At 46.3% G+C, this 115343-nt stretch carries 115 protein-coding genes, 1 tRNA gene and 2 pseudogenes (2 of these 118 running past the window's edge); 51 read left to right on the top strand and 67 right to left on the bottom strand.

Annotated features, from left to right (window positions below; all coding sequences use genetic code 11):
* The 8 genes from endA to MHUN_RS09005 form a co-directional block, all read left to right on the top strand.
* A protein-coding gene (endA, locus tag MHUN_RS09045) for a tRNA-intron lyase (protein WP_011448720.1) crosses the window boundary here: on the top strand, positions 1-993 show its 3' portion. Its footprint begins 15 nt before the window's first position; 993 of the gene's 1008 nt are visible here — the last part of the coding sequence; its start codon lies off the left edge, out of view; the stop codon is at positions 991-993.
* A gap of 4 nt (positions 994-997) precedes the next feature.
* On the top strand, positions 998-2266 hold the full coding sequence (locus MHUN_RS09040) for a tryptophan--tRNA ligase (protein WP_011448719.1): 1269 nt from the start codon (positions 998-1000) through the stop codon (positions 2264-2266).
* Positions 2267-2696: 430 nt separating this feature from the next.
* Positions 2697-3839: a Fic family protein gene (locus MHUN_RS09035; protein WP_011448718.1), complete on the top strand. Its 1143-nt coding sequence runs from the start codon at positions 2697-2699 to the stop codon at positions 3837-3839.
* A gap of 974 nt (positions 3840-4813) precedes the next feature.
* Complete coding sequence (locus MHUN_RS09025; protein ID WP_011448717.1) at positions 4814-6250, top strand: phenylalanine--tRNA ligase subunit alpha; 1437 nt, start codon at positions 4814-4816, stop codon at positions 6248-6250.
* A complete protein-coding gene (pheT, locus tag MHUN_RS09020) occupies positions 6250-7887 on the top strand; it encodes a phenylalanine--tRNA ligase subunit beta (protein WP_011448716.1) in 1638 nt (545 codons plus the stop codon). Before MHUN_RS09025 ends, pheT begins: the two co-directional genes overlap by 1 nt.
* A 37-nt stretch (positions 7888-7924) precedes the next feature.
* Positions 7925-8401: an acylphosphatase gene (locus MHUN_RS18290; RefSeq protein WP_011448715.1), complete on the top strand. Its 477-nt coding sequence runs from the start codon at positions 7925-7927 to the stop codon at positions 8399-8401.
* Positions 8401-8772, top strand: a complete 372-nt coding sequence (locus MHUN_RS09010) for a hypothetical protein (RefSeq protein ID WP_011448714.1) — start codon at positions 8401-8403, stop codon at positions 8770-8772. Before MHUN_RS18290 ends, MHUN_RS09010 begins: the two co-directional genes overlap by 1 nt.
* Positions 8773-8959: 187 nt before the next feature.
* A complete protein-coding gene (locus MHUN_RS09005; RefSeq protein ID WP_011448713.1) occupies positions 8960-9538 on the top strand; it encodes a hypothetical protein in 579 nt (192 codons plus the stop codon).
* On the opposite strand, the gene MHUN_RS18285 is transcribed toward MHUN_RS09005, so the two are convergent.
* Genes MHUN_RS18285 through MHUN_RS08990 form a run of 3 tightly spaced genes read right to left on the bottom strand, consistent with a single transcriptional unit; the run spans position 9520 to position 14408 of the window.
* Complete coding sequence (locus MHUN_RS18285; protein WP_011448712.1) at positions 9520-10578, bottom strand: response regulator; 1059 nt, start codon at positions 10576-10578, stop codon at positions 9520-9522. The genes MHUN_RS09005 and MHUN_RS18285 overlap by 19 nt on opposite strands.
* Positions 10575-12869, bottom strand: coding sequence for a histidine kinase dimerization/phosphoacceptor domain -containing protein (locus MHUN_RS17565; RefSeq protein ID WP_011448711.1), 2295 nt, complete (start codon positions 12867-12869; stop codon positions 10575-10577). Before MHUN_RS17565 ends, MHUN_RS18285 begins: the two co-directional genes overlap by 4 nt.
* A 60-nt stretch (positions 12870-12929) precedes the next feature.
* Positions 12930-14408, bottom strand: coding sequence for a PAS domain-containing protein (locus MHUN_RS08990; protein WP_052288868.1), 1479 nt, complete (start codon positions 14406-14408; stop codon positions 12930-12932).
* 243 nt (positions 14409-14651) lie between these two features.
* Here MHUN_RS08990 and acs point away from each other — a divergent pair, with 243 nt between their 5' ends.
* From acs to MHUN_RS08975, 3 genes are read left to right on the top strand one after another with little or no spacing between them, the layout of a single operon-like run.
* Complete coding sequence (gene acs / locus MHUN_RS08985; protein ID WP_011448709.1) at positions 14652-16541, top strand: acetate--CoA ligase; 1890 nt, start codon at positions 14652-14654, stop codon at positions 16539-16541.
* Positions 16542-16560: 19 nt separating this feature from the next.
* On the top strand, positions 16561-17820 hold the full coding sequence (locus MHUN_RS08980) for an L-lactate MFS transporter (protein ID WP_011448708.1): 1260 nt from the start codon (positions 16561-16563) through the stop codon (positions 17818-17820).
* Between the two features lie 50 nt (positions 17821-17870).
* The gene (locus tag MHUN_RS08975) at positions 17871-18311 is read left to right on the top strand and encodes a phosphate-starvation-inducible PsiE family protein (RefSeq protein ID WP_011448707.1); all 441 of its coding nucleotides are present in this window, start codon (positions 17871-17873) and stop codon (positions 18309-18311) included.
* A 66-nt stretch (positions 18312-18377) separates the two neighbouring features.
* Here MHUN_RS08975 and MHUN_RS08970 read toward each other — a convergent pair whose 3' ends face one another.
* The 7 genes from MHUN_RS08970 to MHUN_RS08940 all read right to left on the bottom strand — a co-directional run bounded on the left by MHUN_RS08970 (position 18378) and on the right by MHUN_RS08940 (position 23938).
* Positions 18378-18566 carry a hypothetical protein gene (locus tag MHUN_RS08970; protein WP_048067409.1) on the bottom strand — a complete coding sequence of 63 codons (189 nt, stop codon included), beginning with the start codon at positions 18564-18566 and terminating at the stop codon, positions 18378-18380.
* Positions 18567-18591: 25 nt separating this feature from the next.
* Positions 18592-18843 (bottom strand): DUF7123 family protein, encoded by a 252-nt coding sequence (locus tag MHUN_RS08965; protein WP_011448706.1) that lies wholly within the window; start codon positions 18841-18843, stop codon positions 18592-18594.
* Positions 18844-18928: 85 nt separating this feature from the next.
* Positions 18929-20767: a DHH family phosphoesterase gene (locus MHUN_RS08960; protein WP_011448705.1), complete on the bottom strand. Its 1839-nt coding sequence runs from the start codon at positions 20765-20767 to the stop codon at positions 18929-18931.
* Positions 20768-20984: 217 nt separating this feature from the next.
* The gene (gene rnz / locus MHUN_RS08955) at positions 20985-21935 is read right to left on the bottom strand and encodes a ribonuclease Z (protein ID WP_011448704.1); all 951 of its coding nucleotides are present in this window, start codon (positions 21933-21935) and stop codon (positions 20985-20987) included.
* The gene (locus tag MHUN_RS08950; protein ID WP_011448703.1) at positions 21926-22696 is read right to left on the bottom strand and encodes a sugar phosphate isomerase/epimerase family protein; all 771 of its coding nucleotides are present in this window, start codon (positions 22694-22696) and stop codon (positions 21926-21928) included. The genes rnz and MHUN_RS08950 overlap by 10 nt, the downstream gene beginning before the upstream one ends.
* On the bottom strand, positions 22693-23238 hold the full coding sequence (locus tag MHUN_RS08945) for a dephospho-CoA kinase (RefSeq protein ID WP_048067408.1): 546 nt from the start codon (positions 23236-23238) through the stop codon (positions 22693-22695). Before MHUN_RS08945 ends, MHUN_RS08950 begins: the two co-directional genes overlap by 4 nt.
* Positions 23192-23938 carry an anaerobic ribonucleoside-triphosphate reductase activating protein gene (locus MHUN_RS08940; protein WP_239441514.1) on the bottom strand — a complete coding sequence of 249 codons (747 nt, stop codon included), beginning with the start codon at positions 23936-23938 and terminating at the stop codon, positions 23192-23194. The genes MHUN_RS08945 and MHUN_RS08940 overlap by 47 nt, the downstream gene beginning before the upstream one ends.
* Positions 23939-24083: 145 nt before the next feature.
* Here MHUN_RS08940 and thiC point away from each other — a divergent pair, with 145 nt between their 5' ends.
* Together thiC and MHUN_RS08930 are read left to right on the top strand one after the other, a co-directional pair.
* On the top strand, positions 24084-25364 hold the full coding sequence (thiC, locus tag MHUN_RS08935) for a phosphomethylpyrimidine synthase ThiC (protein WP_011448700.1): 1281 nt from the start codon (positions 24084-24086) through the stop codon (positions 25362-25364).
* Positions 25365-25422: 58 nt separating this feature from the next.
* Positions 25423-25842, top strand: a complete 420-nt coding sequence (locus tag MHUN_RS08930) for a secondary thiamine-phosphate synthase enzyme YjbQ (RefSeq protein ID WP_048067407.1) — start codon at positions 25423-25425, stop codon at positions 25840-25842.
* Positions 25843-25916: 74 nt separating this feature from the next.
* On the opposite strand, the gene MHUN_RS08925 is transcribed toward MHUN_RS08930, so the two are convergent.
* A complete protein-coding gene (locus tag MHUN_RS08925; RefSeq protein ID WP_011448698.1) occupies positions 25917-26180 on the bottom strand; it encodes a UPF0147 family protein in 264 nt (87 codons plus the stop codon).
* Between the two features lie 63 nt (positions 26181-26243).
* Here MHUN_RS08925 and MHUN_RS08920 point away from each other — a divergent pair, with 63 nt between their 5' ends.
* A complete protein-coding gene (locus MHUN_RS08920; RefSeq protein WP_011448697.1) occupies positions 26244-26639 on the top strand; it encodes an Sjogren's syndrome/scleroderma autoantigen 1 family protein in 396 nt (131 codons plus the stop codon).
* On the opposite strand, the gene MHUN_RS08915 is transcribed toward MHUN_RS08920, so the two are convergent.
* Both MHUN_RS08915 and glyS read right to left on the bottom strand, forming a co-directional pair.
* Positions 26609-28861 (bottom strand): DEAD/DEAH box helicase, encoded by a 2253-nt coding sequence (locus tag MHUN_RS08915; RefSeq protein ID WP_011448696.1) that lies wholly within the window; start codon positions 28859-28861, stop codon positions 26609-26611. The two genes, MHUN_RS08920 and MHUN_RS08915, sit on opposite strands and share 31 nt — an antisense overlap.
* Positions 28861-30579, bottom strand: coding sequence for a glycine--tRNA ligase (glyS, locus tag MHUN_RS08910; protein ID WP_011448695.1), 1719 nt, complete (start codon positions 30577-30579; stop codon positions 28861-28863). The genes MHUN_RS08915 and glyS overlap by 1 nt, the downstream gene beginning before the upstream one ends.
* A gap of 252 nt (positions 30580-30831) precedes the next feature.
* On the opposite strand from glyS, the gene MHUN_RS08905 reads away from it, so the two are divergent.
* Both MHUN_RS08905 and MHUN_RS08900 read left to right on the top strand, forming a co-directional pair.
* Positions 30832-31443, top strand: coding sequence for a transcriptional regulator (locus tag MHUN_RS08905; protein ID WP_011448694.1), 612 nt, complete (start codon positions 30832-30834; stop codon positions 31441-31443).
* Positions 31444-31450: 7 nt separating this feature from the next.
* The gene (locus tag MHUN_RS08900; RefSeq protein WP_011448693.1) at positions 31451-32110 is read left to right on the top strand and encodes a metal-dependent hydrolase; all 660 of its coding nucleotides are present in this window, start codon (positions 31451-31453) and stop codon (positions 32108-32110) included.
* Positions 32111-32114: 4 nt separating this feature from the next.
* Here MHUN_RS08900 and MHUN_RS19515 read toward each other — a convergent pair whose 3' ends face one another.
* The 6 genes from MHUN_RS19515 to MHUN_RS08870 all read right to left on the bottom strand — a co-directional run bounded on the left by MHUN_RS19515 (position 32115) and on the right by MHUN_RS08870 (position 34675).
* Complete coding sequence (locus MHUN_RS19515; protein ID WP_338040858.1) at positions 32115-32294, bottom strand: type II toxin-antitoxin system HicA family toxin; 180 nt, start codon at positions 32292-32294, stop codon at positions 32115-32117.
* A 45-nt stretch (positions 32295-32339) separates the two neighbouring features.
* On the bottom strand, positions 32340-32564 hold the full coding sequence (locus tag MHUN_RS08890; RefSeq protein ID WP_011448692.1) for a type II toxin-antitoxin system HicB family antitoxin: 225 nt from the start codon (positions 32562-32564) through the stop codon (positions 32340-32342).
* Between the two features lie 111 nt (positions 32565-32675).
* Entirely contained in the window at positions 32676-33269 is a 594-nt protein-coding gene (locus tag MHUN_RS08885) for a DUF6398 domain-containing protein (RefSeq protein WP_011448691.1), read from the bottom strand.
* 66 nt (positions 33270-33335) lie between these two features.
* The gene (locus MHUN_RS17560; RefSeq protein ID WP_052288867.1) at positions 33336-33908 is read right to left on the bottom strand and encodes an SPASM domain-containing protein; all 573 of its coding nucleotides are present in this window, start codon (positions 33906-33908) and stop codon (positions 33336-33338) included.
* Between the two features lie 231 nt (positions 33909-34139).
* Positions 34140-34373 (bottom strand): type II toxin-antitoxin system RelE family toxin, encoded by a 234-nt coding sequence (locus tag MHUN_RS08875; RefSeq protein ID WP_239441513.1) that lies wholly within the window; start codon positions 34371-34373, stop codon positions 34140-34142.
* A gap of 53 nt (positions 34374-34426) precedes the next feature.
* A complete protein-coding gene (locus MHUN_RS08870) occupies positions 34427-34675 on the bottom strand; it encodes a hypothetical protein (RefSeq protein ID WP_048067931.1) in 249 nt (82 codons plus the stop codon).
* A 643-nt stretch (positions 34676-35318) separates the two neighbouring features.
* Here MHUN_RS08870 and MHUN_RS08860 point away from each other — a divergent pair.
* Positions 35319-36392, top strand: coding sequence for a DUF2117 domain-containing protein (locus tag MHUN_RS08860; protein ID WP_338040857.1), 1074 nt, complete (start codon positions 35319-35321; stop codon positions 36390-36392).
* A 354-nt stretch (positions 36393-36746) separates the two neighbouring features.
* On the opposite strand, the gene MHUN_RS08855 is transcribed toward MHUN_RS08860, so the two are convergent.
* The 6 genes from MHUN_RS08855 to MHUN_RS08830 form a co-directional block, all read right to left on the bottom strand.
* Entirely contained in the window at positions 36747-37502 is a 756-nt protein-coding gene (locus MHUN_RS08855) for an acylphosphatase (protein WP_011448688.1), read from the bottom strand.
* A gap of 110 nt (positions 37503-37612) precedes the next feature.
* Complete coding sequence (locus MHUN_RS08850) at positions 37613-38698, bottom strand: hypothetical protein (RefSeq protein WP_011448687.1); 1086 nt, start codon at positions 38696-38698, stop codon at positions 37613-37615.
* Positions 38699-38884: 186 nt separating this feature from the next.
* On the bottom strand, positions 38885-39226 hold the full coding sequence (locus tag MHUN_RS08845; RefSeq protein ID WP_011448686.1) for an ATP-binding protein: 342 nt from the start codon (positions 39224-39226) through the stop codon (positions 38885-38887).
* Complete coding sequence (locus MHUN_RS08840; protein WP_011448685.1) at positions 39223-39942, bottom strand: hypothetical protein; 720 nt, start codon at positions 39940-39942, stop codon at positions 39223-39225. Before MHUN_RS08840 ends, MHUN_RS08845 begins: the two co-directional genes overlap by 4 nt.
* Positions 39943-40011: 69 nt before the next feature.
* Positions 40012-41811 (bottom strand): aconitase X, encoded by a 1800-nt coding sequence (locus tag MHUN_RS08835; RefSeq protein ID WP_011448684.1) that lies wholly within the window; start codon positions 41809-41811, stop codon positions 40012-40014.
* Between the two features lie 14 nt (positions 41812-41825).
* Positions 41826-43628, bottom strand: coding sequence for a dipeptidase (locus MHUN_RS08830; protein ID WP_158498200.1), 1803 nt, complete (start codon positions 43626-43628; stop codon positions 41826-41828).
* Positions 43629-43982: 354 nt separating this feature from the next.
* Between MHUN_RS08830 and MHUN_RS08825 the strand changes: the two genes are divergently transcribed.
* The 3 genes from MHUN_RS08825 to MHUN_RS08815 all read left to right on the top strand — a co-directional run bounded on the left by MHUN_RS08825 (position 43983) and on the right by MHUN_RS08815 (position 46380).
* Positions 43983-44924 carry an MFS transporter gene (locus MHUN_RS08825; RefSeq protein WP_011448682.1) on the top strand — a complete coding sequence of 314 codons (942 nt, stop codon included), beginning with the start codon at positions 43983-43985 and terminating at the stop codon, positions 44922-44924.
* A 111-nt stretch (positions 44925-45035) separates the two neighbouring features.
* The gene (locus tag MHUN_RS17555; RefSeq protein WP_011448681.1) at positions 45036-45734 is read left to right on the top strand and encodes a VIT1/CCC1 transporter family protein; all 699 of its coding nucleotides are present in this window, start codon (positions 45036-45038) and stop codon (positions 45732-45734) included.
* A 13-nt stretch (positions 45735-45747) separates the two neighbouring features.
* The gene (locus MHUN_RS08815) at positions 45748-46380 is read left to right on the top strand and encodes a TMEM175 family protein (protein ID WP_011448680.1); all 633 of its coding nucleotides are present in this window, start codon (positions 45748-45750) and stop codon (positions 46378-46380) included.
* Between the two features lie 172 nt (positions 46381-46552).
* On the opposite strand, the gene MHUN_RS08810 is transcribed toward MHUN_RS08815, so the two are convergent.
* Positions 46553-47107 (bottom strand): hypothetical protein, encoded by a 555-nt coding sequence (locus MHUN_RS08810; protein WP_011448679.1) that lies wholly within the window; start codon positions 47105-47107, stop codon positions 46553-46555.
* Positions 47108-47264: 157 nt separating this feature from the next.
* Positions 47265-48134 carry an HD domain-containing protein gene (locus MHUN_RS08805; RefSeq protein WP_158498199.1) on the bottom strand — a complete coding sequence of 290 codons (870 nt, stop codon included), beginning with the start codon at positions 48132-48134 and terminating at the stop codon, positions 47265-47267.
* A 147-nt stretch (positions 48135-48281) separates the two neighbouring features.
* Here MHUN_RS08805 and MHUN_RS08800 point away from each other — a divergent pair, with 147 nt between their 5' ends.
* The 4 genes from MHUN_RS08800 (at position 48282) to MHUN_RS08785 (ending at position 50991) form a co-directional block, all read left to right on the top strand.
* Entirely contained in the window at positions 48282-48773 is a 492-nt protein-coding gene (locus tag MHUN_RS08800) for an HNH endonuclease (protein WP_011448677.1), read from the top strand.
* Positions 48774-48892: 119 nt separating this feature from the next.
* Positions 48893-49687, top strand: a complete 795-nt coding sequence (locus MHUN_RS08795) for an SAM-dependent methyltransferase (protein WP_011448676.1) — start codon at positions 48893-48895, stop codon at positions 49685-49687.
* Between the two features lie 90 nt (positions 49688-49777).
* On the top strand, positions 49778-49990 hold the full coding sequence (locus MHUN_RS17550; protein ID WP_052288863.1) for a hypothetical protein: 213 nt from the start codon (positions 49778-49780) through the stop codon (positions 49988-49990).
* Positions 49991-50355: 365 nt separating this feature from the next.
* Entirely contained in the window at positions 50356-50991 is a 636-nt protein-coding gene (locus tag MHUN_RS08785) for a PKD domain-containing protein (protein WP_011448675.1), read from the top strand.
* 13 nt (positions 50992-51004) lie between these two features.
* On the opposite strand, the gene MHUN_RS08780 is transcribed toward MHUN_RS08785, so the two are convergent.
* Positions 51005-51583: an alpha/beta fold hydrolase gene (locus tag MHUN_RS08780; protein ID WP_275039216.1), complete on the bottom strand. Its 579-nt coding sequence runs from the start codon at positions 51581-51583 to the stop codon at positions 51005-51007.
* 536 nt (positions 51584-52119) lie between these two features.
* Between MHUN_RS08780 and MHUN_RS08775 the strand changes: the two genes are divergently transcribed.
* From MHUN_RS08775 to MHUN_RS08760, 4 genes are all read left to right on the top strand, one after another.
* Positions 52120-52443, top strand: a complete 324-nt coding sequence (locus MHUN_RS08775) for a nucleotidyltransferase domain-containing protein (RefSeq protein WP_011448674.1) — start codon at positions 52120-52122, stop codon at positions 52441-52443.
* Positions 52421-52840 carry a HEPN domain-containing protein gene (locus MHUN_RS08770; protein WP_048067404.1) on the top strand — a complete coding sequence of 140 codons (420 nt, stop codon included), beginning with the start codon at positions 52421-52423 and terminating at the stop codon, positions 52838-52840. The genes MHUN_RS08775 and MHUN_RS08770 overlap by 23 nt, the downstream gene beginning before the upstream one ends.
* A 161-nt stretch (positions 52841-53001) precedes the next feature.
* Positions 53002-53253, top strand: coding sequence for a hypothetical protein (locus MHUN_RS08765; protein ID WP_048067403.1), 252 nt, complete (start codon positions 53002-53004; stop codon positions 53251-53253).
* A 265-nt stretch (positions 53254-53518) separates the two neighbouring features.
* Positions 53519-54799, top strand: a complete 1281-nt coding sequence (locus MHUN_RS08760) for an adenosine deaminase family protein (RefSeq protein WP_158498198.1) — start codon at positions 53519-53521, stop codon at positions 54797-54799.
* A 174-nt stretch (positions 54800-54973) separates the two neighbouring features.
* Here MHUN_RS08760 and MHUN_RS08755 read toward each other — a convergent pair whose 3' ends face one another.
* From MHUN_RS08755 to MHUN_RS08735, 5 genes are all read right to left on the bottom strand, one after another.
* Entirely contained in the window at positions 54974-55546 is a 573-nt protein-coding gene (locus MHUN_RS08755; RefSeq protein ID WP_011448670.1) for a hypothetical protein, read from the bottom strand.
* Between the two features lie 277 nt (positions 55547-55823).
* Positions 55824-56513, bottom strand: a complete 690-nt coding sequence (locus MHUN_RS08750; protein WP_239441512.1) for an alpha/beta hydrolase — start codon at positions 56511-56513, stop codon at positions 55824-55826.
* A gap of 84 nt (positions 56514-56597) precedes the next feature.
* Positions 56598-57842 carry an ATP-binding protein gene (locus MHUN_RS08745; RefSeq protein ID WP_011448668.1) on the bottom strand — a complete coding sequence of 415 codons (1245 nt, stop codon included), beginning with the start codon at positions 57840-57842 and terminating at the stop codon, positions 56598-56600.
* A 318-nt stretch (positions 57843-58160) separates the two neighbouring features.
* Positions 58161-59054 (bottom strand): zinc finger domain-containing protein, encoded by an 894-nt coding sequence (locus MHUN_RS08740; protein WP_011448667.1) that lies wholly within the window; start codon positions 59052-59054, stop codon positions 58161-58163.
* A complete protein-coding gene (locus tag MHUN_RS08735; protein ID WP_011448666.1) occupies positions 59051-62197 on the bottom strand; it encodes a DEAD/DEAH box helicase in 3147 nt (1048 codons plus the stop codon). The genes MHUN_RS08740 and MHUN_RS08735 overlap by 4 nt, the downstream gene beginning before the upstream one ends.
* 146 nt (positions 62198-62343) lie before the next feature.
* Here MHUN_RS08735 and MHUN_RS08730 point away from each other — a divergent pair, with 146 nt between their 5' ends.
* Both MHUN_RS08730 and MHUN_RS08725 read left to right on the top strand, forming a co-directional pair.
* On the top strand, positions 62344-62739 hold the full coding sequence (locus MHUN_RS08730; protein ID WP_011448665.1) for an SWIM zinc finger family protein: 396 nt from the start codon (positions 62344-62346) through the stop codon (positions 62737-62739).
* Positions 62740-62780: 41 nt separating this feature from the next.
* The gene (locus MHUN_RS08725) at positions 62781-63431 is read left to right on the top strand and encodes a hypothetical protein (RefSeq protein ID WP_048067401.1); all 651 of its coding nucleotides are present in this window, start codon (positions 62781-62783) and stop codon (positions 63429-63431) included.
* Between the two features lie 279 nt (positions 63432-63710).
* Here the strand turns inward: MHUN_RS08725 and MHUN_RS08720 are convergent.
* From MHUN_RS08720 to MHUN_RS08680, 9 genes and pseudogenes are all read right to left on the bottom strand, one after another.
* Positions 63711-64475 (bottom strand): annotated as a pseudogene (locus MHUN_RS08720) (transposase); the annotation flags it as partial.
* 229 nt (positions 64476-64704) lie between these two features.
* The gene (locus MHUN_RS20025) at positions 64705-65001 is read right to left on the bottom strand and encodes a restriction endonuclease subunit S (RefSeq protein WP_052288861.1); all 297 of its coding nucleotides are present in this window, start codon (positions 64999-65001) and stop codon (positions 64705-64707) included.
* 293 nt (positions 65002-65294) lie between these two features.
* Positions 65295-66065, bottom strand: a complete 771-nt coding sequence (locus MHUN_RS08705; RefSeq protein ID WP_011448662.1) for a DUF1828 domain-containing protein — start codon at positions 66063-66065, stop codon at positions 65295-65297.
* A complete protein-coding gene (locus MHUN_RS17545; RefSeq protein WP_011448661.1) occupies positions 66055-66552 on the bottom strand; it encodes a hypothetical protein in 498 nt (165 codons plus the stop codon). Before MHUN_RS17545 ends, MHUN_RS08705 begins: the two co-directional genes overlap by 11 nt.
* On the bottom strand, positions 66549-67478 hold the full coding sequence (locus MHUN_RS19220) for a hypothetical protein (RefSeq protein WP_204222935.1): 930 nt from the start codon (positions 67476-67478) through the stop codon (positions 66549-66551). The genes MHUN_RS17545 and MHUN_RS19220 overlap by 4 nt, the downstream gene beginning before the upstream one ends.
* Before the next feature lie 27 nt (positions 67479-67505).
* Entirely contained in the window at positions 67506-68645 is a 1140-nt protein-coding gene (locus MHUN_RS19215) for an N-6 DNA methylase (RefSeq protein WP_204222932.1), read from the bottom strand.
* Positions 68646-68710: 65 nt separating this feature from the next.
* Positions 68711-68920 (bottom strand): hypothetical protein, encoded by a 210-nt coding sequence (locus MHUN_RS08690; protein ID WP_011448660.1) that lies wholly within the window; start codon positions 68918-68920, stop codon positions 68711-68713.
* Between the two features lie 549 nt (positions 68921-69469).
* The gene (locus MHUN_RS08685; RefSeq protein WP_011448659.1) at positions 69470-69832 is read right to left on the bottom strand and encodes a type II toxin-antitoxin system VapC family toxin; all 363 of its coding nucleotides are present in this window, start codon (positions 69830-69832) and stop codon (positions 69470-69472) included.
* Positions 69822-70097 (bottom strand): hypothetical protein, encoded by a 276-nt coding sequence (locus MHUN_RS08680; protein ID WP_011448658.1) that lies wholly within the window; start codon positions 70095-70097, stop codon positions 69822-69824. Before MHUN_RS08680 ends, MHUN_RS08685 begins: the two co-directional genes overlap by 11 nt.
* A gap of 1088 nt (positions 70098-71185) precedes the next feature.
* Here MHUN_RS08680 and MHUN_RS08675 point away from each other — a divergent pair.
* Positions 71186-72301: a hypothetical protein gene (locus MHUN_RS08675; RefSeq protein WP_143709436.1), complete on the top strand. Its 1116-nt coding sequence runs from the start codon at positions 71186-71188 to the stop codon at positions 72299-72301.
* A 189-nt stretch (positions 72302-72490) separates the two neighbouring features.
* Here the strand turns inward: MHUN_RS08675 and MHUN_RS08670 are convergent, their stop codons facing one another.
* The gene (locus MHUN_RS08670) at positions 72491-73384 is read right to left on the bottom strand and encodes a hypothetical protein (protein ID WP_011448656.1); all 894 of its coding nucleotides are present in this window, start codon (positions 73382-73384) and stop codon (positions 72491-72493) included.
* Positions 73385-73660: 276 nt separating this feature from the next.
* On the opposite strand from MHUN_RS08670, the gene MHUN_RS08665 reads away from it, so the two are divergent.
* Genes MHUN_RS08665 through MHUN_RS19510 form a run of 3 tightly spaced genes read left to right on the top strand, consistent with a single transcriptional unit; the run spans position 73661 to position 77030 of the window.
* Positions 73661-74635, top strand: a complete 975-nt coding sequence (locus MHUN_RS08665; protein WP_011448655.1) for a hypothetical protein — start codon at positions 73661-73663, stop codon at positions 74633-74635.
* Positions 74632-76716, top strand: a complete 2085-nt coding sequence (locus tag MHUN_RS08660) for a hypothetical protein (protein WP_011448654.1) — start codon at positions 74632-74634, stop codon at positions 76714-76716. The genes MHUN_RS08665 and MHUN_RS08660 overlap by 4 nt, the downstream gene beginning before the upstream one ends.
* The gene (locus MHUN_RS19510) at positions 76713-77030 is read left to right on the top strand and encodes a DUF6009 family protein (protein ID WP_239441511.1); all 318 of its coding nucleotides are present in this window, start codon (positions 76713-76715) and stop codon (positions 77028-77030) included. Before MHUN_RS08660 ends, MHUN_RS19510 begins: the two co-directional genes overlap by 4 nt.
* 155 nt (positions 77031-77185) lie before the next feature.
* On the opposite strand, the pseudogene MHUN_RS20020 reads toward MHUN_RS19510, so the two are convergent.
* Together MHUN_RS20020 and MHUN_RS17535 are read right to left on the bottom strand one after the other, a co-directional pair.
* Positions 77186-77515 (bottom strand): annotated as a pseudogene (locus MHUN_RS20020) (HEPN domain-containing protein); the annotation flags it as partial.
* 17 nt (positions 77516-77532) lie between these two features.
* Positions 77533-78123 (bottom strand): TetR/AcrR family transcriptional regulator, encoded by a 591-nt coding sequence (locus MHUN_RS17535; protein WP_011448652.1) that lies wholly within the window; start codon positions 78121-78123, stop codon positions 77533-77535.
* 93 nt (positions 78124-78216) lie between these two features.
* On the opposite strand from MHUN_RS17535, the gene MHUN_RS08645 reads away from it, so the two are divergent.
* The 3 genes from MHUN_RS08645 to MHUN_RS08635 are packed head-to-tail and all read left to right on the top strand — an operon-like array spanning position 78217 to position 81382.
* The gene (locus MHUN_RS08645) at positions 78217-79503 is read left to right on the top strand and encodes a COG1361 S-layer family protein (protein WP_048067399.1); all 1287 of its coding nucleotides are present in this window, start codon (positions 78217-78219) and stop codon (positions 79501-79503) included.
* Positions 79500-80699 carry an ABC transporter permease gene (locus tag MHUN_RS08640; protein ID WP_011448650.1) on the top strand — a complete coding sequence of 400 codons (1200 nt, stop codon included), beginning with the start codon at positions 79500-79502 and terminating at the stop codon, positions 80697-80699. Before MHUN_RS08645 ends, MHUN_RS08640 begins: the two co-directional genes overlap by 4 nt.
* Complete coding sequence (locus MHUN_RS08635; RefSeq protein WP_011448649.1) at positions 80696-81382, top strand: ABC transporter ATP-binding protein; 687 nt, start codon at positions 80696-80698, stop codon at positions 81380-81382. Before MHUN_RS08640 ends, MHUN_RS08635 begins: the two co-directional genes overlap by 4 nt.
* A gap of 64 nt (positions 81383-81446) precedes the next feature.
* Here the strand turns inward: MHUN_RS08635 and MHUN_RS08630 are convergent, their stop codons facing one another.
* Complete coding sequence (locus MHUN_RS08630) at positions 81447-82286, bottom strand: phosphate ABC transporter substrate-binding protein (protein ID WP_239441510.1); 840 nt, start codon at positions 82284-82286, stop codon at positions 81447-81449.
* A 160-nt stretch (positions 82287-82446) separates the two neighbouring features.
* Here MHUN_RS08630 and MHUN_RS08625 point away from each other — a divergent pair, with 160 nt between their 5' ends.
* From MHUN_RS08625 to MHUN_RS17525, 5 genes are all read left to right on the top strand, one after another.
* Entirely contained in the window at positions 82447-83343 is an 897-nt protein-coding gene (locus MHUN_RS08625; protein ID WP_052288860.1) for a HAMP domain-containing protein, read from the top strand.
* Positions 83344-83363: 20 nt separating this feature from the next.
* Positions 83364-83594: a hypothetical protein gene (locus MHUN_RS08620; RefSeq protein WP_011448646.1), complete on the top strand. Its 231-nt coding sequence runs from the start codon at positions 83364-83366 to the stop codon at positions 83592-83594.
* A 5-nt stretch (positions 83595-83599) separates the two neighbouring features.
* Entirely contained in the window at positions 83600-85252 is a 1653-nt protein-coding gene (locus MHUN_RS17530) for an ATP-binding response regulator (RefSeq protein ID WP_011448645.1), read from the top strand.
* Positions 85242-87647: a methyl-accepting chemotaxis protein gene (locus tag MHUN_RS08610; protein WP_011448644.1), complete on the top strand. Its 2406-nt coding sequence runs from the start codon at positions 85242-85244 to the stop codon at positions 87645-87647. The genes MHUN_RS17530 and MHUN_RS08610 overlap by 11 nt, the downstream gene beginning before the upstream one ends.
* A 189-nt stretch (positions 87648-87836) precedes the next feature.
* Complete coding sequence (locus MHUN_RS17525) at positions 87837-89651, top strand: sensor histidine kinase (RefSeq protein WP_158498197.1); 1815 nt, start codon at positions 87837-87839, stop codon at positions 89649-89651.
* 10 nt (positions 89652-89661) lie between these two features.
* Here the strand turns inward: MHUN_RS17525 and MHUN_RS08600 are convergent, their stop codons facing one another.
* From MHUN_RS08600 to MHUN_RS08575, 7 genes are all read right to left on the bottom strand, one after another.
* Positions 89662-90768, bottom strand: coding sequence for a radical SAM protein (locus MHUN_RS08600; protein ID WP_011448642.1), 1107 nt, complete (start codon positions 90766-90768; stop codon positions 89662-89664).
* Complete coding sequence (locus tag MHUN_RS08595) at positions 90761-91006, bottom strand: NAD(P)H-dependent oxidoreductase (protein WP_083758508.1); 246 nt, start codon at positions 91004-91006, stop codon at positions 90761-90763. Before MHUN_RS08595 ends, MHUN_RS08600 begins: the two co-directional genes overlap by 8 nt.
* Before the next feature lie 2 nt (positions 91007-91008).
* Entirely contained in the window at positions 91009-91902 is an 894-nt protein-coding gene (locus MHUN_RS08590) for a metalloregulator ArsR/SmtB family transcription factor (protein ID WP_011448640.1), read from the bottom strand.
* A 60-nt stretch (positions 91903-91962) separates the two neighbouring features.
* The gene (locus MHUN_RS08585; RefSeq protein ID WP_011448639.1) at positions 91963-92565 is read right to left on the bottom strand and encodes a response regulator; all 603 of its coding nucleotides are present in this window, start codon (positions 92563-92565) and stop codon (positions 91963-91965) included.
* Positions 92566-92576: 11 nt separating this feature from the next.
* Complete coding sequence (locus MHUN_RS08580; protein WP_011448638.1) at positions 92577-92951, bottom strand: chemotaxis protein CheW; 375 nt, start codon at positions 92949-92951, stop codon at positions 92577-92579.
* Entirely contained in the window at positions 92890-93021 is a 132-nt protein-coding gene (locus tag MHUN_RS20015) for a chemotaxis protein CheW (RefSeq protein WP_394296016.1), read from the bottom strand. Before MHUN_RS20015 ends, MHUN_RS08580 begins: the two co-directional genes overlap by 62 nt.
* 73 nt (positions 93022-93094) lie before the next feature.
* On the bottom strand, positions 93095-95677 hold the full coding sequence (locus tag MHUN_RS08575; RefSeq protein ID WP_011448637.1) for a methyl-accepting chemotaxis protein: 2583 nt from the start codon (positions 95675-95677) through the stop codon (positions 93095-93097).
* 176 nt (positions 95678-95853) lie between these two features.
* On the opposite strand from MHUN_RS08575, the gene MHUN_RS08570 reads away from it, so the two are divergent.
* Positions 95854-96186, top strand: a complete 333-nt coding sequence (locus MHUN_RS08570) for a P-II family nitrogen regulator (RefSeq protein ID WP_011448636.1) — start codon at positions 95854-95856, stop codon at positions 96184-96186.
* 287 nt (positions 96187-96473) lie between these two features.
* Positions 96474-97478, top strand: a complete 1005-nt coding sequence (locus MHUN_RS08565; RefSeq protein ID WP_011448635.1) for a hypothetical protein — start codon at positions 96474-96476, stop codon at positions 97476-97478.
* A 279-nt stretch (positions 97479-97757) separates the two neighbouring features.
* Here the strand turns inward: MHUN_RS08565 and MHUN_RS08560 are convergent, their stop codons facing one another.
* The 7 genes from MHUN_RS08560 to MHUN_RS08530 all read right to left on the bottom strand — a co-directional run bounded on the left by MHUN_RS08560 (position 97758) and on the right by MHUN_RS08530 (position 102569).
* On the bottom strand, positions 97758-98321 hold the full coding sequence (locus MHUN_RS08560) for a flavodoxin family protein (protein WP_011448634.1): 564 nt from the start codon (positions 98319-98321) through the stop codon (positions 97758-97760).
* 69 nt (positions 98322-98390) lie between these two features.
* Positions 98391-98636: a ribbon-helix-helix domain-containing protein gene (locus MHUN_RS08555; RefSeq protein ID WP_048067398.1), complete on the bottom strand. Its 246-nt coding sequence runs from the start codon at positions 98634-98636 to the stop codon at positions 98391-98393.
* A gap of 359 nt (positions 98637-98995) precedes the next feature.
* Positions 98996-99235 (bottom strand): hypothetical protein, encoded by a 240-nt coding sequence (locus tag MHUN_RS08550; RefSeq protein WP_011448632.1) that lies wholly within the window; start codon positions 99233-99235, stop codon positions 98996-98998.
* Entirely contained in the window at positions 99219-99866 is a 648-nt protein-coding gene (locus MHUN_RS08545) for a DUF2953 domain-containing protein (protein WP_011448631.1), read from the bottom strand. Before MHUN_RS08545 ends, MHUN_RS08550 begins: the two co-directional genes overlap by 17 nt.
* 8 nt (positions 99867-99874) lie before the next feature.
* The gene (locus tag MHUN_RS08540; RefSeq protein ID WP_011448630.1) at positions 99875-100267 is read right to left on the bottom strand and encodes a GerW family sporulation protein; all 393 of its coding nucleotides are present in this window, start codon (positions 100265-100267) and stop codon (positions 99875-99877) included.
* Positions 100268-100321: 54 nt separating this feature from the next.
* Complete coding sequence (locus MHUN_RS08535) at positions 100322-101752, bottom strand: MFS transporter (protein WP_011448629.1); 1431 nt, start codon at positions 101750-101752, stop codon at positions 100322-100324.
* A gap of 151 nt (positions 101753-101903) precedes the next feature.
* Entirely contained in the window at positions 101904-102569 is a 666-nt protein-coding gene (locus MHUN_RS08530) for a DUF4013 domain-containing protein (protein ID WP_011448628.1), read from the bottom strand.
* 208 nt (positions 102570-102777) lie between these two features.
* Between MHUN_RS08530 and MHUN_RS08525 the strand changes: the two genes are divergently transcribed.
* Both MHUN_RS08525 and MHUN_RS20010 read left to right on the top strand, forming a co-directional pair.
* Complete coding sequence (locus MHUN_RS08525) at positions 102778-103029, top strand: hypothetical protein (RefSeq protein ID WP_143709434.1); 252 nt, start codon at positions 102778-102780, stop codon at positions 103027-103029.
* A complete protein-coding gene (locus MHUN_RS20010) occupies positions 103029-103373 on the top strand; it encodes a type II toxin-antitoxin system PemK/MazF family toxin (RefSeq protein WP_011448626.1) in 345 nt (114 codons plus the stop codon). The genes MHUN_RS08525 and MHUN_RS20010 overlap by 1 nt, the downstream gene beginning before the upstream one ends.
* A gap of 12 nt (positions 103374-103385) precedes the next feature.
* Here the strand turns inward: MHUN_RS20010 and MHUN_RS08515 are convergent, their stop codons facing one another.
* The 3 genes from MHUN_RS08515 to MHUN_RS08505 all read right to left on the bottom strand — a co-directional run bounded on the left by MHUN_RS08515 (position 103386) and on the right by MHUN_RS08505 (position 106506).
* Positions 103386-104990: an ATP-binding protein gene (locus MHUN_RS08515; RefSeq protein ID WP_011448625.1), complete on the bottom strand. Its 1605-nt coding sequence runs from the start codon at positions 104988-104990 to the stop codon at positions 103386-103388.
* A gap of 87 nt (positions 104991-105077) precedes the next feature.
* Positions 105078-106259, bottom strand: a complete 1182-nt coding sequence (locus tag MHUN_RS08510) for a bifunctional 5,6,7,8-tetrahydromethanopterin hydro-lyase/3-hexulose-6-phosphate synthase (protein WP_011448624.1) — start codon at positions 106257-106259, stop codon at positions 105078-105080.
* 88 nt (positions 106260-106347) lie between these two features.
* Positions 106348-106506, bottom strand: a tRNA-Trp gene (locus MHUN_RS08505).
* A gap of 89 nt (positions 106507-106595) precedes the next feature.
* Here MHUN_RS08505 and MHUN_RS08500 point away from each other — a divergent pair.
* Positions 106596-108311: an AMP-binding protein gene (locus MHUN_RS08500; protein ID WP_011448623.1), complete on the top strand. Its 1716-nt coding sequence runs from the start codon at positions 106596-106598 to the stop codon at positions 108309-108311.
* A gap of 10 nt (positions 108312-108321) precedes the next feature.
* Here MHUN_RS08500 and MHUN_RS08495 read toward each other — a convergent pair whose 3' ends face one another.
* Entirely contained in the window at positions 108322-108984 is a 663-nt protein-coding gene (locus tag MHUN_RS08495; protein WP_011448622.1) for a flavodoxin family protein, read from the bottom strand.
* Positions 108985-109253: 269 nt separating this feature from the next.
* On the opposite strand from MHUN_RS08495, the gene MHUN_RS08490 reads away from it, so the two are divergent.
* From MHUN_RS08490 to MHUN_RS08475, 4 genes are all read left to right on the top strand, one after another.
* Entirely contained in the window at positions 109254-110543 is a 1290-nt protein-coding gene (locus MHUN_RS08490; protein ID WP_011448621.1) for a phenylacetate--CoA ligase family protein, read from the top strand.
* Positions 110543-111844 carry a phenylacetate--CoA ligase family protein gene (locus MHUN_RS08485; protein WP_011448620.1) on the top strand — a complete coding sequence of 434 codons (1302 nt, stop codon included), beginning with the start codon at positions 110543-110545 and terminating at the stop codon, positions 111842-111844. The genes MHUN_RS08490 and MHUN_RS08485 overlap by 1 nt, the downstream gene beginning before the upstream one ends.
* The gene (locus MHUN_RS08480; protein WP_011448619.1) at positions 111844-112278 is read left to right on the top strand and encodes an ACT domain-containing protein; all 435 of its coding nucleotides are present in this window, start codon (positions 111844-111846) and stop codon (positions 112276-112278) included. Before MHUN_RS08485 ends, MHUN_RS08480 begins: the two co-directional genes overlap by 1 nt.
* Positions 112279-112360: 82 nt before the next feature.
* Entirely contained in the window at positions 112361-112900 is a 540-nt protein-coding gene (locus MHUN_RS08475) for a DJ-1/PfpI family protein (protein ID WP_011448618.1), read from the top strand.
* Positions 112901-112963: 63 nt separating this feature from the next.
* On the opposite strand, the gene speD is transcribed toward MHUN_RS08475, so the two are convergent.
* The 3 genes from speD to thrC all read right to left on the bottom strand — a co-directional run.
* Entirely contained in the window at positions 112964-113404 is a 441-nt protein-coding gene (gene speD, locus MHUN_RS08470) for an S-adenosylmethionine decarboxylase (RefSeq protein ID WP_011448617.1), read from the bottom strand.
* Positions 113405-113922: 518 nt separating this feature from the next.
* Entirely contained in the window at positions 113923-114513 is a 591-nt protein-coding gene (locus MHUN_RS08465) for a DUF5803 family protein (RefSeq protein ID WP_048067396.1), read from the bottom strand.
* Positions 114468-115343, bottom strand: partial view of a threonine synthase gene (gene thrC, locus MHUN_RS08460; protein ID WP_011448615.1) — the 3' portion only. The gene runs 333 nt beyond the window's last position; the window shows 876 of its 1209 coding nt (coding positions 334-1209); its start codon lies beyond the right edge, outside the window; it ends in the stop codon at positions 114468-114470. Before thrC ends, MHUN_RS08465 begins: the two co-directional genes overlap by 46 nt.

Here is a 115343-nt window from a genome sequence, read left to right as displayed (position 1 = left end):
GAAGAAGACAAAGTCCTGCTGGGGTCAGAAGGATATGCCCTTTATGAGCAGAGCGGATTTGGCAGACCACAAAAGGACGGGCTTCGGCTCTCTCCGGTAGAAGCACTCTATCTCGTGTACCGGGGGAGAATCGAGATCCCCGGATATGATTTTGACACGCTTCTGGTCAGGTTTTCAGATAACGCCCATATGATCAGATCGTTCCTGGTGTACCGGGATATCAGGGAGCGGGGATATGTGGTTCAGACCGGCCCTCATGACTTCAGGGTATTTAAGCGGGGAGAAAAACCAGGAAAAGGAGAGTCCCAGTATATGGTCCGCGTGCTCTCTGAACGTGATCTGATCGACTTTTCCGTTGTCCAGGGCGAAGTCAGGACTACCCTTAATATGAGAAAACAGCATGTCCTTGCGGTAGTTGATGACGAGTTTGAGATAACATACTATGAAGTAAAACTCCAGAAACTCCCCGGACTTGAGGTAACTCCGGACCCAAAACCTGCACCCGGCCTCCTCTCCAGTATATCGGTTATCATTAACGCAGGAGCAGACCTTGGATATGATCAGGCATTTTACGGAAAACGGCTGGATGATTCACGGATAGTTCTCTCAACCGTTGAAGCTGCATACCTGATAGAACAGGGTCTTGTCACCATTCAGCTGGGCGAGGCTACGCTTACTGCCGAAGAATATTGTGCCCGTATCCAGGATTCAGACCCAGAGCTGGATAAAAAGATCACGGTATACCGCTATTTACGTGAACTCCAGTATATCCCCAAGACCGGGTATAAATTCGGCCATCATTTCAGGGTATATTCTGGAAGAAAAATCCACTCAGAGATGCTGGTCCAGGCGATAGGGCCCTTGGAGACACTCCCGATGAATAGTATATCCCGTTCAGTCCGGATGGCTCACAGTGTCAAAAAGAAGATGTTATTTGCCGGTATACATGATGAGGGCATTGTCTTTACAGAATTTGCCAGGATAAAACTCTAGAACCATGAAGACTGAAGTTGTAAATCCCTGGGCATCAGACCAGTCTGTAGATATCGAGCGTCTGCATGCCGAGTTTGGAATTGAACGGATCGAGACCGTCATTGATCTTCTTCCCGAGACTCCCGATTTTATCAGACGGGGGATCGTCTTCGGCCACCGCGATTATCATCAGATAGCGAATGCAATCAGGACCAATGAACCGTTTAATGTGATGACCGGGTTTATGCCGTCCGGTCACCCGCATCTCGGACATTTGATGGTCATGAAGGAAGTGGTCTGGCATGTGCAGCAGGGAGGACGGGGTTATATCTGCATCGCAGACCGGGAGGCCCATGCAGTACGAAACCTCACCTGGGAACAGTGCCGGAAATATGGCGATGAATACCTCTCCTGCCTCTATGCTCTTGGGTATCATGGGGAAACCTATGAGCAGAGCTCGAACCGGGTCGTGCAGGATCTGGCATTTGAAGCATCAGCAAAGGTGAATTTTTCTGAACTCTCTGCAATTTATGGCTTTACTCCTGATACCGATATCGGTCATGCCATGAGTGTCTTAACCCAGGTTGCAGATATTCTCCATCCGCAGGTCAATGAAGAGCCGGCCCCGACCATCGTGCCGGTGGGGCTTGACCAGGATCCGCATATCCGTCTGACAAGAGGAGTAGCTCATAAACTTCGGATGTTCACCGTCGAAGATCGGGACACCCATGTCAGTGTCCGGTCAAAAGAAGCCCCAGAAGAGGCGATGGAAGCGATTCATAAAGCATTCAGGGGTTCTAAGCGGTACGAGGGTCATATAGATATCTTCAATGTTCCCCTTGATGTTGTGAAAAAGACCGTCAGGGCAATAGAGCGAACCCATGGGGGATATGGGTTTGTCACTCCGTCCGCAACCTTTCACCGGTTCATGCCCGGTCTGACCGGTGGGAAGATGTCATCCAGTATTCCGGAGAGTATCATCGGGTTTTATGAGGATGACAAGACAGTCACCAGAAAGATCATGGCAGCCCTGACCGGTGGCCGGATGACACTCCAGGAACAGAAAGAGCTGGGAGGGGAGGCAGACAAGTGTCCGGTGTTTCTTTTAAATCTGTTTCATATGGTATCTGATGATGCAGAGCTTGCTGAAATCCGTCGGAAATGCATGGCCGGAGAACTCATGTGCGGGCAATGTAAGAAAGATAGTGCAGCGAGGGTTTTGGCATTCCTGGATGAGTTCAGGGAGAAGATGGCGGTTGCAGCAGATCAGATACGATCGGAAAAGAGTTGTTAATAATTTCCTATACTCCCCTTCTTTCAAAGGGAACCTTTTATCTGTTTTTTGTTGTATTTTCCTTGTTCAGGATTATTCATCCTTATTTGGAAACAATGAATCATTCTACGGTATAGTGGTCACAAACTCCACATTTATCGGCATTTTGAAATCATGAATCACTGAGGGGTTCCGGAACCCGGAGATCATATCAATGACTTGCTTACCACTTGAAAGATCATGGTTCTGATCATGGCTTTTAGGATCATGACGGGAAACACTGTAAGATCTCAATAATGTTTCTGGTATCCTGAGATCCCAATCCTGGGGAGGACGTATGAAAGGAAGGTTTCACATACTCGTATGATCTCATTATATGAAAGGCAGGCTTCATATAATTCCTAACATGGGTGTATGTGAAAGGATCTGCTCACAAACTGGGTGGCTATACATGCATTATAATACCGGCAGATATGAAGAGCAGATTGAAGGGTATACCGCGTTTATTCCTGCATGTCTTCCGTACTCACCTGATATTCAATATGATGACTCCATGCACCTCATGCTTTCTGAAGCAGATCGGGCATTATCGGGACTTGATGTCATGGTTGATATGCTCCCAAACCCGGATCACTTTATTTGGATGCTTGCCAGGAAAGAAGCATTGCAAAGTGCCCAGATTGAGGGGACGGTCGCAACATTTTATGGGATTCTCGCATATGAGGCTGATGTATCTTTTGATGATGACCCAAACCAGATCCGGGAAGTTACGAATTATATGAAGGCTTTACAGACCGGTTTCGAACGGGTGAAAAATGAACCAATTACACTCTCACTACTCTGTGATCTTCATCGGATCCTCCTTACGAAGGTTCGGGGATCAAAGGCACTGCCAGGGATGATTCGGCCCATACAAAACCAGATTGGAGGAGACTCACTCTATAAAGCCCGGTATATTCCACCACCACAGGAAAATGTCAGATTTCTTCTGAATAACCTGGAAAATTTTATCGCAGAAGAAAAAACCATTCCTCCGTTAATTGTATCAGCTCTCATTCATGGACAATTTAAGATGATTCACCCCTTCTTGGATGGAAATGGGAGAATCGGCCGCCTCCTCATCAGCCTGTACCTCTGTTGGAGACAGGTTCTTGCAAAACCCACACTTAACCTTAGTTATTACCTGAAACGGAACCGGTCGGAATATTATGATCGTTTATTTTCACTGGAAAAAAATGGGGATCTGGAGGGATGGGTGAAGTTTTTTCTGCAGGGAGTTATTGAAGTCTCCACTGATTCGCACCATTTAGTAAAGAAGATAATAACACTGGAGAGGGAACTGGTGAAACGGGTAATTTACGAGAATATCGGCGGTATTCATGGTGCCCGGATGATAGAACTTCTGTTTATGAAGACAATGGTTACCAGTACTGATATCAGCACCCATTGCGGTGTTTCAATACAGACTGCAAACAATTTGGTCCGTAAATTTGAAGAGGCTGGTATAGTAAAAGAGGTTACCGGATGGAAGCGGAACAGGAAATATCTCTACAGAGATTATGTGAAATTGATTGCCGAAGGAACCGGCCCATAAGGTGGTAATCCCTCGTTTCGCAAAAAATTAGCTTCTTTCTCGTTCCCAACTCATCCTGTCACCAGGTATCTAAAGAGCCGGTGAAGTCCGTTTTTTCCATGTGGTATCTCTTTTCAGAGTGGTATTACCACGTTGTGATATGAAAATGATGAATGGTCGATATCATTCTCATTAAAAAGGGCATAGGGAGTTCTCGTATCAACAAAAATGTTATTCCGTTTTGTCATAGAGATGAGAGATATCAATATTCTATTGAAAATGCGATTATTATTAGTGTTATGCAATACACAATTCTCATAATGCCTCAGGAAGAAGATGGATACACCGTACTATGTCTTGAATTACCTGGAGCGATAAGCCAGTGAGAAACTGTAGACCAGGCGCTTGATAATATTAAAGAGGCAATTGAACTCCTTCTCGATGTACTTCAGGATGATTTAAAAGATAAGCTCGCTCTATCAACGACTCAGATTGCCCGGATAGAGATAGCACATGTCTCATAAACTCCCTGTCATATCCGGAAAGGAATTGATTAAAACTCTCTGCCATCATGGAGCAGTTGTTCGACGAATAGGTGGTGATCATGCGGTTTTACAGCGAGAAGGTCAATCATTTGCTGTCCCCTTCATAATTAACTTAAAAAAGGGACCTTAATCTCGATTTTGAAGCAGGCAAAGCTTGATCCGGATATATTTGAGACATGAAATTTTCTTCTTCTTCAGATCCCCATCCTATAAATACTAATCACAGGAAACACTATACCAGACTTTCATGAGCACTATTGGATCATTCTCTCCATTCTTTTCCTGCTCATTCTTTTCGTTTAGATAGGGGTCTGGACTAAACCGGGCCCCTGTAATAATCGATTACTGTTAGCATAGGTTATCAGGAGATATATTCATGCAGCACATACAAAAAACTCAAACTCCAATCCATACACAGAAACTGACAATTGGATCACATGTGGAGATATCATGCAATTAACCCTGAACGAGAAACGTCTGCTTCTTGAGCTGGTGAAGACCGAAACCACGACTCCGGAAGAGATGGGAACAATCCTTGACCGGCCTGCTGATTCAGTCATTCAATATGGAGGACTCTTGTCCCAGAAAGGCCTTGCACAGGTTGATCGTGCGGTCACAACGACACTTACTCTGACCGAGGAAGGAACTCAGTACCTGAAAGAGGGACTTCCTGAACGGCAGCTCTATGACAGTTTTTCAGAATCTGCATCCATAGCTGACCTTAATACCCATCCCCATGCAAAGATCGGTCTTGGCTGGATGAAACGGCTTGGCTGGGTGAAAATAGAAGCTGGAAATGTCATCAAGACCGGTGATCCTGCTCCGTCTCCGATTGAGCTCGCTCTGAAAAACCCGGATGCTGCTCCAGCTGACATCAAGAAGGATCTTCTCAAACGTGGCCTTGTTACCGAAGAAGAGTCAGTCCGGTATACGATCACTATCACCGATGAGGGAAAAAAACTCGCCGCTGCCGGGATCACACTCACTCAAGAGACCGGGACCCTGACTGCTGACCAGATCAGTTCAGGTGCCTGGAAAGATCTCTCCCTTCGCCGGTATGACATCACCAAGCACCCCCGCCCGGTCTGGCCTGGAAAGATCCATCCCTACCAGCGGATGATCGATGAGATGCGGCGGATTCTCCTTGATATGGGTTTTACCGAACTACATGGCAGCATCATTCAGGGAGCTTTCTGGAATTTTGATGCCCTTTTCCAGCCACAGGATCATCCGGCCAGAGAGATGCAGGACACGTTCCATCTTGCCGGGAAGCAGGAGCTCCCGGTTGGCTGGGAAAAAGTCCGTGATATGCATGAATCTGGAGGCGAAACCTCGTCAACCGGATGGGGCGGAAAATGGGATCCTGAAAAGGCAAAAGCAACCGTGCTTCGGACTCATACCACCAGTCTTTCTATTCAACACCTCGCTGCACACCCGGAGCCACCAGTGAAGGCCTTCTGCATCGGTCGGGTATACCGCCGGGAAGCCATCGATCCAACCCATCTTCCGGAGTTTGAACAACTGGAGGGAATCGTCATGGACACTCATGTGAACTTCCGGAACCTTCTTGGATACCTGAAAGAGTTCTATGGCAGAATGGGATTTGAATCGGTCCGGTTCAGACCTGGTTACTTCCCCTACACAGAGCCCAGCGTTGAACCTGAGGTATATATAGAGGGTCTTGGCTGGGTAGAGCTTGGAGGAGCCGGTATCTTCCGGGAAGAGGTCACCGCACCCTGGGGGATCACCTGTCCGGTTCTGGCCTGGGGTCTTGGTGTCTCACGAGTTGCCATGCTGAGAATGGGGCTTACTGACCTTCGTGAACTCTACCAGAGTGATATTGACTGGGTCAGAAATGTGCCGGTCGTTCAGGGAGGTCGGTGCTGATGCCGGTTGTTTCACTTCCGTACAAATATCTTGAACGCCTGTGTGGGATTGACCGAAAGACCATCATTGACCATCTTCCCATGATCGGTTCAGATATTGAGCGTATCCTTGAAGATCAGGTGGATGTTGAGTTTTTTCCGTCACGGGTGGATCTCTACTCAACCGAAGGAGTTGCCCGGGCCATGCGGGGATTCCTTGAACTTGAGACCGGAGAAGAAGTCTATCCGGTCAGTCCTTCATCTATTACATTCTCCGTCGACGAGAACCTGAAAGAAGTCAGACCATACATTGGTTCAGCGGTTATCAGGGATATTCAGCTGGACAATGAAGCGATCATCAGTCTCATGGGCGTGCAGGAAGCTCTGCACTGGGTTGTTGGCCGTGGCCGGGCAAAAGTAGCCATAGGCGTGCATGACCTTGACAAAGTGACCCCGCCATTTCGGTATTATGGTGCCCCGGTGACCCGATCCTTTATTCCCCTGGATTATGACCGGGAGATGACCCTGACTGAAATCATGGAAGAGCACCCGAAAGGCCGTGACTACTCCCACATCGTGAAGGATAAGCCGGTCATGCCGCTTATAGAGGATGCAAACGGCAATGTCCTCTCATTCCCTCCGATCATCAACGGAGAATTAACCCGGGTTACCGAATCATCGAAAAACCTCCTCCTTGATGTGACTGGGACTGACGAGCGTGCAGTTATGACAGCTCTCAGGGTCCTCTGTACCACCCTTATCACCGCCGGAGGAAGATGTGAAAGCGTCACGGTGAACGGTGTCGTCATGCCCGACCTCTCTCCGGCACTTCGAAATATCAATGTCACATCCTGTAATAAGCTCCTTGGGACCTCCTTTTCCGCAGATGAGATCGCGACCATCCTGAAGAAGATGCGATATGGAGCAGAAAAATCCGGTGATTCCACGGTATCAATCCGGATACCCTGCTACCGGGCAGATATCATGCATGAGTGGGATGTGTATGAGGATGTTGCCATCGGTGCCGGTTTTGGTAACCTTGAGGCAGAGCTTCCGGCAACCTTTGCAACCGGATGTGAACACCCCATTATCGCCCTTGCATCAGCAATCCGGGATATATGCTCTGGATTAGGATATCTGGAGGTTATGCCGTTCACATTATCAAATGAGGATGTCATGTATACCCGGATGCAGCGGGAGCCTGATCCGAAGGCACTTCATGTCCTGCATCCGATATCTGAAGAGCAGACGCTGGTCAGGACCGATCTCCTTCCGCTCCTTCTGGATCTGCTTCGGATGAACAAGCGTCGAGAACTCCCCCAGCGGATATTCCACACCGGAGATGTTGTCTCTTCCATGCAGACATACCAGAAACTAGCCCTTGCGTCAACCCATCCCGGAGCAGACTTCTCTGAGGCATATGCAACGACAGATGCATTAATGAGAGAACTTGGGATCTCCTATCTGCCGGCGGAGAGTGCTGATCCAGCATTCATCCCCGGCCGTGCTGTTGATATCATGGTTGACGGGAAGAAGATGGGTGTATTTGGCGAGATCCACCCCGGCGTATTAAACAAATTTGATATTGATCAGCCTGTTATCGGAATTGAGATAGATCTTCACCTCCTCTTTCCAGGGCAAAAGGAAACGAAATCTTAAACCCGTTTCCCGTCTCAGCATAGGACAATCACAGCCTATGCAGAGACGATATACTATTCTGGTAACCGGCCGGGTACAACGGGTTGGTTTCAGAGGATTTGCCAGACTGATTGCGAACCGGCACGGGGTTTTCGGGTATGCTGAGAACCTCTCCGATGGCTCGGTCAGGATTGTTGCTGAGGGTGAAGAAGAAGGTCTAGCCCGCTTTTGTGAGGATCTTAAAGCAGAGGATGAGCCCCTCATCCGGATTGATTCTCTCAGCGTCACGGAGTCAGCCAGTGAAGGAACATTCGATCACTTTGAACCCCATTTTGGTGACTTTCAAAAAGAGATGTTTCACCGGTCAGAACTGGGGCTTGAGTATCTGAAAGAGATGATTAAGCTCCAGAAACGGAGTCTGAAGATGCAGGAAGAGATGGTCTCAGCTCTCCGTGATATGAAAAAAGAGTCCAAAAAACGTCGTGAAGTTCTGGAACGGGTAATAGAAGCGATTCATACCCAGGGAGTCGGATAATGAAAGACAAAATACCCGCGTTCCCTGTTGTCCTATCCAGCCTGAGTACTGGTATGGTAGCAGATATCAGGGCCTTGGAGCAGATATCAGTCCGGGAACCGTGTGAAATAATTGTTTATTTTGAGAAAGACCTGGCATATAACTCAACCTATGAGAAGGATTTAAGAGAGTATGGGAAATTTGAGGAACATGAACGCCCATTTATTCCGCTCCCGCTTTTCCTTGAGATTCAACGGGAGATGAATCCTTCATTCAATGATGCTCTCAGCTCAATCCCCTTGGGAGTGACCATTGTAAGGATTGAACAGGCCGGAGATAAACCACGGGTTATCGGACTCCTTCCATTCCTTGATGAGATGGATATGTCCTGAGCTCTGGTACCTTCTTTCTAATAAATCCGTTTTTCAGATGGTCTCTATTTCAGGTTCAATGTTTTCGATTTCGTGCATTGCTTTAAATATTAAACTCTATGTTGCTATATATCTAACTCTAAATTATATTCCATATTTTATGATCCGATGCTAATATCTTTTATGAAGGAAGAAATATCTCTGCAGTATGGCAGTCAACATAGGCCGAACCGCCGGGTCAACACTTCGGGAACAGTTCCTGACACTGAAGGTTATGGCCAATACTATCAGGTCACAGGAGCAGTTTCTCATGATGATCGACCGGGAACAGATCATTCCTGACATGGCCCGCCGTCTCTCAAAAGAAGCCATCTCATCAGATCTCATCTCGAATAAACGGGTTCTTCTGGATTTTTTATATAATATGCTGGCACGAACCGGTCCGCATGAACCTGAACTTGATATCGAGTTCCATTACATTATAATCGGAAAAGAGTTCTTTGAGGTTGACAAGAGCATTCTCTGGTTGGAGGAGTATGAGATCGCAATTCCCTTTGAAATAGGAGATAAACTTGGTAAGATCATCGTCGGTGAGGATGTGACCGACGCGGTCAAAAAAATCATGACCTTTTACAAGGCTGCTGAGACAAAGTTCGACCGTGAACACTTTGGTAATCTGGACCGGTGTTCACTTCTTATTCTTGAGGAGCATTATCCCCAGTCCTCATGGCATATCAGGATGAGACTGCCGGCCAAGATCCTCAATGATTATCCGGTCAGTATCTGACCACTTTTCTTCTCGGTCTGTCCTGGATACGAGATCTGTTTTATCTCGCCCAGGTTTTTCAACACATTATCTGCCCGTGCCACGATCTGATGAAGCCGGTAGGTCTCCTCAGATGAGGCAAGAAATCTGATCTCTTTCATGGTATCAATCACCTCTTCGAGGAGGTTTCCTGAGGAGTCTGAAAGACCAGGCCCGGTCCCGGTGCTGTTCTCACCTGGGAGGATGATAGCAACGATAAAATGAAGTACTCCTTTTTCAACAATCGGAAGCATATCGACGCGGTACCGGCGTGGTGTCCCTTTCACCTGAACCGGTCCGGTGATTGAAAATCCCTTCCCCTCTTTGAACCGGTCCTTTCCAGATATCCAGATCTTTTTACAGAGGTCAGGCAGGTCCTCTATACTTGATGCAGTCGAATCATAACTTCCCGATACCATCCGGAAAAAATTCCTGAATGCCGTATTGGTAAAGGCAATAGTCCCATTCGTGTTCAGCAGGATGATCGGATGGGGAATTGCCTGGACGGCAAGGATGCCCAGCCGTAAATCAGGTGGTCGCTGGGGTGCAGCTGCTGAAGCTGATGCTGGAGGCGTTCTCTCTTCCACCCTCCTCTCCGGAACCTGTGTTGGCTCTTCAGGCTCATTTCTGGCAGTGGTCGTCCGATAGAGTTTATGCTTGTGCGCAACCATCTCAATATTGCTGTAGAGTTCCCGCTCTTTGAATGGCTTTATCAGATATCCGAACGGTCCGGACTCAACCGCTCTTTTAATAGTATCTTCATCAGAATGGGCGGTCAGGTATATACTCGGAATATTAAATTGCTGGTAAATCTGTTTAGCAGTCTCAATACCGTCCATGTCTCCCTGGATACGGATATCCATGAGGATCAGATCCGGACGTTTTTCCCGTGCGATCTCGATAGCTTCCCTGCCGTCAAAGGCACTGCCTACCACTTCATACCCCAGTTCTTTCAGGGTTTTCTCCAGCATCACTGAAGTTACTGCCTCATCTTCAACGATCAGGATACGCCGCTGACTCATGTTTTTATCCTGCCTTCCTCCGTCTTTGGAAATGTTATCGTGAATGTCGCCCCTTTCTCACTGCTAATCTCGAGTTTTCCCCGTAACTGGTGGGTCAGCTGGGAGGTCAGTTCCATGCCAAGGGACTGGCTTTTTCTGGCATCGAAATCCTTTGGAAGGCCCTGTCCATCATCTGATACCTGTAAGCGATACGAGGATGCATCCTGGGTAAATGAAATTCTGATCTCCCCTTCCCCATCCGGTTGAAATGCATATTTCACTGCATTCATGATAAGTTCATTCAGAATCAATCCGCATGGTATACACCGCTCAATGTCCAGCACAATATCGGCATCAACCGAGACACGAAGGTTCAGCCGTGCAGATATCCCCTCATATTCCTGTTTAAAATGATCAACCAGTCTGCTTATATATTCTTCTACCTGTATCTTACCAATATCTTTTGAGTTATATAAGAGCTCATGTATGGATGCCATGGTATAGACCTGGTTCCGACACTCCTGGATGATCTCCGCTGCCCGGGGATCCTGGATTCTCATAGACTGGAGTTTTAAAATCCCGGAGATTATCTGCAGGTTATTTTTTACCCGGTGGTGCACTTCCTTGAGCAGAAGTTCCTTTTCATGGAGAGATGTGATGATCTGCTGCTCGGTCAGTACCCGGTTTGTTACATCATTATAGATTAGAAATATTTCAAGGTCAGTTCGTTCATAACCCACCGGAGAACTGCTGAGAAAGATATCAAAATACCGCTTCCCGTACGGGTAGGTGATAGCACATTTCTGCAGAGTACGGGATTTCTTATCCTCAAGCATCCCGGTGATAGCTTCCAGCAATTCAGGATCAGCCTTTTTAAATAATCCCTGAAATGTGATACCTATCAATTCAGTCTTCTTTTTTTGCTCAGTCTTTTCTGCAGCACTATTCAGATCAACAAGTATGGTATTCCTGATGGTCCCGTCACTTTTAAAGATAAGACATCCTGCAGCCATCAGCATAAAAAGTGTTTTCAGCCTGGTATGGAACATCCGGACCTGGTCATCAAGAGCTTTCTGTCTGGTGATGTCCATAATGATCCCTTCTATTCCCGCAAGGTTTCCATCAGCATCTACGATACCGGTCCCCTGCTCAGATACCCACCGGTACTTGTTATCCCTAGTCGTAATCCGGTATGTGAGTCTGAATCGCACATTCTTCTGGACCGCCCGGGTGATGACCTCAAGGATCCTGACCCGGTCCTGAGGATTGATAAAGGAGCCCCATGAGCGAACGGCGTTATGCATAATATCCCTGGGGTAGTACCCGGTCAGATTAAAGACAGCCTCGCTGACAAACTCCATGGTCCGTTCTTCATCAATATGCCCCTGATACACCATACCGGGAAGATTCCGGATCATGGCCTTCATCCGGTTCTCACTGGTCCGAAGTGCCTCTTCTGCGAGCCGGTCCGATATATACCCGGATACCTGCACGACGATATCGGTGATAAATCGCTGAAGAGAGAGGCCATAGGTCTTAAGCGGAGATGATGTGAAGATATGCACACCGCCAATGGTCTTCCCATGATGACTCATTCCGAATATTCCATCAGAGCGGATACCCTCACTCTCAAACAGGATGGGAGTGACTGCCCGAATATCCTCTTCATCACGGAAGATCGGAGTCTTCTGCTGAATGACCGAATGAAGCATCTGCTGTACCTCTGACTGGACCCGTTTACTGGAATAGTGTTCAGAAGAACCGCTGATGATTGCAACGTTCAGATTTTTCTCTTCAAAGAGATAGATTGCAACACCCTCCATCCCGGAGACATCGAGGATGGCACGGGTGCAGATAAGAAGCGTCTCTTCAAGGCTTTTGGCATTCGCATTGGCAAGAGCTAGATCACGCTGTATCTTCAGATTTTTCTCTGCTCTGAAGAGTTCAACGGCTTTTGTGACATCATGGGCCAGTTCGGCAAAGACAACCTGGGGGAGGTTCTCTTTCTGCACATAAAAGTTCGCTCCGCTGTTCATCGCTTCGATTGCGATATCCTCCTTCTCCCTGATAGTAAAGAGGATAAAGGGAATTGCAGTATCAATCTCCCGAATCTTTCGAAGAAGGGTGATCCCATCCATCTGTGGCATGGAATAATCAGATATGATCGCGTCCACCTGCTGACTCTGAAATATCTCCAGGGCTTCTTTTCCTGATTCGGCAGTTATGGTATAAAAACCATATTTCTGCTCGAGAATGCGCCGTTCGAGATCAAGGAGATCTGGTTCATCGTCAACCAGGAGAATGCGTATCATCTGGCTACTTCAGAATGAGCTATGCAGTCAGTTAACGATATTGATCGGTGGAGGGACCCATCACCTGATCTCTCTTGCAATAGAACAAAACAGCGTCATCGGGCCGGCGGTGAAAAATGTCCGGGAGACCTCAACCGGAATGATAGTCCCATCCCTCCGGACATGGGTTGAAGTCACCCGCGATATCCCCGGTTCCTGCTCTGCCTGCTCCCACATCTCTTCCCAGATCTCCGGAGTAATCTCCTGGTTGATATCAAAGACCGATATTGCTGCTATCTCGTCCTTTGAATATCCAAGCAGTCTGCAACTGGTCTCATTGGCCCTCCAGAGTCTCCCGGATCGTTCAAAGAGAAGTATTGAATCGGAAGCATGGTTAAATGCAGCCTCGATGATGAGTAGTTCACGTTCTATCCGTTCTCTTCGTGCTATCTCCTTCATCAGATCCTGGTTTGCCTGCCGCATCTCCTTGGTTCGTTGTTTTACCAGGGCCTCAAAACTGGCATGGAATGTATTGAGTTGTTCTTCGAGGTGTTTTTCCCGTGAGATATCATGGCCCACGGCAAGATATCCGGAGAGCTTTCCATCCTGCGTGAAAATGCCACGGTAGGTCCATTCTTCAAAGGCCATCATCCCATCCGGTTGTATTGCCTTAAATGAGATGGTCTGGGACGGATTGGTTGGTGTAATCTCCTGTTTCATCTTTGAGAGCCGCTCAAGATCCTCGTGAGATATAACCGGTTCATAGGGGAATCCAAGAAGTTCTTCCGGCTTTCTATCCATCCTGACACAGAAGGGATGATTCACCCTTTTGAGAATTCCCTCAGGAGTACAGCTGAAGACAAATTCGTTCAGATCTTCAGAAACAATCTTCAATTCCTTCTCACAGATCTCAACCTCCTTTCGAGCTTGGGCAAGATCGGTGACATCCTGAATCAGGAAAGCACAGCCAGCCCGTCCGTCATCAAAAACCACCGGGATGATCCGGATATGGAGATTTTTCTGGTCTTTCTTATCAGGAGTTGTGATATCTATCTCTGCAAAAGATCCAAGGACCGCCCGCTTGCATAATTCAGTCATCGCTTCATCATACAAGGGAGATAATTCCTTGTCGGTGAGCTCCACTCCGGTGATATCCCCTTCAATTCCATATGCTGCAAGGTCTGATGAGAAATCCTTGACGGTGAGTCTGGTTGTGAAAAGGATGAACGGGCCGTCATAAAAACTGCGAAGCACTGAAGCAGGCACCCGCCTGGATGGGTGGTATACCTTTGAGGTTCCCATGATCCGGAGATCGACATCTCCTTTCATCTGAAGCATATCCAGATATTTTGCTGCAGTGGTCCGGTGCAGATGTAACTGTTTTGAAATATCGGTTATTGACAGCCCTTGTGGAGAACCATGCAATAATTCTTTTATAGTTTGGATCTCCTCGTAATCTCCAATCATCTTTCTTCTCCTGTCTGCCCCGGTATCTGGGATGAAAATGTCGTACATAATCATCCGGTTTACTCCCTGATAAATCTGTTCAGGAGGAAGCACTCTCAATTCCTTCTTATCATGATAATATTATTACATATTTATCTCAATTAATTAAAATAAAGCCTGATTTTTCATATTCTAATGTACAACGTATCTGTACTACCAATGCAAAAAATTAATTCATTCGCAAACCTTCTATTTTCAGATGCTTAGCATACTCTCGAGAACATGTACCGGCACGATTAAGAGGTACCCTGGAATGAACGACGAACAATCAGGTTTCATACTACGTGGAGTAGGATAATGTCCGAAGATTTTGAGGTCATTTTACATACGAAATCATATCTCCCTGATCCGGAGTACAAGGCCCAGTCACACCTGGGCGATTATCATAATGCCTATCAGGAGTTTTTGAAAAATCCGGAAGGTTTCTGGGACCGGATGGCAAGGGAGATTGAATGGATGAAACCCTGGGACAAGGTCCTGGAGTGGGATTATCCCTATGCCCGATGGTTTTCTGGCGGGACCCTGAATATCACTACCAGTTGTCTTGACCGGCACATTAAGGCCGGGAGAAGAAATAAACTGGCCCTCATCTGGCGGGGTGAGGATGGCGAAGAGCGGGTGTACACCTACCGGCAGTTGCACCGTGATGTCATGCGGTTTGCAAATGCTCTGAAAAGGCTTGGTGTGAAGAAAGGAGATCGTATCTGTTTTTACATGCCGCTGGTCCCTGAGCATATCATCGCACTATTAGCCTGTGCCCGGATTGGTGCGGTTCATTCTATTGTATATGCCGGGTTCGGAGCCGAAGCACTCCATGCCCGTATTCGTGATGCAGAGGCAAAAGTGGTTATCACGGCAGATGTCGGGAAACGCCGGGGTAAGGTCATCTCCCTTCGGAGCATCGTTGATGATGCCATCCGGAACACACCAAGTGTTGAGAAGGTCATCGTCCTCTGTCGGGAGAAATGTTCGGTAGAGTTGTACTCTGAGATGGAGGAGGATTTTTATAGCCTTCTTGATGGTGTGGAGACTGACTGCCCACCTGAAGAGATGGATGCAGAAGATCCACTCTTTATCCTCTATACCAGCGGGACAACCGGGATGCCGAAAGGGATTGTCCATACCTGTGGCGGGTATGCGACCGGAGTTCATTATACCGCCCGGTATATCTTCGACCTGAAGGAGAATGACGTCCTGTGGTGCACGGCAGATACCGGCTGGATTACCGGACACAGTTACATCGTTTATGGCCCTCTCTCTGCCGGGGCTACGGTGGTCATTACCGAAACGACTCCTGACTGGCCTGATCCTGGCATCTGGTGGAGTATCATCGAAGAGCTTGGCGTTACGATATTTTACACGGCACCAACAGCAATCCGGATGTTTATGCGGGTCGGGGAGGAATGGCCGAATAAGTACAACCTTGACTCGCTCCGGATCATCGGATCAGTGGGTGAGCCCCTCAACCCGGAGGCATTTGAGTGGTATTACCGTGTCATTGGAAAGAACCGGATACCAGTCCTTGATACCTGGTGGCAGACCGAGACCGGAATGCACATGATCACAACCCCCCTTGGTGAACCGATGAAACCAGGGTTTGCCGGGCTTCCGGTTCCGGGGATTGAGGTTGATGTCGTGGACAAAGACGGGAACAGTATGCCACCAGGGCAGGGTGGTCTTCTGGTCATTAAAAAACCCTGGCCGTCTATGATGAGGACCGTATACCGGAATGACGAACGGTATCGCAAGTACTGGAATCAGATACGAAATTATTACACCGCAGGAGACCTGGCTGTCAAGGATAATGACGGGTACATCATGATCCTGGGCAGGTCTGATGATATCATCATCGTAGCTGGTCATAATCTTGGGACCGCAGAGGTCGAATCAGCTCTGGTAGAGCATGAGGCAGTAGCAGAAGCGGCGGTTATCGGTGTTCCGGATGAGATCAAGGGCCAGGCGGTAAAGGCATTTGTCATTCTGGTCAAGGGGTATGAGCCAAGTCAGAAGCTTGTGTCTGAACTGACCTATCATGTGAGGATGAGTATCGGGCCGATTGCCATGCCAGCCTCGATAGAATTTGTCGATTCTCTCCCCCGCACAAGAAGCGGGAAAATTATGCGAAGAATCCTCAAAGCAAAGGAGATGAACATGGATCTTGGTGATACCTCCACGCTGGAGGAGTAAGCAGGACAAGAGGTAAAAAATGACTGATGAATCAAAGATGACTGATACTGGTAATACTCGTATATGGGGAATGGAAGCAGAGAAAGGCAGATGGATCCTGGTTTTTCTCGGGATGGTTATCAATCTCTGTTTGGGAACGGTATACTCATGGTCTGTATTTGTCGGACCGCTGACCGAATATTTCACAAAAACCCTCGGGCAGGCGGTGACAGCAAGTGAGATACTCATGCCCTTTTCGGTCTTCCTGGCATGTTTTGCGATAGCAATGCCGCTGACCGGAAAGTATCTTGATATCTCTGGTCCCCGGAAGATCATCATGGCCGGCGGAATTCTGACCGGGCTTGGGTGGATTCTGGCGTCATTTTCCACGTCGGTTCTTATGCTCTACATCCTATACGGCGTCATTGGCGGACTTGGCGTGGGAATTGCCTATGGTGCCCCGGTTGCAGTTGCTGCCAGGTGGTTTCCTGATCGGCGGGGATTTGCAGTTGGACTTGTCCTGCTGGGATTCGGGTTTTCCGCATTCATAACCGCAAATCTGGCAGGGCTGCTTATTGGGATGACCGGAGTCATGGGAACGTTCAGGATATTTGGCATCGTATTTGTCATCCTGACTCTTTTCCTGGCCATACCGTTCAGATTCCCTCCCTCTGGCTGGACTCCGAAGGGATTTACTGGTTCTGCCGCCACCGCCGGGTCCTCATGTTCGATAACCCTGCCGGAGATGGTCAGGTCAGGACGATTTTATGCTCTCTGGATCTGCTATTTTATCGGCTGCCTTGCCGGTCTTATGGCGATATCCATATCAAAACCGGTCGGTTCAGAGGTGGTCGGGATAGAGGCAGCACTCGGGACCATGCTTGTCGGGTTCTTTGCCATCTTTAATGGTGGAGGGAGACCTGTCTTCGGTGCCCTGACCGATAAGATAAATCCCCGGAATACGGCAATCGTTTCGTTTCTTCTCATTGGAGGAGCGTCTATACTCCTTGCATCCATCCCGTCAGTTCCGGTCTATATCATTGCCTTTGCCTTGTTATGGGGATGTCTTGGGGGCTGGCTTGCAATTGCTCCGGCATCGACCGCCCGGTTCTTCGGAACCGGAGACTATCCGCGATGTTATGGTGTCATCTTTCTTGCCTATGGAGCAGGGGCAATAGCAGGACCACAGATAGCCGGATACATCCGTGATGCAACCGGTTCCTATCTTGGGGTGTTTCCGGTTGTTGCTGTGCTGGCCTTCATCGGGATCATTGCGGCCTTCTTTATGAAGGAAAAATAAAATTTTTTTGGCTGGTATAGTTCATTGCCTTGAAAAACAATCTGTGTGAAATGATTGACTCCATCAAAACCTTTCATCGGATCATGTACCTGGTCCTTCTTATCCTGCTTGGCATCGTTCTCGTCGTTTCGGTCATTAATCTTGGGATTACTGTATTCTGGTCTCTTGTCGATGATGGCGGATTTATCCTGGAGAGTTATGAAATAATCCAGATATTCGGATACTTCCTCCTGGTACTCATCGGAATTGAGTTTTTTGAGTCAATCCTGACCTATCTTCGCGATAAAGTTATTCATGTTGAAGTGATCGTCATGGTAGCGATGACAGCCGTTGCACGAAAAGTCATCCTACTCGATTCTGAAGTGAGCGATATGCACCTCATAGGTCTCGGATTCCTGATTTTATCCCTGGGTATTGCGTATTATCTTATCCGGAAATCAAACCGTGAGAAGATGAAAGAAGAACTTGTAAAAAGAACTCACGAAGCGTAATGTTCGCCCGGTTATAAAAAAAGGATTTGGGATAGCGTGTATTTTCCACGCGCCCCTTTTAGAATTTCAGACTTTTTCTACCGTGATCTTTACCCGGTCACCTGGCTGAAGTCCATGTCCTTTCGGAACATCGATGTTAAACCAGAGAACCTTCGGATCTTGCTGGGTATTGTCCTGTGACATCAGGCAATCTTTAAACTCATTAATGTCCCCGACAAATTCCAGTTCTGATTCAAATGAAATGATCTCCTTCATACTTATGCGTACGGGAAAAAAGGATTTAATTCTTTACCGGGGATACCATCCAGGTGGTGCTGTTTGAATAGCTCCACTTGACTATGGTAAGTTCCTGACAGATATCTGCAAGAATTGCCATGTTGGTCCCCACCTCTTTGGAAGACAGCCCCAGGTCTTTCGCAATGTACTTGGACTTGAAGTAATGTCTTCCTGATTCGAGCCCTTTTCTGAGATAGGTAATAAGCCGCGACTGCGTCTCGTTGTACTTCTCTCTAAATTTTATGTGTGATGGCATTATGAGACCTCCATCAGCGTACTTTACACATTCGATTGCAGGAATTTAAAGTTACCTTAATTATCATGATTTATCATGATTAAATTCAGGTCGTTGGAAACTCTCCAATTTTCTCTGATAAACGTCCAATAACCTCTTCCCGCATTCCTTCGACAAATTTTATGCTTCCGACGACCAGATGACCCCCTCCGTTCACTCCTGCTCCTGATATCTCTTCACGGAGTTCGCGGACCATCTGCGGGATATTCATGAGCACACCCCGCGATCTGAGCACCACAAAATCAGGCCCGAATCCGAGCGTGACAACAGGTTTTCCTGCGTATTGCTGGCATAACCGGTCATGGACCTCGCCGCATGTTTTTCCCGGTGGCGGGAAGGTGAATTTATGAGCATGAATCTCCACATCAATCTGGAAGAGATGCGCTCCATTCGGAAGGGTTGAAGCGATCACATGCGGCATGCAGGTCTTTACCTGTTCACCGATGGCAAATTCCGCTTCTGCTACCAGGAGATCAACCATGTTCCTGTACCGGTCATGGTCCCCGTTCAGGTCCAGAATGTCCTTGATGAGTTCTTTTCCGTCGTTAAACCTGAGATAAAACTGGATATAATCAAGTGCCAGTGCAATCTTTCTGCAGTCCTCCTCTGAGTACCGGTCTGCTACCAGATCCAAGTATTGTTGCCGTTCGGGTGCCTCGCTCCTGTCTGCTACACCTGCAACTGCTGCAATATGGCGCACCTGATGGTCAACTTTCGGGAAGATAAGCCGGGCAATCTCGGTCCCCAGCATACCTGCCGTGATCCCGTAATCACCATCAACGTGGTAGGGGTTTACATGAGCATTGAGATACTGGTCCACAATCTCATCAGGGTGATGGTGATCAAAGACGATCATCGGAATCCCGTATACCTTTGCCATCTTCATCGCCGGAAGGTCTTCTTCTGTTGAACCATTGTCGGTCAGCATGATGAGTGGCATCTTCTGTCCGAATCTGATGTTATCACGGGTTGCATAATCCAGGTCACGGACGATGTCTTCTATCTCATAGAATGGTGCCTTTGACGGAGCCCGTTTAAAGAGGTAATTCGCCGTATCATAGTCCCCGCCAGAGTCATTTATGAGAGCAACGACAGCCTGTTCGATGGCAACCGCTGAACAGATTCCGTCGGCATCGGCATGGTGTCGGAGCAGAATCGGCTGGGCGGTGAAGACAGCACGACGGATCTGTTTTGCTATCTTTCTCATCTCCGGGCGAAGCCGTTCAAGGACCGGGCTGTCGATTAACATGGGAATATCTGCAGGTTCTGCCCGTTCATCAATAGCCTGTTCAATCCGGTCAAGCACCTCTTTTGCCTCTGCTCCATGCAGGACCTCAAGCCGTGCCAGTTCAACCTGGACCTGGCCCCCCCGCATCATCACATCCCCGGTTGCCCGGACAGTATCACCCTGGTTTACATCAGGGAATGCACGTTTGCCTGCCTCGATAAACCCTGCGGCGTTTTCAGTGCCACTCTCATCAACAAGGGTAAAGATGGTCGGCCCTGAGGTCTGCTTAATCTGGGCAACCTGGCACTCAAGCGTGACGGTTCTTCCGACTTTTTCCCCCAGATCCTCAAGTTTTGTTGTCCGTCGCTTGCACACGACCGGCTGAATCTGGTATGATGAGATGACGATCTCTTCTAGGTCAATATTTCCATTGTCCCGGATATTTCCTACTCTGACAATAACGGTGTCACCCTCACGGTGACTCATCAGCATATTTGATTTATGGATAAGTCCCTTGATTGAACTATTCAGATATACGAACGCACCGAAGTTAGCAAAACCCTGGATTGTCCCGGTATATGTCTTCCCTATGACGATGTCTGTAATACTGCAGCCATCGCCAAGGCTGTAAACTATTGTCTCTGTTCCTGTTGGCATACTATTCACCAGAGTGAGATCCGGCCCGTCAGCAGGAATTAACAAGAATTCTGCTCCATTGAAGGCGGAATGCAACGTTTCGCGTCAGAAGAATGCCGCCTCCATGTTAGAAGCGGTTCATATGAGTAATGATAGTATCATCCTTTCTCCTATTTCAGGAGATCTGTCATTTGTTATCGGTCAGGAGTATTCCTTGTCGGCCTTCTCCTGAAAAAAATTATTCATCCCTGAACGGGATATCAAAAACGGTAAGATCATCAGGAGCAAGGATATCTCCTGAAAAATGAGTTTTTGCATCAGAAACATGATTATCAGCAGACGTGTACCGGGTGCTGAAATGGAAGAGGGCAAGACGGTGAGCCTTCAGGGTATGGGCAACCATACCCGCCTCTGCCGCAGTTGCATGCATGAACTCTATTGCCCGTTCTTCTTCCTGATGGTCAAACGTCGCATCGTGGATGAGGAGATCTGCATCATCTCCGATATCTGCAAGTTCTGAAAGGACCGGTCTTGTGTCCCCTGTATAGATAACTTTCCTGCCCGGTCTCATGGGTCCCATGACCATTTCGGGAGTAATGATCCGTTCTTCCCCATCGACGGTGATGGTAACCGATGAGCCCCGCTGCAGTTTCCCAAAGAGTGGTCCTGGCCTGATACCGAGTTCAATGGCACGTTCCCGGTTGAACCGCCCTGGTCTCATATTCTCTTCAAAGATGTACCCGACTCCGGGAATACCATGATCTGCTGCAAAGACCCTGATTGAATATCCTTCATAGATGAGCAGATCACCTGCACGGACCTTTTGCGATTCTACGGGGAATGACAGCCTGGTCCTGCACAACCCTTTGATATCGTTCACCATCTCATGCACACAGTCCGGGCCGACGATCATCAATGGCTGCTCTCGTCCGTTAAAGGACATCGTCTGCAGAAGGCCGATAACCCCGAGAAAATGGTCGGCATGCCAGTGGGATATATAGATAACTTCGGGAGAGAACCCGGCACGCGCTTTCATCATCTGCCGCTGTGCCCCTTCTCCGCAATCAAAGATCAGGTCATGAGACCCCCATTTTAAGAGGATGCACGGAAGATTCCGGGATATGGTGGGAAGTGCCCCGGACGTTCCCAGGAAAAATATCTGCAGGGTCTCTCCGGCGATTATGTCCACCTCCGGACCTGAGCCAGGGATCGCTTTGCTTCCGGGATGGATCTCCCTTCTACCACGACAACCCCCTGGTAGTCTCTGAGAAGGGCTTTTGACAGCTTGTTCCAGTCTATTGTGCCTTCTCCGATGGCAAGATGTTCGTCAGATTTCCCGTGGTTATCATGGATATGGACATGGGAGGCGGATTTGAGCACCTTCATAAAATCGTTTACCTTCCCCATGGTATGTGCATGACCGAAATCAATTGTCATCGAGACCCCTTCAATATCTTCTATGATCCCCTGGATCTCTTCAGGATATCGGCAGAGAAAGTCATGAATATCTGGCATGTTCTCAAGGCAGGCAATAACCCCGTATTCTGACGCCACCTTTCCAACTTCTTGCATGGCCTCTTTCTGCAGCTGCCATATCTTCTCAGGAACCAGTTTCCCGGTGCAGGAGAGGTATCCAGGATGAATCGTCACCCGGTCGGTTATCTCTGATGCGAGCCTGATACACTCCGAGAGTTGTCTGATCGTCTCCCGCCAGATAGGATCATTGATGGCCGCCGGGTTCAGGTCTCCAAAAGGAGCATGGACCGTTGCCTGCAGTGTTGTGGACCGGAGTGTTTCGATAACCCTCTCGTACTGGTCTTTTTTGCCAAAATGGTAATTCCCGTCTGCACAGATCTCCCACCCGTCAAATCCTGCCTCCTCAATACCATATATCCATGAGATGTCTTCCCAGACCTTTGAAGAAGACCCAAAAAAATATCTGATACTCATGCAGCCTTCATCCTGGTCAGATATTCCCTGACCCTCTCCTGGAACGCTTCTCTGGTTCCGGTATTGTCAATTCTGACCGATGCACGTTCCATTGCTCTTCCCAGACCAAAAGAGCACTCCCGTTCGTCCCTGGCGATAAGTTCACTGATGTCCTGCAGGTCATCAGATCGTCCCCGTTCTGATAACCTGGCAAACCGGGTGGTGAGTGGTGCTTCGATGGAGACAAGGGAGAAATCGGGGAAGGTTTCAGAGAACAGAGTCACCTCGGCATCTCCGCGTATTCCGTCAACCAGGACCACATCTGCCCTTTGCCGTGTTATTACCGGGACACACGCATGAGCAATTGCAGCCATACCGTATTTTTCCCGAAGAGCCCGTGCAACAATTCCCATGCTCTCGTCAGTCGGGGGAAGCCCCTGGTTCTTTACCTCTTCCCTGATGACATCACCCATCACAACAACCGGAATTCCCATCTCCCGTGCGATAGCGGAGAATTCACCTTTCCCCGATCCCGGCATCCCAACTACTGCGAGTACCTTCATAAAATATCTCTCCATCACTCCGTGTCCGTATTCTGACCGGTCGGCCCAGCCGGTCTGCTATCCCTTTCAGATTATTCAAATCAAGAGGCCGTATCCCCATATATACTCCCTGCTGCAGGACAAGATCTATGTCTGGAGCGACATCACGAGAGATTGTCATTATCTCTTCGCCATATCCGGGAAACAGCGTTACTACCACTTCAAAACCGGGGAGTGTTCCGGCATGATGAGATTCTGTACATAATGTCAGTGATTCCTTAACCTGTTTTCCAACCGCACGCTCTTTCCCCCTGACTGTGTACAGATTCCACTCAGCCTTGATATCGAGGGCAATATGATCAATCAGCCTTTCATCGATGAGTTTTCTGATAACATCCGGATACACACCGTTTGTATGCAGGCCGGTGGAAAGTCCGATTGATCTGCTGTACCTGGCAAGCGCAAAAAGCGCAGGTGGCTGCATGGTTGCTTCACCTCCGGAAAAGATGACGCCACTGATAAGTAATGCCGAAGATCGAATGAGTTCTTTGACCTCTTCGACAGGTCTTCGATCCTCTCCGGTAAGGATGCTTTGGTTATGACAGTACCAGCATTTGACCGGGCACCCTCTGAAAAAAACCACGCAAACGGATTTTCCCCGCCAGTCGACAGTACTTAACGGGACAAATCCTCCGAAGTTTATCTGTATTGATTCAGCCACTACGCATGAAGGTTTGATCTCACTGCTATAGAATATTCAGGGTGTAACAATGGCAAAGCAACATTTCTTGTTTTCAAATAAACAAAAATGATGTCTTATTTGCAAAAAAGAGCCTTTATGTATCTTCTTATGGAACATATAGGCTATGTCAATAGTCGAGGATGCAAGAAAAGGCATCATCACCGAAGAAATGAAGGTCGTAGCGGCTCAGGAAGGCGTTACTGAAGATTTTATCCGACGGGGGATCGCAAGCGGCCAGATCGTCATTCCGGTTTCACCCTACCGGAAGGTCAAATTATGTGGTATAGGGGGTGGCCTTCGTACCAAGGTGAACTGTTCAGTCGGGACCTCGACCGATATTGTTGATGTGGATATGGAAGTTGAGAAGGTAAAAGCCGGAGAGCGTGCCGGTGCCGATACCATCATGGAACTCTCAACCGGTGGAGATTTTGTTGAAATCCGCCGACGGTGCATAGAAGCCACCACTCTTTCCGTCGGTTCAGTTCCCCTGTACCAGGCATTTATCGAGGCAGCCAGGAAAGATGGTGCCGTTATTCATATGCGGGAAGATGACCTCTTCCGGATCACCGAGGAACAGGCAAAACTTGGAACCAACTTCATGGCAATTCACACCGGTGTAAACCGGATCACCCTTGAACGGCTCCAGCGCCAGGGACGACATGGGGGTCTTTGTTCCCGTGGTGGTGCATTCCTGACTGCATGGATGCTGCACAATGACAAGGAAAACCCCCTCTACGCAGAGTTTGACTACCTGTGTGAGATCTTAAAAGAGCACGAAGTGACCCTTTCAACCGGGAACGGGATGCGGGCCGGAGCAGTTCATGACGCAACCGACCGTGCACAGATACAGGAACTGATCATCAATGCAGAACTTGGTGACCGTGCCCATGAGATGGGAATCCAGGTCATCGTGGAAGGCCCTGGTCACGTGCCCCTTGACCAGATCGAAACTAATGTCAGACTTATGAAGCGGATGTCGGGTAATAAGCCTTTTTACATGCTCGGACCCATCGTCACTGACATTGCTCCGGGTTATGATGACCGTGTCTCTGCAATTGGTGCAGCCATGTCCTCCATGCATGGTGCTGACTTTATATGCTATGTGACTCCTGCTGAACACCTTGCCCTGCCAAATCCTGAAGAGGTCTATGAAGGTGTCATCTCCAGCCGGATTGCAGCCCATGTCGGTGATATGATAAAACTCAACAAGCGTGACCAGGACCTTGCCATGGGGCATGCACGTCGTGACCTTGATTGGGAAGCTCAGTTTAATCTTGCTATCAACCCGGCCCGGGCACGGCAGATCAGAAATGAGCGTGCCTCAGCCGATGCCGACGCCTGCACCATGTGTGGGGACTATTGCGCCCTCAAGATTGCAAATAAAGTCATCAAGAAACTTGACTAATCTTTTTTCCGTTCCTTTTTTCGAAACTATCTTGCATGCGGAGTACCATTGTCATGATATGGTAACATCCGGAACTATTACGCTTTCAACCAGGGGAGAAGGGGATATCGTAGATATCACTGACAAGGTGCAGGAGATTGCCTGTTCATCAGGGGTAAAAACCGGTATATGTCATGTGTTTGTTATCGGCTCAACGGCAGCAGTGACAACCATCGAGTATGAACCCGGTGTTTTAAAAGACCTCTCACGTGCTTTGTCGGTCTCTGCCCCGCCTGATATCACCTATGCCCATGACAGCCGCTGGGGAGACGGGAATGGCAGATCACATGTGAAAGCAGCTCTAGTTGGCCCGTCCCTGACAATTCCGTTACGGAATGGTGCTCTTGTCCTTGGAACCTGGCAGCAGATAGTCCTTCTTGAACTTGATACCAGGGAACGGCGGGATCGGCACCTTACGGTAACCATACTTGGCGAATAGCCAAAAAACCTCTCCTCTCTAGGAATAAAATGCCCTGGAGAAGAATTTCTCTCCTCCGAAAACAGATGGTGAAATTAATCGAGCGGTACAGTCTCAAGCTGTGAGACCAGTTCCCAGACGCGGGTGCGTGCATGTCCTGGCATATTCGGGTCAGAGCTGATCTCATCAATCTTTGAAATTGCTTCTGCTGCCCGAAGGCCAAGCTGGCGATCCTGGTTCTGAAGAATAGTGCGGGTCTCGTCTGCTACACGGCGGATATTTCTGGGGATGGTGCCATCGTCAATAATGGCAGATAACATCTGAATACAGATATCGATGGTTTGTTCTGGAGTTGGCATATTCTCACCTGCGTGAACCTTCGCTTATAAGTAGACCCCCACCCCATAAAACAGTACTGACCGATGACCGATACAAAAAGTCCTGATGAGATAATGGCTGAGTACCTCCTGAAGGGAGGGAAGATGCTCTCAAAGACATGTCCTGTCTGCCATTCCCCGCTCTTTGAGTATAAAGGAGAGACGTTCTGTGTAGTATGCCAGGAGCAGGCTCTACAAAATCAGACCACAAAACGACCTCCGGTTACACCTTCCCGGTCCGGCCCTGAGGGAGCGGGACAGGAACCGGTTGCACCAGGTGGACTGGAAGATGAGTTTGCCCTGACTCTTCGGACCCTCCTTATGCAGGCACGCGAAGAACAGGATAGTACCCGGATCCTGAACCTTATGGAGTCCGTTAAAAAAGGGGCTGAAGCATATGCCCTGCTCCTTTACGGGTATGGACGACGGGACAACTCGTAAATCATCTCCGCTTTTTTCGCCCCGATACCTGGGACCTGGAGGAGCTCTTCTTTTTCTGCATCAATAATCGCTTTGAGTGATCCAAACGCCGTGAGCAGGGCACGGGCATATTTAGGTCCAAGATCTGGAAATGCGCTCATGATGGCCTCCTGGGCGGTTGCAAGACTCTCATATGCTTCTTTTTGGCCGGACCCCCGCTCCTTGTATCCGTTCTCTTCTTCGCGGCGTGCAAGGACCAGGAGCAGGTCTGCGGTATCTCCGGCGTCTCTGGTCTGAAATATGACGATCCCCATGGTCACGGAAATTGCAGCAAGCGCTCCCCGGATAGCATTCGGATGGATGTCCCGTTGGGAATAGATGTCCCCTCCTTCGATGATCAGAACCGGTTTTGGGCAGACCCGTGCCATCTCTCTCAGTTGATCCAGAAGGTCCCGGTCGATAAGACTGTCAACAAAATCACGTGATGTCTTGCGCTCAACCAGGATACGGTCACCAATCTTGTAATCACCCTGTAAAAGCCGTTCGATACGAATGACTGCCCCGGCGGATGAAAGATGCTCTGACACCTTTGAGACCAGTTCACGGTCATCGATGATGATCTTTGGACCAGAAAATACCTCTTCCTGTGCTGCTTTCGCTTTTTGCAGATCATCCAGGTCAAGAGGGAGGGCTGTCTGAAGGATCTTCTTCTCATGACCGGTCAGGTTTTTCATCCCCGTTACCATTGCCTTCTCCCGTCTTCTGGAAACAATCTGGAAGGTCTCATCAGTCGTCTTCCTGGTAACCAGAACGATGATCCGTCCCGTGTTATGACGTCCGGTTCTTCCCTTTCGCTGGATACTCCGGATCTCTGACGGGACCGGTTCATAGAAGATGACCACGTCGGTAGACGGGATATCAAGCCCCTCTTCTCCGACTGAGGTGGCAACAAGGACGGAAAACTCCCCCTCACGGAACCGGCTGATGGTTGCAATCTGTCTCTTCTGCGAGAGTCCTTTTTCCTGGTCCTTATTCGCCTTCCCGACGAACCGCTCTGCGGAGATCCCTGCTGCCTGCAGCGTATCAACAACCATCTTGACTGTATCCCGGTAGGTTGCAAAGACAATGATCCTCGTATCTGGGGACTCATCAAGGATAGACTGTACCAGCTCAGGGAGGATGAGGAGCTTGGGGTGGCACTCTTCTTTCCACTCAATGGATCGGTTGAGAAGTCTCATGAACCGGGGATCATAGGCGATTCTCTTTGATGCCTTTGACCCGCCAGGTGCATTCCCTTCGGCAAGGAGCTTATTGAGGTATGCCTTCAGGACCATACAGCCCTGTGACTCTGCTAGACCAATGGCATGCCTGAGTTTCATCAGTTCGGCATGAATACTGGCCGCTGCAAAACCTGAAGCATCTCGCTCTGCAATTCTTTGCTGGATGATTGCCGATACCTCCTGAAGTGTTTTCATCGAAAGGGAAGCCTGATCGGTGACCGGAAACCCGGCTTTCTTGAGTTGATCAAGTCGGTCTGCTACGAGCGCCTTCAAATCTTCAAGAGCCGCTTTTAGTTCAGGCGGGAGGTCTACACGGATTATTTCCACATCCTTCTCATGCACATAAGGCCTGACATCCGGATCAGTCTCAGTCCTGCTCTCAACCGACTTGATGTGCAGATTTTCCACGATATCTGAGATCTTCTCCTTGTTCCCGCCCGGAGACGCAGTCATCGCAAGGATAAGCGGATCCTTTGCGGTCTGCATATACCGTTCGGCTATGAAGACATAGGCATAATTTCCGACTGCGCGGTGACCTTCATCCACAATCAGGAGTGAGACATCGGTGAGATCGTACCGGCCGGCGATGAGATCATTCTTAATGACCTGCGGAGTCGCAAGGACCATCGATGCCGCCATCCACTCTGCGGTCCGCTTCTCAGGAGATGCCTCACCGGTGAACATTGCAAATTTCGTCTTCTCATCACCGGGGATGGCAAGATGTGCCTTGAAATAGCGGAGGTGCTGCTCAACAAGGGGCTTTGTCGGTGCCATCATCAGCACCTTCCCCCCGTTCTGGTACAGGCGGGACGCTGCAACGATAAGCGCAATTGCTGTCTTTCCCAGGCCGGTCGGGATGACAACAAGGGTGTTTTTCTCAAGAGCATTCATGGAGATGGAGAACTGGTATGTTCTCTTCTCCATCGTCTCCGGAGCAATAAAAGGATGGGAGATATATTCCATCAGATGAGTGAAGAGAATGAGCTTTTGCCCCTGATAAGGGCTGGGATCAGATCAACAAGCTGATCCTTTGGAATCCGGACCTGCTGCATGCTGTCCCGGTCACGAAGGGTAACCGTCTGATCCTCAAGTGAATCATAGTCTACCGTTACGGCAAATGGTGTCCCGATCTCATCCTGTCTGCGGTATCGGCGACCGATGGCTCCTGAATCATCATATTCTGCAAGAATCCCCTGCATCTGAAGGGTCCGGGCAATCTCTTTTGCCATGACATCAAGACCGTCACGGGCCATGAGCGGGAATATGGCTACCTGCACCGGTGCAACCCGGCTTGGGAACCGCATGACCTTCCTGACCTCTCCTTCTACCTCCTCTTCGAAGTACGAGTGCTCAAGGACGGCATAGATCATCCGGTCAATCCCATAACTGGGCTCGATAACGTGGGGCCGGACATCAACACCCCGGACATCAACCTCCTCTTCCTTCACCTCATACAGATCAGCCGGGACAAAGATCTCTTCCCCGTCGATGATAACGGTTGCACCATCGGGTCCGGGAGTCACCTCCTGCAGAGCATCAGAGATGGCTTTTGCTTTTCCCCGGTACTTTGGCCCGAGCACACCCATGTTGGCATTGATGACACGCCTCTTCTCCCGTCGTGGTTCGTCATACTGGATATATGCGGTAAAAGAGTCACCACTCTGCTCTGCATGTGCCTTCAGATCATAATCCGTCCGGTCTGCAATACCAACCGTTTCAACCCATCCAAACCGTTCGGAGAATATCTCAGCATCCCAGCAGTCTTCGGCGTAATGGGCCCGTTCATCAGGAAGATGTTGGCGGAATCTGAGCCGTGAAGGCATCACACCAATGGTGACCAGGAGTTCGTGGGTCAGGGCAAGGTAGTAGGCAACATACTCGTTTGCAATGACTCCCGCTGCCACGGCATCCTTCATGGTGTAGGTCTTTGCCTCAAGGCCTCCAAGCTGCTGCTCAGATGAGAGAAGCGGGAATGCATAGTCGGCATACCGTGCAAAGTTCGGGTGGTCTTTCATCTCCGGGTGGACAAAGATCTCAGCCTCAGCCTGGGTGAATTCACGAAGCCGGATCATTCCCTGACGGGGTGAGATCTCATTCCGGTATGACCGTCCTATCTGCACGGTTCCGAACGGAAGCTTATCCCGGTAGAACCGCAGCAGCCTCCCAAAGTCAACGAAGATACCCTGAGCGGTTTCAGGCCGAAGGTATCCCTTTCGCTGTGACCCTGGCCCGATGGTCGTCTGAAACATCAGGTTAAAGGTAAAGACCTCGACCTTTCCAAGGACCTCATTACATGCCGGACAGGGGAGCGTGCATATCTTTTCTGCCAGTGCCTCACATGAAAGGGTGGCCGCATTTGGAATATTGTGAGCTTCAGCGACATGATCGGCCCGCAGATATTCGTTACATGCCGGACACTGGCACATCTTATCAGAAAAACCCTTGACATGCCCGGATGCTATATACATGGCCTCCTGGCCGATTGTCGGGCATTCTATCTCATAATACCCTTCAGATATTACATAGAACTGGCGCCAGAGGTCTTCGATACGACGTTTGACCAGCGTACCAAGAGGGCCGTAATCGATAAACCCTGCAACCGAACCGTAGCATTCCGTCGTTGGCCAGACAAACCCTCTGCGTTTTGCCAGATCCATCACATTATCAAAGACATCGCTCATCTGGGATCACAAACCGGGATACATATTGCTCTCATCTACGATGAAGATTTTCTTCTGTATCTGCCCTAACTCAGCCCGGCTTTCAGGATCCTGATAAACCCTGTCCTGTCATATACCGGATCTCTGGTGCTCATTTTTCCCTCCTCTGCAATGAATATATAATGGATTGCGGTCTTTTTACGTAAAAATTCCAACAAACTTAAATAATTTTAGCGGTATGTATATCGGTATCCCGAATGTGTGTGATTCCTCATGCCAGAAGAGGTTGCAAAGAAAGAACAGCTGTTACAACTGTTCGCAAATATGACCGGTAACACAAAGATTGTGGAACCGATGAAGAAGATCCATGGTACGCTTCGTGATAGCGATGCGGTAGAACGGGAGATCGCGCTCATTATGCGAGAACTCCTTGACCAGGGTTTCTTCAAAACGAAGCTGAAACCTATTCAGCTGGCAAAGCTGGTTTGTGCCTACTATGCGGGGAAAAATGATACTGAGATTGCGAGGGAACTTGGAGATGAAAAACTCTCCAAGACTGTTGCCCGTGCCCGTGTCAGGATGAAACTCTTCCGTGAGCTGGACTTTAAAATGCCATTTGACCGGAACCAGATGGAACATCTGCTCGTATCCGGCAAGACCATGAAAGAGATCAGTGAAGAACTGGGAATCAGCCCGTCTACACTCCGGGAGTACCGGCATGTTCTTGAAGCCATGGTTGACCGGGAGATGGATCAGTACCTGGAACGTATTCGTGATGTTATGGAAGATCGTGACCTCACTGAGAGTATGACCTCCTCTGCAACAAAGGATGCCTTTGGCGAGTCCATTGATATCACCGAAGCAGAGCTGATCGATATCACCTGATTTTTTTATGAAGATTACGTACCTTGGTCATGCCTGTGTCGTACTGCAAGGGTCAAAGTGTGTTTTGATCGACCCCTTTATTCCTGAGGGCGAGATCAGAGTCACGCCGGATCTTGTCGCCGTCACCCATGCCCATGCTGACCATATGGGTATCGCTGCATCGTATACTGCCCCGATTATTACAAATAATGAGATCGCTCATTACCTCCGGGGAAAAGGGTGCATCACTGAAGCAATGAATATCGGCGGGACGATAGTCGTGGATGGTATCTCGTTTACCATGACCCAGGCAATTCACTCATCCTGGTTAGAAGACGAAGGGATCGGGATGTACGGCGGGAGTGCTGCAGGTTTTGTTATCAGCATGGATGGGAGAACCGTCTACCATGCAGGTGATACCGGGCTGTTTTCAGATATGCGTCTTATTGGTGAGTTATACCATCCTGATGTTGCTCTTATTCCAATCGGGGGGAGATTTACGATGGGTCCACGGGAAGGGATGATGGCCGCAGAGTTTATCGGAGCACCGGTTGTTATCCCGATTCATTATAATACCTTTGATAAAATCAGGCAGGATGTATCTGAGTTTGCACGGGCTATCAATGAGACAACTGATATGAAAACAGTGATTCTGGAACCTGGAATGGAGTATGAGATAAAAAAATAAAAATTTATTCTTCTTTTATTCGTTCAATTAATGCCCTTTTATTAATTCCAGTCCATAGAGAGACCTTCCCAACAATATCGTTGAGTGTGCCCAGGGCAATTTCATCATGGAGAGGAATTGTAATTGTGTGAATACCTTGTTCTGATTCTAATTGCATCTGAATATGACTGCCCTTCTGTCTTATTACATTATAACCAATCTTTTGAAGAGCTTTTATGATTTTTTCCCACTAACAACTGGCAGCCCTTGCATGTGATCTTACCTCGTATTCCTGCAAGGTCAGAATGGTAATTGACTCGCCTCTTTCCAGTTCATCTTCGTAATGCAGTTCAACAGCTTCCTGAATGTTACTCATTAGTTCATCAAGGCTTTTTCCCTGAGTAAAAATATCCACCCCGATGCCTCTGGCACACCAGTAATTTCCGTCAAAATATGACTCAAATTTTATGTACATTTCTCTGTTCTCCTATTCTCATTGTATCACTTATAAATTTTAAGTGTAAGCCTCCGGTGACGGTGTAGTAATAATTATCTTTTTTTTATGACTTTTTGCATGTAGATTTATTTAAATTATAAACCCGTTCTTTGTCATACAAAATTTTTCGAATGGATTTTTATTCCGCATGTATGATGTAGAGTATTCGGGGTCCCAGTAATCATCCATCCCAATAAGATCCCGAATGAGTTTCGCTTTTTGTGAAGTCGTCCTTTTGCTGGTCCCAAAGTACTGGCAGATATCATCTGCTGACTGATATGGCTCAAATGATTTATCAAACAGGAAGTTCATCTGTCCTACTGCATAAATGATTCCTGCAGCCCATATTTCACGTTTTCCCCTGGTAATTTTATTATCCCGTTTTCGTGCTAGTTTTCCTGCAACATGCCTGCAGAGTCCGGCATAGTCTTCATCCAGCCGTTCATTGCAGAACGCGTCAGTCATTTTACTTGTGGCCATAAACCAGTCGCGGGTAGCTTTTTGTATTGATGAGATATCAACCGGTTTTCTCCGGGGAAAATCCTTTACCAGGCAGTGCTCGATGACAGACGGTGACCAGTCCTCCGGAACGCAGTTCTGGTAGTAGAGGACAAATCCGGTAAAATCCAGTAATATTTGCTCTGCATATTCCTGCTCATCATTGTCAAGACTATCAAAGAGCACATGGTTTGAAAAACCGGGAAACCAGGTTTTTCTGATGAGATCAAACGAGGATTGTGGATCGGTACGTTAAGCAGTGGGGTACAGATCGATCATGTATATGACATTCATTTTACAACCTGATATACTATCATGACCGTTCCTCATCGCTGGAACATTCGGGTTCATCCTCCGTGAGAAAGGGCTATGCGTGGTCCATTTTTCTATAAAACAGAACGGATCGTCAGCATAAAATTCTCCGGACTGCCAGTATGCCCTGACCCGGCATCCTCCCCCGCAGAGGTCCAGGTATGAACAGGATCGGCGCTTTCCGGTGAGACACTCCTTTTTTCCCCTGAACATTTTCAGAACCGGGTTTTCAGGATCATTCCAGAGTTTCGAGAATGGCTGTTCCCGTATTGAACCGATTCGAAACTCTGGTATTTGTGCAAACTGGCATGGATAGAGGTCACCAGTCTCGGTCACGTTCACAACTCTGATGCCTGCACTACATCCTCCTTTCATGGAAGCGACCAGACTTTTTGCTTCAGGGAGATCCTGCATCATCGGCTCTCCTCCGCTCAGGATAACAACAGGATTCCCGGTCGCCTTTATCTGATCAAGAATGCCAAATGCCTCGGTGGTTGAGAGCGGGTCTGACACATCGCGGGTCCCGGCGTCAGAATAACAGTGTGGACATTTGAGTGGACAGCGGATGGTAGTTCCATGAAATGATCCGGAGTGGTGGAGTTATTGAATGGCCCATTCGTGAGTATATGTCGACGTACAGGTGTTTAATGAGTTGTTATTACTCCTCAGCCTGAAGTCAATAGGAAAAATCAGTTCCGGTTGCATACGACTAGTGATCCCATCAAAAATCATGGTTCACAATCATTATTTTCTGGTGTATGTTTTATGGGCTTTTTCAATCGTTTCTATCGTTTCAATTTTCACAACATCTTTTTCTTCGTCTATCAGGTAAAATACAGTATAAGAGCGGGATATATGGAGAAGATACACTGCGGGAGGCTTATGATATTCAATTCTTTCCTTATTGCCACCTGAAAAGGGGTTTATCTGCAGTTCCTGAATTTTCTCAACAATAATGCGACGGGTTTTTATTGGCAATTTCTGAAGATATTCACGAGCCTTTTTTTCAATAAGGATTATAAACACTGTTCTTATCCCTCTTCCGCAGAGTCTCCGTTCAAAATTTTCTCTGCATCAAATGGTTCAAATTCCCCCGACTGATCAATCTTCATAACCATCTGCCAGTCACGATAATCTTTTTCACGCTTTATCATTCCGGCAATAAGGTTATCATAACTCTGCCCTGCCTCTTTTAGATCATGAAGACCCTGCCAGGTTGGAACTTTAATGGGAATTCGTTTAATCTCATTTTGGTTTACTTTATGAATACCTGATTCCATATTCATAAATTCGTTACCCTAATTGATAAAGTGTGCATATATGGCAAAATGTGCACCCTTAATTTATACAGTAGAACCTGGCATTCAATTGAAATTTTTGGTGTTCTCTGAATTAATCCCTGAAAATTGACGCTGGTAATTCTCTCTAATTTTTTTTGTATCCTGAAAAACCGGAAAACACAAGCATCACCTTCATTATTATGAAGGCAGACTCCCCACGTGCTCCTACTCATTGATATATTTATCATATTGCAAGGATAATTCATCATTACTGCTCCGTCTTTCATCGTTCCCTTCCTTCAGGGAAAAGAGATAGGTTGTATGAGACAACGTTACACCGATTCAAATCTTGAAAATTTTTGTTCGATTGTCAAAAATAAGTTGAAAAAACCTATCCCTTTCAAAGATGTAATTGAAAAGGAGCATGAGGAGCGAATGAATTATTTTTGTCTTGATTCTCATGTCTTCCCGTATGAGTGGTATTAAAATCCTCAAATACATCTTTTCAATCATGTTTAACGACCAATAATAATGGATAACGTCCAGACTTGTTCATTAATTCTTATCTATGTGGTGAAAGTGATAGTTTCTGATGATTCTGACTTTGATAGCATGAAAGAAACCCCAAGGATGAACCTTCAGGATTATTATCAATAATAACATACCTGGTTTTCAAGGAGGCCTTTCTATTCCAACTCACATTCTCACCCTCATCTTTCACGGAGCCGATGTTTTTGACTACGGCGATGCAGCCCGGCTTATCTCCCTCCTTCACCCTCGTTTATCTCTTGTTGCCGGAGTCATGGCCCGGACAGCAGCTGAAGAATCAGGACTCCCGGTTATCTATGATGGTAGACGACCTAGTGAAATCCTTTCCGAATACCAAAGTGATCAGGCAGTTCTCATCCACCGGGCAAAAACGAATGCTTCTGCTCACCGGTTCGGGTCTCTTATCCACTCCCACCTCAAAGACCGGGGGCTCATTCTTATCGATCCCGGAACCTGTCAGATAGTAACCTGGGGGGTGGTAGATCCCTCCCTCTCAACATGGTTGTCAGAGATAACCGGATATCCGGTCGTTTCAGGTAATTATCATGAGAGCTCTCCTCCTGATACACGGGTCATCGGCGGTTGTCTCCCTGGTGAACCGGTCTTTGTAAATGGGATCATCATCGGCTTTGCAACCGGTGAAGAAGCGGTTATATCACTTCAGGATGGGACCATTCAGGCAGTATCCGGAATTGAACTGAAAGATCACGGAGTTGAAAAACTCATCCGGTTTGGATGTCCGGATGTCTCGAAAGCCTGGTGTAAAAGTGGAAATATCAGGATATCGCGGCCTAAGAAAGGTTCCCAGAAGGTGCAGGAGGGACATGTTGTCGTCATTGATCACTCTGCCATGGCCTGTTTTGGAGCCTTTGATCCTGATATCTGCGGCCTTGTCACCATCGGAGATGACACAACCTCAATCTGTGGTCATATCGGGTGTTCCCGGGGCATACCGGTTCTTGGAATTACCGACGGTGATATTGACGGGATTGTGCCGGAAGGGTATGCACCTGGCAGTGTTATTTTACAAGTTGTCAGGGAACGGGATGATGAACTGGGCATTGAGATCGCAGAAAAGGTTCCCATTGAACCGGTAGTATGGGATATCTGGGTAGAGAAAATAATCAGAGAACTTGGAGACCGGGTGAAGGTGATGCATCGGGAATAATCAGGTGAATAATATCTACCAGAATTCATTTTTCCTCATCGTCACCACCCCTTCTTCTGGAAGAACGTGATACACGTATCCTATTCTGAATAATTTTCTTCCACAGGTCATGCTGTCACATATTTACCCTGTTCTTTCAATGCATATCCCGTATTGTACCATGCATCAAGATCACCATGGTAGGCCATACGTACAGGTATTCAGGATTGTGCATTAAGAATAGTGCTTTGATTATCGGAGAGATGGTATAAGTGAACGAAAGGGGAAAGGATTGAGTTTTGCCGTGTTTATTCAATGGAGACTATCTTGCAAAAATTTAAAACGTTAAACCCTGCTTATCAGAGTTAATCCCTGTTAGGACTTCACGGTTTGCATAATTCCTGCATGTATGAGGGCATTCCGAATTTCTCTGAGTTCTTCACGCATCTCACGAAGTTCGGAATTGAAACCTTTGTCAAGGTCTGATCTGGTACCTTTGATCTCCTCAAGGGTTTCTTTCTGGAGAGAAACAGTCTCTGTTTGTAATGAAATTGTTTCCTTCTGAAGTCCTAATGTCTCCTTCTGTAATGAAATTGTTTCCTTCTGAAGTTCTAATGTTTCCTTCTGAAGTTCTAATGTTTCCTTTTGAAGTCCTAATGTCTCCTTCTGTAATGAAATTGTTTCCTTCTGAAGTCCTAGTGTTTCCTGCTGCAGGCCAATGGACTCCTTATGCATTTCCAATGCCTGGTCTTGTTTTCTCTCCATTCGTGAAAAAATCGCGATTGCTGAGTCAAACCGTTCTGCCAGTTCCTCTTCTGGAGATCCCCGAATGACCTGAAAGTATGAAAAACATCCGAGATATGGCTCTTCGCTGGACTCAATACATTCTACCAGTATGGGGTACTCAGATATTTTTATTGCCTGCTTGAACGCTTCAAGATCCTTTCTGGTACCTTCAGCGACGATCCTGACATCATAGCCCTCAAGATTTTCAATAGTGCCGGTGATATTATGTTTTCGCGCAATATTCTGGACAATATGACGATATCCTACCCGTTGTACTGTCCCAATAATTCTCATATTGAGACGAATCAACTGGCTAAAATCCATAGTTGTACTATGTTCTTCCATAATAATATCCTCTTGGAAGATATCCTCTTATATTCCTGACTGACATGTTCGTATTCGCAGTAACCAAACTCGGCTGCTCAAAAAAAGTTCGGGTTTTCTTCTGAGTATCCCTATACATAGTCAAATGGAGGCTGTGGTCCGAGAAATCCCTCCATCTCTTTTCGTATCACGGTTTTTCGTGCGATATCTGGTTCCATTTGCAGCACAATATCCAGAAGATGTACATAATCAGCATCATCCGCTACCCTGGTAAATAACTCCAGAAGAGTAAAAACCTGGTACATATCCCCGCCGGTATCACGGAGAAGTTTGTATATGGACGATTTATCAGGCTTGGAACCTGATGTGGACATCGTAAGTAACCGCTCACCTATGGTAAAGAACGCCAGGTATTTGCGCACTCCCTCAAGATTCAGGATAAGTTCGTGATACACTTTTGGTTCATCAATAGTTGCAATATCCCGAAATTCAGTGATCCAGGAATGGGTTCCACTTGAAACAGCAATGGCGACGACAAGCCCGGTGAATGACTCATACGGGCCGGTATTCTGAATCATATCGATGATGGTATTATAAATTATTCCGATCTGATAATGAAGCAGAGATACCAGGGCACATAGTTCAATATCCCGGTTTTCTTTGATATCATACCGATAGAGGAGGTGAATTCCCTCGTACCATTCACGGAATTGCAGGTGGGAAAGACAGTTGAAAGCATCCGGACTTCCTATTACTTCATTAGTAATTCTCTGGTTTCCAAGTCCTTTCTCCCTGATAAGTTCTTCCCATAACCGGACTGCCAAATCCCGATCCCCAATACGGCCTGCGGCGATAAATGCACATTCTTTTTCATGTTCATCTGTGGGATTGGTAAGGAGCGGATGAAGGGATTTTTTCACACCTTCAATGTCATTTAAACCTGCATAATGGGAGGCATATCTGAGCATCCGCATCCCTTTTCCATAATCACACTGTATCTGATCAAGGCATCTAATGGCTTTTTCATGTTCTCCAAGAAGAGTAAGCAAACTCTCGCAGTCAAAAGATACTGGAAAATTATCTGGATCATCAGCCCCTATCTCTTCATACTCTGATAGAATCTCCTGAATCAGGGATTTTGATAGTCGATCTCCGATAAGATCGAACGTGTCTGTAAAGTCCTCTACTAAATACCTCTTCGCTAAGATAGGGCTCATTCCTTAATATATCAACCCAGAGGAAAAAGGATGTTTCATCACGCATGGAAAATACAATAAAAAATGTAGTACTGGTGGTAGTATTCCTAAATTTCCGGCGAAATACCGCAAATTACCAGAATAATTCGCAGGCTTGTGATTGTATTCTATGATAAAATATTTTTCGGTATTGATCTCTTCATCTCTTCATTTCGGAACACCCTGGATCTTCTGTTCATCCAGCATACGATTTGTCATTCGCATTTTTCCCCATTCTGTGATATCAGACGCAATCGGATCCCGCTCCTGCACAGGTCTTTCAATCAGGGTAATTGCTTTGGAAGGACAGGTGATTATGCACACACCACACCCGATACAGCGGTCATTTAAAACCTGAAATTCTCCGTCTTCTTCAACTATCGCATCCATCGGGCAGCGTTCATCCCTGCAGATCCCACATGCAATACAGGCATCCTCATCGATTTGGGCCATATAATTGCTTTTCGCTATCATATATGGGGCCTTGAACTCCTTCAGAGCCCGTATCATCGCACAACTGCAGGAACAACAACTACAAAGAAAGCCCCCTGAACATTCATTATGTTATAGGTTGTGTGAACCAGCCCTTCCTGATCGTTCTGTTCTAATATTTGAAATGCCTCTTCCCTGGTGATGATCTCACCCTCCGGATTGAAGTAATCAAAGGCATTCTCCTCCATGGAATAATGAATGCAGTTATGGATGGTATGTTTACAGTGATCTCCCAGAAGTTTCTTCTCCTTCCGACAGATACAGTCCTGAAGCCTGAATGATTTGGCATTATTGAGGATCTGACGGATATCGTCCTGCTGGAGCACCTGAAGATCGGTTGGAATTGCAGCATTGACCGGTATGACACGAGCGATATGAGGGGCATGACCTCCTGTAGCCCCCGCAAGATGTGGCCCGTATTCTTCGAAAAGTTCGGCAAGTTCTTTCGTTAATCTTTCTTTACGCTGAAATTCATAGATCCCAATGACAAAAGGAATGAACCGGTAGACCTGGTGTCCCCCTATCGTTAGTGAGGCTATCTGTCCCTTTTCTGCCATCTGATCCAGCATTGCACGGATCTCTTCAACCGGTTTTGAAAGTCTTGCGGCTACCTGTTCTGCGGTTTCAGGAGCCGGCGTCATCTGAAGTGCCATCTCTGCATCTTCAGGGGTGAAGATGTGCTGTAAGATCCTGAGCTCAACACCTGTATCGGTAGAGGGGAACCCCTGTGGCAATTCGTCCAGTTTCTTTGCTAATCGTTTATAGACATCCCTAATGTATCCTGGCCCTGGGAAAGGAAGTACTCAGTTCAGCCACTTATTCTGAACATACGTGCCAGTTATCGCTGCCTGGATGACATCTTTTCGTGTTCCAAGCCAGTTCTTCGGCCAGCCTATACCGGCAAAGAGCATAGCAACTTTCAGACTGTCTGTGGCAAAGACAAGTTTCTCCGCATCTGCAGGTGCCCTGACGACCATCCCCGGACAGGATGAATGCACGACCCGTGCTCCGCTGGCCTCTATCTTCTCGAGGATACCTGCCTTTTTCGCTGCACTGTAATTCACATAGTCGGTGTAAAGCCAGAGAGGTGCGGATACCTTCTGCCCGTCCAGCATTCCAGCAATATCCGCTAGTTCTTCAAACATCAGAAACGGACAACCGATAACCGCTGCATCAATACTGGTCTTCTCCGTCTGTCGAAGGTTCTGATATACCGCCGCAAGATCTGATTTGGTGATACGTACACGCTCAACATCCTTTGGGATCTCCCCTCCGAAAGCCTCTTCAATCGTCCTTGCTTCAGGAGTGATGCCGACGATATGGATCATGGGGTAGGTCAATGCGGGAGATACACAGGCACAAAATGCCTTTGCCTGAGCATTTGTCATTCGGTTAAGGCCGCATACAACAGGTACCCTGTCACCAGCCCGGAATCCGATCGCTCCGCCAAGTGCCACATAGTCCCCGACATCATCAAGTTCCTTTACCACGGCAGGGTCTACGTCAAAGATCATCTGACCGATCCGGTTCTCCTGCAGGTGGACCCCATATTCAGGCATGACACCGGTTATTGCAGCATAGAGAACCATGTTCGCAGGGTCCCTGTTTACCCTCGCTCCAATCATAATATTACTGTATGCAGCAGCGTTCGACTCTGAAGTAACGAGATATTCACCGAATTTTGGCGGGGCCAGGTGGGCATAGGGGATACAGGTCGGGATCACCGTAGCACCCATGTTCTTCAGGTTTTCATGGACCGGAACCATCCCCTTGAACACTTCCCTGGCCGGGGCCATAACGGAATAGTGCCAGGGCATCCCTTTATCATCGACAAGATCATCTCCCATGGCTGTACTCTCAACAGTGGTCGGCACTACTACCTTAGCCCCCATACTCGCGAACTCTTCAAATGCAGGCCATGCCCCGACGGTATAATCACGACTCTGATGGTCATCAAAGAGATGGGCGGAACATATCGGCACCATACGCTTTGATCCCATCCCTTCAGCAAATTTCACCAACCGTTCCATGGCTACTTGTTTTGGTCTACCATGCTTTCCGGCCAGCATCTCCTGTTCATAGGGGGTAAGTGAGATGTCACTTTTTTCCCACCCTTTTTTTGGTAAGGATTTTAATTCTGCCAGTTCTGCCCGCCGTGCAGGATCTTTCGGATAAATCTTAATAATCCCTTCATCTCCTGCTTTTGGTGCAGTTATCTTCACATAATCACCGGTCTGAATAACGGTCCATGGGTCAACATCAAAGGAATCCACTGCAGGAATCCCGGCATCAATGGCACCACCAATACTGATCGGATGGACCGTCCGACAGATGAGAGCCTTTGGAGCTGAATTAGTTACTTTTGCCTTGAAATAGAGGCCCCATGCACCTCCGGTAGAAAATTTGTCAGTGTCGTATACCACAATCTTCCCGGCATATGACTGCCCCACGAGAGGATGGCCAAATATTCTGATAACTCCGTCAGAATTGACTGCATTAACCAGATGGCTTAAAAAACTCGAGGTAACCAGAGCTTCTCCTTCAGCATATCCTTCAACTTTTGTGATTCCTTTTAAAATAATAGGTTTTTCATTATTCTGCATAATGATCTCTCTATTTATCCGGTCTGATATTTCTCGATGTATGAGATTGGATCTCCTGTGATATTCGCTTCTTCTCCGACATATTTTACGTCAGGAATTGCGTTTAATCCCTGAATATCATACACCCGTGGACCATACTGATACCGGGCATATTCATACCACCAGTCCGGATACCCGATATTACTGATGGTTTTATTATCAACATCATTGTAATTCCCGTTCCGGTAGGTGACGATCATCTCTCCCATAAGTTTTTTCCAGTCATTGAGGGCGTTCAATGCTGTCTCACTGGAATATTCAGTCAGGAATTCACGTGCAGACCGTTCGTCTGTCTTGTAGAGTTCAAGCGCCTTCGCCTCAATTGCCGACTGGTTTGCGATTGCAGCTCCCTCTATTCGTTCCTGTTCAGCCTTAATTTCAGGTGCCATGTTGCTATACATGAGCCTGGCATAATTCTGAAGCAGTTCATACGGCCAGAATGCGGTATTTAAATCAAACTCCCAGTGAGAGCCATGGAGGTACGGAGCTGGTAAGTGATATATGCCAGTATAGAAGGGAAGATAACATGTCTCTGCGGGTGAAGACATGCCAAGCCAGCAGATACCACCGATGGGATCAGGGAGATTTGCCCTGCCCTGACAGATGTAGGAGTATCCACAGGGATCAGTAGATATGGGTCGTGGCCAGGATCCTGGTTTTAACTGTCCTTCGTAGGGAGCATCGTGGAGATCATACGGACCCCATACCCGGTAGGGATCTCCGAACGGACCGCCAGCAGGGGGAGCAGTCAGATCGTATACCGTCCCTTCATAGTGATCCCGGAAGATAGAGAGTGCATTCGTGATATTTACCGGGGAATCAGGTTTTATTGAGAAGGGATATGCTTTTGAGAACGGCCCTTCAACATAGGGGGAAAGACCTAACGATGGAGCCAGCCGGTCAAAAATTCTCCATACTCTGCCCTGAGAGTAATAGGGATGCGAATATTCACCGATACCAAACACCTGAGCCCAGTCAAGTGGGCCATCTTCCGGTTTCCACCAGCCCATCGTCTGTGCATCATCCTTGAGGTTTTTCGCAAATATCTGGTCAGGATTATCCTCAGAAAGTTCCCGAATCCTGAACTCATTTGCGGCAACAAAGATCTCCCCAGGAGGGATTCTCTGGGCAGCCCAGTACCCCCCGGTCCCGTCAGGGGTACCGCCACACATCTCGATAACCCAGGCATCTGATGGGTCGGCAAAGATGAGGGTCTCACCGGTCCCGTAATATCCATAGGTGTCGATCAGTTCTCCGATAAGAATGACAGCCTCTTTTGCGGTTTTACATCGTTCAAGTGCGATATTGGAGAGTTCAGAACTGTAAAAGATGCGTTTCCCCTTCTCTGCCCCCGGATGAATTTTTGCATAGTCCGTGCATTCTCCAGTCATGAGCTGGTGTTCGTTGATAATACCATAACTGCCGGTGATGTAGGCATACGTATGGTTTACCTGGGGAATCTCACCGATGATAATCGTTTGAGTGTCTGATGAAGGCGCCTCGCCAAGGAACTCCCCTCCACTGTTGGGATCATACACAACCGGTCTCATTGCCCCAGCTGGATGATCTTTTGCGATGATATGACGAAACGAAACCATATCCTCCCGGATCTCGTGGCCTATGAGACCCACCCCGAACCCGTCATTTGAATGTCCGACAAACGTGGAACCATCCTCTGATGCTTCATCAGTGACAACAAAGGTGGTACATCCAAGTCCTGACGGGATAAAACCCATCAGAATAAGGAGAATAAATGGAATTAGCCTCCGGTCTACCATGGTTGTGTATTTTTCTCGTGGACTATATATATTCAGTGAGTATAGCGGAAGTAATGGAATGGTGTACTCTCTTAAAACATCTGAAAAATTTAAAATTAGATAAATAGTATAAATCATTCCCGATTTTATTTTCGTAGGGAAAAATTCGTGTGCGTCAGATGTACATAATCATTCCATCAACAATCACAAATGAAAATTTCGGATTGAATATATCCTATGGTCTCTTTTTCTGTATGAAATCTGTTATAAAACAGATGGATGATCTGATCACCTGATCGTGTGGTAAACTATTTCCATTGTTTCGTACATGTTGTTTGGTGAATACTATGCCTGCGGGACAGAATCTGACCCCTCTTGAATATTAGTGCGTTCTCATGGCGGTCTATCTTTGGAGTGAATATTCCGATTGGAATAATTGGGATAATCCTTGGATACTATATCCTTCCACACAAAGAGCCTCTTTTTCCTGATGCAAAGCTCGACGTTCCCGGGATTCTTTTGTTCTTTATTGCACTTTCATTGCTCATAATCGGACTGACCACAATCGAAAAGAATAATCCGGTGATGGGGAGTGCTTTCATCATTTTCTCACTGGCATGCTGGGCACTCTTCATAGTGCAGGAGCAAAGAACAAAAGAACCATTGATAAATCTCTTTCTTTTTAAAAATCGCAATTATTCTGTGCAGAGTGTCGGAATACTTCTTGTCCAGATGGGGATATCCGGAGTGCTGGTGATTATGCCGTTCTATCTTGAGATTGTCAGGGCTATTCCACCAGATACAACCGGTCTTATTGTCCTTGCCCTGCCGGTCGGCATGATCCTGACCGCACCGATATCTGGGAAAATGGCAGATGTCATCGGGACAAAAAAACCTATTCTGGTTGGGTTTTCACTCTGTGCAATCGCCCAGTTTTTCCTCTCCACAATCACTGCAGATACCAGGATTGGGTACATTGGGTTATATCTTATGCTGCTTGGTGCCGGGACTGGAATAGCATTCTCCCCGCTCACCACTGCACTGATGAATGAGTCATCGGTATCTGACCGGGCGGCAACATCAGGTCTCCTGCGGGTAATGAGTAATCTGGGGTCAACACTTGGTGTTGCTGCAGTCATATTCATTGCAATTCTTGCAGCAGGACCAAAGATTGCAGAGGTCTCTTCTCATCTCATTCCACCATCAGATCTGGTTTTTGCCTTTGATTTTGCATTCCTGTTTGGTATGCTCATATCATTTGCCGGGTTATTCCTCATGTTGCTCGTGACGCCTTCCGAAGGAACGGCACATCAGTAAGAGGGCTAATAAGGGTTCATGAGGTCTGATCCTTTCAATTTTCCATTCATGCTATACGACAAAAGAGGTATTTTACCCGATAACCCACAACCCTGAAACGGATATATTATCATGTCGGAAAGGTTGTTTATATCCCGTATTAAACAATCGCTGGCCGCCTCATATGGCGAAGTGGTCTTTGGGATGTCAGATGGGACGGTCTCCATTCTGGGTCTGGTCCTTGGTGTTGCTGCAGGAGCGGACTCTGCAGATGCGGTCGTTCTTGCCGGTGCCACCGGAGCCATTGCAGCATCGGTCTCGATGATGGCCGGCTGCTTCATGGAGATTGAATCCGAGCGTGATGAAGAAGAGGAAGAGAACCAGGAGCGGATTGCAGCCATCAACAAGAACCCGGAAGGGGCGGTATCGGACCTGATGGGGCTGCTTCAGAATTCAGGCCTCTCACAACAGACCATCAACTTCATTCATGCAGATATTTCAAAAAACCCTGCCACCATATCCGGATTAGAGATCGCAATCGCTGCCAGTCAGAAGACCATAGGGCAGAAGACATCTCCGGTTATCCATTCAATCTGGATGTTTCTGTCAGATCTCTTTGCCGGTCTGACTCCGGTCATTCCCTTTGTCTTATTCCCGATGCACACCGCCTGGATCATCTGTATCGTGGTTACTGCAGTGCTGCTTCTGCTCCTTGGAATAGGCCGGGCACGGATAAGCAACAGAAGTCCTGTCCGGACGGTTGCGGAAACGATGGGAATTGCCCTTGCTGCCGCCCTTGCCGGTGTGATTGTCGGTATGCTGCTCTCATAAACAGGAAGGATGCATGAAAAGAAGTGATTATTACGAAAGACGAGGGCTGGACCGTATTATCGGAATTAGTGATGCGGTCTTTGCATTCTCCCTCACACTTCTGGCAATTGATCTGGTGGTTCCTGACCTGCAGAAACAACAGGATGCACTTCTGCTCCAGGGACTTGTTGATGAATACTCCCGGTTCCTCTACTTTTTTTTGACCTTTATCATCACCGCAGCATACTGGTCAAATCATCACCGGATTTTCAGATTTATTGTCGGCTATGACGGTATTCTGATGCGGCTGAATACGTTTTTCCTGCTGTTCATCATCATGATGCCGTTTGTCACGAAACTCATCAATGAGTATGGACATATCCAGCTGGCGGTAATCATTGCTGCATTCGGATATGCTGCTCCAGGAATTTTACTAGGTTTCATCTGGCATTATGCATCACGGAGATATCTGCATATCAATAAGGATCTGCCAGAGGATTTTGTCAGACTGACAAGAATAAAGAATTATATCAGTCCCAGTATCTTTCTCCTCTCAATTCCGCTCTCTTTTATCAGGCCGTCTTTCGCCCTCTATTTCTGGCTCTTCCTATTCCCTGCCCATATCATTGCTGATATTCTGTTTCCTGACATCATTGAGGATGATTAACCAGCCAGCCAGGGCCCGACATAGACGCCCTTTCTCTCTTTTGCTTGTTATTAGAAAGAGATTACTTCACAGGCCTGGAGCAGGTCATGCAGGCAGCGGGTTCCTCTGCGATGGTATCGGAAAAAAGACTTGAAATGGTTAATCCATGACCGGATTTTTTTCTGAATTTTAATTATGTCTGACTTCTTTTTTTCGCATATGCCGGGTATTTCATGGTGAAAAAAATCCCGACGATGATGGAAATCCACATGTATGCATCACCGAATATCCCGAGCGTATCTGGATAAAAGAACTTGTATACACTCAGCAGTAATCCCAGGAAGAAGAGAATACCCCAGAATGCGGTGAGAATTTTATTAATATGGATGAAAACCGGGTTTTCCCAACGTTCGCGGGGGACATCCCGTTTTGCATACTGGATGGTAAAGGGAATACCAATTGCAAGGCTTCCAAATGCAATTCCCGTGAGCACAATATTGGATGCAATTCCAATATACGGGATGATACTATACCACTGAAGGACTATCAGGGCGATGACCATTCCCACAAAAAAGGAGAATGTTACCCAGGGCACTATAAGTTTGTCCCGCATGTCCCGGTATCCGACGATAACCGAAATAACTAAAGAGATAATAAGAGCAGTTTCAAGTTCAAGCAGTGAATGGCCGGCAAATAATCCGAAAAGGATCCACGGCAGGAATGAAATCAAAAATACAATTGGGTTCATTTTTAAACACGTTTGTCATGATTCAATTTATTTTTTTTGAACCCAAATCAGTTCCGTACAAGTTTTCTGATGAATGTTAACTCGCCGGTCCTCTGAACATACTATTTCACAGGTTTCCTGATCATATTGGAGATAATTCATTCACACATTCGAGTTTTTAATAGATGTACTGGTCCTGAAGCGGAATATAGACATTGATGTGTTCTTTTAACAACCCTGCATGTATCTTTGGTATCAGGGTTTCATGAATCTGAAACATCCCGGCCAGCTGGGACATTAATATCTGGATCTCAACCGGACGATTTAGTCCTCTGGTGATTATCACATCATCGATTGCCAGGGTGGATATTGCATGCATGGAAGCAGTGGAGATATCGGTCGAATGACAGGCACGCCCCTTTGTCATGTCACTGGCATCAGCAACACTGATAATACTCCCTTCGATGGTCAGAGGTTTCGGATCTCCGTGATGAGAATGAATAGCGGAGAGGATCACTGTACTCATAAGCAGAGCGGTTTTCGGGTCAGGATAGATGACCGGCAGGATCATATCAAGGATTGGCTGGGCCAGCATCATGGAGTGTGAGAGGTGGGAATCCCGATGAATTGCATTCCCGATATCATGGCACAGGGCACTTACCAGGACTATGAGCATCGCATCATCCAAATCTCCCCCTTTTTTTATTATATCCGGTTTAATATCAGATGAACAGAGCAGATCCAGGATGGTAAGAGCAGATGCAGCAGTTACCTGTGCATGGATCCTTCCATGGTCATTCATCCTGAGTCGTTCGGTGGTCGTAAAGGCTGCCATGTCCCAGAGGACGGATATGTGGCTGACTTTTATTAATAACTCCCAGGCAAGGGAGGCCTTCGGATATGAGCTGATATGGTCTTCGATTCTCCTCCCTGCTGAGTGTCTGACGTCCGGTTCAGGAATATGATCCTGATATGAAGATGGGTACAGGGAAGATGCATCGGTATCAGATACTGTAATTTTCGTGCATGAACGGGTGGTTTGATTCATGGTATGCTTTCCATGTACCTCCATGCAGATAGGGGTTTGGTCATGAGACTATAGTTCCTATGATATCATCATATCTCTCTATATCTTCACATTGCTTCATTGCTTCATAGAAAACACTATATGTTTTCATGCTGATTTACTGTTTGGATGAATCAATCCGGTGAGTCTGTCCTGAACCACACCGGGCTCTGTCGCTGGTGTGAAATGCCTCTTGATTCTGAACACTCCTTTGATTCATGCTGCTCTTCCCAGTGCAGGGATCTTTTTTATTCATGGGTTGAGCAGGAACATGCATCCATCAGGGGAAGACGGCCACAGTATTGGAATGTTATCCGCAGGCAGATACTGGAGCGGGATGGGTACCGATGCCAGATATGCGGAGAACAGCGTGATCTTTCAGTGCATCATATAATCCCGCTCTCGGAAGGGGGAGATTCAACCGCGTCAAATCTTCGTGTTCTCTGTCATTCCTGTCATCAGCAGGCTCATGGGAAAAGAGCAGTACGGGATCGGACGAAAAAGCGTTTCCGCATCAGAATCCGGTATAAACCCATGTTTGTTCCGGCTGTGCTGGCCTGTGAATGGCTATGGCAGGATCACCGGTATTGCTGTTATGAGATGGCTGATGACCGGGTGTGATCTGATAGCCACCATTTTATACGAAATGAATCAATATGTTTTTCTCGAATCTGGGATATCCGGTTTTTCTACGCCTGGTTCATACGTCGGAATTATAGTTTTTGGATATTTCATCCGGAATGGATCAGAAAGCATTTGAAATCTTCATTCCAACGTGTTCCCCCATGGATGTAACACTTATCTGTTCAATGTTTGAAGGATTGCCCCGGCAGGGTCCGGGTCTTGACGAAGCAACAGCATTTGCCTTCTCTTTTCTTCCTCCTGATGCCAAACGGGGGAAGATACTGGATATCGGGTGTGGATCCGGTATGCAGGATCTGACTCTTGCCCGGATCTGTCCGGATTGTCAGATTACTGCTACAGATCTCCATCAGCCGTTTCTGGATGATCTCACCCGCCGGGCACAGAAAGCCGGACTTGACGGGAGAATTACGACCCGTCGGGCTTCAATGGATAATCTGCCATTTGATGAAAAGTCATTTGATATCATCTGGGCAGAAGGTTCAGCGTTTATCATTGGTATTCTCCCGGCCCTGCAGACGTGGAAGAAATTCCTAAAACCGGGCGGGTACATGATGATCTCTGACTGTACCTGGTTTACCGATTCTCCTTCAGAAGAATGTGCACAGTTCATGCATGAGATCTCTCCAGATATGCCAACCGTGGCACAAGCAGAGGAGATGATACGGGCAGAGGGGTATTCATTAGTTGGGTCATTCCGGCTTCCTGATACCGGCTGGTATACCCATTATTACAATCCTCTTGCTGCCCGGCTTGGAATGCTCAAAGAAAAGTATGCCGGGAATCAGGATGCACAGTTCATCATCCAGGGACTGGAGATGGAGATGAACATCTTCCGGAAATATTCAAAAGAGTATGGATATACGTATTTCATCATGAAAAAATCGCAATAGAACATGTAAGAGGGAAATTATATGACATAATCCACTTTTTTGAATGTCATATGTTTTTATGTATTCAGAGAAAAGGGATGAACGCAGATTATGAAACGAATCATGTACCTCTATGTCCCGGACAAAATGGCTGACTGGGAACCGGGATATATTTTTGCAGAATTAGGATCAGGGCAATATTGCAAACAGGGAATATCATACCATCTTGTTCTTTGTGGATGCTATCAAAACCCGGTAACAACTATGGGAGGTATGGTTCTAGAACCAGAAATCTCTATAAATGAGATTAATCCGGCTGCTTGAAATCTCCTCCTCCTTCCGGTTTCTCAAACATGGGCAGATCCTTCTCACATCCGATCAATTGAATGGGTAAAGGAATTATTAAAAACTGACCTTGTGATTGGAGCAATTTGTGGCGCAACCATGGCCTTGGCACAAGGAGGTGCTCTCATGAATCTTGTCAAAAAAAAAGTGGTTTGATATTCCTTCCTGATCAGATGAGGGGGATTCATACCATAAACCGGATCAGAAGAGATATTCATCAATAAACTTACTGTATCGTTAGCGCAGGAAAAATTTTCCAGGACGGCTTTTTTCTCCAGATGAGAGTTCTATATCCCATGGGGGAGTCTGAAAAAAAATCAAATTATTTTCGGTTTTTTAAGTAAATGAACCCGGTGTACACATATGCACAAACCTGCACGTATGACGTGAAACTCCTGCTCCACGTGGTTATCTACAACATCTACGATACCAAGACCGATGTCGTTGATTTCTGGGGAGTTGCGGATTATGATGGGTATATCACGGCAACCGGCCCATCTTCTATATCTGCCAATTTCACGGCGACACCGGTTTCTGGAACTCCGCCGCTGGAGGTTACATTCTCCGATATCTCGGATGGCTCTCCGTCTTCCTGGCACTGGACATTCGGAGACGGGACCGATTCGAGCGAACAGAATCCGGTCCACATCTACCAGGGGATCGGCAGATACACCGTCTCACTTGAAGTAAAAGGGCCTGCAGGAGGCGGGGCGGTCAGAAAAACAGCATTCATCAATGTGAATAGCGAACCTTCCCTTGGACCATCGGGGATGGTTCGGGTCTATTCAGAACCGTCTGGTGCAGATATTTACGTGGATGGAGTGAAACAGGGGCAGACACCGGCTGATTCCCTGATTGTCAGGACAGGACTCCATACCCTGCTCGTTCGTCTGGATGGGTATCAGGACTGGACCGGAACTGTCCAGGTGGGTCAGGGGGAGATGAAGTTCATCCCGACAATAAAACTCCACAAAAAATAATTTTTTCCCGTTATCATACGGGCGATTGATTCATAGCAAGGAAATTCAGGGCATTCTGGCCGTATTGAACCGGTGCCTGATGGTATCCGGTATGGGGAAGACCTTTAAACCGCACAAGCCAGGAACCATTTATTTGTCCGGTAATCTGAAGAGAAAGCTCATCCGGAGTCAGGACATCTTCAGTCCCGACAACAAGCATAACATCCGTATTCATTCCTGAAAGTCCGTCATATGATCCATTCCATTCAAGGTTGGCCTGTGCTTCATTCCGAAGTCCCTGCGGCTCTGAAGTATTGCCTCCCACCGTCTCAATTATACTATGCAGGACTTTTGTTTCAGGAATAAGGAGACTATAGGTGTTGGAATCAAGGATCAGTTTCTGTACCTGGTCAGGATGGTCTATGGCCAGTTGTTGGGATATCGAGGAGCCCATAAAAGCCCCATATACATGCATACGCTCATGTACGAGTGCAGACATCAGGGCTGCAGCATCTTCCGCATATTGTGACATTGAGGGGGCTTTATCACTATCACTGCTGTATCCCATTCCCCGGTGATCATACATGTACACATGGTATTTGGAGGCAAGAATGCCAATGACCGTCTCACCTCAGTCATCCATGGTTGCCCCAAAACCTTCAATCATCAGGAGAGGTTCTCCTGATCCAAATTCCCGGTACCCGAGGGTTACTCCATTCACTTCTCCATACTGAACCGGTGTGTCATTGAATGAGACTATGGGGATGAGTGTTCCAGTCCTTCCGATTGTTCATCCGTATGCGAAAGACTGGCCGATACGAATACGGCTAATACACACAGAGCAACCGAGATAATCAGAGCAAATTAAAGATTATTTTTCATGGAACTGCTTCCTGTAATTGGAATCATACATGAGTTTTGATAGGTATTTTAAGTGACTGATGAACAGATTGATAATCATTCATCCGAGGAAAAATTTTTCATTATTCGTTGTGATTATTGAAAAAAGTGTATGAAAAACTCTCTATTGATAAGAGGGACGGTGACGGAAATTATGGAAATTTGACTGTATAAAAAAGAGACCAGAAAAGCCATACCCTTTTTCAACAATACAATCATATACATAATTATCATTCATAGGATACAATAATGAACGATTCTGTTCTCTCACATATTATCAGGATAATCGTGGAAGCTGTTGATCCTGATTCGATTATTCTCTTTGGATCCAGAGCAACAGAAACCGCCAATGATTATAGTGATTATGATATTTGTATTTTAAAATCGGATGTTCAGGAAAGAAGAAAACTATCAATGCAATTATATCAACTCTTATGGGATACGGACGCACCTGTTGATATTCTGATAGAAACGCCTGATTCTTTTCAGAAGAAAAAAAATAACCCTCATCTTATTTATCGGGAGATTGCCCAATCGGGGAAGGTTCTCTATGAAAAACCGGGAAATTGTTAAGGACTGGATGACCCGGGCAGAGAGTAATCTTTACCGGGCTCGACTAGGCAGAGTTACGGAAAAAATTTTATTTGAGGATCTCTGTTACGATTGTCAGCAGACTGCGGAAAAATCTCTCAAAGGTCTTCTCATCGCCTTGGATATTGAATCTCCCCGGACCCATAATATCGGGAATTTATTCAGATTGCTCCATAATGCCGGGGTATTTATTCCACAACCCGTTCTTGCAGGATCAGCTCTTACAGAATATGCCGTTAATACAAGATATCCGGGTGATTATGATCCGGTTTCTGAAGAAGATTATGAAAATGCACTTTTAATGGCAGTAGAGGTCTTTTCATGGGTCAGATCGAAATTATCAACATTGGATGGCCGAAACCTGTATCCTGATTCGTGAAGCTAAGTAACCTACTTTTGTTGCTTACCTATCCGCATCTATCTTTTGTAAAATTCGACACCTTTATCCCCCCATATGATAACCCATCGCCTGGAAACAAGTGATTGTGTATGAAAACTATGGGTATTTTCGGTATATTTTTGGCCTTTTCTATGTTGTGTATGAGTTTTGGGGCTGCAGAGGACATGACCGATGTCGAAACAGCATCAGTATATGTATGGAACGGAACCTGGTCCTCTCCCAATTACACCCTGTATATCTATCAGGATGAGTCCGGAATTTCGGGTGTATATGTTCCTATGGACCTTCTTGAATATGACTCCGGTTATCTTGAAGGAAATCTCTCTTCTGACGAAAAAACCTACGGATCATCAATTCAGGATAAATTTCCAGCCTCAATTTCTTCCATCTAATCGTACCAAAATTTTCGGTTTTTTACAGGAACAGTATTACAACTACTTCGAATAATTCATACCTTCAGAATCCCAAAATTTGTGGATTTATTTGATGAGTGTGCTGAAAGGAAATACTGTTCTTATTATTCTTATCCTCGGTTTTTGCGGAATTTTTCTGACAGGGAGTCAGGATTCATGCCCGGTACACATTTCTGATGCGGGTTATCAGAGTACTGTAATCTCGACATATTTTGAGACTATCCGGAAAAATCCGGATGACCTCATGATATTTTTTAAGAAGATGCCAAAAGGGGGTGATATCCATATTCATGCATCAGGAGCGATGCATCCGGATGATATCATCAATATATCAGTCCGGCATGGATTATTCGTAAATCCGGATGATGGTCAACTCGTGGATCTGGTGACCGGACAACCGTATAATTACACGAACACTCAGCATCTGGTTCCGGTTTCTGATGCATATAATAATTCCACATTGTATTCTGATCTTGTCAGGTTCTGGACGATGAAAGACTTTCCGTTTACTAACCAGTCTGGACATGACTGGTTTTTCAACACATTTGATCTCATTGATCCTGTTACGTATTATGACGGGGATGTAATTGCTACCATTCGCGACCGGGCTGCTGATGAGAATATACTCTATCTGGAACTGATGACATCGCAGACAAATGGGGACGATGTCCGGAAGGTATTATCCACGGTCGATTGGGATGATAACCTGTCTCAGCTCAGAGATGATCTCCTGCATGCCGGTCTTGCAGAAATAGTTGAACGAAAAGTTGCCAAACACTCATCATATGATCAGATTTCCGGGGAACTTTCTCATCCGGATGGAAAAAACGTTACCACCCGGTATATCTATGAGGCTCTCAGATTCTATCCGAAAAAGGAGGTTTTCACTGACCTCCTCCAGGCATTTGAGATTGCGAACAAATCACCCGTAATTTCCGGTATCACTTTGGTCGGGGATGAGGCTGCCCCGTATTCTGCAGATGATTATCATCTTCACATGGATATGATTGCCTATCTCCATTCGGTATACCCGGATGTGTTTATCGAGCTTCATGCCGGAGAATTAACCGGAGAGATTGCAGAAAAAAAGGATCTCCTGTTTCATATCGCTGATGCTATAACCATCGGGAATGCCTCCCGAATCGGTCATGGGGTTGCGATCCAGGAGGAAGAGGGCTTTGAAAATACCCTTGCTATTATGAGAGAGAAGGATATTCCTGTTGAGATCCTGCTGACCAGTAATGAACAGATTCTTAATATCAGTGGGCCTGAACACCCTGTTGCAGTTTATCTTGCCAATGATGTCCCGGTTATCCTTGCAACTGATGATCCGGGTGTTGAATGTACGAATTTAACCCAGGAATATGTTATATTCACTCTGAATCATCCGGATGTGTCATATGACGAGATAAAAGAGATAAACAGGAACAGTATCAAATATAGTTTTCTGCCTGAAGATGAGAAATCTGAACTCCTTACCCGGTTAGATAATAGCCTGGATGAGTTTGAAAAAGCGATAATTTAACCTTAAGAATCAATTTAAAAAAAGTCCCTTTGTTTATCATTCAATATGAATAGATATCACCGTGGAGAAATAACAGTAAAACACAGGGCATTTTATTCGCTAGAAGAACAGAAACCAATTACACCATCTCCAAGTAAAGGGGTGAGATGGTTCCCTACCGAATTACCGGGAACATCATGCAGGCGTGCAACATGTGCAAATATCCCCACACTCTCCACTTCCTCCAAAATCACAACAGAAACAGGGGACGCAATTCAGAGCATTTGAAGGTGCCTCCCAGACTGCCTCTAAATAAATACCGGCACGATTGTATTCACCGATCTTCTCGTCTGATAGTGGTGTCAGCCCATTGGCTAGGGATTTCAGCATCTCGCCATCATAAAACTCAAGCGGGTTAACATTCAGCGTGAGTACCTTATTATCTTCTGATAAAGCCAGATTTAAGACCTGAATTACTGAATTGGTTTTATTTTCAGCATTAAAAAGATTAACTACTGCTTGTACGGGATAGGTAATATCGGTAAGGGACTCTAACGGAACCAATTTACTTTCCTTGCCATCGGTAATATGGAAATAGGGAATGACATCCTTTACTGTTATTATCATTCCATCTGATCCGTTCGTGATTGCACTATCGCTCCCTTGTATATAGATAACCGCGGAGGATGATTCAGCAGCAGAACAGAATCCGGTACAAAAAACCAGAACCAATGAACAGAAAATTCCAAGTTGTCTACAATAACCCATACGTCACTATTCTCTATGTTATCATTTAATTGTGTTGTTTTAACCCGGCAATTATGTGGCTGATATACCCTCAAACGTTAGATATTTCAGCGAATGAATGGATGTGAAAAGAGGTTTTGAACTTACAAGCAACGTCATTAAAAAATCAGGCACCATGAAAACCATTTCATTATCCGGTATGGTGAAAGAATTATTGAGAGATTTCACGATATTGGTTTTGGGAATGGAGATCCCCCCAACTCTAATATCTCCATTTTTATCTATACCATGCAATATTCTACTCAATATTCTTTTCCAGCCACTGTTTGAATACGTCTAACTGCTCATCCGTATGGAAATAATGCTCTCCATCATCCATAATTTCCAAGGTACACGGAAATATTTCGGTAAACTTATGTATCGTATCAAATTCGACCAGATTATCTTTTGCTCCAAATAAGATACGGGTATCAACATTCCATCTGTCAACCGGGTGCTCTAACACAAAGCAGTAATAATCCCAATACAGCTTCTGACCGACCGGGGTGTCTATCGTCCCTTCTTTTTCCAACTGCTCTGGAGTTACCTGAAACCACATCATCATATTTCTGATGATTCGTTCCATATCAACAACCGGAGAGAGAAAAAGGGCTGTTTTCAGTTCAATATCACGATAAGCTAACAGGCTGAAATATGCTCCCATGCTGCAGGCAAAGAGCGATACCTCATTCCAGTTCTCCTGAGCATATCTCCCGATTTCTATGAGATCTTGGACACAATGCTGCACCTTACACGGAGTTCCTTCCGTTTTCCGGTCTCCATGTTCCGGGAGATCAAAACTCAGGACCTGATACCCCTTCCTAGTAGCCTCATCTGCGAGAAGTTCGATGACGGTATCTTCCTTATGAGATAGATTTCCGTGAACGGCAATGAATAGTTTGTTGCTCTTTTCGCCCCATAGGGTAGCCGGGATATTGCTAATTTTCATTGTATTCTTTATCATTTGCATCAATTATTGCCTTGGATATGCTTTCAATGATTCTCGTTCCTTACCCGGAAATGAATTACATTTTTATCGTTCCAGGATCCACTTCCAGACTGGCATGACCCGAATCCCCCCTGCTGGTGATTCTTCCTGGTGGAGTGTGAGCAGATATCCCGTTGATCCATGAAATGGGGTGCATGCTTCCATAAGGCCACTGAATTCCCGTTCCCGGTTTTCATCGGACAGGTTCCAGCATACCTTCATCGCCATACTCACTTTTCCCTGTTCAATTACGATAAAATCACATTCATTCTCTCCTTTCAGCCAGTATAATTCATATCCTCTCCGGCGAAGTTCCAGCCATACAATATTTTCAAGGAGAAGGCCGTGGTCATCTGAAAACCTGAAAGATACAGCGTTTCGGAGAGCGGTATCGATTCCGTAATATTTTTGGTTCCTTGAGAGTTGTTTTTTCATTGAATATTCAAAGGGAGAGAGAGTTCCGATAAGATAGGTGTCTTCCAGGTATCCGATCCAGTTCTTTAAGGAAACAGGACTTTTCATCTGCACGACAGAAGCCAGAGAGGTAAGGCTTGCTTCTCTCGTCATATTTGAATATAAATATCGGCATAATAATCGGAATGATTTGACTTCACGAATCCCATATCTGGCAATAACATCACGGAATAAAATATCATCAAATGTTCTTTGCAGGATCTCCGGATCCGGATCTTTCAGATATTCTGGAAATCCCCCGTCATCAATGTACTGTGAGAAAAGCCGGAGAGCAGCAGCAGATTCACTGGTGGTATGAATGCCTGATGGATTCCACGAGAATTGATGAAATGTGCAGTACTCATCAAATCCAAAGGGAAAAAGTTCAATCCGTACATATCTCCCGGTAAGATGGGTTCCAAGTTCACTACTGAGCATCTGTGCATTTGATCCGGTCAGGAAAATCCGGTATCCATCATCATGCATCCTTCTTATAACCCGTTCCCATCCGGGGATGTTCTGGATCTCATCAAAAAAGACCGTTCTTACTCCAGGATATAATTCCTCCCAGATGAAAAGAAGGGATGCAAGATCCTCTGGAGCAGCACCGATCAACCGGTCATCATCAGCATTCAGATATAAGAATGAGGGAAATCCAAGGGATAATTGTTTCAGGAAAGTGGATTTTCCAGACCTTCTGACTCCGGAAATGACGACAATCCTATCCTTGTTACGGTATTGTTCAGGATCGATTCTCCGTGGTATACCAGGGTCCTGATTCGTAAATCGTTTCAGTTGATCTGCAATGACTTCTTTCAGAGTGTGATGAGGGATCATATATTACCAATAAACAAAAATCTATTTTTCGTTTATTAGTAATAATAGTTGTGTCTCCTCTTTGTTGGCTATATGCAATTATTGGACCGGGTAATGGTCTGGTCGTACTACTAAAACAACCATTGAATAAGTGAGAGGGACCTCCTAATGAGGTTTCACCAGAGGCAACCAGTTCATCCATAGAGCACAAGCCCATCTTTTTCCGAATATCCTCTCCTACACGGGGGATGGGTGGCCTCTTCTTATTGGGTATCACATCATACAAATAGTCTGTTCATCTGGAACCCTGTACTCGGGAAGGGATAGGGAAGAGAGCGATCACTCCTCTTCCTCCTTTTCATCGGGAAGAATTGAGTCTGCATATGAAAAGATAGAGGAATACAGTTCTGTAACTGCATCTGCCATGTTTTCTCTCCCAAAATAATAGGGAGATCTTCCAAGCAACTTTATAGGAATGACCCGTACCGACTCTCTCTGGATTGGGACAAGTGGACCCTCCCCTTCACAGGTGAAAAACCCGGTAGGAGCGGCCTTTTCTGGGAGTGAGATCCCTGAAGGAAAAAATCCGGATACCGGTGTCCCGCCACTATTGCTCACCGTCTCTGTTTGAACCGACTTGACCTGCCGTACCGCATTCAACACATCATCTCTGCTCTTTCCCCTGATGTACAGAAGATTCCAGGGATCATCATCCAGTGCCTCTGCAATAAAATATCGTGCGGCGATCTGATGAATACAGGGATCATGATGGTCACCGCAGTTGCAATAGCAGTAAAATCCCTGGCCACTCGAGGGGATCAGGTCAATACCAACACGCCGGAGTTCATCAACAAAATGTTCGGAGAAATCCCCGGATACCAGTGCCCCGGTCAGAGATGCATCTGCAGCAATTGTATTTATCAGTTTATCCCATTCAGGCTTTACGAACTCGGTAACCGAAAAGTCAACATCACGAATCGTATACCCGGAGCAACTGATCCCGATCGTAATCCATCCCGGCCTGAATACCAGTCTGGAAGCCTCATGATTCCTGGCACAGTCAAGGCCCCGGGCAAGCCGTTTCTTCTCTGCAACAGCCTCCATTGCCCTGACAAAATCCCGTGCATACCATGACGTCCCAACCGGGCCATCCTGAGCTTTCAGCCGGATCTTTCTTTCTTCAGGAACATCATGAATGGATTTGATCCACCATCGGTTCTTGCGTCTCCTCATGCATCCTCCCCGCGAAAGAGACTGTCACGAAGTGATACAATCTCCAGAAGTTCTTTTGTTGAGAGATTTGTCAGATACTCATCACTCTGTGCAAGGACTTCCTTTGCAAGCGTCCGTTTCTCCTGGTTTATCAGATCTATCCGTTCCTCCAGGGTTCCGGCGGTTATCATCAGGTGAACTTGGACATTTCTCTTTTGTCCGATCCGGTACGTCCGGTCAGTAGCCTGGTCTTCAACCGCCGGATTCCACCACCGGTCTACATGAAACACATGAGTCGCTTTCGTCAGGTTCAGACCCGTTCCCCCGGCTTTCAGAGAAATAACAAAGATTATCGGGGTGGTTGAGGCCTGAAACTCCTCTATCATCTGTTCCCGTTTTTTCCGTGGTGTTGACCCGGTCAGGAGAAGAACGGGCGTATCTCCCTGTTTCTCTATCATCCCTGCCAGTTCCTCAGCAAATGTTGCATACTGACTGAATATGAGTGCTGAGTCCCCTTCGGAAGTGATCTCCTCAATCATCTCAAGCAGCCGGCTCACCTTCCCGGACCGCTCAGCCTTTATTGTTTTATCCCTGCCAACACGTCCCGGATGGTTACAGATCTGTTTCAGTCGTGTGATCGCAGCAAGGATTGCCCCTTTCCTGGCAATACCCTCCACTTTATCAAGGTTCTTTGCCATATCAAGCACAACAGCCTGATATAAGGTTGCCTGTTCGGGTGTGAGGGTGCAATATACCCGGTTCTCCATCTTTTCCGGAAGATCATCGATAACATGCTTGTCTGTTTTCATCCGCCTGAGCAGGAACGGACGGATGAGGGACCTTAATTCCTGTATCAGTTCCGTATTTTTTTCCTGCTCAATCGGGCGGGAATAGCGGTTTGTAAATGCACTCTGTGAACCAAGGTATCCTGGATTTAAAAAGTCCATGATAGACCAGAGTTCGAGTAACCGGTTCTCCACCGGGGTTCCGGTCAGAGCAACCCGTCTCTCACCGGTGAGAGATTTGACTGCTACGGTCTGGTTTGCATGGAGGTTCTTGATATTTTGTGCCTCGTCAAGAATGATTGCAGACCAGGGAACGGTTTTGAGGTGGTCTACGTCCCGTGCTGCCAGATGATAGGTGGTCAGGACCAGGTCATATGAACCGACATGTCTCACAAAATCATCGCCTTTGCATCGGTCAGTCCCATGATGCACCCATGAACGGAGTGATGGCGCAAACCGCTGTATCTCCCGCTCCCAGTTCCCAACAACCGACATCGGGCATATAAGGAGGGACGGAGTCGTGGGTTTTTCTTTCTCCTTGAGATAGACCAGCCATGCAAGTGTCTGGGGAGTTTTTCCAAGCCCCATGTCATCTGCAAGGCAGGCTCCAAAGCCCCTTCTGGTACATTGACAAAGGAAGGAGAACCCCTCTTCCTGGTATGGCCTGAGTATCCCTTTAAATTTCTTTGGGACTGGAACTGCCTGATTTGTTTCGGTCCTGAAAAAATCCAGAAGATCCGCAACCCAGTCATCTTTTGCATGAATCGATACCGGTACCGCGGAATCCTCCATTTTTTTCAGGGAGAGCCGGAGCAGATCTCCTATTGTATCCCCTCCTTTGCTCTGATGCCTGCTGAAAGAATCCAGGGCATGTTGTATCGCATCCGGATGAAAGGATATCCACCGGTTCCCCAGCCAGATAAAGGGAGCCTTTTCTTTTACCTTTTCCCAGAACTCATCCGGTGAAAATGACTCATCACCGATTGCAATCCGGTAATCAAAAGAAAGGAGTTCCTGCAGTCCTATCCGTGTCTGCGTATGGGTGGGATCCCGCCGCCTTGCATGGATTTCAACCCGTGGTGTATAGGTCGTATCAGTCCACCAGTCTGGCAGGAGCACCGTTACTCCCTTCCTCCTGGCTCTTGCGAGGTCTGAACCCAAGAACGTTGCAGCCTCTTTCAGGGTCATACTTCCCCCGGTGGGTTTCGATCCGGACAGGGGACGCCATAATGCCGATGATGATGAGGTCAAGAGCCCGATACCAGCAAGGAGGATATGTTTGAGATAGGCTGCCTGGGGGAAGAGCCCGCTCTGGTGATCAGGCAATTCCCAGATTATTTCTGCCGGGATGAGAAGAGATGGTTCTGCCTCTGATCTGACCGCGAGAGTGAAATCCCATGGTTCTGTCTGTCCTTCTGGTGGATCTTTTATGATCATGCAGAACTCAAAGGGAGCAAACCGTCCTGAACTTGAGAAGGTCAGCCAGTCCTGCATCGCCCGTAAGAAAGTTCTCTCAAATCCTTTGTTCCTTATTGGGTCGGTTACCCCGAGAAGGTCAGTCATGAACTGCATCTCGTTTTCTGAGGGTTCATAAAAGGGATCTGTCTCTTCTTTCAGTGTATAACCACCAAGGGCAGTACGGATGATCACCCGCATCATCTCAACGATGAATTTCTCTAATCTGGTCTCAGGTTTATAAATGTAGGGATCTTTTGCGACCCGGGGGATAGCGTACTTGCAGACCGTTGGCATCCGGCTTGAAAAATCTGATACCCATTCCATATCCTGAGGAGAAAGGGCAGGTACCCATACGGCATGATATCCGGCAAAGGTCCGTTCTAGAGATGGTTTGAACCGTCCGTTTTGTATGAGCCGGACGGTACTCTCCATCAGAATGGAGATGTACTGGAAGGAATCGCCAGCAATATAATTTTTATCTGTATTCTGAGCGGCTTTCCAGATTTGAAAAAAGGTTTCATACGGGCAGAGAAGAACGGGGATATACATCGGAACAAGGGGGAGTTTTTTCTCCTTTGGTGATGGCTTCTTTTTTGATGAGAACTGAGAGGAAGGAGGAACCGTTTCTTCAGCGGGGAGATAGATAATCCATCTGGTAGCCTTCAGGTCATCATATGCTCCAAAACAGTTCTCTATGAGCGTTTTAAGGGCGGTATGATCCAGGGAATATGGATATTCGCCAGGTTTATCCTTTGCGTAGCCTTTTTTCCTGACCGGTGCAGGTTTATCAGTTATATATTCGGCACATATCGCTACCCCTTCAACGGCCGGGTAAATCAGGGCATGAAAGACCGGAAGCGAAGTATCGGGTATGGTCTCTTCTTCTTTATCGTGGATTGGTGCTGGTCGTTTCGCGGTCACTCAGGGCTCCTCAGATGTGCATACATAGTCTCCTTCTGCTCACATAATGGGATTGATCGTATCGATCCATCCGTTGATATGCTCCAGGGGAGAGCTCTTTATTATAACAGTTCAGGGATCTCTCCTATCATGATCTGAACTCCTGGGTGAGACAACAGACGGCTTCAAGAGGGAGATCATATCAAAGATCCGGGCATGTATCAAGCGTATATCAGATCTCTGACGATATTATCTGCGGGTCGGTAGAGGGGACCAAAGAGTATGATACGGTAGTATCAGTATCAGTATCAGATAGTCTCTCCTCGAGATGTACCTGTCCGGTGGGGTTGGACTGTAAACATGGCGTTGCATTGATGCTGGAGTATCTCGAGCGGTTAAAACGGGGTATTGAGGTATCAAAACCTCCTGAAAAGGAGTATGAGCGGACATATCATACGCTTCTTGATTCGGGATCGAAGGAATTTCTTCTTCCTGCTCCGGTTATTCATAACCGAACGAAAGACATGACAGCGTATTTACAGTCGCTCTCAAAGACGAACTGATATCTATCATCCTTTCCGGGCTTGAGGGGCATGATATTGGGGTGTCCCTTGACCGGCGACAGAGAATTGAGGAGAGTTCATCCGATTCATCGTTATCGGCGGTAATTGCTGAAATTGAACTGGTAACCTCAGAGGAGGTCTCCTATTCTGACTGGTATGAGATGGATGAAGAGGATATGCCGGATTACTCCGGTATCTATGAGAGTTTCTCCGCTTTGCTTGAGGCGAAGCGATATGCTGATCTTATCCACCTTGGTCGGTTCCTCCTTGAAAAAGCCGCTGCTCAGCTTGAGATGGATGATGAATCAGGTTCAATCAGTTCTCAAATTTCGGATTGTATGGAGGTTGTTGCAAAAGCATTCGAACTCTCGGATCTTCCGGTCCATCAGAAGGTTTTGTCTGCGATTGAGTTAATCAGGGAAGATGAGTACGATCTGACCGATGATATTCGGGGTTTTATCAATCGCTCACACCCTGAATCTGAATGGTCAAAGGTAGCTGACAGTCTGTTTGGGAAGGACAAAGAAGGGAAGAATACGATCGGGTCCTCTTCAGATGCTGACTTGTTGGACAATGCAGACTGGATAGAGATGGCACTTGAGCGGTCGGGAAGAGGTGATGAGGCGATTGCATTTGCACACCGTCTTGCGGAGAAACAGAACCGCGATCTTCCATACATATCATTATTGTAACGGTTAAACAAAAAAATGGAGGCGATTAAATGGCTCAAGAAATCCATTTATAAGAACCGTTTCAGTACGTATGAATCAACCCGTTTTTTCGTAAAACTACGAAAGATGCATGAAGAGTCAGGTGATGGCTCATGATCACCGCCTTGGATTCTGAAGTCTTTATGATGGATCCTACTTTGTACAAGTATAAAAAGATGACGACTTCAGCAGAAAAAGCGGGAGTTTCCGATTCTATCAGGCCGTTTATTCATGCCTTTCTGAAGGATGGGATCCCACTTAAAATCCTTTTTTCGGAAGAATTAAAGGAATTACACTGTATTCTATCAATGATAATACATAATTTTTGTAAGAATAGTACCCACGATCGAGTAACACTCTATCTCCTTTGTTTAAAATCCTCCTCCGTTTCAATTCTTGAAGAATTAACGGGAATATTTTTGAATCAGCGACTGGATTCTGATGAACAAGAAACGCTAAGGGAAGAAGATTATTCTGATCGATCGCAAGTGTTAATTTTAAACCAATATAAAATCCCTTAGAAGGAGAATATTGCCAATTATAGGGTTTATTTACTAACTTTGATTTTTGAATGCGTTTTCTGAACCAATTTATATCTACAGACAGCGATGTCCCATCAATGATTATTGTTTTTCGAAAATAATGTCGTTTCTTGGGGCAAACTGCGTTTAAAATACCATGAGTCATTGAAATAAATTGCTCTGCAGAAAATTGACTCATGAAACGATAAACACCGTTAGGGGTAGGAATATTATCTATTCGTAAAAATTGCTGCAATTCTATTCTTTTTTCAATTTCCGTTATTGCATAGGAAATTTCTACTGAAAAAAACATTGACAGCAATAAGATAGCTAAATTCGTGTAAGCCTGATTTGCTGGTTTTATCCCAAATTTTGCAATTTCTTGGCGGCATCTGCGTGTCTCTAAAACACCTAGAATTTTCTTCAGCAAAATCCATTTATGATCAGAAGTGTCTACTATTATGGGAGTTTTCAAAATTATCAAATAGAATTCTCCCTCTTTTATCTTTGATCTTTCGGTTTGTTTCTTAATTCTTAAAAGGATTGAATTCGCATTGCACTTTTACAATCCAAGTTTATCAGCCGCGCGAATAGTGAAATAATTCTAAAATCTTCTTTGTACACCGCGGATTATCGGAGGGGGTTAAACTTTTTGTACTATCTCAGGGAGAGATTATTCAATCTAAAGTCAGTAAGAAAAATAGAGAAATTTTGACTGTATTAAGTCTATGCGCCTAAAGGTTTTCGGGAGGTGAGGTTCCAATTATCAATTTTTCAGGGGCGAGATTTATCCGCCCAACTGGTGCCCTTACACTAAATAAGATATCTCCAGGATTAGCTACTTTTTGCTCTTTTGTACAATAAATAGTAACTTTGGGGTAACGGTCTCCAAAATTTGTTACACCTTGAAAAAAAGGTAAACCTAAATTTTCATTATTATAATATTCCGACGGTGGACTTTGACCCATTGTAATATTAGCAATATCGCATAAGGGCACTTTTTTCCATCCCTTTAAGCAATTTGTTTTCATTTGTGGCATCTAACTCACAAAGATTTTTATACGTAACACGAAACAATCATCTCATACCCTTCCCCGAATCTGCCTTTCAATAAACCTCTCTACCTCCTCTTTCTTCGGCAACTCAAGGAAATATCGGGAGATAAAGACCGTTCCTTCAAATGAAAATAGTGGAGTCACTGACTCCACAATTGGATCATTCAAACATTTCTCATAATCCAACTCGGAGAAGTCAGATCTTGATAAACCATTACCAAAAATAGAACTACAGGACATCCCCATCAGATAACCCATACCAATCATTTCTATACATGTACCAGGTACTGACGAATCCTGTCCTTGTTTCCGGTAAAGTTCGAGAACATCTTATCACAGACATCTGAAAGTTTTGCCAGTGCTTTCCGGTTAATCATTTCCTGGTTCTCAAATATTGCAACCGAATGAACCGGGACCCCCCACTTTTCATACTGAAGAAGGTTTATGGTTGCATCCCGAACCCGGTCATCATTCTGGAGCAGGAACAGGACGGTAGGCTCATCTAAACCCGTAAGATACCCATCGGCAGGGTACATTCCTTCCGGATCATGAACTGGATCATGCCATTCCCAGGTTACCTGTCCGGAGAGACCGGGTAATGCATTTATATATGCTGAAACATCATCACGGAAGGTAGATCTGACATGTTCCCGTGATAAGAATGATATATCACTCACTCGCAAAAGTCCCTGCACCATCTGAAACAGGGCGTCTCCATACTGGGTATCAGGAACCGGGCAGATAAACTCTCCATCACGGTCACGAATACCATGTTTCGCCAGAATTGAATCTATTATCTCCCCTCTTTTCCCCTGTGTCAGGTCCTTATACTCCATCCGGTATGACAGATGCATCATCGTGTGACCTTCATCACTCAAAACCCATCCGGATTCTTCCCGTTTCAGAACGAGGGCAAGGTGATCTCCATCATGGAACATAAACGGAGAAAAAACCCGGTACCTCTCAATACCTTCAGGTACAAGAGTCAGATCATGGCAGACGGTCTGCCTGAAAGACTGGAGGATTACATCACTCGTCATTATTCACCCCGAATACATCAAGAGTTACATTATCTGTCTGGATAACAAATCCACAATCTTCTTCCATGCATCTCATTGCTCCGGTAATCTCACAATATCGGTCGGAGACAATTGCATATCCGTCTTCACAGTCTATCCCCTCTTCCTGGTATCGTTCAGTGGCGGTGTGAATGTGGAAATCATAGAATGTTTCTTTTTCAATCTTATTTGTATGCTGATGACTCTTTCCATTATATTTCTTCAGGATAAACGCTTTGTTAGAATTTTTTGGAAAATATAAAAGACCAATGGAAAAGTCTAGGTGATTAAAGCACCCCTGACGAACAATCACGCGAAAATGGTTGCCCTGACTACCAGAGAGATCCTTTTTCCCTTCCCTGTGGCCGCCCTTTCTGACAAGATGAAATGTCGGGAAAAAGTCCGGTGGGATTCTTTTCTCTTCACCGATAAGGGACTTTATCTCTTCGTCAGTCAGAACCACGGTCATATCCCAAGTTCCTTAAAGTTCTTCTGTATTATCCCGGCAAGTTCTACAGCCTCTGCATTCAGGCCTTCCAGTTCGATATGAATATCCCGGAGAGCCTCTTCAAAGTCAAACTCCTCATCCACCTCTTCCGGAGCAACTCCCACATACCTCCCCGGAGTAAGACTCCAGTCATTTGCTGCAATCTCTGACCGGGAGACCCGCTTTACCAGACCCTCCACATCCCGGTATGTTCCGTCCGGGAACCGCTCAACCAGCCAGTGAGCCTGTTTCCAAAAGTATCTGACCTGTTTCAGATCGAAAATTAGTTCCTCCCTGACACCTTCAGCATCTTTCAGAATCCTGTTCAAATCCCGACCTGACCAGAGATCAGACCCCTTTGCCTGACCCTCCTTCTCACACGTCTCCATAAGCCGGTTTGCAAGTTTTGATATCAGATCTACCTGGGTTACCAGTGCATGACTGCTATCCGGAAGAGAAGAAAGCCGGTCAACTGCTTTCTTTAGCCCCCCGTTTGAGGTATCCTGCTTCTCCCAGAGTTTCAGTTCATGAGATGTACCCTTCGCAAATCCGTTAATCTCTTTAGATAACTGGGCGTTCTCTCCTTCAAGCTCGGAGAAGATCTCTTTTGCTGCATAATCCCCCGAAAGTCTGATGATATGGGGCCGGGCGGTGTCTAAAAACAGAGTCATCTTCTGGCAGAACTGATTGAAAAGGTTCTCATCTCCGGAATTGACCGATGATTCAGCCTCTCTCAGCATCGTCTCACAGTACCGGGATACAAGTTCCAGGTATCGCCCTGTCTCACCCCGGTACAGCCAGACGATCGCAAGAATATTCTGTTCCTGCTCAGGACTGAAATCATAGATCTTCCGTGTTACCTTTCGGAAGATATTCCGGGCATCGATCATCAGGACCGAATCCTTCATTTCTTCCGGCTTGGCCTTGTTTAAAAATCAGAGTTCACAGGGAACCGTACGGGTGTAAAAGAAGTTTGATCTGATAGAGACCATGATTTCAACCGCTCCGGTCTCCACAAGTTTCTGCCTGACTTTTGCTTCGTCCCTACCTGCACTTGATGCCTGGGAAGACATCACAAACCCGGCCCGGCCCTTCTCATTCAGGTAACTGTAAAAGTAACTGATCCAGAGATAGTTCCCATTCGAGACTTTATCCTGATTATTAACTCCGGGGAGACCAAACGGAAGACGGGGATCGTTCTTTACCTTATCGGCATCCACTTCGTCAACATTGAACGGAGGATTTGCCATCACATAATCCGCTTTCTGAAAGAGTTCATGAGGATCCTGATAATAGGTGATCGCTTTCATGATATCTCCTTCCAGACCATGAACGGTCAGGTTCATCTTCGCAAGCCGGATGGTCGTTGCATTCTTCTCCATCCCTTTGAAGGTCAGATGTTCAGTCGGACTCTGGTTCAGCCGTTCTACAAAATGAGCACTCTGGACAAACATACCTCCGGAACCACAGGCCGGATCAAGCACAATACCTTCTTTCGGTTCTATGATATTGGCGATGAGTGATACCAGAGATACCGGGGTGAAAAATTCTCCGTTGTCGTGGGCTTTGAGGTCGGCAAACTGGGTAAGAAAGTACTCATATATCCTGCCGAACACATCTCCGGAAGCTTGTTTCAGTTCGTCCGGGTTTAAGATCTGAAGAGTCTGTTTCAGGACATCATTCTCAAGAGCACGGTATTCTTCCTTTGGCAGTACACCTTCAAGATCATAATCCTCCTCTATCGATTCCATCGCCGCAATGATTGCACCCGCACGGTCACTGCTATCCGGAAGAGAGACCAGGTAATCATACTGGGCTTGTGGCCGGAGATAAATAGCACTCTTCTGGGAGAAATCCTCCTTCGTGAGAGCACGGGTTTTTCCGCCACGCTTTGGAAGGGTCTTCTCTATCTCATCCTTCACCATGAGATACCGACTGTATGCATGACGAAGGAAGATAAGACCCATCACGGGAAGGAAGTACTCGTTACTGGCAAAGTTGGAGTTTGCACGAAGATTATCCGCCGATTTCCAGAGGCGTCTCTCGATTGCTTCGATGAGTTCAAGTTGTGGCATGATATACTCTGTAATCCCCTTATATGGCTGTCTAAATCCTGTACCCTTTATTGTGCTCTTAATTCTTATACCGCTTCATTAGCCCCAACAGGAATCAGGTCCACAAACAGAACATAATCAGCAGGCAGAGCATCGGTCGGATACTCACTGACCGCAATACCGGAAAATACCTTCCAGTCGATATGTTTTCTATGCTGAACCGCGAACCCGGATTCATTTAATTTCCGGTCGATGGTGTCCCTGGCTATCTGTTCAGGATTCTGGTTCACGGTCATGGTATCTGGATTGGAGAGAAATTGGAGGTGCTATTGAAAACGCGGATGGTAATATGATTGTACGATATAAGTTCTATAATGATAGACATAGAAAAATGTTTTTATTGATAAATTAAAATCCCATAAATTGTACCGTTTTCATGGCAGCATTTTTTTATAGTAAGAGAAATTAAACTTATAAATAATTACTCTTTTCATCTTTTCAGATTCGTGTCACCTAATGGAGCAAAAATTTCTCTATGACGAGATCTATCCTTTCAAGTATAATTGTGGCAACACTGTCTCCACAATTCATTATATAAAAAGGTTGACTAATCGAGCCCCTCCCTCAGTATTGAGCGGAATTATCACCTTTCAGCATTATGGTTGCATTGAGCTATCCTTATCAGATTTAACGCCCGTGTAACAGTTGTAGCGGTTGTAGCAGTTCTATGGAAAAGAGACCTGCACAAATAATTGTAGGTATTCTGGTGGGAGGGTTACTGATCTTATATTTTATCCAACATACACTACGATGAAAGGAACTAAATCTACAATAAATGCAATAATCTATTCAAATGGATTAATTAACTCTAGGTTCTCAATCCATTGAAAGTCGGTAATATTTCTGGTAACTAATTTAATATCATGAGTTAGTGCAGTGCCAGCAATGAGAGCATCTCCCAATGTCATTTTTCTTATTTGCCTGAGTTTTACTGCATAATCTAAAACGCTTTGAGAAATCGGTAACATTTTCGCATTTTTGAAAAAATCTTCGAGATATTCCCGTTCCATTTCACATAATTTATGATATCCGAGTACCTCGACATAACTGACAACGGAGACAAAGGGTGAATTCTTCTCAATTAATTTACGGACAATTTCCTTATCGGGATGCATGGCATAAATGATTATATTACTATCAATCAGCATCTTGTCTTCCCGGTAGCTCTCTCTCCTGCCTCATCTCTCGTATGAACTCAACAGGATCATCAACATCGCCAAATGCTTTTATTTTAACTAACTTGTTCAAAGCTGAAACCATACATTTGCCTCTTTCGGTATTATTATCTGGTTTGGGTTCATCTAAAATAGTAATATACACTGAAACAGGATTATCTGAGTTTATTACTTCATGAATGTCGTTATCCCATTCAACATAATTATTTCTTATAATCGCCTTATATGTCCTTAACATCCCAGTTCCTCCTTACCTATTATATGCAATGGTAACTCATCAGGTTATCGCTCATAATTTCTTAATATCTATGATTTATTGAATAGTAAGTATCTACTTATGGAAGACACCCCGGAAAAATTTGTAAATCTGGGTATCCTTTTTATCTTATCCCATTCGTGTCTCCAAAAGGTGCAAAAACCGTTTATGGGGAGAAATAATCTCATGATTCATAATTGTGGCAACACTGTCTCCACAATTCATTATATAAAAAGGTTGACTAATCGAGCCCCTTCCTCAGTATTGAGCGGAATTATCACTTTTAATCATTATTGGAGCATTAAAGCATTTTTATCCAATTTAACGCCCGTGTAACAGTTGTAACAGTTGTAGCAGTTCTATGGAAAAGAGACCCTGGTAAAAAATTTCGGTGTGAGGAATTCGATGAAGTGCTGGATACTGATGGATATTGAAAAATAGCAGGTACATCCCCTTCCAATCACCAGGTTGTATGATTTCCTCCCCCACGACACAGGGATGGCATTCACATACCGACAGAGAGAACACGAAAACAAAGAGGGATTGACACGCTAAATCGAACAAATCCGGAAAAAATTTTGCATAAAAAATTAAAATATTTTTAACGATGTAGCCATATCATTCATGAGTGATTGATATACTTTCTCCATGATCTCTGATGGATATACCATCCAGAGATAGACGATAGACTTTTTTGATCCTGCAACAATGAGAGTGAGTCTTCCTTTCTTGCACTCATTTGTTTATCTCTCATTCTATCTCTTCTGTGGAGTGTTCCCACCTCAGCAGCAACCTGTTTTCATAACTCACCACACATCTGCAAGGATTACATTGACCTTGATGGGAATGGGGTCTGTGATTATGACGTTGATAACGATAAATACCCTCCATTGACAAGTACCCCAAAGCCCACAGAAATTCCGGATGTTCATGTGAATGAATCAAAAGCATCTGATGAGATAATCATTGACGAAAAGACAAATCAGTTCTATGATCCGAAAACCAAGACCGTCTTTTATCTCAATGAGTTTGGGTACGTAACTACCCAGTCAACGTATTCAGAGGAAGAATTGGAGCGAAGATGGAATGAGATTAAAAATACTCTGATAAACGAAAATCCAGATCTTGTTAAAGAAAAAGACCATTCCAATACAATATCTTCGCCTGATGAAAATCCATCATTGGATGAGATGATATCAGAAAAATCCCAAACCCATGATGTACAGACAGATATTGAAAAAAGGGATTCGGAAAACCTAAATAATAATGATATTTCTCTTAATTATTATTTAAATACTAATACACAATCCGCTGAACCTGACAAAAAAGAAGATATTGAAAAAACCCCTGAAATAGAACACAATGCTGATAAAAAAGAGAGAAAAGAAGAAAATAAGGGACTGGATGTACAGAATTCATTGAAAAACGCTGCAAATGCAGTTATTTCATCTTTGAATAAAAATTTGAAGGGCTCTGATAAGTACCCAGATGACTGGTCTATAAGCCCAGATGGAAATTTCGTATATTCTATGAGATATCCGGACGATGACCCAATACCTGTGCAATATTTTGAAAAAAATCCCGATAAAAATAACTGGGATAGGAACTGGGTGCAAATAGAGAGTGCATATCCGATATTTGGAACCCCTATTCCAGAAGGTGAGCATCTCCGGGTAGCTCAAAAAATCTATGATACCATAACAAAAGATCCCGAAGTACAAAAAAAATTAGATTCATGGAAGGATGAACCAAGGGACCTCAAAGAAAAGAAAGAATTTGCAAATATAATCGCGAATGCGATAATTGAAGCTCTTAAATTTGACAAAGAATATCTCAATGAAGTTCGGTTTGCAGATGAAGAAGAACTGAATCCTGGAGAGGAGGCAGCTTTTATTGACAGTGATAAGACCATCCTCATAAGACCTGATTCAGAGATTTGGAAAGATCCTGCTGTCCTTATTGGAACGGTAGCTCACGAAGTCAGACACCTGCAACAACTCTGTGCCAGCGATACATTACCGGCAGGTGAGTTTCGGGAGGGTATTCAGCAAAACTGGGATAGCCAGGGTTTTCGAGCGAATATTAACGAACATGGACATAATTATTATTACATGCAGATATCAGAATGTGATGCCTTTGGTGTTTGTGAAGAGGTAATCAGGGCATTTTCAAAGAAGGGGTTGTAATCGATCCAGGTATGGTCTATTAATCGCTCGTCTGAATCTATGAATTCAGACCCGTCCATATTTTCCAGATATTCTGCATGTTCAGACCCGGATTCAGATCAGATACTGATGAAAAACTATTCAGGTCTCTTTTCCATAGAGCTGCTACAAGTGTTACAACTGCTACAATGCCTTCTTTTCGTTAAATCCCTATAATTTCTCAAACATATTCAAATTCGTTCGAAATGCTTTCTGGGAACCCCCTTGAGTGGTGGGAATGGTATGCCTCTCTTGCATCATCTCATGTGCCTGTATCATATTCCGGAATAACCGGTCGGGATATTTTATGGATGTGTGATTGAAGATATCGCGTGAATTCTCTCCCAGGAATGCTGCTATTTCATCCCGGTATCGCTCATCTGCCCTGCTGTAATCGATAATGAGCCCCATCGTCCCGACAAAATAGAGGAGATCAAAATCTCTCCATTCAGCCTTGTGTATGTATGATGCAAGGATAGATTCGAGGAACGGATCGATTTGGGCTGCATCCTGAAATGAATACAGGAAAAAGGATGGCGAGCGGGTTACCACCCATTGGTAAAACCGCACGGCCCGGAGAACGTCATCTGGTAATTCTTCATCCAAAGTCTCATGAATCGGCTCACTCTTCAAAAAGCCCCAGTATTCAGATAATTTTGTGCTGTAATATCCGACCCGTGTTTTTGGATGATTTGTCCGTGCCAAAAACCCTGCCATTTTCAGTACCAGGTCCTGAACATATAAAGAGGAGAAGAACGGGACCCGATCCTTCCCCGGCATCAGGGTGATGATGTCAATGACATATCCAAGAAGAGCTTCAGAAGTAAAATCAATATCCCAGTAATTCACGCCGCTTCTTGTATCTTTCAGGAGAATCCCTTCTTCCTTTGCAGCGGCGAGTTGTATCTTTGTACTCTTTGGTTCTTTTATTCCAAGATCGCTGGCAATACTGTCCCGAATCAATGGTTCCGGGGTAGGTTCAGATTGCTTTAAGATAATCTCGATAATCTTTCGTTTCGTAACCCCTGGATTGTTGCCCTGACCCCGCGTTCTCCCTTCAGTCATGACCTATGTATATGAACTTATTACTATGAATATATTGCTATGAATTAATACATAGTATTATAATACCAATGCTTATATGGAAGCACGGATAACGAGAGTAGAGAGAAATGAGCACACATGTGTTCTTTTCCACGATCGCCGTTATGGGAAAACGCTAATATCGACAGGATTGAGAAAAAATGGAAGATCCCAGTATTAATCAAAAACGATCTGATGAACTATCTTTGAACTGGATTCATGACATCCTTGATGCTGTGGGGTCCAGAGGGGGACTCAATGAGTAAAACAACAACCTCTGTACCCCATGGCTCTGGTATACCCAGGCAGATGCAGCGTGAAGACCTGCTCTATGTCATGGTTCCGGCCGGGGAGAAGGGCCCGACGTACAAGGGCTGGAACCTGGTATCACAGGGGAGGCGGTCTGATGATCCCATTCTGGCCGTACATCTGCAACATGGTGGGAATTATGGGTATTATCCTGCTCCCGGTTCAGATATCCTCTCTCTTGACGTGGATGATAGAGGGACATTTCATGCAGCAGGCGGGAAGGATCTGGTCAGGGAGACATTCCGGTATTCAGCATGGCCTGACTGGCATAAATACCGGGCCATCGTCTCCTGTCCGGATATTCCTGCTCACTTCCGGGGGCACAAACTCTCGATCCGTAACGTTCTGGACCATACCATCGTTGAACTCTTCTTCCCGGCTGGAATGGAGAAAACCGGTGGTCAGTGTATCGGACCTGGCTCTCTGCATCCGAATGGGAACCGGTATGAAATATATGATCCTGATGCGTCCATAATGACCGTCAGATGGTCTGAAATTGAGAATATCGCCAGAATCATAAGCCCGGCTCTCGCTGATTCGATCCCTGAACCGGAATCTCATGCCCCTGTACAAAGCAGAGGAAAGACAATTACCGAGCGGTATGGTCTCTCTGTCATGGACAACCTCCCACGGGATGCCAGGATAGCGGGAAGCGAGATCCGGGGAGTGCATCCGGTTCATGGGAGCACGTCACCAGGAGGAAATGTGGCGATGAACCCTTACAAAGGCGTTGTCTACTGTTTCCGGTGTGCTGCCGGGTATGATGCAGCCGGTTGGGATGCCATATGCCGGGGAATTATGTCCTGTGGCGGGACATATGATTCGGATGTGATGAGACGGCATCTGGAGGTGCTGGATCGGGAAAAGCCTGAAGTCAGGTTTTTAGAACGGATTGCCTGGAAGAGATCACGGAGGAGATCATGACCGAAGTAATGACAATTCATTCCCCCTTCACTGATACGATGAGAAGAGCTTTAGGTATGGCAGGAGACCGCTCCTATTCAAAGGTAAAAGAATCCGGTGCATACCTTTTCACCATGGATCCTCCTGAAGAAGGAGATATGAGACAGGAGTTCTGGGATATTGCTGTCTATCTGCTCTCCAACCGAAAACCCTCCGATGCAGTTATTAAAACCCTGCAGAACCGGAATAAGAAGCTGAAAGAGTATCAACGACTGGATTATGGGGCTCTTTCGGAGATCAAGGATCTGGCATATTCCTATATCAAAACCGTGAAATTGTTTGATACCCCGGAAGAAGAGGAGGTAATCAGGCATATTCCCTTTTTTGAGAAAGACGGGGTCCTCTACCTTACCTGTATCAGTCCGGATGTCCGGTATTCATATGCTCACCTGCAGGATGGCACCGTGGTATTTTCAAGCGAAGAGACCGATCCGTCCGGGATAGTCACGATGCCTCCGGAGCTCCCCGTTCATCAGGATCGGGGTACGACCAGTTATATTGTCGGAATTCCACGGACTGATCTTTTGGAAAAGGCAGAACTTTTGACACCCGGTGCATTATATGCCCGAATCAGGGATCATTTGTTCAGATACCTGGATGCTGACGAGCATGATTATGAGTTATTTGTCTACTATATCCTGTACTCCTGGTATTACTCAAAATGCAGCACCACGCCCTATCTCCGGTTCCTTGGTGATACCGGGAAAGGAAAGAGCCGGTTTTTAAAAGTTATCTCTGATCTTTGTTTCTATCCAATCCGGGCATCAGGGGCGTCTTCAATCTCCGGCATCATGCGATTTAAAGAGAAATGGATGGGAACACTTCTGATTGATGAATCAGATCTGAAAGGTGATCAGTCATCTCCCCTTATCAAGTACCTGAATCTCGGATTTGAAAAGGATAATTTCTTCATCCTGACCGATAAAAACGACGTTTCGAGGGTTCATCTCTTTGATCCGTTTGGTCCCAAACTCATCGCCATGAGACAGCCGTTCCAGGATACCGCAACCGAGGGGCGGTGTCTTTCCTTCTCTCCGGATGAGACCACACGGGATGATATTCCTCCTGAACTTCCATCCACGTATGCAGAGGAGGTAGCGGTAATAAGGGCTCTTATTGCCAGGTTTACTCTTGAGCACTGGCCCCGTGTTTCAGAAGAATGCATGCTCTCCTGTATAGGAAACGGAATAGAAGGACGACTCAAGCAGATGGCACGACCTCTCTCCATTATTCTGACTCTCTTTCCTGACGGGCAGGAGCGGTTTTTACGGTACCTCAAAAGCCGGCAGGAGGAGATCAAGCGGACACGGGCTGAATCGTATGAAGGTATTATGTTCAATTATGTTCTTTCCCTGGCATTGGGCGATGAAATCCTGATCAGCGATCCAGAATTTGGTAAATATTACTATGAAGGACGAATTCAGGCGGTTACCTCCAAAATGATTACCGAAGGTCTGAAGTGCAGTTCAAAAAGTGTCTCCCGGGCTCTTGGAGGCATCGGTATGGTGAGCAGACAGAAGCGGGTTCAGACTGCACATGGGATAAAAAATATCCGGGCTCTGGAGATTCCAACCAGAAGGAAATGGCTGGAGATTATGCAACGGTATTATTATGATGAGTCTGGTGGAGAGATCCCCGATTGTCCGGAATGCCTGAGAGGCCCTGAATATCAGGTTCTCCAAACTGAAATGGCTGGTATTGAATCGTTTAATAAACCGAATGGTGGCGATGCACAAAGATTCTCTCAGCCTGGAGATGGTCTGGTGCAGCCTGCCCACGAAGACACATCGCGAGCCCTGTCAGAGTTTACCATCTTCCAGGAATTTGCTGTATATCATGGTATGAGTCCTGACCTTCCGGTCCATGCATATGTTCCTATTCCGGATGAGGACCGAACAGAATTATACTGCAGGTGCAAGGGATGCACCGCTTCAACCCGGTCATCAGCGATGTTTTGGATCCCGGATCGGCCGTATAACCAGGTCTGTCAGAAACACCTGGATGAAATGAAATATCTGTATGAAAAGGAGAATCCACTATGATTACCTGGCTTGATAATCCACTGAATTATTCGTATCTTCGAAAAACACTCTACATCAGTCTTTCTTCCCGGTTTCCGGTGAAAACGATGGGAAAGAAATTTCAACAGTTTGGGAAACTTATCGGGCATGAGCTGGTGGAGCGGAGGGATTCCAACACGAAAGGGGTGTATGTATACCACCATCAGTTTTACTGGCTGAAGGAACATGATAGGGATCTCGCTCCGGACGGGGTGTACAAGGGACCCTGGGGGTTTGGCGGTCGGATGCCGACTGAAGCAGTGAATCCTGTCCGGCTTGTGGAGAGTAATCCGTAAGGTGGGGAAGGGGAGGGGATAGGGGAGGTAAAAGTGTATTGTTGATACCCACCCCTATTTTTTTCTGGGATCATGAACTTATTGTTAAACTTATCTTTGTCGTAAAACCAGAATTTCGCATACCTGAATGAATTTTTTTTACTCTCTTCGATAACATCTAGTGATATTTCCTCTGTGATTTGTTCTCCGGTACTATAATCTGCTGATTCTCTTAAGGATTCGGTATAGGCCAGAGTATGCCAGATCTGATGATCCACAAGACCATTGTTCACATAATGGTCACTGATTTGAGTAATGAGTCCTTTGTGGGTTTTTGTAATAATCCCTTTTGAAGAGAGCAGAGCTTTGGCTGCATAATACAAGGCATAATAACTCCGGGAGATCGCATCTTCATAATTTGTCTCATCAGCGAGTAAGAGGAGATTATATGGGATATCCTCACCGGGAGTGAGTGTTCGAAGGATAAGATCGGCCTGGTCGGTCATGTTCTCTTCGTAGGGGTTTAGACTCGGTAAGTTCTGCTAATTTGAAACGGGGCTGATATTACTGTTTCCCATACTCGTGCTGCTTTCTCCGGATCAAGACCGAGTCTTTGCCTTATCTGCAGACCAATAAACAGGGCAAGCATAGCATTTGCCATAATTTCCGGGTCAATTTCCACTGGCCGGTCAGGAAACCGCATCGAAAGGTACATAGCGATCTGATGTATCATCTCGTCATGAAGCAGGGCAATCTCTGAAATTAACCGGTGTTTTTTTGGGAGTCCTGCCATGACCTCAAAGATCATCGCAAACTGGTTCCTATACTGGTTATTGGCCTCTGCAAAAAAATCTCCAAGGGACTGGATCTCACCTGACTGTATGGACTCTTGTGCCATAGAACTGACATCGGCGATGATGGATTTGATGATCTCAAGAAAGAGGGCTTCTTTATTTTCATAATAGAGGTAGAGGGTGGGTCTGGAGATTCCTGCTTCCTTCGCAATATCATCCATCCGCACATGCTGGTACCCTTTTTCAAAAACTATCCGGGTGGCAACCTCCAGTATTCGTTTCTTTGCTTCTTTTTTATATTCCGGGACTACCCGAGGCATAGGAGAATGTTGGTTGTGAGATAATATAATGACACGTTCGTCAGTAACATTTATGTCAGTATAATGACATCTATGTTATTATAAATGACGCAAATGTCAGCATGTCCGGTATCTCTCCTTTCATACCGGCTAAAAACAGAAACTGTTCATTACCGAAAGGTCTGCATCCTCATATCTTTCCTTATCATTCTGGCGGGGATCGGACTTACGGGAATTGTGACCGCAAGTGAACCGACCATTGTAATCTCCTCGTATGAGGTCAGACCTGACGTGATCATGCCCGGAGGCTCTGCTCTCATTACCGTCCAGGTATCAAACACCGCAAAAGGTGCATCGGTAACGAAAACCGGTGGAGATCAGACAACCGGGCAGTCGGTAACCGAGACGAGGGATATCAATGTCTACCTATCAGATGTCTCCCTCTTTGGAAACGGGCTTCGGGTGGAGTCCGGAGATTACCGCCGGGTCGGAGAGGTTGGTCCTGGGCAGTCAGTACCCCTGACATTCCTGGTGCAGGCTCCGCATCAATCAGGAATCTACTTTCCAGAGCTGCATATCGCAACCGAAGGAGGAAGGAGCCTGAAATACCCGATACCGGTGAATGTCAATGATGACAGCCTGGTACAGAAGAATCCTGCCCTCCAGATAACAAAAGAGATTCCTGACTCGGTAATACCTGGTGAAAATGCAGAAGGGACTCTTATTCTCCAAAATGACGGTGATACGGCTGCATCAGAAATTATGGTGAATATCAGCCCGGCAAGCCCTGAAATCTCTGTAGCCAGCAAGGTTATAACCCATATATCCCGCCTTGGACCAGGTGAGGATGTGAGCATCCCTCTTACGATCTCAACGAGCCGGAAGACACCAGAGGGAATATCGCTCCTTGTCTGCACCCTCAGGTATAGTACCGCAGGAGGGACGATCCTGACACAGACCGAACAGGTGCCGGTTAAAATTTCCGGGAAACCGGATCTTGCCATTGCAGCAGTAACTTCAGATCCGGTCCGGATATCGGAAGGAATGCCCTTCTCGCTCATCGTCCGGATTGAGAACACGGGGACCGGGGATGCAAATGGAGTCAGGGCAGTAATCGATGCCCCGGTAAAAGGGACAAAAGAGGCCTTTGTCGGGAAGATTGAACCGGATAATGACGGCCCTGCGGTATTCTATCTTCAGGAAGCTCCCGCCGGGGATTATCAGATCCCGATAATGATCAGGATGGAACATGAAGGGACGGAATATGTCATGGATGATACTCTTTCGCTGACTATTGCGCCCAGGGGAAATCCACTGCTCATTCCGGCCGTTATTATCCTGTGTCTCATCGGTGGTGGTATCGTGGAATATCGTCGCCGGCAGTCGGAGCCTACGGTATGAAGACGGTTAATATTCCGGTTTATCTGGCTGTTCGTGCAATACAAAGGGGGAATAAGGGGACATTTCTCCTTACTATCATGATCGTGGCATTATCCTTTGTTTTAATGGTCTTTATGCCATCCCTTACCGCAGGACTTACCGGGGCATATAATCAGCAGGTCAGTGATTACCAGTATGCTGACCTGATTATCGAACCGGATGATGATAATCAGGTTCTATCAGATACTCATATGCTGGTCAGAACCATCGAGCGGACTCCCGGTATCGCTGCAACCTCGTCACATATGATCGTCAGTACTTCGTTGGAATCGGATAAAAAGATTCTATCACGGGGGGTTGTCGCAATTATCCCGTCTGATGAAGAACGTGTCACAAAGACCTTTGGGAAGATAACTGAAGGTCGGTATCTCTCTGATGGAGACACTGATGTGATTCTGCTCGGTTCAGTGCTTGCCGGTCATGATGATGAAAAAAAGGATAAAATGGAATCGCTGGGCGGGGTTCATGCCGGTGATTCACTAAAAGTTACATTTCAGAACGGCATTGTCAGGAAAATGACCGTGGCAGGGATATTTGAGACAGGCTCCATCTCTGCTGATAATGAAGCATTCATCACACAAAAAGAGATGGAATCAGTACTTGGACCGACTGACAAATCGTCTCTCATTCTCATCCGCTCATCTGGTGCAGAGACCCTTGCTCAGACCAAGATACGGCTTATGGAGTTTGGAATTCGTGATGACATCAAGACGGTAACCGAAAAAGGAGAAGGGATAATTGGTGACGCATTGAAGAGTTTCTCCCTCCTGAATTCAATCATGCTGGTCTTTTCCCTCGTTATTGCAAGCATTGTCATATTTATTGTAGTATACATCAACACAACCCATCAAAGAAGACAGATAGGCATTCTCAAGGCCATTGGTATTCCTGAACGGGATATAATCAGGGACTACCTGGTTCAGGTGGCCGTCATCTATGGATGTGGTGCTCTCTGCGGGGTGGCACTCTTTACGTGTCTGAGTGAATATTTCAGGGCTTTTCCTCTTCAGTTTCCGGCCGGTGCAGTGTATCCGGTGTTTGATCTGACTGTCCTTCTTCCTTCTCTTATGGTTCTTGGGTTCGTTTCCCTGATAGCCGGTTTTATTCCTGCTAAGCAGGCAACATCTGAAGATATTCTGGATCTGGTGAACCGATGATTGAGACCTGCGACCTTCGAAAAACCTATGCGATGGGTGATGTCAGCGTTCATGCATTACGGGGGATTTCGGTTAGGATAGAGAAAGGAGAGTTTGTGGGAGTTATGGGGCCATCCGGAAGTGGAAAGTCCACATTTCTCCATCTCATCGGATTGCTTGACTCCCAGAGCTCAGGAAAGGTTCTGATTTCCGGAACAGACGTCTCTTTGCTTTCCAATGAAAAACGATCCCGGTTTCGACTCGAAACCATGGGGTATGTCTTTCAGGACTATGCTCTCATAGAGGATCTGACGGTTGTAGAAAATATCGCTGTGCCGGGTTTTGGTCTGGGAATGGATTATTATCAGGTGATGGATCGGGCTATGAGACTTACTGAAGAGGTTGGTCTTTCAGGCCGGGCTCATCACCTGAAGCGTGAGCTCTCCGGCGGTCAGCAGCAACGGGTAGCGATTGCACGAGCCCTGATGAATGAACCTGCAATCGTATTTGCCGATGAGCCGTGTGCCAATCTTGATACTGCTTCTTCACGAATGGTTCTTGACCTGTTTCAACGTCTGAACCGGGAGCATGGACAAACTATCGTGATGGTTTCCCATGAGCCCTGGCATGAGGAGTACTTTGACCGGGTCATCAGGTTTGTTGATGGAAGAATTGATACCGATGTAACGCCGGATGTAGAATAGAAGAACTGAAGAACAGGAACGGAGAGAATTATCTCTCCTCGGATTGTAATCCTTTATGATTCTTTTAGATGCTTACAAAGCCCTGTTCTTCGACAATCTTCTGTCCTTCAGCGCTCAGGACAAAGTCAAGGAACTCTTTTGCAAGGCCTTCCGGCTCACCGGCGGTAACGAAGTATAATTCACGGGAGAGTGGGTATGCACCGGACTTTACGGTCTCGACTGATGGTTTTGAATTCTTTCCATCGTCGCCCGTGATCTCAATGACCTTTACGCCATCTTCAAAGCCCATACCGACGTATCCGATTGCGGTCGGGGTCTGGGATACGTACTGCTGGACCGCACCATTGGAGTTCTTTTCAAGCATGAACTTGGTGAAGTCTTCCTTGTTGAGGACTCTCTCAAGGAAGAACTCTCTGGTTCCTGATGCACTGTCACGTCCGACGATCTCAATCTTTGCGGTCTCTCCGCCAACATCCTGCCATCCGGTGATGGTCCCGGTGTAGATGTCCTTGATCTGTTTCAGAGTAAGTGCTTCTACGGCGTTTTCAGGGTTTACAATGACTGCAATACCATCCTTTGCGACTGCAACGGTCTGAAGATTGGGGTATTTGGTCTTCTCTTCGTCTTTCAGTTCACGGGATGCCATTGCAAGGCTGACAACACCTTCGCCTATTGCCTTGATACCAGCACCAGATCCCCCGCCACTAACCTGAACATCAACATCAGGGTGGGCATCCATGAATGCTTCTGCACATGCAGAGGCGATCGGAAGAACGGTTGTTGAGCCTGAGATACTTAACGTCGTCTCTTCAGCCATAACGGGGGCAGTGGCACAGAAGACAGCACAGAGCAGGAATATGATTCCTGCCATCCGGAGAACCGGAGTTTTCATTGTATGAGACATGATAAATCCCGTCATCCATTGTCATCCCTGTATTATCCCCGTTTCCGATAGAGAATATAGAGAGATATGGGTACTCATGAGGAATATGATGTCTTTATAGTTCTCTATTCTCACTATATCGACCAATAGACTCTATGCCGAATCATTATCGAACCGGCACATGATCTTATATGCATACATTCCGATCCTGACCGGATGTTTTCCGGCCTGTGATTCGGAAATTTTTGGAGAGAATAATTCTATGGCAGATATGCTGCACTCAATTATGACAAAACTCACCGCCGGTTTTGTTATTCTGGTAATTCTTATTACCGGACTTACATTTTTGTTTACCGTCGGTGCATCGACTGATAAAATTCAGGAATCAACTCAGCAGGAGCTGGTGGCTCTTGCCTCTCTCACTGCAGCAGACCTGAACGGAGATGAGATCGCCAAATTAAAACCTGGAATGGAGGCTGAAATCCTCTATCTGATGAATGCTGAACAACTGGCCCATATGTCCCAGGCTGATCATGAGATCGTGAAGATTTTCACCGCCAGAAAACAGGGTGACGGGATGGAATATGTCATAGACAGCGGGTATAATATCGGGAAAAGGGATGTAAAAATTGGCAATCCCGTCTCAAATCCGACACCTGCCATGATATCAGCATTTACTGGTCCCTCTGTTGAAAAAGACTTTGTTGAGAGGCCCTGGGGGACTGTACTTGCCGGGTATGCACCGATTAAGAATGCCAGGGGGGAGGTTATTGGTATTGTTGGTGTGGATATGGATGCAGCGGTTGTACAGAACCGGATGGACTTTGTTGGTCAGACCATTTATCTGATTCTGTTCCTTGGCATTCTCTGTGCTGGACTTATTATTGCCATATTCTCCCGGACCATGATCCGTGACATTCACATGCTGATAGAATCGGCAAATAAGATCAGCAGAGGGGATACGAATGTGTCTATCTCAATTAATCGGAACGATGAGATTGGAGAACTTGCTTCATCATTCAAACGGATGATTACCAGTCTGAAGATCCTGATGCACCAGGACTACCAGCATGAGTAACTGGTAGACGGGGGATTTTTATGAGCAAAACCTCTGATGCAGTGCTTGAGATTGCGGTTGAATATCTCGGTCCTGCAGCAATCACCCTCCTGGAACGACAGACAAAGTTTCATCTTCAGGGTCTGAATTTTCCCGATATCGGCCCTGAACACTGTAAGGAACTGGCGAAATGGGTTGGTCTTGCTTCAGCCATGTTCATAGAGCAGGATCTGGCCCAGGAACTTGCAGACAAGATCGGGAAACTGGGGTGATCCCAATGTACCACTCATTACCTCACCTGTTTCCAGTCCACGTCCTCCATGTCGATGATGATGTCCATATTCTGGAGGTCACCAAGGCGTTTCTTGAACGCTCCGGTCATATCCGGGTCTATTCATGTTCATCGGTACAGGAGGCATTTGAACATCTGACTGTGTATTCGGTTGATGTCTTCATCTCCGACTATGAAATGCCGGACATGAGTGGAATTGAGCTTTTGCAAACAATCAGAGGTCATGGATGTGATATTCCTTTTATTCTTTTTACCGGCCGGGGAAGAGAAAGTGTTGCGGTATCAGCAATCAATTCAGGAGCCACCTTTTACGTACAAAAGGGAGGAGAGCCTCGTTCACAGTATGCAGAACTATCTGATAAGGTCATGAAGGCATACCGGCAGTACCGGGATCAGCAAAAACTCAGGCATCTCTCCCGGATATTTCAGGTTCTTCGGGAGGTATCTGACACCATTCATGGGAATGAAAGGAGAGAAGAGGTTTTTGCCCGTCTCTGCAGCAGGATTACCTCTGAACCCGGATATCAGAACATGCGTATCGTCCTGTTTGATGCAAATGGGAATGTGACCGGGGTGTATCATGCCGGTCTTGAAGAGCAGATGGGCCGGTTCCTCTCGTATCTTCAGGCAGGGAACCGGACATCCTGTTACAAGAAGGCACTGCAAAGCAGGAGTGGCCCGGTTATTTGTGCTCCTGATGAGACCTGCGTATTATGCCCGCTCTACTCAGGTCATCATGATGCCCATACCCTGACGGTCAGACTGGAACATGCAGGAACGGTCTTTGGCATTGTATCTGTGACTCTCGAGCCTGAATATGCCCGGGATCCTGACGAACAGGCGATGGTGCAGGATGTTGCACGGGAGATATCATACGCTCTTCATCACTTTCTCCTCCAGGAAGAGCATAACGAGATGGAAAATCTGATTGGGACGAATAAAAAACTCGATATCCTCAATACGATAACCCGGCACGATATCAGGAATGAACTGACCGCCCAGCTCTTTCATTATGATAATCTGCTTGAACTTTCGCACAAGTATCCGGAGATTGCGCCTGATGTAAAAGAATTGGGGATTTCTCTTAATAATATCCAGGAACATCTGATGTTCTCCGATGTATACCAGAAGATTGGTATTCAAAAACCCCAGTGGCTTTCTATCTCCCGTATCATCGAGAATATTACCCAGTCTCATGGATTTGGCAATGTCTCCATCCTCCATTCCACCGGGACGCTTGAGGTGTATACCGACCCGATGTTTGGAAAGATAGTCATCAATCTTGTTGAAAATGCCCTGATGCACGGGAGCCGGGTTTCTGCAATACAAATTCGGTTTGTTGAGAGGATTGATAATGGCCTTCTCATCATTGAGGATGACGGGATGGGTATTCCGGATAATAAAAAGAAGGTCATCTTTGAACGGGGAGTGGGCCGGAATTCAGGTCTTGGTCTTTTTTACACCCGGGAAATTCTGGGGATGACCGGGATGAGCATTACTGAGAATGGAACCTATGGAAAAGGTGCCAGGTTTGAGATATGTATTCCGAAGAGTTGTTACCGGTTTTACAAAGGGGAGGAACTGATGAACGCTTTACACACTTCTTTTGCAGGGCAGGTGCATGCCGATGATTCATAATTCTGTTGTTTCAAGACAAGGTGCTGCGGCGGATTCGTTTATTCAGCATATATCACAGGGGTCGTATGCATTTTCATGCTGGGATGATTCCATTGATGCATTCCCGGTTCCGGTTCTCCTCTGTGATCACACTCTGACGATTTCACATGCAAACGAAGCCTTCCTCAGTATCTCCGGGTTTCAGAATGAGACAATGAAAGGGATGCATTTTAAAAACCTCCCGGTGTCTCTTCTCTCCGGCGAGTCGGTCTGGGATGCTGCTCTCTCCGGACGGATAACATCAGGGATAGCGGAGGTCGTCTTTCCGACAGGGGCAGGGTTTTATGAGGTTCGTGCCCTTCCTACGGTGCCTGAAGGCCAGTCTGTTCCGGTCATGCTGGTGTTCTTTATCAAGCCGGACAATCCGCCGGACTTTCCCTCATATGATACGATCAGGAGGTCTCTTTCTGAATCCTGTGAGATCCTCGCCGAGATGGATGGGACTATCCTCTCCATATCTTCCGGGTCCTCAATTCCCATCCCGGCTGATGTTCTTCTGAATAATAACATCCTGAAGTGGGACGCTCTCTCAGAGCATCCTGCAATACTGGGCATTCACAATCATCCCGGGACAGAGATTCGGTTTATTCACGAAAATACCGTATTAGAGGTCGCATACCTGATTACGGTCCGGGTCTGTGAAGTGGTTCTCCTCAAGCGTTCGGTCCTGTTTCTGACCATAACTGAACTAATATCCCCGGTTAATGATAAGGCAGATACTCCTGACAATTCTGCTCTTTCTTCTGCACTGGAACAGCTGGCATCAGCGATATCTGCAGGGAATTTCTCATACCGGATGGAGATAGAATCCTGTCCGGAGGATCTTAAGCCCGGTATTCAGGCGGTAAATACCATGATGGAGCAGGTACAGCTGCAGTTTCAGGCATTGACTGACGGAATCTCCCAGATGAACTCAGGATGGATTCCGCTCTCCATATCAGCACCAGAGGAAGGTCCGTTTACCGGTATCATTCAGGATCTGAACGGGGCACTGGATAGTCTGCAGCTCATGATTGCAACTGTTGAATCCTTCACGATGTCGGTTATGGAGGGAAATCTTACCGTGAAAGGGGAAACATCAGGTCTTTCCGGTTATTATCAGGCGATGATTGCAGGAATGAATCAGATGCTGGTCAGACTCAATACGCCCCTTCTTGAGATGAAACGGGTTGCGAAGGCCTTTGCAGCCTGTGAATTCTCCTCACGGATGGATGAGAAGATTGCATATCCCGGAGATTTTGCCAGTATGAAAGAGTCCATGGATTCGATCGGGATCTGGTGTTCAGCTGTTGTCGGGGAGATTGACCGGGTAAGCAGCCGGTATGCATCTGGTGACTTTACCGCCCATATGAGTTCAAAACTTGAGGTGACGGGGGATTTCACTACCATCCGAAGTTCGCTTGACAATATCGGGGTTCAGGTATCTGAAAGTATCACGGTGCTCAGAAATGCAGCAGATGTGCTGACTGAAGAGTCTGATGGGATTAAACGGGAGATAGCAGCGGTTTCAGGGCAGGCTGAGACCCTTGCCTGTTACACCAGTGCCGTATCTGAACGGGCAGTCAGTGTCCAGGATGAGGTCAGGCAGATGGTTATGAGTGCAGATACTGCCATGCAGGCGCTTTGCGGGATGAATGAGAAGGTGCAGGAGGTAGCCCAGACATCTGCCAGAACGCATGAGATGTCATCGCAGGGAGTGGTGCTGGCAACACAGAGCCGTGAAGGGATTGACGCCATATCAGATGCAGCCGGGTCGGTGGACAGTGGGATTTCCCGTATCCATGAAGAGCTGATCAGCATTGAGAAGATCATCAAGGTAGTTACGGACATTGCAAACCAGACAAATCTACTTGCCATAAATGCAGCAATTGAAGCGGCTCATGCCGGAAGCTATGGAAGGGGATTCGCGGTTGTTGCAAGTGAGGTAAAGCATCTGGCTGTGCAGTCAAAAGAGTCCACAACCAGTATTTCCCAGACGCTTGCGGCGTTGCATGATGCCTTCCGGGAGGTGCGGGATAAGGTCTCACAGGTTCAGGGAGAGATTGAGTCCAGAAGCCATGCCATATGTGAAATGGTTCATTTATTTGAAAAGATGGCCGGAGAGGTTGAGGTTATCGCTACCATGAGCCGGGAGACCGGGATACTGTCACATGAGCAGGAGAGCAGGATTCGCGATCTGAATGAACGGGCACGGAGAATTGGTGATTTGATGGTGGAGACAGCACGGGATGCCGGGTCATCTGCAGAGGCCTGTGCTTCATCCTGCCGGTCGATTGAACAGATATCCGGTCATATTGAAGCCGTTGCGCGGTACGCCGAAGAGATTCATGGAGGGATAAGCGGGTTTACCGTGTAAATACCTCCCCTTTTCATACATGTCTTTTGGCATGGGGTATGACAATGCAGGATGGGTAGATAATTCACGAAGATGTAAGGCTGAACTATGGATATAAATAATTTCATCTCTTTGATCGGTCTTCTCTTCATCATAGCCTGCGCTTTTTTTGGTATTTTGTTCCTTTATCAATCGTTCCGACCTCGTGAGATGAAAAAAACCATACAGTATTATGCCACCCTCCTTGAATATTCACCTTTTCCTGCTGTAATTTTTCGTGTTTCAGATCTGAAGATTATTGCTTTAAATACCAGGGCTGCTGATCTATTCAGGATTTTAAAAGAGAAAGCAATTTCTAAACCCATTCTGGATTTTTTTGTCTGTCCTGATGATCTTCATGACATTATGTCTTATCTAAATCATCATGAGAAACTGGTGGATTATGAAACCCGACTTCTTGCACGGGGAGGTCGTTTTTTCTGGGCATATCTGTCTGCCAACCCAATCTCCATTCTGGAAGAAAAAGCCGTTATCTGTGGATTTACTGACATTAACCATCAGAAAGAACTGGAGCAGACGCTTCAAAAGAATAAGGAGTTATACCGGTCAATCATCAGAACCTCTCCTGATAATATTACGATGGTGGATATGCTGGGTAAGATTTTCATGGTCTCTCCGGCAGCCGTTCGGATGTTTGGATATAATGACAAGGACCGGTCACCGTATGGGATGCCGATTCTTGATCATATTCACCCTGCTGATAGGGCCAGGTTCAAACATGATGTCAGGCAACTGAAAGCAGGAACGAATACGGGGGTTCATGAGTACCGTGCGGTCCGGAAAGACGGATCTGAATTGTATATTGAAAGTCATTCAGAGATAATTAATGATAATCAGGGCCGGCCTGATAGTATTCTGTATGTTATCCGGGATATAACGCAGCGGAAGGAGACTGAAAAGGCCATTCGTGAGAATGAAGAACGGTTTGTTACCATTTTCCAGGAGGTTCCGGATCCGGTGCTGATATTTCGGCAGGACGGGACTATACTGGATATGAACAGGCAGTGTGAAGAATGGTTTGATGTCGGAAAAATCTGTTCGCTTGGGCATAAGGTTCAAAATTTAGGTTTTTTCTCCACTGATGCCAATAACGAGGATCAGTTTTTAAAAATCCTCTCCCTGCAGCCTGGAGAAAAGTATGAGACCTGTATCAGGCTTGCAGACGGTCAGGAGCGGTATGCTATCCTCTCAACCAGGTACATCACCATCCAGGGAGATATCGCAATTTTACTGCTCATCAATGATATCGACAGCCTTACCCGGGCTTATAAAGCATTGACAAAAGCAAATCATCAGATTGGTCTATTAAACAGCATAACACGACATGATATTCTGAATAAGGTGATGGTCATTACCGGATATAGTGAGATCCTTTTGGAAGAGTATCCTGATGCAGAGTGGAGAACAACGATGCAGACCATCTTCTCATCTGGAAAAGATATCCAGCACCTGATAGATTTTACACGGGAATACCAGGATCTTGGTGTTCATGAGCCTGTCTGGCAGCGAATAGATGAGATATTGCAGAAGGATGTCCTCAAATCGCTTACTGGTGGAGTTTCTCTTACCATCCCGATAGAAAAGGTGGAGATCTATGCTGATCCTCTCTTTGAGAAGGTTCTCTATAATCTTATTGAAAATTCTATCCGGCATGGGGAAGGAGTGACCAGGATTGCCCTGTCATATGAGATATCCGGAGATGTGTGCCGGTTTGTGTATTGTGATGACGGGGTAGGAGTTGCAGAGAGTGAAAAGGGTCTTATATTCCAGAAAGGACATGGGAAAAATACCGGTCTTGGATTATTTTTGATTCGTGAGATACTTTCATTTACCGGGATTTCCATAACCGAAAACGGCGTGCCGGGTCAGGGGGTCAGATTTGAGATGCTGGTCCCGTTCGGATGCTGGAGATATCGGGATTCCTGCTTTATGAGAAGATCAACGCCGCCCGCTCCTGACAGATGACGGCGGAAAGTTATGTCTTTGAGAGAATTTCCCTCACCCACTCCTGGTTTTCGTGAAGGGCACATCCGCCCGCTGATTCTGTCAGCACTTCTGGCATATCTCTCAGTCTTTGAAGGAATCGTGATCTCAGCGCTTCTTTCAGTGGCATTTCAGTCAGGTTTGCATCAGAGTATGATGCTGCCGGGCAGGGCTCGAGATCTCCGGACGGACTGACATGAACAAATCCACGCCCTGCAGCAAGGCATCCTCCATAGTATGCTTCATCTCCGGGAAAGCCAAGAAAGAGTGCCGGGTATTTTTGGTTCAGACGGGTGAGTATGCCTGGCAGGTTTTGCTTCTGTTCATGGGTGAGGATCAGATCTATTGTTCCTGGTGTCATGGGAACATATTCAACATAGGAAAAAACCCTGATAGAGGCATCAGTCATCTGCCTGATAAATACGTCACCGGTGACAATCTCAAGATTTGCCCTGGTAGCCGTGATTGAGCAGCCAAAGAAGATGCCACGGGATGAGAGCAGATGACAAGTAGTAATAAGCCGGTCAAATACTCCATCCCCTCTCCGTGCATCAGTCTCATGCCGAAGTCCTTCAAAACTTATCAGGGGGACGATATTCCGGTATGATGCAAGGGTGTCAGCCATCTGTTCATCTATGAGGAGGCCATTGGTAAAGACCGGGAAGAGGATTGTGGGATGAGCCTGTGCAATACGGAATATCTCATCTGCCCGAACAAGGGGTTCGCCCCCGGCAATGACAAGAATGGAGACTCCGAGATCAGCAGCCTGGTCAATGACTGATGTGAGGATATCCGGTCTCATTTCCGTTCTTGGATTCTCATTTCTGGCATGCATGTAGCAGCCTTTACAGGTAAGGTTGCATCGTGAGGTGATGCTGATGATCATGACCGGTGGGACCTGGAGTCCTTCTTTCTCGTGTTTGGCCCGGATTTTCGCTGCCTTCTTCTGGTACCGGAGTATTTTTCCTGCAGGGATGATGAGTGAAGGATCGGCCCCGATTATCCTGATAGCATGACTGATGACCTCACCGATGGTCGTGTTGAAGAGGTCCCGGTACTGCTCCTGCCTATCCTCGGGAGAGATCCTCTGCTCACTCATGGGACACTCCATCTGAAATCCTGAAAGGATCATTCTGGATGGGGCATGCCTGTTCTCCTTTGGTGAAACAGAGAAGACAGCCTCTGCAAGGGTGCAGGGTGAGGTCTTTCAGCCAGACATATTCACATTGAACCGGAATCTCCTGCTCCAGGTACTCTCTGAACATTTCACATGCCTGGAACGTGTTCCCTTTCCGGGGGCTGCCCATGATAACCAGAATTTGTTTTGGATCTGTCATGCTCATTTCTCCTCTGAATCCGGTGTTTTTGTGGTATCTCCGAATGGTTCCGCCTGGATGATTCTTCGGAGAATTTCTCCCCCGGCATCAGGATTTTTTGTGTCCTCTGATGTTAGTGAGATCTCCAGGACAACGATGGCACCCCGGCTGATCAGTGCTTCCTTCAGAATGGGGAGGGCTTCACCGGGCTGATTGCAACAGGTGGTAAAGATGACAACTCTCTTCCCCTCACACCCCTTAAGTGCTTGAACGGCAGCATTCATGGCAGGGGCTGGTTTCCATGCCCAGACCGGTGTTCCCATAACGATGAGATCATACGCTGAAACATCTATGGAATCTGGTTCAATTGGGTCACATGCCATCTTTCGGGATCGAAAAACTCCGGTTGTATATGCTGAAAAGGAAGAATAGGGTTTTTTCGTTCTGATCTCAATGATGTCGCACCCGCTGGCATTTCGTATCTCTTCTGCTATATGGCGGGTAACCCCTGAGTATGAATAATAGATGACACATGCCCGGATTTCCTGATCAGGTGAGGATTTCCTGATAAGTTCCCGGTTGCATCTTCCCATGACACTCGAATACATCAGTTCAAAATTATCCCGGAATTCTACCATCCGGTCGCGGTTGATAGTATAGTAGATATAAAACCCGTCCCGGCGTGAATCAACAATGCCTTCTGATTTGAGGGTTTTTAAATGCTGGGATACTGCAGGTTGGGAGATGCCAAGTCTGGATGCAAGCTCGGATACTCCAAGGGTTCCAGTAGTGTCACAGGTGAGGAGATATATTATTTTCAGCCTGGTCAGATCACCAAGGGCTTTGAATACTCCGGCCATCTTTGGAACTATCTCGCAGAGTTTTGTACAGTCCTCACACTGGTTACATATCTCCATACGTTAGCATATAGGTATTTGCTTATGTGGTTATATACTTTTCAGAGTCTGCTGCCTTCTTCATATGGATATATGGATGGTATTCCAGGCAATTACCCGGTGTTCGGCATCAATGGCAAAGGTGGCATATGGAAGGGCTGCAAGGATATTTGAGAGTTTCTTTTCAGATTCCTGAAGTGCAAGCAGGACTTCCCGGCGTTCGATTGAAACGGTAATTTTATGAACGAGCTCAGCAAACTGGGATCTGTTTTCACCTCCCTTCTGGATGTAAAAATCAGCTCCTTCATTGAGTGCAGCAATTACAACCTTTTCCCGCCCTCTGCCGGTAAAAATGATGAAAGGGATCTGGTTTCCTGTTCGTCTGACCTGTTTGAGGAGCTGTATCCCATTCATATCAGGCATCTCATAATCTGAAACGATTGCATCAAATGAATTGTATGTGAGAAGTTCAAGGGCTTTTAGAGGATTGTTGCAGGTTGTGACATGATATGCTCCGGATCGTTCAATGAAAAGTTTTCCAACTTCAAGGAGGATCTCTTCATCATCGACGTACAGGATCTGTTTTGTCGCCTGGGGAGTTCCGGCTTGATATGGGGATGAAATGTTTTTGGATATGCATGAGGGATGTCGGATCTCATCCGGGATTTTTTGATATGTCTGCATGCATATCCTGTTTATATCTCAAGCAGAATCTGTTCTATATTCAGCCATATGATGAGATCTGTATGAAAATTTTGCCCCTCATCATATCTCTTTTTAATTATTCCCTGGATATGCCCGGCATCATCATGCCCCTGGTGAACAGAATAATCAACCAGGTTCTGGTCTATGGCAAGGACTGAATGTACATCGTCTACAAGGAACCCAAGTTTGTGGTTTTTCTCTATGATATCAAGAATAATAATGCGTTTTTTCTCCTCTGATGTCTTTGATGCCTGGTTCATAAAGAGAGCCAGATCGATGATGGTGGTAATTTCTCCTCGAAGATCAATGATACCCTTTATGTGGGGGGGGTGAGTTAGGGAGGGGTCGAATTCGTGTATATTCAACGATTTCCTTAATATTTTGGATATCTATGGCAAATCTGTCTGTCCCAAGATTAAATTCGATAACCTGCATCTCCTGTCTTGTCACCGTTCGTGGTTTTGATTGCGGTTTTGTATCCATCAATCGTTGAGTCATTCTGCTCACCTTACCCTACGGTAAAACGGGATATTTCCTGATGTACTCCGTCACTGATGACGACAATCGTATTTACGACTTCACTGATCTGTTCCAGGGCTGCAGAGGTCTGCTTTATGGCGACAGATGTGTTGATGACTTCTTCTGATGTTTTATGGGTGAGAAATGCCACTTCCTGCATACTAGCGGTAACTTCCTCTACTGATGCCGCCTGCTCTTCTGAAGCAGCTGCAACGTCAGTAATATGTTGATGAATGTCACCAATTGCCTGTGCAATGTCAGTAAATGAGGTAACGGTCTCAGCAAGGGCTGAACTGCCATCATGAACCACCTGAACCGACTGGGCCATTGCATCCTCAGCGGTTTTTGCTTTTTGCTGGAGAGTTGTGATCATCTCAGTTATGTTTTCGGCTGACGTTCGTGAATCCTGAGCCAAAGACTTTACTTCAGATGCAACTACAGCAAACCCTCTTCCTGCTTCTCCGGCACGGGCCGCTTCTATTGCGGCATTCAGGGAGAGAAGGTTTGTCTGGTTTGCTATGTCTGATATAACTCTGACTATCTTTCCGATCTCATTCATCTCTGCATTAATGTCTTTTACAATGGTATCGACATGTTCTGCGGCGGTCATGATTTCAGACATTGACTGTTCTGATCGTCTGACTCGTTCCATTCCCTGTTTTGCTGATACGGTTGCCCCTTGTGATAGTACTGCAACACGATCTGCCTTGTGAGAGACCTCACTGACCGTCCGGGTGAGATCTTCCATGGCACGGATGATCTGGGCGATTGAAGAATCTCCTGACTCGCTATTTTTACTGATATTCTCCATGATAGAGGCAATTTCCTGTGATCCGGAGGTGATCTCCTCAACACTTGAGTTTGCTTCTTCAATGCTTGCTGAAAGTTCACTGATTTTCTGGTTCAGGAGAGAAATGGCATGTGAAATTGCATTCCCTGTCTGGTCCAGAGCGTCTTTAAAGGCGACCCAGTCACCTTTTACCTCTAATCCGGGGTTAAACCGTGCGGTAAAGTTATATCTGGCATATTCACGGGAGACTGACATGGCTTCGGCAACCGGAGTAAGGGTGGCATCAAGGGTATTATTGAGTTTCTCTATTATATTTTGGAAATTTCCCTGGTGTACGGATGGATCTGCCCTGAATGACAGATCTCCTGATAATGCAGCATCAGTTGTTCTGTCAATATCTTTGATAATGTGTTCAAGTGCCAGCCTTGTTGAGTTAATGGATTCATGGATGGTGTTCAGATTTTTTTCTGCTTTTTGCGTATACTCGTTCCCTTTTATTGCCTTTGATGCAAAATCCGTCTTTCCGGATGCAAGATTAGTGATATCCTGAGAGATGGCTGTCACCGAATGGTCCAGGTATTCGATAAGCTGTTGTACTTCGGTACAGTCAATGAACATGAGGACCAATTTTTCTATATCTTTATTCACATTGAGGACCGGAATGTATGTAGAATCAAGAATTCTGCTGTGTGAGCCAAAATCTACGGTAATCCTACCTTTCTCAGGTTTTTTCGAGGCCATTGCCTCTTTAAGTCCTGCTCCTTCCTTTTTTGTAATGAGAAAATCTCCTAACCTCATCTGCAGGAGTTTATCCTGATTTATCCGACAGATATCAATGAATGCCTGGTTAACAGAGAGTATCCTGCCTTCTGAATCCGCAGTCAGGATTCCTGCAGGATTTTCCTGGATCAGGGCTTCTGCTTCATTCATCTTCTCAATGAGTGAGGTCTGATCTGCAAAGACGGCATATATTTTCGATATCTCTTCTTTTTGACTGAGCACTGGGATATAGGAGGTCTTCAGATATCTGATACCCTGTGGGGTCTGGAGTATTGCTCTCCCATGTGCCGGTTTTTTTGTCTGAATTGCGTCCTCGATCTTCTTCCCATGTGATTCGAGGAATGAGAGATCTCTGAAATTCATTGAACATGCCTGTGTATGCGTATACCCGGTTATCGTAACTCCTGCCTGGTTGATATCACGTATCTGAAGGGATGGATCCATAGAGAAGATTGCATATGGCGATTCTTTCACAAGACTTGCGATCTCATCCAGTTGTGCCACAAGTTCGCTGGTGTCGATAACAGAGGCCATCAGGCAGGGTGTTCCTTCGTAATGTATCTGGTTTAATGTCACCCGAGCTGGGAAGATTTCACCGGAGAGTTTTCTATGGTCCCATGAAAAAGTAACTCTTTTCCCAGAAAACGCCTCCTGAATCTGGGTCAAAGAGGCCTTTTGACTGTCCTCCCCGTTTTTCTGAACCGGGGGAGAGAGAAGGGATGGTGGTTTTCCTACAATGTCGTGCAGGTCCCGTGCTCCGAATAATTCCAGGGTTTGCCGGTTACAATCGATGAATGTCCCTTCAGGACCGACAATCTGAATGGCTACCGGGGCAGCATCAAGAATGCTCATAAGTGTGGATGGATCGTGTGAGATGATACCATCAGAATGGATGTCGGCTGATTCTGGTGATTTTTTGTATTCCGTTACCGGATGGAAACCTGCAGAATTCTGGTAATATCCGGAGAGATCAAAGCCAGTTATAATGGAATCATTGTTCATATGGCATCAGGTTTAGGGGGTGAACCAATGCGGTACGATGAATATCTCTGGGGTCTGTATTCCCTTAACAATTCCATATAGGATCTCTGATGTCTCTGTGAGGAATATAGTTTAATTTATATCTCTATATTATTTTACTGAAAATAATATTTACTTTTAAATCTCTATTCCTGTGGATGAAAAAAGTCGAAGCGTTTGTACGGGTTGAGAAGATCAATGATGTAAGAAATGCTATGAAAGCCATGGGCCATGGTTCGATGATCAATTATGATATCTGGTACCGGGGGACATCAAGGGAGATAAACCAGTATAATATCGAATCTCTTTATGATTTTATGCCCAAGGTGAAGGTAGAGATGGTTGTGGAGGATGAACATGTGGAGGAGATAATTAATATTCTGTGTGAAAGTGCATTTACCGGCAATACCGGGGACGGTAAGATCTTTATTATTCCGGTTGAAGAAGCCATACGGATTCAGACCCGTGAAAACGGGGATATGATCCTTTAATTTTTTTTCTGACATCTGTATTCTGCCATTCCTCTGTTCGTATTTTTTATGATTCGGTGATTTCCTCCGGTAATATAGGGGTCTCTATAGTTACATGAGAAAATATTCATCTTGTTTTATCGGCTAGAAAGAATCATCTGCCTGCCGTTATGGATTCGTGTTCCTGATAGGCAGGGTCTCTGTAATCCGGGTATATCCTTTCTAAATCCGGATAATGGAGATATGTTTATGAAAATCCTCTCTTACGAATTGGATTTTCCCTTGCCCTGGAGAAGAAAGGAGGATATATGATTGATTGTGATCTCTGTCTTGAAAAAATCACGTATAAAAAGAAGGCAATATTGAAGGGCTTTGAAGCCACCGATGATGTGTCTCTATTCATTCGGGTTCTGGACCGTGCGATTGAGCATGCTCAGTATGGCTTATATTGTGTTGATAGGGAATCGGTGTATTCTCATCACGCCGTGCCAGATCAGTACCGGTTTATGATAGAGGGATCATCCGTAGATTATTCGGGAATAATTACGATTCCTGGAGTTTTCAGACTTTTTGACAGGATTTCTGAAGATTTACGGGTCATAGCTGAGTCCCTCCTTATGGGAATGTCTGTATTGTTTCCGGAGAGGTCATTTGAGGCTATGGAGGTTAGAAACAGGATATTACATTTCAATGAAATACTTCGGGATCCTGATTGCATTACAAATCAACCTGGTCTTCCCTTCCTTCGGATACATGGGACCGATAATACTGACACTCTCTATGGGATCATCCATCTTGCCCGATGTACACTCAAGGAGATGATTCATCATCTTACCCCTCGTGAAGAATATGGGGCATATTGCTATAATCTGGAATCATCAGATCGCTTTATGATCCGTGCATTCATGCAAGGCGTGAACCGGATGAGAGGGAGTGATTCCTTCGATTATCCAATTACGCTGGGGATAAAGGATCGGGATACTCTGATCATCGGACTTTTTATGGATGAGTATCATGAACGGTATTCCCTTATTAAAATCAAAGGATTATCACTCACCATACAATTATTTGAGAGATATCCAAATCCCATGAATTCATTCTCCTGTCATATGGCGCCGCTTCAGATTCTCTGGAGAAGAAGTTATCCTGTGTATGAGTCATTCGATGATACCATGGCAGATACGCTTCCTATTGAGTCAGGATCATTTCATGCCCGGTCATTGACTGATGCAATGCAGTTTCTCTCAGACGCCGGGTACTATATCAGCCGGTATAGTCCTGAATATCATTCCCGTGGTAAGATTGCAGGATAATTTGAAGGAAAACGATTATGGAGAATCCGAATCCTGATTTTTCGGATCTCTATAGATTCTCTATACCATATCATTATGGTTTTGCATCTGGATATAATGGTGATGATGCCTGAAAATTCAAAAAAAGGTATATTCATCCATATGATGAATGGTAAAGCTTCATATCATCTCTGTCCACGGTGTTTTCCCTATATAGATCTCTATTGTGAGGTCTGTGAAGGGCATGGGGAATACCTGATGATTGATTCAGAGAAAAACACCTGATTTTGAATTTTTATTTCAGTTTTCCTCTGTTTTTGGGATTATCCCGTCACATGCCCGGACTGCATCGGCAATTGCTTTCACGGTCATCTCATTCTCTAGGACCTTTCCCTTCTTCTCACTTTTTCCCTCAACGGTAGCGATGATATTCATCTCATGATCCAATGCCCAGTGCCTCATGGTGTCGATGGTATGTCCGGACCCATACTCTGCACAGGTAGCGACGAAGATGATATTCTTCCCTTTTAACATCTTTTTGTGCCAGAGGGAGTAGGTTCGGTCAAAGAGGGCTTTAATCTGGGCACTGACATCAGAGAAGTATACTGGTGAGCCCATGATGATGAGATCGCTCTGGATCATTTTGAGTGCAACTTTTCCAAAATCATCCTCAATTACACAGTTATTCTTCCTCATGCACTTCAGGCAGGATCTGCACGGATAAATATTCATCTCAGAGATGTTGTAAAATTTATTCTTATAATCCGGAATCTCCAGTGCTTTGAACTCCTTGTCAAATGCCTTAAGCATTGTCTCTGTGTTCCCGTTTTTCCGGTGACTTCCGATAATGCTGACGATTTTCATCTTGTATACCTCATCGTAATCTGTATTTAATACTTGTATGTATATTTGTACTACTATTTGTAGTACATATTATTGATCAGTCTTCAATTTCTTTCCACATCTGCAACAGAATTTCGCATCAATCGGGTTCTGGTAGTTACACGGCCAGCATAATCCCGGGATAGGCGGGTTCAATTTTTCTACAAGGATTGCAATGATAGCTTCTGACATCGAGCTCATCTCATGTTCTGCCACATAGCTTTCAAGAGCATCCTTTAATTCAATGGGCATTCGGAGAGAGACACTTGCATGTCTCTTAGGTTTTGTTTTCGCCATGTAATACAATTATTATTACATCATGTATTAAATTTTTCTTTGCAACTTGAATTCATTATTAGAGAGTCAATCCGGGGTTTGTGATGGTATCGTAGCAGAAATTCCTGGGTGCAATAGAGTCTCTATACAAAAGCACTATCTGGTACTCAGGGAATTACTCATCATGCCAGCCGACGTTCTTGTCCGTGGCACCGTAGTCGAACATTATTATTCCTTTTTCTCCCTTGATCCTCCCCCCGGTGGCGAATAGCAGGTATTGTATCCATTCTGCCAGCCGGTATGTGGGCTTCTCAGGAAGCAGGATAGTACCGGTTTATGATAACCCTCTTTTTATCATGCATTCAAGGACCTGGCATTGATTATCTTTCCTGTGTAGCAGGAGTATTAAGAGAAAATAGTGATGTTATATCGGGGACCGTATCATCAACTGATACAAAAAACCATGCCTCATCTTCCCGGATGAGCAGGGCACAGGGGGTTCCCAATATCATTCCTCCCTGCTTCCCTATCCATGAATGTACCTTTACAACCGGGTAGATCTCTCTTCCGGCAAGCACAACCGGTTCCAGGATCCGTATTGTATCATATGTATTCTGCATCAATCCTCCCTCCAGATAATACTGGTTTATTCAGAACCTCCGGAATGATTATCCTGGATAAATAGACGAGGAGAGCGAAGGGGTACACAAACCGGGTATCCAGTCTGACGTGACCTTCGAGAACCGGATCATAAAAGTCAGGAACTATACAGATGTCATGTTCTCCCGGAAGCAATGGAATAATTGCCTGAATATATCCATACACCATCCCGGTCGTGCAGGGATCACCACAACCTATCCGTGCATGACAGGTGAGGGTATCGATTCTGAAATGCCTGATGATTCGTCTGCTGCCCTGAACGATCACCGGTATCCATCTCATACCGGATCGGATACTTTCTGCTTCTGGTTTTCCTTCATCGGTGTTTGCACCCTCCTCCCCTGTTTTCGGTATGGAAAAGGAAAAAAGACGCCTCCCGCCGATTCTCATCTCCCCGAATAAGGTCCCGTCATAGAGAACCGCAATACTGAATTGTCCAAGCCCCACTTCACTCTCCCCACACAACCTGCTTGAACCCCTGATTGCTGAAAGTGAGATTTTCAGCGGTATTGTGTAAAGAAATCTCAAAAAAATGAATAAAAACAGGATAATGCCGACCGTGACAACCAGATCACCAGCCGGATGGAACATAGGCACTCCTATGATTTCTCTTCTTCAGTCGGATTGGCAGATGACGGTTCTTTCTGTTTGACCAGCTCGATGACCTGGGGCACGAGTGATTCACTCAGTGCAGTTATCACCTGGGCGACCGGGTTTTCTTTCTTTAACGAAAAGACCTGGATTCCTTCTGCTCCTTTGATCTCCTTATGGGCGACCAGCAGAGCCATTGGTTCAATTCCCCCGCCACCTCCAGCACCGCTCCCGTCTCCTTCCTTTTCTTTCCTGCTTCCTGCTCCGAACGCCAGTCCAAACTTCGTAACCGGTATGACTACCTTATCCCCGAGATCAATCGGGTCACCCATCACTCGCCTGGCTGATATGAGATCACCGATATTTTTTGTTGTCTCTTTGAGCACGTCCTCTGTCGTCATATAAGATACAGATGTTTATGGAAGTAATAAAGGTATGGTGGGTGGAACGTGAAGCTAATCGGTTATTTCTTCAAGAGATCTCCCGGTTGTCTCAATCCTGCACAGGAATGTGATAATAAGGGCCAATATGACAAGTCCAAGCATGACTCCAAGCGTTACCGGTATACCCCACCCCTCCTTAAGGATGGGAACAAGAATAATACCCAGAGCAGCCCCCAGTTTGGCGATTCCAGCAGCAAACCCATGTGCCGTAGCCCGCATCTCTGTCGGATACAACTCTGCCGGCAGGACAAAGGTCGTTGCATTTGGTCCCATATTCATGAGCAGGTTGTAGATCGCAAACCCTACAAAGAGAAGGCCAATCATGGTTGAATTGTACAGGGATCCAATAATCAGGATACCAAGGCCCACTGCCATGCCTGTAAATCCGATGATCTGTAGTTTCATTCGTCCAATACGCTCAATCAGGATAATATTCAGAATAAATCCAATGATAAGGAAGATATCAAGAAATGCCGTCCCCTCGGTAGCCAGGATATCATCTGCGATGAAATTTGTTCCACTCCCTTCAAATGCCATAGCAGCAAGGAGAAGAGGAGTAAATATTCCAATTCCGTAAAAGACCACATCCATCAAAAACCAGGGAACGGTAACAAGTATTGTCCTTTTTCGCATCTCCTTTGAAAATAAAACTGAATAGGGCTGACTTTTCACGTCTGGTTTTTCATTGATGGTGGGGTGGGATATCCGGAATTGTGAGATGCAGTCTTTCATTGCTCCTGGCAGATCATGCAGAGTTTTACAGATAATCCTGATTGCATCCGTTGTTTCACCCCGCTTCATATGCCATCTGGCACTCTCCGGAATGTCCCGTCGTGCAACAAGGATGATGGTTGCAGGAATTGCACCGACAAGAAGCATAAACCGCCATGCAAGTTCATTGGGATAAAGAACCAGAATTAACAGTCCGATGGCTGCAGCAAGGAATATCCCGACCGCCTGGAATGAGAATGCTCCGATAAGCATCCTGCCTCTGATGTTTTTTGGCATGAATTCCGAGACATAGGATGCACAGATGGGATAGTCTGCCCCGACACCGAGGCCAAGAATAAACCGGAAGAGTATCAGACTTTCCACGCTCCATGCCATTCCACAGCATATTGCCGCAGTAACAAAGAGTCCGAGATCCAGGAGAAAAATCTTCTTTCGCCCGTATTTGTCAGTAAGTCGGCCTCCGATGACAGACCCTGCTATCGCCCCAAGTGTTGCAGCAGCTCCAATCAGACCGGCCTGTAATGCTGTAGCACCAAAATAATGAATAATGAGAGGCAGGGCGACTGAAAGGACAAACAGGTCAAATCCGTCAAGGAGGATACCCATCGATGAGAGGAACCAGATTTTTCTGTGTTTTCTGGTAAAACACGCGTCGTCAAGAAGGCATGTGAGGGCTGATTGATCAATACCTGCGGGGGAATTGAGCGGCATGATTATCTCTCAGGGTTTTGGTATTCTATGCTATTTGATTCTGAAGGTGTGATATCCGGTCGGGTGAGAAAAAACCAGGTGTGATACGATAATTACCCAGGTGTCCGGACAATATTCGTCTCAAAAAAAAGTGTTTTTTGTATTTTCTGTATCAGGCACCCGTATCGTAGAGATTTGAGTAGTACCGTGAGGTCATCATTACGATGTAAGGAGCAATGATAAGATCGATAATTCCTCCGATTACGGGTATTATTCCGATTATTGCATAGATTACAAAAATGACGATGAAGAGCACGATAAGGGCAATGATGTACTGGACCCATCCGATCTTCCCGATGGTATTCGTTATCTCACCAAATGCAAATGCTTCTCCCATGCTGCCGGTTCTTGCAAACCGTACCATGCCGATAATTCCAAACAGGGAAAAGATGAAGGCTACAATCATGAAGAGAACCAGGGATAAACCAAAGGTAGCAATCAGCATCCCGAAATAGGCAAGTGGATTGTCTACATTCATCCCGTACATTGCTGCACTTCCAAATCCTCCGCTCAGAGAGAAAGTTGCTATTGCAATGATGATTGGAATTATCATATAGACAATCTCGATAATGATCATCTTGATTCCGTCGATGAACATTCCAAGATAGTCACCTGGTTCCGGAGCAGGTGTGGTTCCTTTCATAACCCGGAGTGAATATCCCATAATCAGAGGGAAGATAATCGATGAGATAATAAGAATAATCCATCGCACCCATTTTCCGATTAATCCCTCATTTGCATAGCCAAATGAGTCACTGAGTAATTCGCCGATTCCCATTAATTTTCACCTCTGTAAAGGTATGAGAGAACTCGACTTCTTGGTATATATATGTATTGTATTGTGATTATGATGTAGGGTGTTTAACTATGGGTATGGTGGTCAAGATTATGAGTAATATTTTTGCTCTTAAAGGACATAGAAAATCGGAATAATAAAGGATAAGGTCAATGATTTCTCTATTATATTGGAAATGGTGAGAAAGAATATGTCTGAATCTATCTTAAAAAGACAAATTATTACTGATAGTGAAGGCAATCCCATTGGGGTAATTTTGCCTATGGATGAATATCTTATGATTGAACAAAATCTGCCAAAAATCGGGCCACACTCTGATGTTAACGAAAAGCTGAAAAGGCTACATAGAGCAATTGAGGATCCTTTGTTCATGACCGATCTTGAAGAATCTATGGCTTCTTTTACATCGGTTGATGATGAATGGTGGGAGCATGAGTCCTGATGTATCAGTGGCACATTTTTGTAGCACAATTAAGTCCGGTATGTGGATCTGAGCAGTCTGGTCAAAGGCCGGTCCTTGTGATAAGTCGTGAGCAGATAAATCAGATTCTCCCCGTAGTAAATATCATACCTCTCACATCACGAAAATCGCAGGAAAGGATTATCTATCCAAATGAAGTATTTATTCCAAAGGAATCTGCGAATTTATTTGCCGATTCAATCGCCCTGTGTTATCAAGTACGAACAGTGGATAAAAGGCGACTTAAGAAAGAAATTGGGTGTATTCATGATGAGAGCTTAATCCAACAAATTCACGAGGCAATCAGGTTCCAATTGGAATTATAACACAACATCTGCCTACATCCCCCAAATAACTACAGGGACCCTGTTCCTCTCCCGGCACTCTTCTAACTCTCTCTTCTCACGAAATATTTTCTCATCCCATGGCACTTCCGGTCTCCGGTCAAAAACAATAATATGAGCCTCATCAGCACCACACCGGTCGATATACTTCATCACCTGTTTCATACCATCCTCAATCGTTTTTTCCCGTGATTTATGCAGGATCTTGAGTTCAATAATGATCCTCTGGACTGTCCCATCCGGAAGTGGCCACCGAAGATAGAGATCGGTCCGTGTCCGGCCCAGACCATATTCCCGGTCAATCCTCCCTCCTCCATTTACGATCCGTTGAAGGAATGCCTGAAGAAGGATCTGCGGTCCTGCTTCCTTATACTGGAACCGCTCAATCCAGCTCTCCGAATGCTCCCTGAAGAACTGCTGAAACTCTCTGATAAGTTTTAAGATATTGAGTCTTCCATCATCATCGACAAACCATGCCTGTTTAAGAGCCATACCGGACTGACTTTCCCAGGATAGTTGCCGAGGGATTATCTCCTGGTATATCCTGTTCGAGATGGATATCTCCCCGTTCGGTGCCTGGGTGATAAGGCCCAGATCCTTTACATATTCAATATCATCAGCACGGAGCATTCCTTCGTAGAGATCTCCCGTGAGGATCGGTTCAATTACTCGCCGTACCCGCTCTTCTTTGAGTTTGTCTGCCAGCTGATCAAGATGTGTCTCTCTCCGGATAATCAGGTTGTCTTTGGCCTGTTCAACCATAGTATCCGTGATGGGATTATCACGGTTTTTCCCGTGCTCCAGTTTAAAACAGGTCTCATATGCCAGGGCATTTACAAGCCATGGCTGTCCGCTGGTAAGATCCCATATGGTAGAAAGAGCCTTGGTTGTGAAGATCTGGCCGGTCTCTTTCGTATGTTCAAGGCACAGAGTCCGGACCTCTTCTTCAGAAAAATTCCCAAGGCGAAGTGACTCTGCCTTGACATTAAAGGCACTTCCACCGGTGATGATCATCTGTTCGGTATCTGAATGAATTCGGTAGTCACGGACATCACGCACCCCGCAGAGAATCACTGTTGATGGGAAATGGTCAGGCCGGGAATCATAACCTGACCGAATCTGGCGGAGAACCGATATCAGGGTGTCGCCAACAAGAGCATCTATCTCATCGATGAGCAGGACGAGAGGTAAAGGAGATAACTCTGCAAGCCTGGTTAAAGCACTGTTCAGTGCAGATAACGATAGGTGTGGATCACAAAGATCTTTCACAATTCTTTGTGAATCGTCATCATATCCGGAAAGTTCAATTCTTCGTTGTATCTCATTAATAATTGCGAATATCCCTTTTTCAACATTATTTCTGGCCACCTGGGCTGCTTCAACGTTAATATATAGGGATTTGTATGATCCTGAAGCGTTCAGGTAATTCTCGAGGGCAAGAAGGCATGAGGTCTTCCCGCTTTGTCTTGGTGCATGAAGGACGAAATATTTCTTCTGGGAGATAAGTCCGAGAATCTCTGAAAGATTGAATCGACTGAGCGGAGGAAGGCAATAATGATCTTTGCAGTTAACAGGCCCGGCGGTATTGAAATATTTCATCCTATAGGTAATTCAGTCAGAATCAATATAGGTCTTCGTATCTTCTGTATTTCAACAGCCAGATCTGATTGGATAAAAAAGATTTGATTAGAAATCAGTCATGATTCTGAACTGATCGATCTCTTCCTTATTCAGCTGCTCGAGGAACTCCTCTGCAGCATGCCTGACATCCTTGCTTGCGGTGATTGCTCTGCCGACCACAAGAATATCTGCACCGGTCTTGAGTGCTTCCTTGACAACCGGGACACGGATACCGCCAGCGGTTGCGACCAGGAGTTTTCCGCCTGCTGCCTTCTTGATGTCACCGATATTGCCCCAGGCATGGGACGTGTGCTCAGCATCGATGGCACGGTGAAGTTCGACGATATCAGGCTTGACCTTCAGACTGGCGATGAGACCAACCGGGTCCTCAACGTTGAGCATATCAATCACCGAGTAGATACCGGTCTTGCGTGCTTCGGTAATGGCCTTCTCGATGGTAGATGCGGGAGCAAGACCAGACATAACCACGGCATCAGCAGATGAATCAGCAGCCATCCGGGCCTCAAGGTTTCCGGTATCAAGAATCTTCATATCTGCGACGATGAAAGCGTTTGGTTTTACAGCACGAATCTCAGAGATGACATTCAGACCAAACTTCTTGATGAGCGGGGTTCCTGCTTCGATGATCAGGTGGTCATTCTCCGGCAGGGATGAGAGAACAGATCTCAGTTTGCCCAGGTCAACAATATCGAGGGCAACCTGCAGATATGGCGGGTCCCAGAGGCGCGGAACCTTAAAGCCCATGACAGCATGTGCAGCGCGGTCTTTCTCATGAATCAGAGTCTTTTCATCCGGGAACTCTTCAAATGCACGTGATATTGCAAGCTTTGTCGCACCATAGTTGTACCGGTAGATCCGGTTATAGTCCTTTGCTGACGGATGGAGGAAAGCGCTGGCCAGAATACAGATATCGTTAATATTTATATCACCAAAAAGCCCTTCCTCAACCGCATCAGCGACCGCCTTTGCAACAGCAGCCTGGACAGGCCCGAACATCTGGTTGACCTGTCCCTCATTCTTGAGAGTAACCTTTGGAATAACGACAGTTGCCGGTTTCGTGAGCAGATTCGGACGTACAACAGCCAGAAGAGGGGTATGCCCGGCTGAGAGTTGTGAGAGTGCATTTGCAAACGCCATCCCGACCGGACCGTTCTTATCTCCGACGATCAGGTCCACATGAGCCAGTTCGGATCCTTCGCCGATCAGGGCTTCGCCTATCAGATACATATGATAACCTTCCCCTATATTTCAGCGACCAGACTATAAATCACCAGTGCAGCCTATGGTCTGCAAAGTCAGAGGTTATGAAAACAGGTGGGGTCGGTGAGATTTGAACTCACGATCGACGGGTCTCTCCGATATGCATCAGTGCTCCAACGGATCATCACCAAATCAGAAGACCCATTTGTCATCATCTGCACCGGATGCAAAGACCGCTGGAGCCCGTCGCCATGCCGGACTAGGCCACGACCCCTGTGCTCATATAGGTAATACGAAAGCGAATTTAAAGATTATGATCGTCAGTCGCGACAGATAAATTCACGGAGAGTCCACCTGAGATGAATGGATTCAATGGCCACTCCCGAACTGAGTTATGCCTGTGGGACTGCCGATTTCCCGTTACTTGGACAGACCATCGGGGATATTCTGAACGAGGTTGCAGAGAAGTATCCTGAAAACGAAGCGATAGTATCGCCAAAGCAGGAGATCAGACTAACATACCGTCAGTTTCGGGAGGCGGTGGATCAGGTTGCCCGGGGCCTTATGGCCCTTGATATCAACAAAGGGGATCGCGTTGGAATCTGGGCGATGAACTATGCCGAATGGATCATCGTGCAGTTTGCGACGGCCAAGATTGGGGCCATTATGGTCAATATTAATCCGTCGTACCGGACATTTGAGCTTGAATACTGTCTGAAACAGTCAGAGATCAAACTGCTCATCCTTCAGGGCCGTTTTAAAACCTCTGATTATGTGGGTATGTTTTATGAGACCTGCCCGGAGGCATATGAGTCACGGCCCGGGCGCATCCTCTCTGAGAAGTTCCCGTTCCTTAAAACCGTGGTATTCATGGGCGATATTCCGTACAACGGGATGTACCAGTGGGATGACCTCCTGAAAAAAGCAGAAAGTATCAGCCAGGATGAATTAAGAGAGCGCGAAGCAGCACTTGACTTTGATGATGCCATCAACATCCAGTATACATCAGGAACCACCGGGTACCCGAAAGGAGTTGTGCTGACCCATCATGGTGTCCTCAATAACGGATACATCATCGGGGAGGGTATGGGCTTTACCGAGAAGGACCGTCTCTGCATTCCGGTTCCCTTTTACCATTGCTTTGGTATGGTCCTCTCAAATATGGCCTGTGTCTCGCATGGTTCAACGATGGTCATCCCCGGCCCGGCCTTTGATCCAGGGGATGTTCTGAGAACCATTGAAGCCGAACGATGCACGGCAGTTCATGGCGTTCCAACCATGTTCATCGCTGAGCTCCGGCATCCTGACTTTGCAAAATTCGATCTCCGATCACTGCGGACCGGCATCATGGCAGGATCTCCCTGTCCCATTGAGACAATGAAAGAGGTTGCAACCAAGATGCACATGTCAGAAGTGGTCATTGTGTATGGTCAGACCGAATTATCTCCGGGTGTAACGATGACCACTACCCGCGACCCGCTCGATAAACGGGTGACTACCGTGGGTCGGGTTTTCCCCCATACCGAAATCAAGATCATCGATCCGGAGACGAAGAAGATCATCCCCCGTGGAGAGATTGGTGAGATCTGTGCGAGGGGTTACATGACCATGCGATGCTACTACAATAACCCTACTGCAACCAGGCAGGCAAAGGATGAGCATGGCTGGGTTCATACCGGAGACCTGGGGTCATTTGATCCTGAAGGATTCGTCCATATCGAAGGCAGGCTTAAAGACATGGTCATTCGTGGTGGTGAAAATATCTACCCGCGGGAGATTGAAGAGTTCCTGCATCAGCATCCAAAGATTGCCGATGTATATGTCATCGGAGTCCCTGATGAGAAGTATGGTGAGGAGCTGATGGCATGGATAAAACTTGAGGAAGGGGCTTCTCTGACCGAGGACGAGATTCGGACCTATGCAGACGGGAAGATTGCCCGGTATAAGATCCCCCGGTATTATGCCTTTGTCGATTCCTTCCCGATTACGGTATCAGGAAAGATTCAGAAGTTTAAAATGCGGGAGATGGGTATTGAGATGCTCGGTCTTCAGGAAGTTGCCAGGATTAAAACAGCCTGAATATTCTCCTCTATATCCACTTTTTATGTGTAAAGTATTCGTATTCATAGGGCCACTCTTCTCTCCTGAATGACACCAGTTGTTTCATCCGCTCTAACATGGCTGCATGTCCTTGCTGCTGGTCAGGGTATTCTGCCTTCGTGAGAATTGCATCGGCAAGCTGGATTCCGAGCTGATAGGACTGATCCACCCCTTTTTGAAACATCTCCTCACCGTCAGCGAGGTTTACCCCCACCGATCCAACAACAGAGGCCCCCATGATGAAAAGCGACTGGTTCAGATAATCTGCAACCTCCTGTGCTCCGGACCCTCCTGCAGTACTGACCGCTGCGGAATATTTTCCTAAAAGCCGCTGACAATGGACCGTATCGGCCATCCGGTCAAGGAGGGTTTTCATCTTGGCGGTGACATTGTTGATATAGTTCGGGCTGCTCAGAATGATCCCGTCTGATTCCAGTATGACTTCATAGATGTCAGGAAATTCATCCATGAGAACACAGGATCCTGTTTTGTAACAGGTATCACAGGCTTTGCAATACTCGATCTCGTAATTGTAAAGATCGATATGGACTGTTTTACATCCACCGTCAGAGGCACCGGTCAGAACAGTGGTTAGTAAAAGATCTGTGTTACTCTTCTTCCTCGGGCTGCTGTTGATGCCGACAACCTGCATATAATTCTAAAAGGCAGTATCAAAAGATAAAGGAATGGGTTTTTCCAGGGTTGCTCTTCCCCGGAGACCTGTCAGGCAATTCAGGGCTTATCCCGACAACCCCATACAAATAACTGAATTATTGTCCGTATTTTTACATCTTATCATCTGTTTATCGCTTATTTATCAAAATCCATGATCCATGTTATCGTGTAACAATGGTTATTCACTCTCCCTTCCAACGTAATTATCACAGACTTCTCATAAGAGGAGTTCAGGATAGCAAGGTTATGTTCTGGGATGAGGCAATTGAGACGATAAAACCTGCTGATCTGAAGATACTTCAGGAAAAGCGTCTTCGGGAAACAGTGTCCCGCTGCGCCAATGTCGGGTTTTACCAGAAAAAGTTTAAGGAAGCCGGGCTTCGTCCGTCTGATATCCAAACGATTGAGGATCTGCAGAAATTACCATTTACCCGGAAGACTGACCTGCGGGACGGGTATCCTTTTGGTTTTCTTGCAGTCCCGCTCAAGGATATCGTCCGGATCCATACAACATCCGGGACTACGGGAAAACCCACGGTTGTCGGGTATACTGCCGGAGATATTAACACCTGGGCAGATTTGATTGCGCGAAATCTGACCATGGTGGGTCTTACGAAAGATGACGTCTTTCAGAACATGGTTAATTACGGGATGTTTACCGGCGGACTTGGGTTTCACTATGGTGCCGAGAAGGCAGGTCTGACCGCGGTCCCAAGCGGAACTGGCAATACGAAACGGCAGATAGAGATGATTCATGACTTTGGAGTTACGGCTATTCACTGCACTCCAAGTTACGGTCTCCATCTTGCAGAGGCTGCAGCTGAGATGAAGATGGATCTGTCTTCCCTCAGAGTGGGTATTTTTGGTGCCGAACCCTGGTCCGAGAAGACCAGGAACGAACTGCAGGAGAAACTGGGTGTGGAGGCATTTGATAGTTATGGTATGAGTGAGCTCTACGGTCCTGGGGTTGCCTTTGAATGCTCCGAACATAACGGGCTTCATATCTGGCATGACTCCTATCTGGTTGAGATTATTGATCCCAAGACAGGTGAGAACCTGGGTCCTGGAGAACGGGGAGAACTGGTAGTCACTCCTCTAACGAAAGAAGCTATGCCGCTCCTCCGGTACAGGACTGGTGATATCACCATGATCATGGAGGACGAGTGTCCCTGCGGCCGAGGTCAAAAACTTGCCCGCTTTACCGGCAGAAGTGATGATATGCTGGTCATCCGTGGTATCAACGTCTTCCCCAGTCAGATAGAGCATGTCCTCCTTTCCATCCCTGAGGTCGGCAATCACTACATGGTTTATGTTGACCGGGTAAACCATATGGATGAGATGACGATTGATGTTGAGGTTTCCCGTGAGAATTTCCATGGAGAACTGGCTGATCTAAAGAACGTTCAGAATAAGGTCATAAAGTCCCTCCGCGATGTTCTCGAGCTCAGGACCACGGTTCACCTGGTTGAACCCGGAACTCTGCCCCGGTTTGAAGGAAAAGCAAAACGCGTTGTTGACCGGCGGGGTGATGACTGATGCGGTGCTGGGACCCGCGAATCGAGGAGATGCCCGTCGCTGACCTTCGAAAACTTCAGTTTAAACTTCTAAAAACCCTTGTTTACCGGGTTTACAGTTTTTCCTCATTTTATCACAAGCGCATGAAGGAAGCAGGGGTTCATCCTGATGACATTAATTCACTGGAGGATATTACCCGGCTTCCCTTCATGCATAAAAAAGATCTCCGGGACACGTACCCTGACGGTCTGATCATGAGCGAACAGGAGGAACTGGTTCGGTATCATGTGTCATCAGGAACGACCGGGAAACCCACGGTTGTCGGATATACGAAGAATGATATCTATAACTGGACCGAATCCCTCGCCCGCGCTCTGACATCTGCCGGTATCGGACGGGGAGATGTGATGCAGGTCAGTTATGGGTATGGTCTCTTCACCGGTGGTCTTGGTCTTCATTATGGGGCTGAGCGGATTGGTGCAACAGTCCTTCCGACATCGGTTGGGAATACCGAGCGGCAGATTGAGCTGATGCAGGATCTGAGAGTTACTGCCATCGCCTGCACACCGTCATACCTCCTGCATATGGGAGAGGTTGCAGAGAAGATGGGGGTTTCAATTAAAAATGACACCCGTCTCCGAAAAGCCATCGTCGGAGCCGAGCCCTGGAGTGAGCAGATGCGGCTTCGGATTAAAGAGAGTCTTGGGGTTGATGCCTATGATATCTACGGGACCAGTGAACTTTCAGGACCGCTCTTTTGTGAATGTGAGTATCAGCAGGGCTTTCATGTCTGGAGTGATCTGATTTATCCTGAAATTCTGGATCCTGACTCACAAAAACCTCTTCCGCCTGGTGAGCGTGGTGAACTGGTGGTGACTATGCTGCAAAAGGATGGTCTTCCCATTATCAGATACCGGACCGGTGATATTACCGCGATCAGGGAAGATCCATGCCCCTGTGGCAGAACCCATCCCCGGCTTGAACGGTTGTCAGGCAGGGTCGATGACATGCTCATCATCCGTGGTATCAATGTCTTCCCCAGTCAGATAGAACATGCCCTGCTTGGGATTCCGGAAGTTGCAGAACACTTCATGATAGAGGTTGACCGAAAAGGCGCCCTTGACGAGATGCTCATCAAAGTTGAGCTTGCAAAGGAGGCGTTTTCCGATAAGATTTCAGATCTGATGCGTACGCAGCGGCATGTTGAAAAAGTATTGAAGAGCTCATTGAATGTACAGGTATCGGTTGAACTGACAGAGCCGGGAACCTTGCCCCGGTTTGAAGGGAAAGCAAAACGTGTGATTGATAAGAGGTTGATATAATGAGTTGTGAACAGTATATGATCCGCCAGATCTCCCTTTTTTCTGAGAACAAACCTGGCAGACTGGCTGCAATGGCAAAGGCATGTCAGGAGGAGAATGTTAATATCCTTGCCTTTTCTATCGCAGAAGCGGAGGGTTTTGGTGTCATCAGGGCACTTGTGGACAAACCTGATGTTGCATTTAAGAAACTCACCTCCATGGGTTTTAATGTCGCATTCACCCATGTCATTGCGGTTGAGATGAAAGATGAGCCTGGCGGCCTTTTTGAGATAGCATCAAAGCTCAGTGAAGCAGGAATAAATATCGAGTACTCCTATGCCTTCTCTGGTAAAAATAAGGCAATTCTGATCTTGCGGGTAGATCAGGTTGAAGAGGCGATTCGTTTGCTTCATTCACACAAATTTACTCTCATTGCCTCTGAATCAATACAGTAATCCCCATCTTCTCTTCTTTTTTTCTTGACTTCAGATCCATACCTTTATTGATTTGCGAGCAGACTTCCCTGCAGTGAGGAGCATGTCAGTGGAAAAGAAGGTTCTGATTGTCATTGCCCCGGTAAAGTTTCGCGATGAAGAGCTCTCCGAACCGATAAAATATCTTGAAAAGGCTGGAATCGGGTATGATATCATCTCAACACAGACCGGTCTTGCAATCGGGATGCTGGGTGGGAAGGTTCTTATTGAAAAGACCGTTCGTGATGTCAGCGAGGCGGGGATTACTCCCTATGCCGGAATTCTGATTGTGGGTGGAGGCGGTTCGCCGGATCACCTGTGGAACAATAAACCTCTCCAGACCCTGGTCCAGGAGTTTGATGCCGCAGGAAAGATACTATCTGCCATCTGTCTTTCCACAGTAGTTCTTGCACAGGCAGGAGTGCTGAAGGGGAAGCAGGCAACGGTATGGAATGATGACGCCGCCATTCATCAGCTCCGGCAAGGGGGGGCGACGTACAAGCCTGATCCGATTGTATCTGATGGACGGGTTATTACTGCGAATGGTCCTCCCGCTGCGGCAGGATTTGGAGAAAAAGTTGCCAAAGCCGTGCTGGCAGCATAATCATTTTTTCAGAGTCAAACCGACGGGTTTTAAAAGGGATAAAAAGAAAAGGGTATTGAGGGTTTAATCCCGGAATGCAATATGAACGGTTACCTTATCTGCACCAAAGAATTCCCGGCAGAATTCAGCGGTGAGTTGTGGGGCGTATTCTTTGCATGAAAAGATATCAATGTAGGCAGCATTGGTCTCGTTTGCAAAGTGTGCTCCGATAAGTGAGGTTTCAATCAGCTGGGTCATGGAATATCCTGCTACACGCTCACATGGACCAAAGTTGATGATCTGTGGCTCTCCAAACCGCTTCATCTTAATCAGGTCACAGAGCTGGATGACGAATTCCCTGATCTTTCCTGCATCTCTGATAGTTTCCGGGTTGCAGTTCTTCAGATCAACGCTAGTATACAGACCCCAGGCGTTTCTGGATTTAAACTCCTCCATAATCTCCTGATCTGATTTTGCTGGTGCGGTTGCGATTCCTTCTCTGGTTGGAACAAGTGTGTCTATCATGGTGTTTCTCCTTTTGACTCATTCACGTGTATGCCTGAGGATTTAAGGTTTACTCTGATCAAAACTGCCCAAATTGAAAAATTTTGTATTTTGGCTATTAAAATTGATTTTAGGCAATTTAAAACCTTTTTAATGAAAAAATATCGATTTATCCTTGAAATTTAATTTTACGGCAAAAATGGGATTTTGATCTCGGCGTATAATTGAAATAAGTCATTTCTAATTTGTTTTAGGGCTTGCGCGTGATTTCAGGCCTTTTTAATCATCGGGATCATTATAAAATCCAGTATTTTCGTTTATTTTCTAATAAAAACAACTATGAGGTCATATTTTTTGTGAGAAAAAGGGGAAATTTCCGGGCATTTTTCCTTCATCATTGTCAGTCGGGTTCTGACTGATGGCCTGATCATCCTTCATGAGGTCAATTTCATGAGGTGCCGCATATGGTCAGGTCACTTTTGGGGCACCAAATGGGGGTTTGATGGGATATGTTCTTCCACCGGGAGTGAAGATGTGCGCTAATTATTTCTGGATAAAAAAAACGGTAATAACAATACTACAGCGATGATCAGCCAGAACTGCGCAAAGAGATAGAGCAGATGTTCTTGTCCTTCATCATAATATCTGATCTCAACCGATCGGACCTGCTTCCAGGAGATGTTCGTGGTATTATTCCCTTCTTCAAGTTTTGACCCTGATGGCTGGATGGACGTGAGGAGGGGGTTTGTTACCATGAACGGCCGGGGGATGCTCACAGTCACATTTGCCGGTTCAGTAAAGAGGAACTGCATGGTGTTTGCATTCACCATGGCTTCATAGGAGATGGAATAGTTCCCCCTGGGAAAAGTGAGGATCCCCCGGTCAGGAGTGAGCGACAAGATATCAGTCTCATTTCGAACCGTGAGGTTTTTTGTCTCCAGGGGTATCCGCTCGCCGACCATCCCCGGCTGAATCAGTTCATACCGGTCGGTATTATTGACCAGAACGACAGCAGAGTATCCTTTCCCATCTTCATCAACGGATGCCGAGAAGGTAATCCCGGCAACCGGCAGGATCCATAGGATCAGAGCTGTAAGGCAGAAAGCAGTGATTCGAGTGTAGCGCCGCATTCGATTGGTGGAGCACATTGTTTAATTACCGTTTCAGGATCCTTGAGCAGGTGACCAGTGACCACGCATACGATACGCTCGTCATGATCAATGACCCCAGCCTCGACCAGTTTCTTGACACCGGCTACTGATGCCGCAGATGCAGGTTCAACACCAATACCCTCTTTTTGAGCAAGATCACGCTGCATGGCCAGAATCTCTGCATCGGTGACATAATCCGCGGTTCCCTTGCTCATCCGGATCGCATGAAGGACCTTCTCTGCGTTGACCGGGGCACCGATACGAATGGCGGTTGCTACGGTTTCAGGTGATCCTTCCGGAATGACTTCAGGCAGGTTCTCTTTAATTGCCCTCACGACCGGTTGGGAACCCTCTGCCTGGATACCGGTCATCATTGGCATCTTGTCAATAAACCCGAGTTCTGAAAGTTCAATAAGCCCTTTATAGACGGCAGAAATGTTCCCGGCATTCCCAACCGGCAGAACCATTCGGTCAGGGACCTCACCGTTGAGTTGATCGATGGCTTCAAATCCGATGGTCTTCTGCCCTTCAAGACGGTAGGGGTTGACTGAATTGAGCAGGTAGATGCCTTTTGTTTCACACAGGTCACGGACCATCTCCAGTGCCCTGTCAAAGTTTCCATTGATGGAGATGACTTTTGCCCCATGCATGAGTGCCTGGGCAACCTTTCCAAGAGCCACTTTTCCTGACGGGAGCAGGACGATGACCGGGATACCTGCTTTAGCCCCATATACTGCAAGTGATGCGGATGTATTTCCGGTACTTGCGCAGGCCACTGATTTCATCCCCAGCTGAAGAGCCATAGAAAC

The sequence above is a fragment of the Methanospirillum hungatei JF-1 genome, from assembly GCF_000013445.1.
In the GTDB taxonomy this organism is placed as follows: domain Archaea; phylum Halobacteriota; class Methanomicrobia; order Methanomicrobiales; family Methanospirillaceae; genus Methanospirillum; species Methanospirillum hungatei.
This window is presented reverse-complemented; position numbering and strand designations above follow the sequence as displayed.

Excerpts from the sequence above, each read along its gene's own strand:
- MHUN_RS09040 (WP_011448719.1), top strand. The coding sequence starts at position 998 with ATGAAGACTGAAGTTGTAAATCCCTGGGCATCAGACCAGTCTGTAGAT.
- MHUN_RS09035 (WP_011448718.1), top strand. The coding sequence starts at position 2,697 with ATGCATTATAATACCGGCAGATATGAAGAGCAGATTGAAGGGTATACC.
- MHUN_RS09025 (WP_011448717.1), top strand. The coding sequence starts at position 4,814 with ATGCAATTAACCCTGAACGAGAAACGTCTGCTTCTTGAGCTGGTGAAG.
- pheT (WP_011448716.1), top strand. The coding sequence starts at position 6,250 with ATGCCGGTTGTTTCACTTCCGTACAAATATCTTGAACGCCTGTGTGGG.
- MHUN_RS18290 (WP_011448715.1), top strand. The coding sequence starts at position 7,925 with ATGCAGAGACGATATACTATTCTGGTAACCGGCCGGGTACAACGGGTT.
- MHUN_RS09010 (WP_011448714.1), top strand. The coding sequence starts at position 8,401 with ATGAAAGACAAAATACCCGCGTTCCCTGTTGTCCTATCCAGCCTGAGT.
- MHUN_RS09005 (WP_011448713.1), top strand. The coding sequence starts at position 8,960 with ATGGCAGTCAACATAGGCCGAACCGCCGGGTCAACACTTCGGGAACAG.
- MHUN_RS18285 (WP_011448712.1), bottom strand. The coding sequence starts at position 10,578 with ATGAGTCAGCGGCGTATCCTGATCGTTGAAGATGAGGCAGTAACTTCA.
- MHUN_RS17565 (WP_011448711.1), bottom strand. The coding sequence starts at position 12,869 with ATGATACGCATTCTCCTGGTTGACGATGAACCAGATCTCCTTGATCTC.
- acs (WP_011448709.1), top strand. The coding sequence starts at position 14,652 with ATGTCCGAAGATTTTGAGGTCATTTTACATACGAAATCATATCTCCCT.
- MHUN_RS08980 (WP_011448708.1), top strand. The coding sequence starts at position 16,561 with ATGACTGATGAATCAAAGATGACTGATACTGGTAATACTCGTATATGG.
- MHUN_RS08975 (WP_011448707.1), top strand. The coding sequence starts at position 17,871 with ATGATTGACTCCATCAAAACCTTTCATCGGATCATGTACCTGGTCCTT.
- MHUN_RS08970 (WP_048067409.1), bottom strand. The coding sequence starts at position 18,566 with ATGAAGGAGATCATTTCATTTGAATCAGAACTGGAATTTGTCGGGGAC.
- MHUN_RS08965 (WP_011448706.1), bottom strand. The coding sequence starts at position 18,843 with ATGCCATCACACATAAAATTTAGAGAGAAGTACAACGAGACGCAGTCG.
- MHUN_RS08960 (WP_011448705.1), bottom strand. The coding sequence starts at position 20,767 with ATGCCAACAGGAACAGAGACAATAGTTTACAGCCTTGGCGATGGCTGC.
- MHUN_RS08950 (WP_011448703.1), bottom strand. The coding sequence starts at position 22,696 with ATGAGTATCAGATATTTTTTTGGGTCTTCTTCAAAGGTCTGGGAAGAC.
- MHUN_RS08945 (WP_048067408.1), bottom strand. The coding sequence starts at position 23,238 with ATGAAGGTACTCGCAGTAGTTGGGATGCCGGGATCGGGGAAAGGTGAA.
- thiC (WP_011448700.1), top strand. The coding sequence starts at position 24,084 with ATGTCAATAGTCGAGGATGCAAGAAAAGGCATCATCACCGAAGAAATG.
- MHUN_RS08930 (WP_048067407.1), top strand. The coding sequence starts at position 25,423 with ATGGTAACATCCGGAACTATTACGCTTTCAACCAGGGGAGAAGGGGAT.
- MHUN_RS08925 (WP_011448698.1), bottom strand. The coding sequence starts at position 26,180 with ATGCCAACTCCAGAACAAACCATCGATATCTGTATTCAGATGTTATCT.
- MHUN_RS08920 (WP_011448697.1), top strand. The coding sequence starts at position 26,244 with ATGACCGATACAAAAAGTCCTGATGAGATAATGGCTGAGTACCTCCTG.
- MHUN_RS08915 (WP_011448696.1), bottom strand. The coding sequence starts at position 28,861 with ATGGAATATATCTCCCATCCTTTTATTGCTCCGGAGACGATGGAGAAG.
- glyS (WP_011448695.1), bottom strand. The coding sequence starts at position 30,579 with ATGAGCGATGTCTTTGATAATGTGATGGATCTGGCAAAACGCAGAGGG.
- MHUN_RS08905 (WP_011448694.1), top strand. The coding sequence starts at position 30,832 with ATGCCAGAAGAGGTTGCAAAGAAAGAACAGCTGTTACAACTGTTCGCA.
- MHUN_RS08900 (WP_011448693.1), top strand. The coding sequence starts at position 31,451 with ATGAAGATTACGTACCTTGGTCATGCCTGTGTCGTACTGCAAGGGTCA.
- MHUN_RS08890 (WP_011448692.1), bottom strand. The coding sequence starts at position 32,564 with ATGTACATAAAATTTGAGTCATATTTTGACGGAAATTACTGGTGTGCC.
- MHUN_RS08870 (WP_048067931.1), bottom strand. The coding sequence starts at position 34,675 with ATGGAATCAGGTATTCATAAAGTAAACCAAAATGAGATTAAACGAATT.
- MHUN_RS08855 (WP_011448688.1), bottom strand. The coding sequence starts at position 37,502 with ATGGAAGAACATAGTACAACTATGGATTTTAGCCAGTTGATTCGTCTC.
- MHUN_RS08850 (WP_011448687.1), bottom strand. The coding sequence starts at position 38,698 with ATGAGCCCTATCTTAGCGAAGAGGTATTTAGTAGAGGACTTTACAGAC.
- MHUN_RS08845 (WP_011448686.1), bottom strand. The coding sequence starts at position 39,226 with ATGATACGGGCTCTGAAGGAGTTCAAGGCCCCATATATGATAGCGAAA.
- MHUN_RS08835 (WP_011448684.1), bottom strand. The coding sequence starts at position 41,811 with ATGCAGAATAATGAAAAACCTATTATTTTAAAAGGAATCACAAAAGTT.
- MHUN_RS08830 (WP_158498200.1), bottom strand. The coding sequence starts at position 43,628 with ATGGTAGACCGGAGGCTAATTCCATTTATTCTCCTTATTCTGATGGGT.
- MHUN_RS17555 (WP_011448681.1), top strand. The coding sequence starts at position 45,036 with ATGTCGGAAAGGTTGTTTATATCCCGTATTAAACAATCGCTGGCCGCC.
- MHUN_RS08815 (WP_011448680.1), top strand. The coding sequence starts at position 45,748 with ATGAAAAGAAGTGATTATTACGAAAGACGAGGGCTGGACCGTATTATC.
- MHUN_RS08810 (WP_011448679.1), bottom strand. The coding sequence starts at position 47,107 with ATGAACCCAATTGTATTTTTGATTTCATTCCTGCCGTGGATCCTTTTC.
- MHUN_RS08805 (WP_158498199.1), bottom strand. The coding sequence starts at position 48,134 with ATGAATCAAACCACCCGTTCATGCACGAAAATTACAGTATCTGATACC.
- MHUN_RS08800 (WP_011448677.1), top strand. The coding sequence starts at position 48,282 with ATGAATCAATCCGGTGAGTCTGTCCTGAACCACACCGGGCTCTGTCGC.
- MHUN_RS08795 (WP_011448676.1), top strand. The coding sequence starts at position 48,893 with ATGGATCAGAAAGCATTTGAAATCTTCATTCCAACGTGTTCCCCCATG.
- MHUN_RS17550 (WP_052288863.1), top strand. The coding sequence starts at position 49,778 with ATGAAACGAATCATGTACCTCTATGTCCCGGACAAAATGGCTGACTGG.
- MHUN_RS08785 (WP_011448675.1), top strand. The coding sequence starts at position 50,356 with ATGAACCCGGTGTACACATATGCACAAACCTGCACGTATGACGTGAAA.
- MHUN_RS08775 (WP_011448674.1), top strand. The coding sequence starts at position 52,120 with ATGAACGATTCTGTTCTCTCACATATTATCAGGATAATCGTGGAAGCT.
- MHUN_RS08770 (WP_048067404.1), top strand. The coding sequence starts at position 52,421 with ATGAAAAACCGGGAAATTGTTAAGGACTGGATGACCCGGGCAGAGAGT.
- MHUN_RS08765 (WP_048067403.1), top strand. The coding sequence starts at position 53,002 with ATGAGTTTTGGGGCTGCAGAGGACATGACCGATGTCGAAACAGCATCA.
- MHUN_RS08760 (WP_158498198.1), top strand. The coding sequence starts at position 53,519 with ATGATATTTTTTAAGAAGATGCCAAAAGGGGGTGATATCCATATTCAT.
- MHUN_RS08755 (WP_011448670.1), bottom strand. The coding sequence starts at position 55,546 with ATGGGTTATTGTAGACAACTTGGAATTTTCTGTTCATTGGTTCTGGTT.
- MHUN_RS08750 (WP_239441512.1), bottom strand. The coding sequence starts at position 56,513 with ATGAAAATTAGCAATATCCCGGCTACCCTATGGGGCGAAAAGAGCAAC.
- MHUN_RS08745 (WP_011448668.1), bottom strand. The coding sequence starts at position 57,842 with ATGATCCCTCATCACACTCTGAAAGAAGTCATTGCAGATCAACTGAAA.
- MHUN_RS08740 (WP_011448667.1), bottom strand. The coding sequence starts at position 59,054 with ATGAGGAGACGCAAGAACCGATGGTGGATCAAATCCATTCATGATGTT.
- MHUN_RS20025 (WP_052288861.1), bottom strand. The coding sequence starts at position 65,001 with ATGAAAACAAATTGCTTAAAGGGATGGAAAAAAGTGCCCTTATGCGAT.
- MHUN_RS08705 (WP_011448662.1), bottom strand. The coding sequence starts at position 66,065 with ATGACGAGTGATGTAATCCTCCAGTCTTTCAGGCAGACCGTCTGCCAT.
- MHUN_RS17545 (WP_011448661.1), bottom strand. The coding sequence starts at position 66,552 with ATGACCGTGGTTCTGACTGACGAAGAGATAAAGTCCCTTATCGGTGAA.
- MHUN_RS19220 (WP_204222935.1), bottom strand. The coding sequence starts at position 67,478 with ATGAAGGATTCGGTCCTGATGATCGATGCCCGGAATATCTTCCGAAAG.
- MHUN_RS19215 (WP_204222932.1), bottom strand. The coding sequence starts at position 68,645 with ATGCCACAACTTGAACTCATCGAAGCAATCGAGAGACGCCTCTGGAAA.
- MHUN_RS08690 (WP_011448660.1), bottom strand. The coding sequence starts at position 68,920 with ATGACCGTGAACCAGAATCCTGAACAGATAGCCAGGGACACCATCGAC.
- MHUN_RS08685 (WP_011448659.1), bottom strand. The coding sequence starts at position 69,832 with ATGCTGATTGATAGTAATATAATCATTTATGCCATGCATCCCGATAAG.
- MHUN_RS08680 (WP_011448658.1), bottom strand. The coding sequence starts at position 70,097 with ATGTTAAGGACATATAAGGCGATTATAAGAAATAATTATGTTGAATGG.
- MHUN_RS08670 (WP_011448656.1), bottom strand. The coding sequence starts at position 73,384 with ATGACTGAAGGGAGAACGCGGGGTCAGGGCAACAATCCAGGGGTTACG.
- MHUN_RS08665 (WP_011448655.1), top strand. The coding sequence starts at position 73,661 with ATGAGTAAAACAACAACCTCTGTACCCCATGGCTCTGGTATACCCAGG.
- MHUN_RS08660 (WP_011448654.1), top strand. The coding sequence starts at position 74,632 with ATGACCGAAGTAATGACAATTCATTCCCCCTTCACTGATACGATGAGA.
- MHUN_RS19510 (WP_239441511.1), top strand. The coding sequence starts at position 76,713 with ATGATTACCTGGCTTGATAATCCACTGAATTATTCGTATCTTCGAAAA.
- MHUN_RS17535 (WP_011448652.1), bottom strand. The coding sequence starts at position 78,123 with ATGCCTCGGGTAGTCCCGGAATATAAAAAAGAAGCAAAGAAACGAATA.
- MHUN_RS08645 (WP_048067399.1), top strand. The coding sequence starts at position 78,217 with ATGTCAGCATGTCCGGTATCTCTCCTTTCATACCGGCTAAAAACAGAA.
- MHUN_RS08640 (WP_011448650.1), top strand. The coding sequence starts at position 79,500 with ATGAAGACGGTTAATATTCCGGTTTATCTGGCTGTTCGTGCAATACAA.
- MHUN_RS08635 (WP_011448649.1), top strand. The coding sequence starts at position 80,696 with ATGATTGAGACCTGCGACCTTCGAAAAACCTATGCGATGGGTGATGTC.
- MHUN_RS08630 (WP_239441510.1), bottom strand. The coding sequence starts at position 82,286 with ATGTCTCATACAATGAAAACTCCGGTTCTCCGGATGGCAGGAATCATA.
- MHUN_RS08625 (WP_052288860.1), top strand. The coding sequence starts at position 82,447 with ATGATCTTATATGCATACATTCCGATCCTGACCGGATGTTTTCCGGCC.
- MHUN_RS08620 (WP_011448646.1), top strand. The coding sequence starts at position 83,364 with ATGAGCAAAACCTCTGATGCAGTGCTTGAGATTGCGGTTGAATATCTC.
- MHUN_RS17530 (WP_011448645.1), top strand. The coding sequence starts at position 83,600 with ATGTACCACTCATTACCTCACCTGTTTCCAGTCCACGTCCTCCATGTC.
- MHUN_RS08610 (WP_011448644.1), top strand. The coding sequence starts at position 85,242 with ATGATTCATAATTCTGTTGTTTCAAGACAAGGTGCTGCGGCGGATTCG.
- MHUN_RS17525 (WP_158498197.1), top strand. The coding sequence starts at position 87,837 with ATGAAAAAAACCATACAGTATTATGCCACCCTCCTTGAATATTCACCT.
- MHUN_RS08600 (WP_011448642.1), bottom strand. The coding sequence starts at position 90,768 with ATGAGTGAGCAGAGGATCTCTCCCGAGGATAGGCAGGAGCAGTACCGG.
- MHUN_RS08595 (WP_083758508.1), bottom strand. The coding sequence starts at position 91,006 with ATGACAGATCCAAAACAAATTCTGGTTATCATGGGCAGCCCCCGGAAA.
- MHUN_RS08590 (WP_011448640.1), bottom strand. The coding sequence starts at position 91,902 with ATGGAGATATGTAACCAGTGTGAGGACTGTACAAAACTCTGCGAGATA.
- MHUN_RS08585 (WP_011448639.1), bottom strand. The coding sequence starts at position 92,565 with ATGCAGACATATCAAAAAATCCCGGATGAGATCCGACATCCCTCATGC.
- MHUN_RS20015 (WP_394296016.1), bottom strand. The coding sequence starts at position 93,021 with ATGCAGGTTATCGAATTTAATCTTGGGACAGACAGATTTGCCATAGAT.
- MHUN_RS08575 (WP_011448637.1), bottom strand. The coding sequence starts at position 95,677 with ATGAACAATGATTCCATTATAACTGGCTTTGATCTCTCCGGATATTAC.
- MHUN_RS08570 (WP_011448636.1), top strand. The coding sequence starts at position 95,854 with ATGAAAAAAGTCGAAGCGTTTGTACGGGTTGAGAAGATCAATGATGTA.
- MHUN_RS08565 (WP_011448635.1), top strand. The coding sequence starts at position 96,474 with ATGATTGATTGTGATCTCTGTCTTGAAAAAATCACGTATAAAAAGAAG.
- MHUN_RS08560 (WP_011448634.1), bottom strand. The coding sequence starts at position 98,321 with ATGAAAATCGTCAGCATTATCGGAAGTCACCGGAAAAACGGGAACACA.
- MHUN_RS08555 (WP_048067398.1), bottom strand. The coding sequence starts at position 98,636 with ATGGCGAAAACAAAACCTAAGAGACATGCAAGTGTCTCTCTCCGAATG.
- MHUN_RS08550 (WP_011448632.1), bottom strand. The coding sequence starts at position 99,235 with ATGCAGAATACATATGATACAATACGGATCCTGGAACCGGTTGTGCTT.
- MHUN_RS08545 (WP_011448631.1), bottom strand. The coding sequence starts at position 99,866 with ATGTTCCATCCGGCTGGTGATCTGGTTGTCACGGTCGGCATTATCCTG.
- MHUN_RS08540 (WP_011448630.1), bottom strand. The coding sequence starts at position 100,267 with ATGACGACAGAGGACGTGCTCAAAGAGACAACAAAAAATATCGGTGAT.
- MHUN_RS08535 (WP_011448629.1), bottom strand. The coding sequence starts at position 101,752 with ATGCCGCTCAATTCCCCCGCAGGTATTGATCAATCAGCCCTCACATGC.
- MHUN_RS08530 (WP_011448628.1), bottom strand. The coding sequence starts at position 102,569 with ATGGGAATCGGCGAATTACTCAGTGACTCATTTGGCTATGCAAATGAG.
- MHUN_RS08525 (WP_143709434.1), top strand. The coding sequence starts at position 102,778 with ATGTCTGAATCTATCTTAAAAAGACAAATTATTACTGATAGTGAAGGC.
- MHUN_RS20010 (WP_011448626.1), top strand. The coding sequence starts at position 103,029 with ATGTATCAGTGGCACATTTTTGTAGCACAATTAAGTCCGGTATGTGGA.
- MHUN_RS08515 (WP_011448625.1), bottom strand. The coding sequence starts at position 104,990 with ATGAAATATTTCAATACCGCCGGGCCTGTTAACTGCAAAGATCATTAT.
- MHUN_RS08510 (WP_011448624.1), bottom strand. The coding sequence starts at position 106,259 with ATGTATCTGATAGGCGAAGCCCTGATCGGCGAAGGATCCGAACTGGCT.
- MHUN_RS08500 (WP_011448623.1), top strand. The coding sequence starts at position 106,596 with ATGGATTCAATGGCCACTCCCGAACTGAGTTATGCCTGTGGGACTGCC.
- MHUN_RS08495 (WP_011448622.1), bottom strand. The coding sequence starts at position 108,984 with ATGCAGGTTGTCGGCATCAACAGCAGCCCGAGGAAGAAGAGTAACACA.
- MHUN_RS08490 (WP_011448621.1), top strand. The coding sequence starts at position 109,254 with ATGTTCTGGGATGAGGCAATTGAGACGATAAAACCTGCTGATCTGAAG.
- MHUN_RS08485 (WP_011448620.1), top strand. The coding sequence starts at position 110,543 with ATGCGGTGCTGGGACCCGCGAATCGAGGAGATGCCCGTCGCTGACCTT.
- MHUN_RS08480 (WP_011448619.1), top strand. The coding sequence starts at position 111,844 with ATGAGTTGTGAACAGTATATGATCCGCCAGATCTCCCTTTTTTCTGAG.
- MHUN_RS08475 (WP_011448618.1), top strand. The coding sequence starts at position 112,361 with ATGTCAGTGGAAAAGAAGGTTCTGATTGTCATTGCCCCGGTAAAGTTT.
- speD (WP_011448617.1), bottom strand. The coding sequence starts at position 113,404 with ATGATAGACACACTTGTTCCAACCAGAGAAGGAATCGCAACCGCACCA.
- MHUN_RS08465 (WP_048067396.1), bottom strand. The coding sequence starts at position 114,513 with ATGCGGCGCTACACTCGAATCACTGCTTTCTGCCTTACAGCTCTGATC.